Annotated in this window: 97 protein-coding genes and 4 tRNA genes; 66 read left to right on the top strand and 35 right to left on the bottom strand. The window is 73.8% G+C overall.

The annotated features are described in order from the left end of the window. Positions 1-143: 143 nt before the first annotated feature. The gene (locus ACZ6EM_RS24930) at positions 144-347 is read right to left on the bottom strand and encodes a DUF397 domain-containing protein (protein ID WP_465773266.1); all 204 of its coding nucleotides are present in this window, start codon (positions 345-347) and stop codon (positions 144-146) included. Positions 348-354: 7 nt separating this feature from the next. Beyond that, positions 355-1,239: a helix-turn-helix domain-containing protein gene (locus ACZ6EM_RS24935; protein WP_401054045.1), complete on the bottom strand. Its 885-nt coding sequence runs from the start codon at positions 1,237-1,239 to the stop codon at positions 355-357. Positions 1,240-1,422: 183 nt separating this feature from the next. Here ACZ6EM_RS24935 and ACZ6EM_RS24940 point away from each other — a divergent pair, with 183 nt between their 5' ends. The 6 genes from ACZ6EM_RS24940 (at position 1,423) to ACZ6EM_RS24965 (ending at position 4,173) form a co-directional block, all read left to right on the top strand. Further along, positions 1,423-1,794, top strand: a complete 372-nt coding sequence (locus ACZ6EM_RS24940) for an ATP-binding protein (RefSeq protein ID WP_401054046.1) — start codon at positions 1,423-1,425, stop codon at positions 1,792-1,794. Beyond that, entirely contained in the window at positions 1,791-2,036 is a 246-nt protein-coding gene (locus ACZ6EM_RS24945) for a hypothetical protein (protein WP_401054048.1), read from the top strand. Before ACZ6EM_RS24940 ends, ACZ6EM_RS24945 begins: the two co-directional genes overlap by 4 nt. Before the next feature lie 45 nt (positions 2,037-2,081). After that, positions 2,082-2,402 (top strand): hypothetical protein, encoded by a 321-nt coding sequence (locus ACZ6EM_RS24950; protein ID WP_465773267.1) that lies wholly within the window; start codon positions 2,082-2,084, stop codon positions 2,400-2,402. A 49-nt stretch (positions 2,403-2,451) separates the two neighbouring features. Then, positions 2,452-3,381: a GNAT family N-acetyltransferase gene (locus ACZ6EM_RS24955; RefSeq protein ID WP_401054051.1), complete on the top strand. Its 930-nt coding sequence runs from the start codon at positions 2,452-2,454 to the stop codon at positions 3,379-3,381. 105 nt (positions 3,382-3,486) lie between these two features. Next, positions 3,487-3,840, top strand: a complete 354-nt coding sequence (locus ACZ6EM_RS24960) for an antibiotic biosynthesis monooxygenase family protein (protein ID WP_401054053.1) — start codon at positions 3,487-3,489, stop codon at positions 3,838-3,840. A gap of 75 nt (positions 3,841-3,915) precedes the next feature. Further along, positions 3,916-4,173 carry a hypothetical protein gene (locus ACZ6EM_RS24965; RefSeq protein WP_401045928.1) on the top strand — a complete coding sequence of 86 codons (258 nt, stop codon included), beginning with the start codon at positions 3,916-3,918 and terminating at the stop codon, positions 4,171-4,173. Between the two features lie 155 nt (positions 4,174-4,328). On the opposite strand, the gene ACZ6EM_RS24970 is transcribed toward ACZ6EM_RS24965, so the two are convergent. Both ACZ6EM_RS24970 and ACZ6EM_RS24975 read right to left on the bottom strand, forming a co-directional pair. Next, positions 4,329-5,000 (bottom strand): DsbA family oxidoreductase, encoded by a 672-nt coding sequence (locus ACZ6EM_RS24970; protein WP_401045926.1) that lies wholly within the window; start codon positions 4,998-5,000, stop codon positions 4,329-4,331. A gap of 119 nt (positions 5,001-5,119) precedes the next feature. Then, entirely contained in the window at positions 5,120-6,469 is a 1,350-nt protein-coding gene (locus ACZ6EM_RS24975; RefSeq protein ID WP_465773268.1) for a tetratricopeptide repeat protein, read from the bottom strand. 116 nt (positions 6,470-6,585) lie between these two features. Here ACZ6EM_RS24975 and ACZ6EM_RS24980 point away from each other — a divergent pair, with 116 nt between their 5' ends. Beyond that, positions 6,586-7,455, top strand: a complete 870-nt coding sequence (locus ACZ6EM_RS24980; RefSeq protein WP_465773269.1) for a hypothetical protein — start codon at positions 6,586-6,588, stop codon at positions 7,453-7,455. On the opposite strand, the gene ACZ6EM_RS24985 is transcribed toward ACZ6EM_RS24980, so the two are convergent. After that, a complete protein-coding gene (locus tag ACZ6EM_RS24985) occupies positions 7,425-7,874 on the bottom strand; it encodes a MerR family transcriptional regulator (protein WP_465773270.1) in 450 nt (149 codons plus the stop codon). The two genes, ACZ6EM_RS24980 and ACZ6EM_RS24985, sit on opposite strands and share 31 nt — an antisense overlap. Positions 7,875-7,948: 74 nt before the next feature. Between ACZ6EM_RS24985 and ACZ6EM_RS24990 the strand changes: the two genes are divergently transcribed. Continuing rightward, positions 7,949-8,935 (top strand): SDR family NAD(P)-dependent oxidoreductase, encoded by a 987-nt coding sequence (locus ACZ6EM_RS24990; protein WP_465773271.1) that lies wholly within the window; start codon positions 7,949-7,951, stop codon positions 8,933-8,935. Positions 8,936-9,191: 256 nt separating this feature from the next. Here the strand turns inward: ACZ6EM_RS24990 and ACZ6EM_RS24995 are convergent, their stop codons facing one another. Next, positions 9,192-9,908: a chitinase gene (locus tag ACZ6EM_RS24995; RefSeq protein WP_465773272.1), complete on the bottom strand. Its 717-nt coding sequence runs from the start codon at positions 9,906-9,908 to the stop codon at positions 9,192-9,194. A gap of 236 nt (positions 9,909-10,144) precedes the next feature. Between ACZ6EM_RS24995 and ACZ6EM_RS25000 the strand changes: the two genes are divergently transcribed. Further along, entirely contained in the window at positions 10,145-12,118 is a 1,974-nt protein-coding gene (locus ACZ6EM_RS25000) for a tetratricopeptide repeat protein (protein WP_465773273.1), read from the top strand. A 52-nt stretch (positions 12,119-12,170) separates the two neighbouring features. Here the strand turns inward: ACZ6EM_RS25000 and ACZ6EM_RS25005 are convergent, their stop codons facing one another. Next, on the bottom strand, positions 12,171-12,437 hold the full coding sequence (locus ACZ6EM_RS25005) for a DUF6011 domain-containing protein (protein WP_452179611.1): 267 nt from the start codon (positions 12,435-12,437) through the stop codon (positions 12,171-12,173). A 60-nt stretch (positions 12,438-12,497) separates the two neighbouring features. Here ACZ6EM_RS25005 and ACZ6EM_RS25010 point away from each other — a divergent pair, with 60 nt between their 5' ends. After that, positions 12,498-13,265 carry a TetR/AcrR family transcriptional regulator gene (locus ACZ6EM_RS25010; protein ID WP_401045907.1) on the top strand — a complete coding sequence of 256 codons (768 nt, stop codon included), beginning with the start codon at positions 12,498-12,500 and terminating at the stop codon, positions 13,263-13,265. Here the strand turns inward: ACZ6EM_RS25010 and ACZ6EM_RS25015 are convergent. Then, positions 13,249-13,650 carry a winged helix-turn-helix transcriptional regulator gene (locus ACZ6EM_RS25015; protein ID WP_359899842.1) on the bottom strand — a complete coding sequence of 134 codons (402 nt, stop codon included), beginning with the start codon at positions 13,648-13,650 and terminating at the stop codon, positions 13,249-13,251. The genes ACZ6EM_RS25010 and ACZ6EM_RS25015 overlap by 17 nt on opposite strands. A 101-nt stretch (positions 13,651-13,751) precedes the next feature. Here ACZ6EM_RS25015 and ACZ6EM_RS25020 point away from each other — a divergent pair, with 101 nt between their 5' ends. Together ACZ6EM_RS25020 and rarD are read left to right on the top strand one after the other, a co-directional pair. Next, the gene (locus ACZ6EM_RS25020) at positions 13,752-14,600 is read left to right on the top strand and encodes an SDR family oxidoreductase (protein ID WP_401045905.1); all 849 of its coding nucleotides are present in this window, start codon (positions 13,752-13,754) and stop codon (positions 14,598-14,600) included. Between the two features lie 142 nt (positions 14,601-14,742). After that, a complete protein-coding gene (gene rarD / locus ACZ6EM_RS25025; protein ID WP_387692705.1) occupies positions 14,743-15,711 on the top strand; it encodes an EamA family transporter RarD in 969 nt (322 codons plus the stop codon). On the opposite strand, the gene ACZ6EM_RS25030 is transcribed toward rarD, so the two are convergent. Genes ACZ6EM_RS25030 through ACZ6EM_RS25040 form a run of 3 tightly spaced genes read right to left on the bottom strand, consistent with a single transcriptional unit; the run spans position 15,701 to position 18,929 of the window. Next, positions 15,701-16,594: an ABC transporter permease gene (locus ACZ6EM_RS25030; RefSeq protein ID WP_465773274.1), complete on the bottom strand. Its 894-nt coding sequence runs from the start codon at positions 16,592-16,594 to the stop codon at positions 15,701-15,703. The two genes, rarD and ACZ6EM_RS25030, sit on opposite strands and share 11 nt — an antisense overlap. Continuing rightward, a complete protein-coding gene (locus tag ACZ6EM_RS25035; protein ID WP_465773275.1) occupies positions 16,581-17,675 on the bottom strand; it encodes an ABC transporter ATP-binding protein in 1,095 nt (364 codons plus the stop codon). Before ACZ6EM_RS25035 ends, ACZ6EM_RS25030 begins: the two co-directional genes overlap by 14 nt. Positions 17,676-17,678: 3 nt before the next feature. Next, positions 17,679-18,929, bottom strand: a complete 1,251-nt coding sequence (locus ACZ6EM_RS25040; protein WP_452179608.1) for a LolA family protein — start codon at positions 18,927-18,929, stop codon at positions 17,679-17,681. Between the two features lie 183 nt (positions 18,930-19,112). On the opposite strand from ACZ6EM_RS25040, the gene ACZ6EM_RS25045 reads away from it, so the two are divergent. After that, the gene (locus ACZ6EM_RS25045; RefSeq protein ID WP_401051937.1) at positions 19,113-21,701 is read left to right on the top strand and encodes a bifunctional FO biosynthesis protein CofGH; all 2,589 of its coding nucleotides are present in this window, start codon (positions 19,113-19,115) and stop codon (positions 21,699-21,701) included. 161 nt (positions 21,702-21,862) lie between these two features. Further along, positions 21,863-22,978: an ADP-ribosylglycohydrolase family protein gene (locus ACZ6EM_RS25050; RefSeq protein WP_401051935.1), complete on the top strand. Its 1,116-nt coding sequence runs from the start codon at positions 21,863-21,865 to the stop codon at positions 22,976-22,978. Between the two features lie 107 nt (positions 22,979-23,085). Here ACZ6EM_RS25050 and ACZ6EM_RS25055 read toward each other — a convergent pair whose 3' ends face one another. The 3 genes from ACZ6EM_RS25055 to ACZ6EM_RS25065 form a co-directional block, all read right to left on the bottom strand. Further along, entirely contained in the window at positions 23,086-23,301 is a 216-nt protein-coding gene (locus tag ACZ6EM_RS25055; RefSeq protein WP_359899826.1) for a DUF397 domain-containing protein, read from the bottom strand. Further along, the gene (locus ACZ6EM_RS25060; protein WP_359899824.1) at positions 23,298-24,161 is read right to left on the bottom strand and encodes a helix-turn-helix domain-containing protein; all 864 of its coding nucleotides are present in this window, start codon (positions 24,159-24,161) and stop codon (positions 23,298-23,300) included. Before ACZ6EM_RS25060 ends, ACZ6EM_RS25055 begins: the two co-directional genes overlap by 4 nt. A 582-nt stretch (positions 24,162-24,743) precedes the next feature. Beyond that, on the bottom strand, positions 24,744-25,484 hold the full coding sequence (locus ACZ6EM_RS25065; protein WP_452179607.1) for a GOLPH3/VPS74 family protein: 741 nt from the start codon (positions 25,482-25,484) through the stop codon (positions 24,744-24,746). Positions 25,485-25,782: 298 nt separating this feature from the next. Here ACZ6EM_RS25065 and ACZ6EM_RS25070 point away from each other — a divergent pair, with 298 nt between their 5' ends. After that, the gene (locus ACZ6EM_RS25070) at positions 25,783-28,299 is read left to right on the top strand and encodes a D-alanyl-D-alanine carboxypeptidase (RefSeq protein WP_465773276.1); all 2,517 of its coding nucleotides are present in this window, start codon (positions 25,783-25,785) and stop codon (positions 28,297-28,299) included. Between the two features lie 183 nt (positions 28,300-28,482). Here the strand turns inward: ACZ6EM_RS25070 and ACZ6EM_RS25075 are convergent, their stop codons facing one another. After that, positions 28,483-30,021, bottom strand: a complete 1,539-nt coding sequence (locus ACZ6EM_RS25075) for a glycosyltransferase family 39 protein (protein ID WP_465773277.1) — start codon at positions 30,019-30,021, stop codon at positions 28,483-28,485. Between the two features lie 177 nt (positions 30,022-30,198). Between ACZ6EM_RS25075 and ACZ6EM_RS25080 the strand changes: the two genes are divergently transcribed. Together ACZ6EM_RS25080 and ACZ6EM_RS25085 are read left to right on the top strand one after the other, a co-directional pair. Further along, positions 30,199-30,271: transfer RNA gene (locus ACZ6EM_RS25080), tRNA-Arg, on the top strand. Positions 30,272-30,562: 291 nt separating this feature from the next. Beyond that, the gene (locus tag ACZ6EM_RS25085) at positions 30,563-33,031 is read left to right on the top strand and encodes an FtsX-like permease family protein (RefSeq protein ID WP_401050922.1); all 2,469 of its coding nucleotides are present in this window, start codon (positions 30,563-30,565) and stop codon (positions 33,029-33,031) included. A gap of 78 nt (positions 33,032-33,109) precedes the next feature. On the opposite strand, the gene ACZ6EM_RS25090 is transcribed toward ACZ6EM_RS25085, so the two are convergent. Both ACZ6EM_RS25090 and ACZ6EM_RS25095 read right to left on the bottom strand, forming a co-directional pair. Continuing rightward, complete coding sequence (locus ACZ6EM_RS25090; protein ID WP_465773278.1) at positions 33,110-33,991, bottom strand: carbon-nitrogen hydrolase family protein; 882 nt, start codon at positions 33,989-33,991, stop codon at positions 33,110-33,112. A 91-nt stretch (positions 33,992-34,082) separates the two neighbouring features. Beyond that, a complete protein-coding gene (locus tag ACZ6EM_RS25095; RefSeq protein WP_401050918.1) occupies positions 34,083-34,931 on the bottom strand; it encodes a phosphatase PAP2 family protein in 849 nt (282 codons plus the stop codon). Between the two features lie 424 nt (positions 34,932-35,355). Here ACZ6EM_RS25095 and ACZ6EM_RS25100 point away from each other — a divergent pair, with 424 nt between their 5' ends. Both ACZ6EM_RS25100 and ACZ6EM_RS25105 read left to right on the top strand, forming a co-directional pair. Next, positions 35,356-36,327: a sigma-70 family RNA polymerase sigma factor gene (locus ACZ6EM_RS25100; protein ID WP_359899812.1), complete on the top strand. Its 972-nt coding sequence runs from the start codon at positions 35,356-35,358 to the stop codon at positions 36,325-36,327. Between the two features lie 177 nt (positions 36,328-36,504). Next, positions 36,505-36,726 (top strand): hypothetical protein, encoded by a 222-nt coding sequence (locus tag ACZ6EM_RS25105; RefSeq protein ID WP_359899810.1) that lies wholly within the window; start codon positions 36,505-36,507, stop codon positions 36,724-36,726. Positions 36,727-36,761: 35 nt separating this feature from the next. On the opposite strand, the gene mscL is transcribed toward ACZ6EM_RS25105, so the two are convergent. The 5 genes from mscL to ACZ6EM_RS25130 all read right to left on the bottom strand — a co-directional run bounded on the left by mscL (position 36,762) and on the right by ACZ6EM_RS25130 (position 41,520). Then, on the bottom strand, positions 36,762-37,181 hold the full coding sequence (mscL, locus tag ACZ6EM_RS25110; protein WP_452179604.1) for a large conductance mechanosensitive channel protein MscL: 420 nt from the start codon (positions 37,179-37,181) through the stop codon (positions 36,762-36,764). A 30-nt stretch (positions 37,182-37,211) separates the two neighbouring features. Then, on the bottom strand, positions 37,212-37,496 hold the full coding sequence (locus ACZ6EM_RS25115; RefSeq protein ID WP_465773279.1) for a hypothetical protein: 285 nt from the start codon (positions 37,494-37,496) through the stop codon (positions 37,212-37,214). Positions 37,497-37,833: 337 nt separating this feature from the next. Further along, positions 37,834-38,151, bottom strand: coding sequence for an FmdB family zinc ribbon protein (locus tag ACZ6EM_RS25120; protein WP_359899804.1), 318 nt, complete (start codon positions 38,149-38,151; stop codon positions 37,834-37,836). 126 nt (positions 38,152-38,277) lie between these two features. Next, positions 38,278-39,651, bottom strand: a complete 1,374-nt coding sequence (locus ACZ6EM_RS25125; RefSeq protein WP_452180967.1) for an MFS transporter — start codon at positions 39,649-39,651, stop codon at positions 38,278-38,280. A 384-nt stretch (positions 39,652-40,035) separates the two neighbouring features. Then, positions 40,036-41,520, bottom strand: a complete 1,485-nt coding sequence (locus tag ACZ6EM_RS25130; protein WP_401051715.1) for a potassium/proton antiporter — start codon at positions 41,518-41,520, stop codon at positions 40,036-40,038. Between the two features lie 239 nt (positions 41,521-41,759). Here ACZ6EM_RS25130 and ACZ6EM_RS25135 point away from each other — a divergent pair, with 239 nt between their 5' ends. Continuing rightward, positions 41,760-44,480, top strand: coding sequence for a penicillin acylase family protein (locus ACZ6EM_RS25135; RefSeq protein ID WP_380539254.1), 2,721 nt, complete (start codon positions 41,760-41,762; stop codon positions 44,478-44,480). Positions 44,481-44,543: 63 nt separating this feature from the next. On the opposite strand, the gene ACZ6EM_RS25140 is transcribed toward ACZ6EM_RS25135, so the two are convergent. Continuing rightward, a complete protein-coding gene (locus ACZ6EM_RS25140) occupies positions 44,544-45,134 on the bottom strand; it encodes a 5-formyltetrahydrofolate cyclo-ligase (protein ID WP_401053892.1) in 591 nt (196 codons plus the stop codon). Positions 45,135-45,197: 63 nt separating this feature from the next. Here ACZ6EM_RS25140 and ACZ6EM_RS25145 point away from each other — a divergent pair, with 63 nt between their 5' ends. The 10 genes from ACZ6EM_RS25145 (at position 45,198) to ACZ6EM_RS25190 (ending at position 54,719) form a co-directional block, all read left to right on the top strand. Next, positions 45,198-46,133 (top strand): GGDEF domain-containing protein, encoded by a 936-nt coding sequence (locus ACZ6EM_RS25145; protein ID WP_465773280.1) that lies wholly within the window; start codon positions 45,198-45,200, stop codon positions 46,131-46,133. Positions 46,134-46,183: 50 nt separating this feature from the next. Further along, positions 46,184-47,104 carry a UTP--glucose-1-phosphate uridylyltransferase GalU gene (gene galU / locus ACZ6EM_RS25150; protein ID WP_359899794.1) on the top strand — a complete coding sequence of 307 codons (921 nt, stop codon included), beginning with the start codon at positions 46,184-46,186 and terminating at the stop codon, positions 47,102-47,104. A 34-nt stretch (positions 47,105-47,138) separates the two neighbouring features. Next, entirely contained in the window at positions 47,139-48,476 is a 1,338-nt protein-coding gene (gene glp, locus ACZ6EM_RS25155; protein WP_465773281.1) for a molybdotransferase-like divisome protein Glp, read from the top strand. A 127-nt stretch (positions 48,477-48,603) separates the two neighbouring features. Continuing rightward, positions 48,604-49,044: a cyclic pyranopterin monophosphate synthase MoaC gene (gene moaC / locus ACZ6EM_RS25160; protein WP_380635337.1), complete on the top strand. Its 441-nt coding sequence runs from the start codon at positions 48,604-48,606 to the stop codon at positions 49,042-49,044. Beyond that, the gene (locus ACZ6EM_RS25165; protein ID WP_401055535.1) at positions 49,041-49,574 is read left to right on the top strand and encodes a MogA/MoaB family molybdenum cofactor biosynthesis protein; all 534 of its coding nucleotides are present in this window, start codon (positions 49,041-49,043) and stop codon (positions 49,572-49,574) included. The genes moaC and ACZ6EM_RS25165 overlap by 4 nt, the downstream gene beginning before the upstream one ends. After that, positions 49,571-50,197: a GNAT family N-acetyltransferase gene (locus ACZ6EM_RS25170; RefSeq protein WP_401055538.1), complete on the top strand. Its 627-nt coding sequence runs from the start codon at positions 49,571-49,573 to the stop codon at positions 50,195-50,197. The genes ACZ6EM_RS25165 and ACZ6EM_RS25170 overlap by 4 nt, the downstream gene beginning before the upstream one ends. A 150-nt stretch (positions 50,198-50,347) precedes the next feature. Then, a complete protein-coding gene (gene sepX, locus ACZ6EM_RS25175; protein WP_359899787.1) occupies positions 50,348-51,349 on the top strand; it encodes a divisome protein SepX/GlpR in 1,002 nt (333 codons plus the stop codon). Between the two features lie 81 nt (positions 51,350-51,430). Next, positions 51,431-51,504 (top strand) — tRNA-Ala (locus ACZ6EM_RS25180). Between the two features lie 350 nt (positions 51,505-51,854). Next, positions 51,855-53,057, top strand: coding sequence for a glycosyltransferase 87 family protein (locus ACZ6EM_RS25185; protein WP_401054608.1), 1,203 nt, complete (start codon positions 51,855-51,857; stop codon positions 53,055-53,057). A gap of 42 nt (positions 53,058-53,099) precedes the next feature. Then, entirely contained in the window at positions 53,100-54,719 is a 1,620-nt protein-coding gene (locus ACZ6EM_RS25190) for a DUF2079 domain-containing protein (protein ID WP_401054606.1), read from the top strand. Positions 54,720-54,785: 66 nt separating this feature from the next. On the opposite strand, the gene ACZ6EM_RS25195 is transcribed toward ACZ6EM_RS25190, so the two are convergent. Together ACZ6EM_RS25195 and ACZ6EM_RS25200 are read right to left on the bottom strand one after the other, a co-directional pair. Beyond that, positions 54,786-55,667: a peptidase gene (locus tag ACZ6EM_RS25195; RefSeq protein WP_465773282.1), complete on the bottom strand. Its 882-nt coding sequence runs from the start codon at positions 55,665-55,667 to the stop codon at positions 54,786-54,788. 2 nt (positions 55,668-55,669) lie between these two features. Further along, on the bottom strand, positions 55,670-56,998 hold the full coding sequence (locus ACZ6EM_RS25200; protein WP_401054999.1) for a VWA domain-containing protein: 1,329 nt from the start codon (positions 56,996-56,998) through the stop codon (positions 55,670-55,672). A 164-nt stretch (positions 56,999-57,162) separates the two neighbouring features. Here ACZ6EM_RS25200 and ACZ6EM_RS25205 point away from each other — a divergent pair, with 164 nt between their 5' ends. From ACZ6EM_RS25205 to ACZ6EM_RS25235, 7 genes are all read left to right on the top strand, one after another. After that, on the top strand, positions 57,163-58,014 hold the full coding sequence (locus ACZ6EM_RS25205; protein ID WP_401054998.1) for an ATP-binding cassette domain-containing protein: 852 nt from the start codon (positions 57,163-57,165) through the stop codon (positions 58,012-58,014). Further along, positions 58,011-58,697: an ABC transporter gene (locus ACZ6EM_RS25210; protein WP_452177488.1), complete on the top strand. Its 687-nt coding sequence runs from the start codon at positions 58,011-58,013 to the stop codon at positions 58,695-58,697. Before ACZ6EM_RS25205 ends, ACZ6EM_RS25210 begins: the two co-directional genes overlap by 4 nt. 171 nt (positions 58,698-58,868) lie before the next feature. Then, the gene (locus ACZ6EM_RS25215) at positions 58,869-59,372 is read left to right on the top strand and encodes a DUF1269 domain-containing protein (RefSeq protein WP_359899773.1); all 504 of its coding nucleotides are present in this window, start codon (positions 58,869-58,871) and stop codon (positions 59,370-59,372) included. Between the two features lie 131 nt (positions 59,373-59,503). Then, positions 59,504-60,838 (top strand): FtsW/RodA/SpoVE family cell cycle protein, encoded by a 1,335-nt coding sequence (locus ACZ6EM_RS25220; RefSeq protein WP_465773301.1) that lies wholly within the window; start codon positions 59,504-59,506, stop codon positions 60,836-60,838. 44 nt (positions 60,839-60,882) lie between these two features. Beyond that, complete coding sequence (locus ACZ6EM_RS25225) at positions 60,883-62,343, top strand: penicillin-binding transpeptidase domain-containing protein (protein WP_465773302.1); 1,461 nt, start codon at positions 60,883-60,885, stop codon at positions 62,341-62,343. A gap of 177 nt (positions 62,344-62,520) precedes the next feature. Further along, entirely contained in the window at positions 62,521-64,080 is a 1,560-nt protein-coding gene (locus tag ACZ6EM_RS25230) for an amino acid permease (protein ID WP_401045961.1), read from the top strand. A gap of 128 nt (positions 64,081-64,208) precedes the next feature. Next, positions 64,209-65,642 carry a glycosyltransferase 87 family protein gene (locus tag ACZ6EM_RS25235; RefSeq protein WP_359899767.1) on the top strand — a complete coding sequence of 478 codons (1,434 nt, stop codon included), beginning with the start codon at positions 64,209-64,211 and terminating at the stop codon, positions 65,640-65,642. Between the two features lie 96 nt (positions 65,643-65,738). Here the strand turns inward: ACZ6EM_RS25235 and ACZ6EM_RS25240 are convergent, their stop codons facing one another. Together ACZ6EM_RS25240 and ACZ6EM_RS25245 are read right to left on the bottom strand one after the other, a co-directional pair. Beyond that, positions 65,739-67,487 (bottom strand): penicillin-binding transpeptidase domain-containing protein, encoded by a 1,749-nt coding sequence (locus ACZ6EM_RS25240; RefSeq protein ID WP_401045958.1) that lies wholly within the window; start codon positions 67,485-67,487, stop codon positions 65,739-65,741. A gap of 185 nt (positions 67,488-67,672) precedes the next feature. Beyond that, positions 67,673-69,481: a dolichyl-phosphate-mannose--protein mannosyltransferase gene (locus tag ACZ6EM_RS25245; RefSeq protein ID WP_401045955.1), complete on the bottom strand. Its 1,809-nt coding sequence runs from the start codon at positions 69,479-69,481 to the stop codon at positions 67,673-67,675. Between the two features lie 97 nt (positions 69,482-69,578). Here ACZ6EM_RS25245 and rsmI point away from each other — a divergent pair, with 97 nt between their 5' ends. The 7 genes from rsmI (at position 69,579) to ACZ6EM_RS25280 (ending at position 77,593) form a co-directional block, all read left to right on the top strand. Beyond that, the gene (gene rsmI / locus ACZ6EM_RS25250; RefSeq protein WP_387692635.1) at positions 69,579-70,448 is read left to right on the top strand and encodes a 16S rRNA (cytidine(1402)-2'-O)-methyltransferase; all 870 of its coding nucleotides are present in this window, start codon (positions 69,579-69,581) and stop codon (positions 70,446-70,448) included. 235 nt (positions 70,449-70,683) lie between these two features. Beyond that, positions 70,684-71,109: a hypothetical protein gene (locus ACZ6EM_RS25255; RefSeq protein ID WP_380539298.1), complete on the top strand. Its 426-nt coding sequence runs from the start codon at positions 70,684-70,686 to the stop codon at positions 71,107-71,109. Positions 71,110-71,193: 84 nt separating this feature from the next. Further along, entirely contained in the window at positions 71,194-72,816 is a 1,623-nt protein-coding gene (gene metG / locus ACZ6EM_RS25260; RefSeq protein ID WP_401046833.1) for a methionine--tRNA ligase, read from the top strand. A gap of 1 nt (position 72,817) precedes the next feature. After that, the gene (locus ACZ6EM_RS25265; protein WP_380539304.1) at positions 72,818-73,696 is read left to right on the top strand and encodes a TatD family hydrolase; all 879 of its coding nucleotides are present in this window, start codon (positions 72,818-72,820) and stop codon (positions 73,694-73,696) included. A gap of 68 nt (positions 73,697-73,764) precedes the next feature. Further along, a complete protein-coding gene (gene rsmA, locus ACZ6EM_RS25270) occupies positions 73,765-74,646 on the top strand; it encodes a 16S rRNA (adenine(1518)-N(6)/adenine(1519)-N(6))-dimethyltransferase RsmA (RefSeq protein ID WP_359899756.1) in 882 nt (293 codons plus the stop codon). Beyond that, positions 74,643-75,560, top strand: coding sequence for a 4-(cytidine 5'-diphospho)-2-C-methyl-D-erythritol kinase (locus tag ACZ6EM_RS25275; protein ID WP_465773283.1), 918 nt, complete (start codon positions 74,643-74,645; stop codon positions 75,558-75,560). The genes rsmA and ACZ6EM_RS25275 overlap by 4 nt, the downstream gene beginning before the upstream one ends. Before the next feature lie 173 nt (positions 75,561-75,733). Next, the gene (locus ACZ6EM_RS25280) at positions 75,734-77,593 is read left to right on the top strand and encodes an ABC-F family ATP-binding cassette domain-containing protein (RefSeq protein ID WP_452179521.1); all 1,860 of its coding nucleotides are present in this window, start codon (positions 75,734-75,736) and stop codon (positions 77,591-77,593) included. A 111-nt stretch (positions 77,594-77,704) separates the two neighbouring features. On the opposite strand, the gene ACZ6EM_RS25285 is transcribed toward ACZ6EM_RS25280, so the two are convergent. Then, a complete protein-coding gene (locus ACZ6EM_RS25285) occupies positions 77,705-79,753 on the bottom strand; it encodes an FUSC family protein (protein ID WP_465773284.1) in 2,049 nt (682 codons plus the stop codon). Positions 79,754-80,331: 578 nt separating this feature from the next. Here ACZ6EM_RS25285 and ACZ6EM_RS25290 point away from each other — a divergent pair. The 4 genes from ACZ6EM_RS25290 (at position 80,332) to ACZ6EM_RS25305 (ending at position 85,460) form a co-directional block, all read left to right on the top strand. Beyond that, positions 80,332-80,814, top strand: a complete 483-nt coding sequence (locus tag ACZ6EM_RS25290; RefSeq protein ID WP_401046845.1) for a hypothetical protein — start codon at positions 80,332-80,334, stop codon at positions 80,812-80,814. 43 nt (positions 80,815-80,857) lie between these two features. Further along, positions 80,858-82,480, top strand: a complete 1,623-nt coding sequence (locus ACZ6EM_RS25295) for a WXG100 family type VII secretion target (protein ID WP_465773285.1) — start codon at positions 80,858-80,860, stop codon at positions 82,478-82,480. A gap of 99 nt (positions 82,481-82,579) precedes the next feature. Next, on the top strand, positions 82,580-83,941 hold the full coding sequence (locus ACZ6EM_RS25300) for a S8 family serine peptidase (protein ID WP_452179518.1): 1,362 nt from the start codon (positions 82,580-82,582) through the stop codon (positions 83,939-83,941). A 148-nt stretch (positions 83,942-84,089) separates the two neighbouring features. Then, on the top strand, positions 84,090-85,460 hold the full coding sequence (locus tag ACZ6EM_RS25305; protein ID WP_465773286.1) for an MFS transporter: 1,371 nt from the start codon (positions 84,090-84,092) through the stop codon (positions 85,458-85,460). 51 nt (positions 85,461-85,511) lie between these two features. Here ACZ6EM_RS25305 and ACZ6EM_RS25310 read toward each other — a convergent pair whose 3' ends face one another. Continuing rightward, the gene (locus ACZ6EM_RS25310; RefSeq protein WP_359899739.1) at positions 85,512-86,108 is read right to left on the bottom strand and encodes a flavodoxin family protein; all 597 of its coding nucleotides are present in this window, start codon (positions 86,106-86,108) and stop codon (positions 85,512-85,514) included. Positions 86,109-86,296: 188 nt separating this feature from the next. Here ACZ6EM_RS25310 and ACZ6EM_RS25315 point away from each other — a divergent pair, with 188 nt between their 5' ends. The 5 genes from ACZ6EM_RS25315 to ACZ6EM_RS25335 all read left to right on the top strand — a co-directional run bounded on the left by ACZ6EM_RS25315 (position 86,297) and on the right by ACZ6EM_RS25335 (position 90,347). Next, complete coding sequence (locus ACZ6EM_RS25315; RefSeq protein ID WP_465773287.1) at positions 86,297-86,776, top strand: winged helix-turn-helix transcriptional regulator; 480 nt, start codon at positions 86,297-86,299, stop codon at positions 86,774-86,776. A 171-nt stretch (positions 86,777-86,947) separates the two neighbouring features. Next, positions 86,948-87,023, top strand: a tRNA-Thr gene (locus ACZ6EM_RS25320). Positions 87,024-87,193: 170 nt separating this feature from the next. Then, positions 87,194-87,862, top strand: a complete 669-nt coding sequence (locus ACZ6EM_RS25325) for a response regulator transcription factor (RefSeq protein ID WP_359899735.1) — start codon at positions 87,194-87,196, stop codon at positions 87,860-87,862. A gap of 141 nt (positions 87,863-88,003) precedes the next feature. Then, entirely contained in the window at positions 88,004-88,981 is a 978-nt protein-coding gene (gene galE / locus ACZ6EM_RS25330) for a UDP-glucose 4-epimerase GalE (RefSeq protein WP_401055366.1), read from the top strand. Positions 88,982-89,603: 622 nt separating this feature from the next. Then, positions 89,604-90,347, top strand: a complete 744-nt coding sequence (locus tag ACZ6EM_RS25335) for a LuxR C-terminal-related transcriptional regulator (protein ID WP_465773303.1) — start codon at positions 89,604-89,606, stop codon at positions 90,345-90,347. Positions 90,348-90,394: 47 nt separating this feature from the next. On the opposite strand, the gene ACZ6EM_RS25340 is transcribed toward ACZ6EM_RS25335, so the two are convergent. Continuing rightward, a complete protein-coding gene (locus ACZ6EM_RS25340; RefSeq protein WP_452179515.1) occupies positions 90,395-90,892 on the bottom strand; it encodes a MarR family winged helix-turn-helix transcriptional regulator in 498 nt (165 codons plus the stop codon). A gap of 111 nt (positions 90,893-91,003) precedes the next feature. On the opposite strand from ACZ6EM_RS25340, the gene ACZ6EM_RS25345 reads away from it, so the two are divergent. Beyond that, positions 91,004-91,801, top strand: a complete 798-nt coding sequence (locus ACZ6EM_RS25345; RefSeq protein ID WP_465773288.1) for a methyltransferase domain-containing protein — start codon at positions 91,004-91,006, stop codon at positions 91,799-91,801. Between the two features lie 45 nt (positions 91,802-91,846). Here ACZ6EM_RS25345 and ACZ6EM_RS25350 read toward each other — a convergent pair whose 3' ends face one another. Further along, positions 91,847-92,449, bottom strand: coding sequence for a TetR/AcrR family transcriptional regulator (locus ACZ6EM_RS25350; RefSeq protein ID WP_359899730.1), 603 nt, complete (start codon positions 92,447-92,449; stop codon positions 91,847-91,849). A gap of 212 nt (positions 92,450-92,661) precedes the next feature. Further along, the gene (locus ACZ6EM_RS25355) at positions 92,662-93,720 is read right to left on the bottom strand and encodes an acyl-CoA desaturase (protein ID WP_401046697.1); all 1,059 of its coding nucleotides are present in this window, start codon (positions 93,718-93,720) and stop codon (positions 92,662-92,664) included. A gap of 248 nt (positions 93,721-93,968) precedes the next feature. Here ACZ6EM_RS25355 and ACZ6EM_RS25360 point away from each other — a divergent pair. From ACZ6EM_RS25360 to ACZ6EM_RS25385, 6 genes are all read left to right on the top strand, one after another. Continuing rightward, a tRNA-Gln gene (locus ACZ6EM_RS25360) sits at positions 93,969-94,039 on the top strand. 143 nt (positions 94,040-94,182) lie between these two features. After that, a complete protein-coding gene (gene glmU / locus ACZ6EM_RS25365; protein WP_380539344.1) occupies positions 94,183-95,637 on the top strand; it encodes a bifunctional UDP-N-acetylglucosamine diphosphorylase/glucosamine-1-phosphate N-acetyltransferase GlmU in 1,455 nt (484 codons plus the stop codon). A gap of 202 nt (positions 95,638-95,839) precedes the next feature. Continuing rightward, positions 95,840-96,817 carry a ribose-phosphate diphosphokinase gene (locus ACZ6EM_RS25370; RefSeq protein WP_359899724.1) on the top strand — a complete coding sequence of 326 codons (978 nt, stop codon included), beginning with the start codon at positions 95,840-95,842 and terminating at the stop codon, positions 96,815-96,817. A gap of 280 nt (positions 96,818-97,097) precedes the next feature. Next, positions 97,098-97,685, top strand: a complete 588-nt coding sequence (locus tag ACZ6EM_RS25375; protein WP_401046703.1) for a 50S ribosomal protein L25/general stress protein Ctc — start codon at positions 97,098-97,100, stop codon at positions 97,683-97,685. Positions 97,686-97,874: 189 nt separating this feature from the next. Beyond that, positions 97,875-98,453 carry an aminoacyl-tRNA hydrolase gene (gene pth / locus ACZ6EM_RS25380; protein ID WP_401046705.1) on the top strand — a complete coding sequence of 193 codons (579 nt, stop codon included), beginning with the start codon at positions 97,875-97,877 and terminating at the stop codon, positions 98,451-98,453. Positions 98,454-98,640: 187 nt separating this feature from the next. Continuing rightward, positions 98,641-98,922 carry a hypothetical protein gene (locus ACZ6EM_RS25385; RefSeq protein ID WP_465773289.1) on the top strand — a complete coding sequence of 94 codons (282 nt, stop codon included), beginning with the start codon at positions 98,641-98,643 and terminating at the stop codon, positions 98,920-98,922. A gap of 232 nt (positions 98,923-99,154) precedes the next feature. Here ACZ6EM_RS25385 and ppc read toward each other — a convergent pair whose 3' ends face one another. Continuing rightward, a complete protein-coding gene (gene ppc, locus ACZ6EM_RS25390) occupies positions 99,155-101,953 on the bottom strand; it encodes a phosphoenolpyruvate carboxylase (protein WP_380358697.1) in 2,799 nt (932 codons plus the stop codon). Between the two features lie 259 nt (positions 101,954-102,212). Between ppc and ACZ6EM_RS25395 the strand changes: the two genes are divergently transcribed. Beyond that, the gene (locus ACZ6EM_RS25395; RefSeq protein WP_401052479.1) at positions 102,213-103,478 is read left to right on the top strand and encodes a sensor histidine kinase; all 1,266 of its coding nucleotides are present in this window, start codon (positions 102,213-102,215) and stop codon (positions 103,476-103,478) included. Between the two features lie 21 nt (positions 103,479-103,499). Here ACZ6EM_RS25395 and ACZ6EM_RS25400 read toward each other — a convergent pair whose 3' ends face one another. Next, positions 103,500-104,027 carry an SUKH-3 domain-containing protein gene (locus ACZ6EM_RS25400; RefSeq protein ID WP_359910060.1) on the bottom strand — a complete coding sequence of 176 codons (528 nt, stop codon included), beginning with the start codon at positions 104,025-104,027 and terminating at the stop codon, positions 103,500-103,502. Between the two features lie 60 nt (positions 104,028-104,087). Beyond that, positions 104,088-104,549, bottom strand: coding sequence for a YwqJ-related putative deaminase (locus tag ACZ6EM_RS25405; protein WP_401052477.1), 462 nt, complete (start codon positions 104,547-104,549; stop codon positions 104,088-104,090). Between the two features lie 366 nt (positions 104,550-104,915). Between ACZ6EM_RS25405 and ACZ6EM_RS25410 the strand changes: the two genes are divergently transcribed. The 5 genes from ACZ6EM_RS25410 (at position 104,916) to ACZ6EM_RS25430 (ending at position 113,082) form a co-directional block, all read left to right on the top strand. Continuing rightward, complete coding sequence (locus ACZ6EM_RS25410) at positions 104,916-106,079, top strand: Gfo/Idh/MocA family protein (protein ID WP_380539357.1); 1,164 nt, start codon at positions 104,916-104,918, stop codon at positions 106,077-106,079. Further along, positions 106,076-107,239 (top strand): DegT/DnrJ/EryC1/StrS family aminotransferase, encoded by a 1,164-nt coding sequence (locus tag ACZ6EM_RS25415; protein WP_465773290.1) that lies wholly within the window; start codon positions 106,076-106,078, stop codon positions 107,237-107,239. The genes ACZ6EM_RS25410 and ACZ6EM_RS25415 overlap by 4 nt, the downstream gene beginning before the upstream one ends. Before the next feature lie 261 nt (positions 107,240-107,500). Then, a complete protein-coding gene (locus ACZ6EM_RS25420) occupies positions 107,501-108,502 on the top strand; it encodes an SMI1/KNR4 family protein (protein WP_452180810.1) in 1,002 nt (333 codons plus the stop codon). 85 nt (positions 108,503-108,587) lie between these two features. Then, positions 108,588-111,335 (top strand): SUKH-4 family immunity protein, encoded by a 2,748-nt coding sequence (locus ACZ6EM_RS25425; protein ID WP_465773291.1) that lies wholly within the window; start codon positions 108,588-108,590, stop codon positions 111,333-111,335. Positions 111,336-111,600: 265 nt separating this feature from the next. Further along, positions 111,601-113,082 (top strand): hypothetical protein, encoded by a 1,482-nt coding sequence (locus tag ACZ6EM_RS25430; protein WP_465773292.1) that lies wholly within the window; start codon positions 111,601-111,603, stop codon positions 113,080-113,082. Positions 113,083-113,111: the final 29 nt, after the last annotated feature.

The following is a 113,111-nucleotide window of genomic DNA, read 5'->3' on the forward strand; positions in this document are numbered from 1 at the left end:
TACTGCAGGGGGGACCCTGTGGGAGAGTAGGACGCCGCCGAACAATTCTTCAGAAGAACCCCCATCCGGGATCCGGATGGGGGTTCTTCGCGTTTGGGGACGGCCCTCTCGCTCGCTCGCCGTGGTGGCGAGCGAGCGAGGCTTCAGGCGAGGTGGTCGAACTCGCCGGCCTTGGCGCCCAGGAGGAAGGCGCGAAGCCCGACAGTTGTGGTCGCGATGATCGTCTCGGGGGCGTCAGATTCGCGGAGATGGCAGAGGCCGCCGGTACCAGCAGCCAGCTCAAGGCAGTTATTGCCTCCTTCGGCGTTGCTGTATGACGACTTCTGCCAGGAGGGGTGGGACATCATGCGCCTTTCACGACTGAAGCAGATAGAGAAGATGATGCAGGAGCCCCCAGGAGTCGCGGTTGGGGAGTCCACGCAACGCCGTCTCCCGGTCTGCAACCGGTAGGGCATGAGCACTGAGCTGCTGGAACATCTGGCTGTAGGCCGTCAGTTCAGTCTGATCAGCGATGTGCTCTGCCCGCTTCGGGCCGTCCAGGATGACGGTCGCGAGTTCAGGGCAGCCGGGGTCGCAGAGCATGAACGAGGCGGAGAACGGCGCTCGCTTCGGTGCAGCGAAGGGCATGACCTGGAGCTCGACGTTGGGAAGCTCCGCGATCTCCATCAGATGGATCAGTTGAGCGCGCATGACCTCATCTCCTGCGAACCGCATGCGCAGCGCTGCTTCATGGATGACGAAGCGGAACTGCCGCTGCCTCTCGTCGGTCAGGATCTGCTGTCGTTCCATGCGGAACTCGATCTGTAGTGCAGTGTCCCACCTGCCAGTGCCATCGGCGTAGACCGCTGCGGTGTAGGCAGGCAGCTGAAGGATGCCCGGGATGTGAAGTGTCTCGTAGTTGTCGAGTCGGATCGCCCGGTTTTCGGACTCCGCCAGGTCGAGTGCCAGGGCAGGGACTTGGCCCTTGAAGCTGGTCCACCAGCCCTTCCCATCGCTGGCTCCGAGGGCATGTAGCAGCTGCACGTAGGTCTCATCCGTGCACCCGTAGCCTTCGAGCAAGACCGAGAGCCGTTCCGGGTCGAGCGCCGTTCGTGCGGCCTCGATGTGGCTGAGCTGAGGGCCTGCCATGCCGATGAGGGCGCCGGCGTCCTTGACCGCCAAGCCCGCTGCCTCGCGCAACCTCCTCAGCTCAGCGCCGAACCGCCGCTGTCGCTCGCTGATTTGGGTCCTGAGTGCCAAGGGGGATTCCTTCCGTGTTGGGCCAGTCTCCACCCACACGAGTGAGCTTGGCCAAGCTGGGCGAGGTATCTCGGCGATCTGGTTGCACGCGTAACACCTATCGCCCTACTCTCAGTGTTGCACCGATCACGTGACGGAGTGTCCGCCTTTCTCGATTCCCCTCCTCCTCCCCTGGGGTCTCTCATGCGTGCTTGCAACCCTCCCGACTGGTCCAGCGCTCGTACCGAGCTCTCCGACCTCCTCACCTCCGCCGGGTGGCGACCCGCCGTCATCTCCGACGCCGAACTCGCCCTCCACGAACTCTTCTTCAACGCCTGGAGGCACGGGGACACCCTTGCTCCCCTGGTCGTGCTGGCCCTCGCCGGACACCGGCTGCGGGTCTCGGTCTCGGACAACAGCCCGGTCCTCCCCGAGCCCCGCCTCCCCGGCGACCTGCTCGCCCCCTCCGGCCGGGGCCTGTTCCTCGTCCAGGCCCTCGCCCACCGCTTCGGCGCCGAGCCCCGCAAGCAGGGCAAGGTCGTCTGGTTCGAGCTGATGAAGGAGGCTGCCGCGTGAAGCGCCGCTACCCCATGCAGCCCACCGACCCCCGCATCCGGGCCTACACCGACGACCAGGTCCGCAGCCTCCTCGGTGAACTCCAGGAGCGCGGTCGTGAGTTCGGCCTGATCTTCCCGTCCGCGACCACGGACCAGACCCTCGACGGCCGGGTCCTCGTCCGCTTCAACACCGCTCCCGCGTCCACCCTCTTCAACCTCCTCACCCTCCTCTTCGACGCCGGCCACCCCGAGCGCCGGTGACCACCGCGCTCAACATTGCAAAGCCCGATGAAGAGGAGCCCTGAGATGTCCGCCCCCGACCCGGCCGCCGATCCCGGCGTCGTCAACGCCCTCGCCGCGGCCAACTACGCGGTGGCCGCCGCCTTCAACAGTGTCTTCGGTGTCCCCGTCGCCCCGCCCGTCCCCGACGACTTCGACTGGCCCGCGCTCGAAGACTTCGTCCACCACCTGGGCTTCGCGGCCGACGACTCCGACACCGCCCTCAACCTCTACCGCCTGCTCTTCGCCGTCCAGCGCATCGCCTACCGCGAGGCCGCCGGCCGCAACTCGCCCTGGCAGGCCACCCGCCTGCATCCCCTCGCAGACGAACGCGCCCGCCTGCGGTAGGTGAGGGCATCGGCACGAACTGATCGGCGCGAACTGGCAGCATGTCCCCATGGACGCAGAGGACCCGGGCGAGTTCGTCGTGCGCCGCGGCAGGGAGTCGGACGCGGACGCGCTGGTCGGCATCGACACGGTCGCGGCCGCCGGCGACGAGGAGCGGGCGGCGAGCATCCGACGGTGGTGCCGGCAGGGTCCGGGCCCGGTCTTCGTGGCGGACGGCGGGTCCGGCCCGCTCGGTTACTGCGTGGTCGAGTACACCTTCTTCGATCAGGGCTTCGTGACGATGCTGATGGTTTCGCCGCCCGCCCGTGGCAGGGGCGTCGGCCGTCGGCTGCTGGATGCCGCGGCGGACTCCTGCGAAACCCCGAAGCTGTTCACCTCGACCAACGTCTCCAACCATCCGATGCGGCGGCTGCTGCACGGGGCCGGGTGGCAGCCGGTCGGTCTTGTCCACGGCCTCGACGAGGGCGATCCGGAACTGTTCCACCTGCACCGGCCGCGGGCCGGCACGCCGGGACCTCCCCCGCCGACCGGGCCCGAGTCCCGTCTCGACAGCGCCTGGGAGTGGTGGGACGCCGCCGTCGAGGACGCGCAGGAGGGCCACTGGGTCCGCACCCCGGTCGAGCGCCAGGTGATGGACGACCTCGCCGCCGCGACCGTAGGGCTCGGGTACCTGGATCCGTCCGTCGAACTGCCCCTGCGCAACCGGCTCTCCCGCATCGCCACCTGGGCGGGCGCGCTTCGGCTCGCCGCCCGGGCCGGGGGCTGGGAGCTGCACCCCGTCACCGGCGTGACCCCGCCCCGCCCTGCCGGGATGGCCGAACTGCTGTCCGCCGTCCACGCGGTGGGCGAGCAGGGGGAGATCTGGCTGCGACGGTTGGCCGCTGACGGGCCGCCACCTCGGCGTGTGCTGGCCGGATTCGAGGCCTTCCTGTTCGGTCCGGGCTCGGCCGAGGACCTCCGTCAGTTCTTCTACGACTGATGCGGCACCACCGGCCGGGACGGTTGGCAAAGAACTGGATCCCTTGTGGATCCCGTTCGGCAAAGACGCTGGTACGCCGGGCGCGTCCGGCCCTACGGTGACGCCGTGAGCAATGATGCGAATGCGCCCGTCGTGCCCGTCGAGGCCTATGAACCCCCCTACTACGCGGCGGTCTTCACCGCGGTGCCGACCCAGGACCGGACCGGCTACAGCGAGACCAGCGACCGCATGGAAGAGCTGGTGAAGGACATCCCGGGGTACCTGGGGATGGACCACGCGCAGACTCCCGGCGGGTTGTCCGTCACCGTCGGGTACTTCCGTGACGCCGAGGCCCTCACCGAGTGGCGGACCAACGCCGAGCACCGCGCGGCGCAGCGGCGCGGGCAGGCCGAGTGGTACGAGCGCTACACGCTGCACGTGGCGAAGGTGGAGCGGAGCCACGGCTTCGTGCGGGGGTAGGTCCTGCGCCGCCCGGTCGCAGCCGCCCGGTCGCGGCCGCCGGGGCCGGGCCGGCAGGGCACGTAACCTGGGGGTGTGACGACTCCCTGGCCCGCCGAGGCGACGTTCTCCCGCGGGGAGCGGGTGGCGCTGACCACCCCGGACCCGCCGCGCCCCGAACTCGGCCACCTCGGCGGCGAGATCCTCGGCACCCGGGGCGTGGTCCTCGCATGCGTCGTCGAGGCCGATGACCGCGACGGTGGCCACGTCGGGCCCGTGTACCAGGTCGAGACGGAGGACGGCAGCCCTTGGCGGCTGCGGCCGGAGTTCCTGGAGTCCCTCGACCGCCGGTGACGCTCCCTCGGGTCGGTCCCCGTCCCGTCGGGGGCGTGGGGAGTCAGGGGCGCGGGTGATCGCTCGGACCGTCCGGCGCCCGCCAGGGCTCCGGGCGAGGGGCGGGCCGTCAGGAGCGGGAAGTCGGCCGGGCCGACTTCCCACTCCGCCACCGCTCAGTCCTTGGGCGCGAGCGCGGTCAGCGGCGGGGCGGCCCGGCTCTCCCAGGCCTGATCCAGCGCCCGGGTGAACGTCTCCGCGGGCTGAGCGCCCGAGACGCCCAGCCGCCGGTCCAGGACGAAGAACGGCACGCCCGTCGCGCCCATGGCGCTCGCCGTGGCCTCGTCCTCGCGCACCGCCTCCGCGTACGCCTCCGGGTCGGCCAGGACGGCCGCGGCCGCCTCGCCGTCCAGCCCCGCCCCGACCGCCAGCTCGACCAGCCGGCCCGCGTCGAAGGCCGACTGCTCCTCGGCGAAGTTCGCCCGGTACAGCGCGTCCAGCAGCTGACCCTGCCGGCCCTGCTCGTCGGCGAAGTGCAGCAGCCGGTGCATGTCGAAGGAGTTCGCGGCGTCCCGCCCCTCGCGCAGGTAGGGCAGGCCCTCGGCGTGCGCGTTCTCGGCGATCCGGGCCTCCGCCGCCTCGGCCTGCTCCAGGCTCATCCCGTACTTGGCGGCGAGCAGCGGCAGCACCGGGTGGGCCTCCTGCGGTGCGCGCGGATCCAGCTCGAAGGAGCGGTGGACGACCTCCACCTCCTCGCGGTGCGGGAACGCCGCCAGTGCCTGCTCGAACCGGGCCTTGCCGATGTAGCACCACGGGCAGTTGATGTCGCTCCAGATCTCCACGCGCACGGCGCACTCCCTCCAGCCTTGCGCGGACCTCCCGCGCCAACGCCTGACGGAACGCCTTCGGGCACCTGAATATTTCACTCACTAAAACATCGGGGCGAGCCAGTCGGCGGCCTCCCGCCTCAGCGCCGCTCCCACGCCTCGCGCTGGGCGGACACCGTGGGGATGGCGGCGACGGCCTCGGCGTAGCGGCCGTGCCTGCTCAGGATCTCGGCAACCGCTCGGTAGGCCCCGTACTCGGTGGACGACCGGAGCAGGTCGAGGGCCTCGTCCGTCCGGCCGTCCAGATCCAGCAGCCAGGCCACCGTGGTGTCCCACTGGCCGGGCTCCCGCTCGCTCAGGGCCCGCGCCTGCGCGATGCCCTCGGCGTAGCGCCCGGCCTTCCCGAGCAGGCGCAACCGGGTGTGGCTCAGCACATCGGAATGCGCGTCGATGTACGCGGTGCCGAGGCCGTCCAGGAGTTCCAGCGCCCGTTCCGGGCGGCTCGCCCCGATCAGCAGTTCGATCACCTCATGGAGGAGGTTCCCCTCGTCGTGCTCGTACGTGGGCCGTCCGACGTCGACGGCCTCGTCGAGGCGTCCCCGGCGGGCCAGGAAGGCCATGAGGCGCCGACGGGCGTGCCGGCCGTCCGCTTCGAGGGCCTCGTGCAGGACGGCTTCGGCCTCCCGGACCCGCCCCTGCTCCTCCAGCACCGCCGCGCACTGGGTCCGGGCGAGCTGCGCGTGCTCGCCGGTGGCCAGCTCGCGCAGCTGCTCGATCCGGCCCTGGCCGGCGAGGAGTTCCGCGTACAGCCAGGCCACCTGCGGGATGACGGGCACGACCGGGCCCAGCATCCGGATCGCCTCGTCCGCCCGACCCATGCGTTCCAGGACCCGGGTGTACAGCACCAGCACCTCCGACGGCTGGTGTCGGCACCCGCGCCGGCCCCCGGCCGCCGAGCAGCGGCAGTCCGCCGTGCCGCCCCGGGCCTGCTCGTCGCAGGGGGCGAGCAGCTCCAGGACGCGGGCGTCCCGGTTCCCCCCGTCGGTCAGATCGACCAGGGACTCCAGGATCCAGGGCTCGCCGAGGTGGGGGGTGAGCACGTCGATGGCCTCGTCCACCCGTCCGGCCAGCACCAGCGCTTCGGCGAACCACCGGCACTCGAACGCCGACTCCAGGCCGGCCGCCGCGTCCGGGCGTACCAGCGCCAGCCCCTCCTCGATCCGGCCCTGCCGGATCGTGATCTCCGCGGACTTCCGCACGGCGAACGGCCAGCCGACCGCGACGAACGGCTCCAGGACCGTCAGGGCCCGCTCGAACTCCCCCACCGCGCACAGCTCACGGACCGCCACCTCGGCGCAGAACCACTCACCGCGGTCCACGGCGGTCTTTATCAGGAGCTCCAACTGCCCGTGTCCGGCGAAGTGTTCCGCCATGCGAACGTCGATGCCGCCGTCGAACTGCCGCTGCCACGCGAGATCGTCGAGATTCACCAGGGCAGGCTATGCGATGACGTCGGGTTCCGGCAGTGGATCGCCCCGGATCCTCGGCCGGGGCGCAACCGGCACCCCGTTCAGGCGGTGTCGGCCTGCCCTGACATCATCGGCGGATGTCCGAAACCTTCGTTGACCTGGGATTCGTCACGGCGCCCTCCGGGGTGGTGGTGCTGGCCATGGCCAGCTGGATCGACGAGTGGCCGAGGGTGGGCGAGCCGCTGTCGGTGCGGGCCGCGGCGGCGGCGCGGGCGGGTGGCGGGCACCTCCAGGAGTGGGAGTACGAGGCGGTCGCCGTCCCGGCCGCCGCCGACCGGCCGCTGGCGGTGCGGGCCACCACCGCGCCGTCGGTGTTCGACGAGGAGCCGACGATCGCGACCCTGGAGGTCGAGCTCGGCCTGCCCTGGCCCGCGGGCGCGGACCCGGCGGTGCCGGTGCTGCTCGGGGACCTGCCGGTCGACCGGGGCGGCATGGCGGTCGGCGACGCCGTGGGGCTGGACGCGTGGACGGGGCTGGAGCACGAACCGGCCGACGGACTCGCCGACCTCTCCTACTGGGGCCGGTACGGGAAGGACGCGCACGAGCGGTTCGGCGGCGAGCAGCTCCCCCCGCACGGCGGCGACGAGGGGCCGTACGGGTGGCTCGACCTCCCGGTCGCGGAGGCGGTCGCGCTGGAGGCCGAGATCAGCACCTGGCAGGGCGGCCTGCGCGGCAGGGGAGTGGCCACCATGGTGGAGAAGCACGTCGACTACCTCCGCTTCCGGCGGGCCGGCCTGCACCACCCGCTGCACGTGGGCGCGATCGAGGTCGGCGGCTGCCAGGTGCTCGGGATCGACTGGGACCCGGGCGACCATGCCGTCCGGCACCACGGTGGGCGGGACTGCGGCCAGGTCTTCCCGGTCACCCTCGAAGCCGACGGCGCCGGCGGCACGGTCCTGCGCTGGACCGTCCCGCCCTACGACCTCGACGAGAGCGAGGACGACTGACCGGGATCCGACGGCGAGCCCGCCGTCGGGTCCCAGAGCCCGGCGGCCTCGCCGCGCGCCAGGTGGTCGGCGTAGACGGCGGTCTTCCAGGCGATCAGCGAGCGGCACTCCTCCAGCTCCCGGATCCGCTCGTCGACCCGTTGCCGGTGGGCGTCCAGTAGCCGCAGCCGTTCGGCCTCGTTGCCCGGGCCCTGCCGCACCAGGTCGGCGAAGCGGCGGAGGTCGGCGAGCGGCATGCCGGACTCGCGCAGCCTGATGCAGATCTCCAGCCACTGCACGTCGAGCACGGCGTACCGCCGGCGTCCGCCCGCCGTGCGCCGCACCGGGCCGACCAACAGGCCCTCGCGCTCGTAGAAGCGCAGGGCGTGCACGCTGAGCCCGGTGCGCTCGGCCACTTCGCCGATGCTGAGTTCCGTCATGGCGTCAGAGCATAGGAGCGGCGAGGCCCGCGGGGCTTGATCTAGACCGCGCTCCACTTCCTACCGTCGTCGCCATGACCACCACCAACAAGGCCGTCGTCGACCAGCAGCCGACCGGCTCGCCCTTCTCCGCCGCCAGCACCGCCGAGGACGTCCTGGCGGGCCTCGACCTCTCCGGCCGCACCACCGTCGTGACCGGCGGCTACTCCGGCCTCGGCCTGGAGACCACCCGGGCGCTGACCGCCGCCGGGGCCACCGTGATCGTCCCGGCCCGCCGCCCGGACGTCGCCCGTGCCGCCCTCGCCGGAACCGGCGGCCGGGTCGTCCCCATGGACCTCGCCGACCCCGTGAGCGTCCGTGCCGCCGCCGGGCTGATCCGCGAGGCCACGGACCGCCTCGACCTGCTGCTGGCCGTCGCCGGCGTCATGGCCACCCCCGAGCGGCGCGTGGGGCCGGGCTGGGAGGGGCAGTTCGCCACCAACCACCTGGGGCACTTCCTCCTCGTCTGCGAGCTGTACCCGCTGCTGGCCGCCGCCCCGGACGGCGCGCGCGTCGTCGTCAACAGCTCCGCCGGGCACGCCCTGACCGACATCCGCCGGCACGACCCGCACTTCCGCACCGGCTACGACAAGTGGCTGGCGTACGGCCAGTCCAAGACCGCCAGCGCCCTGTTCGCCGTGCACCTCGACGCGCTCGGCAGGGGCGACGGCGTCCGGGCGTTCGCGCTCCACCCCGGGAAGATCATCACCGGGCTCCAGCGGGAGATGACCCGGCGGGAGCAGGTCGAGCGCGGCTGGGTGGACGACCGGGGAAACGTGATCGGCGCGGACTTCAAGTCCCCTTCCCAGGGCGCGGCCACCGGCCTGTGGGCGGCCACCTCCCCACTGCTCGACGGCCGCGGCGGGCTCTACCTGGAGGACTGCGAGGTGGCCCGCGTCAGCGGCCCGGACACCCCGATGGACGACGGCGGCGTCCGCCCGTACGCCCTCGACCCGGACGGGGCGGCCCGCCTCTGGGAACTCTCGCTGGCCGCGACCGGCGCCACCCCGGTGCCGCGCTGACAGGGCCGCGACCGGCGCGTCCGGCGGTGCGGCCGCCGGCCGTCGCCCGCCCGCGTCCGGCGGGGGCGGCAGCGACAAGGAGCGGGAAGTCGGCCCGGCCGACTTCCCGCTCCGCGACGGCCCGGAGGCGTCAGGCGGTCAGCTCGGGGCTCCACGTGACGCCCACGTTCCCGCCCCAGTTGACGATGAGCCGGGTCTGGTGGACGTGGCCCGGGGTGGGGTTGGGACACCGCGCACCGAGTGGCCGAAGCGCCCGTCAGCAGGAGATGTTGCCGCCGCCGGCGTCGGTGCCCAGCACGCCGACGAACTGCTTGTAGAGGTTGATCCGATCGTTGCGCTGGTCCGGGTTCTTGCCGTCGCACTCCAGCGCGCCGTTGATGGTGCGGATGGTCTCGCCGAAGCCCTTGTTGTTGACGACGGCGTCGTGCGCGGTCATCCGCCCGGCGCCGCTCTGGGTGTTCCAGAACCAGAGGGCGGTCTTCCAGGACGTCGCCGGGTTCTTCTCGACCTGGTACGGGTCGTGCAGCAGGTCGATGTGCAGGGCGTCGCCAGCCGCCTTGTAGTTGAAGTTCCAGCTCAGCTGGAGCGGCCCGCGCCCGTAGTACGCGGACTGCCCGGCCGGACAGCCGTACGACTGCGAACTGTCGCAGTAGTGCGGGTAGTTGGCGGTGTTCTGTTCGACGACGTACCGCAGGCCGCCGGTCTCGTGGCTGACGTTGGCCAGGAAGGCGGCCGCTTCGCGCTTGCGGGTGGCGGTGTCGCCGGTGGTGGTGAACCTGGGGAAGGCGCCCAGGGCGTCGGTGAGGCCCTGGTAGCTGTAGAAGGAGTTCCGGTTCGGGAACATCTTGTTGAACTGGGCCTCGCTGACCACGAAGGACCCGGCGGCGGAGGCCGGGGCGGTCTGGCCGGCGACGGCGAGGGTGCTCAGCACGGCGGCGGAGGCCGCCAGGGACAGGGTGCGCGAGAGCTTCATCGATCTCCTCGATTCCGGTGGCGGGATTGGCATTTCGCGTGCGAAGAGCCTTCGCCATCCTCATGGTCGGAAAACGTCAAATATGGCCATCAGAGGTCTAAACCACTCGTACGGGTCGTATCCGGTCCGGTCGCTGGACGCCGCCCGTCGGCGGGGGCCCACCGGGCTGTCGGTCGCACCGGATAGCCTCCTTCCGAGCGGGACGGCACCACCGGGGGAACGGGGAGCAGGGGCGAATGAGCGGGCACACCGACGACACGGGCGACGAGCGCCTGGCCGCCGAGGGCGAGGTCGCCCTCGCCCGGCTGGCGATCGACTCCGGCGACCTGGCCCACGCCGCCGACCACCTCGGCGACGCGATCCTCGCCGACCCCCAGCTGCCCGAACTGCACGAGGCACTGGCCGAGTTGTGCGCGGCGGCGGGCGGACCGGCCGCGGCCCGCGCGCTGTTCCCGCTGGACGGCCAGGTGTATCTCGGCACGGTGGCCTGCCGGGCCCACGTGGAGGCCGCCGCCGGGGACTGGGACACCGCCGTCGGCCTGCTCGCCTCCGCCGTCCAGCACGAGCCGGCCCGCCCCTGGGCGCACGCCGCCTGGCTCGCCCGCGAGGACCTGCCCGGCCTGGTCGACCCGGACGCCGTCGCCCAGGCGGTGGCCCGCGCCACCGGCGCGCTGCCCGACCCGCTCCCGGCCGAACCGGCCGAAGCCGTACGGCCGTTCCACGACTTCGTGCGGGCCGTCCTGGCCCGGCACGAGGACCACGTGCCGCTGCTGGCGATGGCCTCCGGCCTGACCCGCCGGCTCGGCGACACCGACCGCGCCGTCGAACTCGCCGATCGGGCCCACCGGTTGGCCCCCGGCTACCTGACCGCCGTGATGCTCGGCAACGCCCTGCGCTCGGCCGGCCGGCCGGAACGGGCGCTCGCCGTCTGGGAGGCCGAGCTGGCCCGGGTCGCGCCGGACCGCGACGACTCCAGCAGCTACCTCGCCGTCGACGTCGCCGAGCTGTACGGCGCCCTCGGGCGCCCCGCCGAAGGCCTGCCCTGGCTCGACCGGGTGCTCGCCGCCGCGCCCGACCACCCCAAGGCGGGCCCGGCCCGGTACGGGCTGCGCCACGCCCTCGACGGCGACCCGGCCCACCTGCTCGGCCTGGCCGACCACCACCGCTCCCACCCCGAGCACGAGTACGCCCAGGAACTGCTGGAACGGCTGAGCCACCGGGAGCCCTGGCTCGGCCTGGTCTCCGGCGCCACCGAGGCCACCGTCAACGTGCTGCACCAGGTGCTCGCCGCCCCCGACACCGGCCGCGACACCGAGATCGACTGCACGACCTCCACCGTGGAGCCGCCCAGCTCGGTGCTGGCCGTCCGGCTCGCGCTGCCGCGCTCCACCGTCGGCTACCGGGCCGTCGGCGAGCCCGACCCCCGGCTGCCGCTCACCGAACCCACCACCCGGATCTGGGCCTGGGACGGCACCGACCCGCGCCCGGCCGTTGCCCCGCCCGCGCCGCGCAGCGCCGAACTCGTCCGCGCCACCGCCGAGATCTTCTGGCCGACCGTCCCCGCCGCCTACGACCACGCCGTCCGGCTGGCCGGACTGCCGCTGGACGACCTGCTCGGCGTCCTGGTCCACCCGCCCGTGCCGCGCCAGGACGAACTCGGCCGCGCCCTGCTCGCCCACCAGCCCGAACTCTGGGTGCGGGCCGTCCAGGTCTTCGCCTGCCTCGGCATCGCCCACCACCGAACCGACCAGCCCTGGGCCGGCTCCGAGCGCCGCCGGGTGCTGCGCGACCTGCTGCTCGGGCCGGAGGACTGGGTGGTCGAGGCGGCCGGCTTCGCGCTGGTCGCGATCGGCTGGACCCAGCCGCAGACCCGGGCCGACGTCGCCGCCCTGCTCCAGCAGCGGCTGCACCACGGCGCCCGGGCCCGCCGCACCCGGGCGGTGACGATCCTCCGCTCGCTGTCCGCGCTGGTGCTCGCCGCGCCCTGGACGTCCGACGAGGACCGCGCGCTCGCCCGGCACCTGATGGAGCAGGAGGACGCCGCCGACGCGGGGGCGGAGGCCGCACCGGAGGCGGCGGACCAGGCCGAGGCGGCGGAGCACCCGGGGACCGGGGAGCACCCGGAGGCGGCGGAGCGGTCGGAGGCCGAGCGGGCCGCCGGGGAGGAGCCCCGCCCCGGCCGCCTGCGCCGCCTCTTCGGCCGGGGCTGAGGCGCCAGGTCTGAGGCCAGGTCTGAGGCGAGGTCTGAGGCCGGGGCCGGCCCTAACCCATCCCCGGCAGCGGTTCCTGGTCGACGTCGAACCGCGCGACCCGCTCCGCCGGGTCCCGGCACTCCGGTCCCAGCCGCAGCATCCGCGACTCGGGGTCGTGCAGCGGCCGGTGGCAGCGGCGGCAGGTCACCCGCGGGCGGAGGGTCTGCGCGGTGTCCGTCCCGGGAAGCGGCTCGGGGCCGGACGCGCCGGACGCGCGGGTCGGACCGGTCGCGCCGGGCAGGCCGGTCGAGCCGGGAGGGTTGGTCGGGCTGGTCATGCTGAGACGGTAGCCGCCCACGCCGTCAAGGCCCCTGCCGGTGCGTGAAACGATGGCCCCATGGCGAGCGACCGCAGCAGCGCAGGAGACCCGGCACGCACCCTCGCCCTGCTCTGGGGGCTCACCGCCGAGGAGAAGCCCGGCCGGCGCGGGCCCCGACAGGCGCGCTCGACCGGTGAGATCGCCACCACCGCGATCGCCCTCGCCGACGCCGAAGGAGCGGACGCCGTCACCATGCGCCGGGTCGCGCAGGAGCTGGGGCTCTCCCCGATGGCGCTCTACACCTACGTGCCCGGCAAGGCCGAGCTGCTCGACCTGATGCTGGACACCGTCTACGCCACGATGCCCCGCAGCACCCCCGCCGACGAGGGCTGGCGCTCCCGGGTCACCGCCGTCGCGGACGACAACCGGGCGCTGCACCGCGCCCACCCGTGGGTCGCCGCCGTCTCCACCAGCCGTCCGCCGCTGGGGCCCGGCCTGATGGCCAAGTACGAGTACGAGCTGCGTGCCTTCGAGGGCACCGGGCTCTCCGACGTCGACCTGGACGCCGCGCTGACCCACCTGCTCGGCTTCGTCCAGACCTGCGCCCGGATGGCCGCCGACGAGCGCGCCGCCCGGCAGGACAGCGCGATGACCGACGCGCAGTGGTGGGCGGCCAACGCCGGGCTGCTCGCCCGGGTCTTCGACCCCGAGCGCTATCCGGTCGCCGCCCGGGTGGGTGCCGCGGCCGGTGCGGCGCACGGCGGCGCGTACAGCCCGGACCACGCCTACGCCTTCGGTCTGGCCCGGGTCCTGGACGGGCTCGACGCCCTCATCGCGGGGCGGTAGCCCGCCCGTCGTACTCCTGGCGGGCCGTCTCGACCTCCGGTACCCGCCGCTCCGACCAGTGCGCCAGTGCCGCGACCAGCTCCGCCGCCTCCCGCCCCAGCGGGGTGAGGCTGTAGTCGACCCGGGGCGGGATCACCGGGTGCGCCTCGCGCAGCACGAAGCCGTCCCGCTCCAGCGTCTGGAGGGTCTGGGCGAGCATCTTCTCGCTGACCCCGGTGACCTTGCGGCGCAGTTCGCTGAACCGGTAGCCGCGCTCGTTCAGCGCGCCCAGCACCAGCACGCCCCAGCGGCTGGTGACGTGCTCCAGCACGCCCCGGGACGGGCACATCCGGTCGAAGACGTCGGCGGGGGGCAGCCCGCCGGCCTTCAGCTCGCTTACCTTCATGTCAGTACCCTACTTTGAAGTGCGTACTTTCGAAAGGTTAGTGCCACCCCTAGGGTGAGTTTCGAGGCCAGAACCCCGCAGCAACCCCTGAGGAGCACACCATGTACGTCGTCACCGGTGCCACCGGCCAGCTCGGCCGTCTCGTCGTCGAGGGCCTGCTGGCGGAGGTCCCCGCGAGCGAGGTGGCTGTCGCCGTCCGCTCCGCCGAGAAGGCCGCCGACCTGGCCGCCCGCGGCGTGACCGTCCGGGTGGTCGACTACGACAAGCCGGAGACCCTGGCAGGCGCCTTCGCCGAGGGCGACCGGGTGCTGCTGATCTCGGGCAGCGAGGTCGGCCGCCGGATCCCGCAGCACCGGGCCGTGGTGGAGGCCGCCAAGGCCGCCGGCGTCGCGCTGCTCGCCTACACCAGCATCCCGGGGGCGGCCACCTTCCGGCTGGCCGACGAGCACAAGGCGACCGAGGAGCTGATCCTCGCCTCCGGCCTGCCGCACGCCTTCCTGCGCAACGGCTGGTACACCGAGAACTACCTGGGCGACGCGGCCGGCACGGTGGCGCGCGGCGTGGTGCTCGGCAGTGCCGGGCAGGGCCGGGTCGCCACCGCCCCGCGCGCGGACTACGCGGCCGCGGCGGTCGCCGTCCTGGTCGGCGAGGGGCACCGGGGCGAGGTGTACGAGCTGAGCGGCGACGCCGCCTGGAGCCTGCCCGAGCTGGCCGCCGAGCTGGCGAAGGCCTCCGGCCGGCCGGTCGGGCACCGGGACGTCACCCCGGCCGAGCACCTGGACGCGCTGGTCGGCGCGGGCCTGCCGCAGGGCTTCGCCGAGGCCCTGGTGGACGTGGACGCGGGCATCGCGCGCGGCGAGCTGGCCGGCACTCCGGGCGACCTGGCCCGGCTGATCGGCCGTCCGACCGTCCCGCTGGCCGAGTCCGTCCGCGCGGCCCTGAACTCCTGAGGCGCGGCGGCCCGGGCCCGGAGCGGCGGCGCCGTCCGGCCCGCAAGCAATGTCATGACCAAAATCCGGAAACGGAGATGACAGCCTGCCCTCCCGCCCGCTACCGTCGCCTCGACACACGCGCGCGGGAAGGCACTCGGCCATGGCGGGAACAGACCAGCAGGACTACGGCCGGGGCCTCTGGTCCGGCGTCGCCGCCTACGGCATCTGGGGGCTCTTCCCGCTGTTCTGGCCGCTGCTGGAACCGGGTGCCGCCGACGACATCCTGGCCAACCGGATGGTCTGGTCCCTGGTCGCGGTCGTCCTGCTGCTGATCGCCCAGCGGCACTGGGGCTGGATACGCCCGCTGCTGCGCCAGCCCCGCCGGCTCGCCATGCTGGCCGGCGCGGCCGCCGTGATCTCGGTCAACTGGGGCGTCTACATCTGGGCCGTCAACGCCGGGCACGTGGTCGAGACCAGCCTCGGCTACTTCATCAACCCCCTGGTCACCATCGGCTTCGGCGTCCTGGTGCTCAAGGAGCGGCTGCGCACCGCGCAGTGGACGGCGGTGGGCATCGGCGCCGCCGCCGTCGCGGTGCTGGCCGTCGCGTACGGGCAACTGCCCTGGATCGCGCTCACCCTGGCGCTCTCCTTCGCGACCTACGGCCTGCTGAAGAAGCAGGTCGGGCTGAGCGGGCTGGAGAGCCTGGCCGCCGAGAGCGCCTTCATGTTCCCGTTCGCCCTCGGCTACCTGGTCTACCTGGAGGTCAGCGGGCGCGGCACCTTCGGGCACACGGTGGCCGGCTCGTACGGCTGGGGGCACTCCGGGCTGCTGATGCTCAGCGGGGTGATCACCGCGATCCCGCTGCTGCTCTTCGGCGCGGCCGCCGTCCGGGTGCCGCTGACCGTGCTCGGGCTGCTGCAGTACCTGGCGCCGGTGTTCCAGTTCCTGATCGGCGTCGCGGTGTTCCACGAGTCCATGCCGCCCGCCCGCTGGGCCGGCTTCGGCCTGGTCTGGGCCGCGCTCGCGCTGCTGACCTGGGACGCGCTGCGCCAGGTGCGGGCCGACCGCGCGGTGCGGGCCGCGGCACGGCCGCAGCCCGCACCCGCCGAGGCGGCCGTCACACGCTGATGTCCCGGCTGGTGAAGCGGGACCAGGCCGCCGAGCCGAACACGGCGACGTAGGCGGCCTGGAGGCCGAGGTCCTTCAGCACGCCGTCCCAGTACATCGGCGCCCGCAGCAGGTCCGCGAAGCTCAGCCAGTAGTGGGAGAACAGGAACGGGCTGACGGCGTGCAGCTGCGGGAAGACGTCCAGGATCTGGACGGTGACCACCAGCCCGACGGTGGCGGCCATCGCCGCGATGCCGCTGCCGGTGAGGGTGGAGACGAACAGCCCGATCGCCACCAGCCCGGCCAGCGAGGCCGCGACCACCAGGGCCACCAGCAGCGCGCGCAGCAGCGCGTCGCCGAGGCCGATGGTGTCCCCGGAGAGCAGCGTGACCCGGCCGAGCGGGAAGAGCGCGGCGCCCGCGGCCAGCGCCGTCACCGCGACCGTCGCCGTGGCGGCCGCGCAGAACACCAGCCCGGCGGTGAACTTGGCGGCCAGCAGCCTGGTCCGCCCCGCCGGGGCGACCAGCAGGTAGCGCAGCGTCCCGGCGGCCGCCTCGCCCGCCACCGAGTCCCCGGCGACCACGCCGACCGTCATCGGCAGGAAGACCGGCAGCGCCACCGCGAGCGCGGTGAAGACCAGGAAGAGCCCGTTCTGCGTGGTCTGCGCGATGAAGCTCGGACCGCCGCCGCCCTCGTGCGGACTGTCCGTGTTGAGCTTGACCACCACCCCGATCAGGACCGGCAGTGCCGCCAGGATGCCCAGCAGCACCTTGGTGCGCATCCGGCGGAAGGTCAGGTGCAGCTCGCTGCGGAACAGCGCCAGGAACCCGGCCGCGGTCTGCGGCCGGCGGCCGGTGCCGATCGGCGGCGCCCCGGCCCGCGACAGCGCCTCAGCCCGCGACATCGAAGCCCTCCCCGGTCAGCGCCACGAAGGCGTCCTCCAACGTGCCCCGCTCCAGCCCGAAGCCGTGCACCCGCACCCCGGCCTCGACCAGCGCCGCGCACAGCCTGGGCAGCGCCTCCTCGCCCAGGACGCCCGGCTCGCCGTCCACCCGGTCCTCGCCCGGCACCAGGGCGGTGACCCGGTGGGCCGCCAGCACCTCCGCGGCCCGCGCCACGTCCGGGGTCCGGACCACCAGCCGGCCCTGCGCCCGGGCGGCCAGCTCGGCGACGGTGCCCTGCACCACCAGCCGGCCCCGGGACATCACCGCGGCGTGGGTGCAGACCTGCTCGATCTCGTCCAGCAGGTGCGAGGAGAGGAACACCGTGGTGCCCTCCGCCGCGACCTCCCGGACCAGCGTCCGGATCTCCCGCATGCCCTGCGGGTCCAGCCCGTTGGTCGGCTCGTCCAGCACCAGCAGTTCGCGCGGCTGCAGCAGCGCGGAGGCCAGGCCCAGGCGCTGCTTCATGCCCAGCGAGTACGCGCGGGCCTTCTTGCCCGCCGCGGCGCCCAGGCCGACCCGCTCCAGCGCCGCCTCGACCCGCTGCCGGCGGGTGCGCGGGTCGGCGGTCGGGTCGGCGGCGTCGAAGCGCACCAGATTGTCCCGGCCGGAGAGGAAGCCGTACAGGGCCGGGCCCTCGATCAGCGCGCCCACCCGGGGCAGCACGGTGGCGACGGACTGCGGCATCGGCTCGCCGAGGACGCTGGCCGCGCCCGAGGTGGGGGCGATCAGGCCCATCAGCATCCGGATGGTGGTGGTCTTGCCGGAGCCGTTGGGGCCCAGGAAGCCGAAGACGGAGCCGCGCGGCACGGCCAGGTCCAGGCCGTCCACGGCGAGCTGGCCGCCGCGGAAGCGCTTGGTCAGGCCGCGGGTCCGGATGACGTCGTCGGCGGCCTCACGCGAGGCCGGAGCGGCCGGGGAGGCGGGGGAGACGGGGGAGGAGGCGGGGGAAGCGGATCGGACGGGCGCGGGGGCCGGACGCGGCACCGCGCCCGTACCCCCGGCCGACTCCGTAACGTCCCCCGTTACGGGAGCCTTGGTCATCCGTCAGTTCACCCCGGCGGCGTGCTGGAGGACCGGCAGGGTCACCGCGCCGGCCAGGACCCGGCCGTCGTCGGTGAGCAGGACGTTGAGCACCTTGGTGCTCACCAGGGTGCCGCCGGCGACCGGCTTGCCGAGCGACTTCACCATCGCCTGCGGGTTCAGCGACTGCGCCGCCCCGTTCCCGCGGCCGCCGTGCTTGCCGCCCTTGGCGTCGCCCTTCGGCGCCCCGTCCACCGCGTCGGGCAGCCGAGTGGAGACGACCGTCGTCCAGCCCTCGCCGATCACGTCGACGCCCTCGGGCGCCCCGGTGCCCCGGTGCTCCCGGGCGTCGCCCGGCGCGCCCTTGGCCACGTCCCCGGCCTTCTGCTCCGTCACCTTGGCGCCCTTGGGGGCGGAGAAGTCGAAGGTCTTGTCGGCCGGCTTGGCGAAGGACACCTGGGTGAAGCGGACGTTCAGCACGGTGCTGCCGTCGACGGACTTCACCGCCACCGCCAGCGGCACCCCGTTGTCGGCGGCCACCGCGATCCGGACCTCGGCCAGCGTCGAGCCGGACTGGGTGGGCTTCACGCTCAACTCGTAGGCGTTCTGCCCGGCCACCTTGGCCGTCCCGGCGACGGTCACCGAGGTGGTGCCGGCGCTCCCGGTCAGGAACTGCCTGGCGGCCTCCTGCGGGGTGGTCGGCAGCTCGGACAGCGGCGCCTTGCCGTGCTGCTCGGCGGCGGCCGCCCGCCCGGTCATGTGCACCGCGGAGTTGGACGAGCTGTCCCAGGCCCAGGCCTGGTCGCCGTTGCGGACCAGGGTGTAGCCGGCCATGTTCTCCAGCACGTCCACCCGCTGGCGGTCCGGGCCGTCCACCGCGACCCGCAGCGTCTGGTCCCCGCCGAGCAGGCCGAGCAGCTTGGACTGCGGGTCCGCGGCGGAGCCCCGGCCGTCACCGCCGTGCCCGCCGACCGCCCCGCCGAGGCCGCCGGCCGCGCCGAGCAGCTGGCCGGGCACCCCGAGGTCGGTGCTGATCGACACCGTCCCGGACAGCGTCTGGGCCTCCGACCCGAGCACCTTGGCGACCAGCTGCTCCGACGTCAGCGTCGGCAGGTCGGGCGCGCCGTCGGCGGCCAGCGCCGGGACCAGCCCCACCCCTGCGGCGATCACCGCGACCACCGCCACCGGCACCCCGGCGCGCATCAGGACGCGTCGCCGGGAGCGGTACGGCGCACCGCCGTCCAGATCGTCCCCCGCCGCCTTCTCGTTGGTCATGGCGTCCTCAACTCCTCCGCGAACACGTGTGATTGGCCTTGCCCGTCCATTAGAGGCCGCCGCGGCGCCGCCGTCATCGCCCTGTGGGGCCAGATCGGGTTGACCTTCTTGGGTACGCCGACCCTGAGACGGCCTCAGGGTTGTCTCCACCCGCGGTACCACCGCCTGGCGTAGGGTCGCGCCATGGACGGAACCGCCATGGACGCCAGCACCCCGCCGACCGAGAACGCGATGCGCCGAGCCCTGCGCCGCGCCCGGGACGGCGTCGCCCTCGACACGACCGAGGCCGCCGTGCTGCTCCAGGCCAGAGGCGACGACCTGCTGGACCTCTGTACGAGTGCCGCCAGGGTCCGGGACGCGGGCCTCGAAGCCGCCGGCCGTCCCGGCGTCATCACCTACTCCAAGAGCGTCTTCATCCCGCTCACCCGGCTCTGCCGCGACAAGTGCCACTACTGCACCTTCGTCACCGTCCCCGGCCGGCTGCGCCGGGAGGGCCACGGGATGTACATGTCCCCGGACGAGGTGCTGGACGTGGCCCGCCGGGGCGCCGAACTCGGCTGCAAGGAAGCCCTGATCACGCTCGGCGACAAGCCCGAGGACCGCTGGCCGGAGGCCCGCGAGTGGCTGGACGCGCACGGCTACGACGACACCATCGCCTATGTGCGCGCCATGTCGATCCGCATCCTGGAGGAGACCGGCCTGCTGCCGCACCTCAACCCCGGGGTGCTGAGCTGGACGGACTTCCAGCGGCTCAAGCCCGTCTCCGCCTCCATGGGCATGATGCTGGAGACCACCGCCACCCGGCTGTGGAGCGAGCCCGGCGGCCCGCACCACGGTTCCCCGGACAAGGAGCCGGCCGTCCGGCTGCGGGTGCTGGAGGACGCCGGGCGCAGCTCCGTCCCGTTCACCAGCGGCCTGCTGATCGGCATCGGCGAGACGTACCAGGAGCGCGCCGAGTCGCTGTTCGCGCTGCGCAAGGTCTCCCGCGCCTACCACGGCGTCCAGGAACTGATCCTGCAGAACTTCCGGGCCAAGCCGGACACCGCGATGCGCGGCATGCCGGACGCCGAACTGGACGAATTGGTGGCCACGGTGGCGGTGGCCCGGCACCTGATGGGCCCGGCCGCCTGCCTCCAGGCCCCGCCCAACCTGGTGGACGGCGAGTACGAGCGGCTGATCGCGGCCGGCATCGACGACTGGGGCGGGGTCTCCCCGCTCACCCCGGACCACGTCAACCCCGAGCGCCCCTGGCCGCAGATCGAGCGGCTGGCCGAGCGCTCGGCGGCGGCCGGCTTCGAACTGCGCGAACGCCTCGCCGTCTACCCCGAGTACGTGCGCCGCGGCGAACCCTGGCTGGACCCGCGGGTGCTGCCGCACGTCCGCGCCCTGGCCGACCCGGCCACCGGCCTGGCCGACCCGGACGCGGTGGTCCGCGGCCTGCCCTGGCAGGAGCCCGAGGACCTGCCGGTGTCGTACGGCCGCACCGACCTGCACGCCACCATCGACACCGAGGGCCGCACCGGCGACCGCCGGGCCGACTTCGAGGACGTGTACGGCGACTGGGAGGTGCTGCGCGAGCAGGTGCTCGCGAAGGGCGCGCCCGAGCGCCTCGCCGGAGACCTGCGGGAGGCCCTCGCGGTGGCCGCCGACGACCCGACCGGACTGACCGACGACCAGGCGCTGGCCCTGTTCCACGCGGACGGTCCGGCCCTGGACGCGCTCTGCCGGATCGCCGACGACGTCCGCCGCGACACGGTCGGGGAGGACGTCACCTACTGCGTCACCCGGAACATCAACTTCACCAACGTCTGCTACACCGGCTGCCGCTTCTGCGCCTTCGCCCAGCGCCGCACCGACGCGGACGCCTACACCCTCTCGCTGGAGCAGGTCGCCGACCGGGCCGCGCAGGCCTGGGAGGTGGGCGCCACCGAGGTCTGCATGCAGGGCGGCATCCACCCGGACCTGCCCGGCACCGCCTACTTCGACATCGCCCGCGCGGTGAAGGAGCGGGTGCCCGGCATCCACGTGCACGCCTTCTCGCCCATGGAGGTCGTCAACGGCGCGACCCGCACCGGGCTGTCGATCCGGGACTGGCTGCAGCGGGCCAAGGAGTCGGGCCTGGACAGCATCCCCGGCACCGCCGCCGAGATCCTGGACGACGAGGTCCGCTGGGTGCTCACCAAGGGCAAGCTGCCGGCGGCCACCTGGGTCGAGGTGGTCACCACCGCGCACGAACTGGGCCTGCGCTCCTCGTCCACGATGATGTACGGGCACGTGGACACCCCGAAGCACTGGCTCGGCCACCTGCGGCTGCTCGCCGGGATCCAGCAACGGACGGGCGGCTTCACCGAGTTCGTGACCCTGCCGTTCATCCACACCAACGCGCCCGTCTACCTGGCCGGCATCGCCCGGCCCGGCCCGAGCGCCCGGGACAACCGCGCGGTGGTCGCGATGGCCCGGCTGCTGCTGCACCCGCACATCCCCAACATCCAGACCAGCTGGGTCAAGCTGGGCGCCGAGGGCGCGGCCGAGATGCTCCGCTCGGGCGCCAACGACCTCGGCGGCACGCTGATGGAGGAGACCATCTCGCGGATGGCCGGCTCGGCGTACGGCAGCTACAAGTCGGTGCGCGACCTCCAGGCGATCGCCGAGGCCGCGGGCCGCCCGCACCGCCAGCGCACCACCACCTACGGCGAGGTGCCGGCCGAGCGGCGGGCCGCGGCGCTGGCCTCGGACGGGCACCTGCCGGAGCTGCTGCCGGTGCTGGACTGAGACCCGTGCCGTCCCGGCCGCCGCCCGCACGGCGGCCGGGACGGGGGCACCGAACTCCCGGGGAGGGGCCGATTCGATCGGCTCTTCGAATACAGTGCCAGGGCGCGCTCCCGGCCGAGCGACGCGCGGACCCCACACCCGAGGAAAGGCGCCCCGTCGTGATGCCACTGTGGTCACGCGCCCAGCAGCAGGACTACCGCAGCCGGGTGCGGGGCTGTCTGCTCGGCGGTGCCGTCGGGGACGCGCTCGGCGCCGGCGTCGAGTTCGAGTCGCTGGAGAAGATCCGGGCCCAGCACGGCCCGCAGGGCGTCACCGGCTACGTCCCCGCGTACGGGCGCACCGGCGCCGTCACCGACGACACCCAGCTCAGCCTCTTCACCGTCGACGGGCTGATCCGCGCCCACATCCGGCGCGACACCGGCAGCTGGCACCCGCCCACCGACCTCCACCTGGCCTACCTGCGCTGGGCCGCCACCCAGCGCGACTGGGGCCCCGACGAGCGCCGCCCCGACCTCGGCTGGCTCGGCCGCGAGGAGTGGCTCTACGCCCAGCGCGCCCCCGGACAGGGCTGCCTGTCGGGCCTCAGCGGGGCCCACGCCGAGCGGCTCGGCACCCTGGAGGTCCCCAAGAACCCGCACTCCAAGGCCTGCGGCACGGTGGTGCGGGCGGCGCCCTTCGGGCTGCTCACCACCTGGGAGCCGGGCCTGGTGTTCCAACTCGCGGTGGAGTGCTCGGTGCTCACCCACGGCCACCCCACCGGATACCTCGCGGCGGGCGCGTTCGCGGTGATCGTCCAGTCCGTCGCCCGCGGCGGCACCCTGGAGGAGGGCGTCCACCTGGCGCTCGCCCTGCTCTCCGAGCGGCCGGCGCACGAGGAGACCACCGCCGCGCTGCGGGCCGCCCTGGACGCGGTGCGGGCCGGCGAGCCGTCCGCCGACCGGGTCGAGGCGCTGGGGGAGGGCTGGGTGGCCGAGGAGGCGCTGGCGATCGGCGTCTACTGCGCCCTGGTCGCCCACGACGTGCGCTCGGGCCTGCTGCTCGCGGTCAACCACTCCGGGGACAGCGACTCCACCGGCGCGATCTGCGGCAACCTGCTCGGGGCGCTGCACGGAGACACCGCGCTGCCGCCGGGCCTGCTGGCCGGGCTGGAAGGGCGCGGGGCGATCCTCGAACTCGCCGACGACTTCGTGCTGGAGCTGGTGCACGGCACCGAACTGCACGACCGGCGGACCCCGGATGGCGCCAACTGGGCCACCCGCTACCCGGTGACGGGCTGAGCGACCCGGGACCCCGGAACGGGAGTTGCCCGTAGCGCGGGCCGCCGCCGGGGGGCGACGGCCGCCGCTACGGGCAACTGGTCCGAGTGCGGAACCGGGCGGGAGGGTCAGTCCGGGAGGCCGCCGAAGGCGCCGTCCCCCACCGCCGAGGCGAAGGCGTTCCAGGCATCGGCCGAGAAGCGCAGCTGGGGCCCCCGGGGGTCCTTGGAGTCCCGGACGGCCACCTCCCCCGCGCCTGGGACGGCGATCTCCACGCAGGCGCCTTGGCCCCCGCTGTGACTGCTCTTGCGCCAACGGGTTCCGTACTCGGACGGGGTGATCATTCGTGGAATTCCTTCTCGATGTCGGCTATCAGCGACCGGCTCTCCGCGACACCGAGTGCGGCCGCTCTCAGGTAGTCGTACAGACCGGTATAGCGGCGCACGTCCGCCTCCTTCTCCAGGTAGAGATCGCTCGTCACACCTTCGAAGTAGACAACTGTGGAATCGGCTGACTCCGGGAACTCCAGCAGCGAGAATGTCCCGGTCATGCCGGGATGGGCGCCGTGCGAGAACGGGATCACCTGGATCGTGATGTTCGCGCGCTGGCTGAGCTCCAGCATCTGCTGCAGCTGCTGGGCCATCACGGCCTTGCTGCCGACCTCGCGGCGCAGCACCGCCTCGTCTATGACGGTCCACAGGCTGCCCAGCTGGTTCTCGCCGTGGATGCGCTCCTGGCGCTTCATCCGGACCTGCACCCGGCGCTGCACGGCGACCGCGTCGGTGTCCGGCTGGGTGCCCTCGACCACGGCCTGGGCGTAGTGCTCGGTCTGCAGCAGGCCGGGGACGAAGGAGGACTCGTACGCGCGGATCGAGGAGGCCTCGGCCTCCAGTCCGATGTAGACGCTGTACGGGGTCGGCATGTCGTTGAAGTCGTGCCACCATCCGCGCTGGCGCGACTCCTTGGCCATCTCCATCAGGCTGGCGCGCAGCTGGTCGTCGGGCACGTTGTAGACGTCGCAGAGGTCGCGCACATCGCGCTGGCTGATGCTGCGGCGGCCGTTCTCCAGCCGGCTGATCTTCGACTGGGAGACCATCAGCCGGCCGGCGACCTCCTCGGCCGTCATGCCCAGGCCCTCGCGGAGCTTGCGCAGCTCCGAACCGAGGCGCCGGCGGCGCACGGTGGGATTGACGTTGGCGGACACTTCGACCTCCGGCCGGACCTCTGGTGCTCGTTGGAGCGGCAGCCCTCGGAACACTTCGGACATTGGGACCAACCCCCCTGACTTGGAGCAGCATGTCACCTTGGGCCAGGTCGGCGCCGGGGAATCACAGCAGCGCGGTAGCACAGATCATCGGAAAAGCACTTCCGCGAGACAGCGAAAGCCCCCAGGTGGTAATGCGGCTCGGACGACTCGGACAGGTACTGCGGAGGCCGCCCCCGGACCGGCCCGCACCTGCCCCGGCACGTGCGGGGGCGGGCGGTTGCCGGGCGTCCGGGGACGGCGAAGGGGCGGTCGCCGGGCGACTCGCGTCGCGGGGCGACCGCCCCTCGGTGCTGTTGGTGGTGCCGGTGGCACCGGTGGTGCGTCGGGGCGCTCAGCGCCGTCGGGTGGTGCGAGGGGGACGGCGTGCGCCGCCGGGTGCGCGGCCGGTGGTGTCGGGCGCCGTGATGGCTGCCCGCCGGGCCGCGCGGACCGCTGCGGCCGTCGAAGCCCTCCAGGACTCCCCGGCCCTCGTGCCCTCCCCGGTTCTGGTGCCCTCCCGGGGTCTGGTGCCCTCCCGGGTCAGCGGACGCCGACCCGGGAGGCGGGGACCCGCCCGCCCGAACCCCGGCCCGCCGTACGGGCGCCGGGGCGGCCGGCAGCGGCCCCGGAAGCCTGGGAAGAACGGTTCTGCTGCGCCGGCAGGCCGTTCTGCACGTCCATCACGGCGTGCGCGACCATCCCGCCCAGTGGGTCGTACCGGATCAGGTCGCGCAACCGCGACCGTGAGGACCGGCCCTCGTTGCCCGGGTACAGGTGCTTGCCCAGCCCGACCGAGTGGGCGAGCGCGGCGAGCGCGGCCGTCCGCGGATCCGGCGGAACACCGGTGCGGATCGCGGTGTCCAGCCGCTGCTTGATCGCGGCGTTGGTGCAGTCGTCGGACGCCTGGTACCGGGTCGTCGGCAGCACCCCGCACACCTGGCCCGGCACGGCCGTGACCATGCCGCAGCGCTCCAGGTGCGCCAGATAGGTCTGCCGCAGCCCCAGCCGGGGCCCGCCGATCCAGTGCGCCGCGCGGACCGGACTGCCGCGTCGGCGCAGCAGTTCCAGTGCGTGGTCAAGGGTCGGGTCGCCGGTCGGTCGTGCGAGCACGACGGCGATCCGGTCTCCCTCCGGTACGATCCGTCCGGCCAGGGACAGCTCGACGAGCTGCGCCCCGGCGAGTCCGAGGTCGAGGGTCTGCGGCTGCGCCGTGGTACCCGTGGTCGGGTCCAAAGCGAGCAGCAAGAGTTCCTCGGGAACAGTTCTGCGGCTCTTGCCCATCCAAGCCTCCCCGCGTGGATGAGAGACAGGGTGACGCCTCTCACACGGGCTTGTCGAGTACGCCTCCGAATCGTGACCTTGCGGTGAAGGTGCGGAACCGGCGGCGGCGGGCCTTGCGTCTGATCGGTGAACAGGCCGCGGCGCGACCGGGTGGCGACAATAAGCGCCGGTCGGGCGGGGTGTGTGCGGCCGGAACGGTCGCCGGTGGCGGAGACTGTACAGGTACACGGGGCGGGGCGTCGGCTTCCCGAAATCGGGTTCGCCGGTGCCCCGCCGGGCGTTGAGGAGGCTGGGATACGTGGGCGAGTCCCCCGACAGGGTGCTGAGGGACGGCGACGAGCGGCAGCGCGACCGCGAGCGCGAACGGACCGGTACGGCGGCCGACGCCGCCGGGCCGGCCGAGGGCGGCTCCGGTACGGCTGCTGACGGGCCGTCGGCAACGGCCGCCGCCGAGGCGACCGCCGAGACCTCCTCCGACACCTCCTCGGACAGCCCCGCGGAGGCCTCCGGCGAGGCGGCCCCGAAGGCGCCCGTCGACGCTCCGGAGGCGGCGCCCAAGGGCGGTTCGACCGTACAGCTCCGCGTCCGGGATGTGGACAGCCGGACGACGATGCTGCGGCTGCCGGTGGACAACAGCACCACCGCGCTGCGGCTGCCCGATGAGCTGGTGAAGGCTGCCGGCAAGGGGAGTTCCGAAGGTGGGGAGGGGGAGAAGGCGACTTCGCCGGAAACCGCGGAGGAGGCCGAGCCCGCCGGGCGTCCGGTCGCCGCCGACCCGCGTCTCGCCATGCGGACGGGTGCCACGGCGGCCGGGAAGGCCGGGCGGAAGGCGGCCGAGCCGTCCGGGGAGACCGGCTCCGAGACCGGCTCCGAGGGCGGTTCCGAGGGCGGCCCGGGGTCCTCGGCCGCACCGGCCGGGACGGCGGACGAGGCGGAGAAGGCGGCCGACGAAGCAGCCGACGAAGCGGCCGACAACGCCGACAACGCTCGTAACACGGACAACGCCCGTAAGGCCGACGGCACCGACGAGGCCGACGGCGCGGAGCGGACCGGGAAGGCCGAGCAGACCGGGAAGACCGAGCAGACCGGGAAGGCCGAGAAGGCCGGGAAGGCCGGGGACGCCGGAACCGAGGACGACCCGGAGGACACCGGGGACGCCGAGGACGCCGACGCCGAGGACGCTCCCGCCATCGGCTCCGTGACCCTCGCGCTGACCAGGACCGGGCAGCCCGGTCAGCGGCCGGACCGGGCCGAGAAGCCGGAGAAGCCCGCGCCGCCGCGCGCCTCCGCCGCGGGCACCGCCGCCCCGGCCAGCACCGTGCCGGAGCCGAAGCCCGAGCCGCGTCCGGAGCCCGGGCCCGTTCCCGAGCCGGAGCCGACCCCCGGCCCGACGCCGCTGCCGAAGCCGGCGCCCGTGCCCGCGCCCGTGCCGGCCCCGAAGCCGCTGCCGGAGCCCGACCCGCGGCCGGTGCCGTCGGTCCCGCCGCTGCCCGAGCCCGAGCCGCTGCCCGCACCGGAGCCGCTGCCGTCGCCGGAGAACACCGCCGAGGCGATGGAGGTCCTGGCCTCCCTCAACGCCCGCCCGGTCTCACCGCTGCGGCGCGCTCTCAAGCGGGTGACCATCTGGACGGTCTTCCTCGCCGTGGTGCTCGGCGCGCTCGCGGTGGCCCAGCTGCTGCGCCCGCTGCCGGACCCCAAGCTGAGGTCGACCGCCGCCGGCAGCTACAGCTTCTCCGGTGACGCGCTCGACCTGGCCTGGCCGGCCAAGGGCCAGTCCGCCGCCGAGGTGGTCGGCGTCGGCAGCCTCGGCAGTTCGGGTCCGGAGACGCCGGCCTCGATCGCCAGCGTCACCAAGGTGATGAACGCCTACCTGATCCTGCAGAAGTTCCCCCTGAAGAAGGGGGAGGCCGGCCCGAAGATCACCGTCGACAAGCAGGCCGCGCAGGAGTCTGGCAACGTCGACGAGTCCAAGGTGACGCTCGTCGAGGGCCAGGTGCTCACCGAGTACCAGGCCCTGGAGCTGCTGATGCTGCCCTCGGCCAACAACGTGGCCCGGCTGCTCGCCCGCTACCACTCCGGCTCCGAGGCCGAGTTCGTCAAGCTGATGAACGACACCGCGACCAAGCTGGGCATGACCAACAGCATCTACGCCGACCCGGCGGGCTACAACCCGGACACCAAGTCCACCGCCAAGGACCAGCTGAAGCTGGCCGAGCAGGTCATGCAGGACGAGATCTTCCGGCAGATCGTCTCCACCCCGGAGACCAACTTCAACAACGCGAAGGTCCCCAACACCAACAACCTGATCAACCCGAAGACCGGCGTCATCGGCGTCAAGACGGGTTCCAGCACCCCGGCCGGCGGCTGCCTGATGTGGGCCGCCTACAAGGAGGTCGGCGGCGTGAGGCGGCTGATCCTCGGTGTCACGCTGGGCCAGCAGGCCACCTCGCCCAACCCGGGCGACGGCATCCTGCCGACCGTGCTGAAGGTCAGCGGCAAGCAGATCCAGGCCGCGCAGAACGGCGTGACCGGCCAGACCGTGGTGAAGAAGGGCGACGTCGTCGGCTCGGTGGAGGACGGGCTCGGCGGCAAGGTCGCGGTCGTCGCGACCAAGGACCTGGTGGTGGCGGGCTTCCCCGGCATCACCGGCACGGTCACCCTGGACACCTCGAAGATCGACCACAGGGAGACGGCCGGCAAGGAGGTCGGCGTGCTGCGGGTGGGCGCGGGCGACGACAAGGCGGAGGTCCCGGTGGCCCTCCAGTCCGACCTGAACCCGCCGTCCATCCAGTCCCGGCTGCTGCGCACGCTCTGAGCCGTCGAGCCGTCGAGCCGTCGAGCCGTCGAGCCGTCGAGCCGCCGGGCCGTCGAGCCGCCGGGCCGCCGGGCCGCTGAGCCGCCGGGCCGCCGGGCCGCTGAGCCGCTGAGCCGCTGAGGCACCGAAAGAAGAAGGGGAGCCGGTCCGCACCGGCTCCCCTTCCTCCTTCTCCGCCGGAGGCTAGGCGTCCCGGTCGAGCAGCGCGAGCGTGAGACCGCCGAGCGGCGTCACCCGGTCCGGGTCGCCGTACTGGGCGCGGAGCACCTGCGCCTGGTCCGCGGGCATCGCGCCCAGCGGGTCCTGGGTGTCGCCGAGGACCAGCAGCCAGATCCGGGACACCCCGCCCAGGCAGTCCGCCGGCTGCGGGCAGGGCATCGGCGAGAGCTCCCCGGCGTCGTCGGCGCTCTGCGCGACGAAGACCGGATAGGGGAGCACGTCCGAGGGCAGGTAGTAGTCGACGCCGGGCCAGGCCAGCGCCCAGGACTGGTCGCCCAGCGGGGCCGCCATCCCGTCCCCGGAGCGGTAGCCGGCCGAGATCTCCCGGGCCGCCGCCTTGAACGGCTCCTCCGAGCCGTTGTGCGAGCCCACGTAGCGCACCTCGGGCTGCTGCGGCAGCGACGCCACGGCCGGTGCCGCGAGCAGCCCGACCGTCAGCAGCCCGGCCGCCGAGACGGCCCCCCGGGGGGCCCGGCCGCGTCGCCGGGCCAGGGCCGCCACCGCGCCGTACAGCGCCCCGGCGCCGCCGCCGGCCAGCACCGCCCAGGCGGGCACCGTGAACAGCAGGTACCGCCCGAGGAAGTACGAGGTGTCGGTCAGGCGGGACACCAGCCAGACGCCCACCACCGGCAGTTCCGCGAGCAGCAGCGCCTGCCAGGCCCGGATCCGCCGGCCGGGCAGCGCCAGTGCCAGCAGCACCAGCGGGACGAAGGCGTAGAACACGACGTCCGAGCCGAACAGGCGCTCCCCGAAGTAGGCGAGGCCGCGCAGGGAGGGGGTCGGTATCCAGCCCAGCTGCCGGTCCGACTGCCGGCTGCCCAGCAGCACCACCGGCAGCACCGGCAGCGCCGCCACGGCGACCGCCAGCGGGTAGTGCCACAGCAGCCGCCGGTCCGTCTCCGGGCGGGTGCGCCACAGGTGCAGCGCCAGGAGCGCCACCTGCCCGGCGACCGTGCTGAAGGACACCAGGTGCCCGGCGCCGGCCAGCGCCATGGCCACGCAGTACGGCGCCCAGCGCCGCCAGGTCGGCCGCTCCAGCGCCCGCAGCAGGAAGTACGAGGCCGCCGCGATCGCGCAGGTCACCAGCGCGTAGGAGCGCGCCTCCTGGGCGTAGCGGGAGATCTCCGGGGGGACGGTGAACAGCAGCCCGGCCCCGACCGCCGCCACCCTGCCGCCGAACAGCCGCTCGGCGGTGAGCGCCACGAACGCCGCCGCCCCGGCCATCGCCAGCACGGAGGGTATTCGCAGCGAGACCGTCGAGTCGCCGAACACCGCCGTCCAGCCGTGCATCAGCAGGTAGTACGCGCCGTTGCTGGCGTCGACGTGCTGGAGCAGCCGCAGCAGGTCCCCCAGGGAGCGGGTGGCCACCGTCCAGGTCGCCATCTCGTCCCGCCACAGGTCCGGCGTCCCCAGCCGGTACCCGCCCACCGCCAGCATGACCACCGAGGGCCACACCCACACCTGCCCCAACAGCCGGCCCACCGGGTGCACAGCAGGTTTCATCAGGTCCTTCGTCTCCTTAGCGAGGCGTTCCGGGGCGGATCCCACCCTGCCCGGCAGGCTACTTGAACCGCCCTGACACCCCGTCGGCCGCCCGCACCCCGCCCGCACCCCCTCCGTCACCCCGTGCCCCACCCCTGATCCGGTACGCTGTGAGCGGCCTGGTAGCACCCGGGCCGCGCCTCAGTAGCTCAGGGGATAGAGCACGGCTCTCCTAAAGCCGGTGTCGCAGGTTCGAATCCTGCCTGGGGCACAACGAACACGCAGGTCACAGGCCCTCCGTCCACTCCGGGCGGGGGGCCTGCGGCGTTCCCGGGCCCGGCGCCGCCCGCCGTCGACCGCCGGGTGCGACCGGCGGCGGGCGGACCGGCCGGCGTCAGGGGCGGCGTACCTCTCCGGGAGGAGACGGCGGGGGCCGCCGTGCGCCCGCGGGTTGATCATGAAACAGACCTCGTGCCGACGGGGCGCGGCCGCCGCGCTCCTAGGCTCGTAGAGACCCCTGCCGGAGCACCGTTCCCGGTCAGGGCGGACGAGCCGGGGAACCATGACGACCTACCGATACACCGTGGCCGAGCTGCGCGGCCAGCTGCGCCAACTGCTCCTGAGCGGCGCCGCGATCGCCCTGGGGGTGGCCTTCCTGATCGCCTCCGTCAGCGGCAGCGGGGCGCTGGTGGACTCCTACAGCCAGACCGCGGCCGCCGAGGTCGGCCCCGGAGACATCCAGGTGACCAGGAAGGCCGCGGCCGGCGGGCTGGACGCGGCCGCCGCCGAGCAGGTGCGGCAGACCCCCGGGGTGGCCGCGGTGGCCCCGCGGCTGACCGGCAGGAGCGCCGTGCTGGCCGCCGACGGGCGGCCGCTCGACCGGACCGCCGCGGTCAGCGCCGTCGCCGAGGACCCGGCGCTGCGATGGCAGCTGCTCAAGGACGGCCGCTGGCCCGCCGGCCCTGGCGAGGTGCTGCTCGACACCGGGACCGCGCACCGGCTGGACGCCGCCGTGGGCGCCGAGGTCCACCTGACCCGGGCCGACGGCACCGCCGCCACCGCCCGGCTGGTCGGCACCCTGGACGAGCGGGGCGCCCCGAGCCTCGCCGGAGCCCCGATCATCGGCGTCCCGGTGAGCGCGGTCGCCGGCTACGCGACCGGCGTCACCACAGACCGACTCGACGTCAGGGTCACCCCCGGCGCCTCCCGGACCGGGACCGTCGACGCCCTGCGCGCCGCCCTCGGCGCCGACGCCCAGGTGCACACCCGCGCGGCCTCGGTCACCGAGGCGACCCGGCAGAGCAACACCCTGTACGGCGTGGTGCTGGTCGCCGCGCTCTCCTTCGTCCTGATCGCGCTCGCGGTGGCGCGGATGGTGGTCGGCAACACCTTCACGGTGGTGCTCGCCCAGCGGACCCGCCAGCTCGCCCTGCTGCGCTGCGTGGGCGCCGACCGGCAGCAGCTGCGCCGGCTGATCCGCCGCCAGGGACTGCTGCTCGGGGCGGGCGCCTCGGCGGCGGGCGTGCTGCTGGGGGTCGCCCTCGGCGCGCTCGGCACGGCCGTGGTCGGCGGGCTCGACCTCGGACCGGTGCACCTGTCGCTGATGCCCTCCCCGCTGACCTGCCTGCTGGCCGGACTGTTCGGCGTGCTGCTGACCCTGCTGGCCGTACGCGGCCCGGCGAAGGCCGCCGCGGCCGTGCCGCCGATCGCCGCCCTCGGCGGCACCCCCGCGCCGGCCGTCGGGGCGGCCAGGGCGCGGGCCGCGGTGTGGACCTCCGGGCTGCTGCTCGCGGGCACGGCGCTGCTGGTGGCCGGGGCGCTGACCCCGCCGCCGCTGTCGCTGCTCGCCGTCACCGTCGGTGCCATCGCCAACTTCTTCGGGGTGCTGCGGCTGTCCCACCGGGTGCTGCCCGCGGTCGTCGCCGTACTGGGCCGCCCCGCCCGCAGGCTCGGCGGGACGGCCGGCCGGCTCGCCACCCAGCAACTGCGGCTCAACCCCGGCCGCACCGGGGCCACCGGCTCGGCGCTGCTGCTCGGCGTGACCGTGATGGTCGGCGCGGTCACCGCGCTCGACATCACCTCGCAGTCGCTGGTGCCCGTGATGTCCGCGCGCCAGCCCGGCGTCTTCTCGGCGGCCGCCACCGGCGGCGGCGCCCTGCCCACCGGGGCACTCGGTGCCCTCGGCGCCGACCACGGGCTGACCGTCACCCCGGTCCGCTCAGCCACCGTCGACCTCGACGGCCGGCCCACCGTGGTCGCCGCCGTCGATCCCACCCGGCTCAACTCCTCGACGGACGACGTGGACCGGGCCCGCGCACTCACCGAGGGCACCGCACTGAGCGGACTCGGCGAGACCGGGGTGCGGCGGGCCGGCGGCGTCGAGCTGAGGCTCCAACCCGGCCGCAGCAGCCTGCCGTTCACCCTGCAGAGCGGCGCCACCCTGCTGGTGACGCCCACGACCCTGGACCGCCTCGCCCCCGGCGCGCCCGTCACCACGGCCTGGATCTCCCCGGCCGCCGGCGACGACCGGCCGACCGCGCGCCGGGCCCTGGACCGCGCCCTCGCCGACCACCCGCAGGTGACCGTCGCCGACACGGCCGCCCAGGCGGACACCCTGCGCTCGCTGCTGGACCGGCTGAAGACCGTCAGCATGGCCCTGCTGTCCTTCTCCGTCGCCATCGCCGGCCTGGGCGTCGCGGCCACCCTGATGCTCAGCATCAGCGAACGCTCCCGCGAGATCGGCATGCTGCGCGCGATCGGGATGTCGCGCGAGCAACTGCGCCGGATGCTCACCCTGGAGGCGCTGCTGCTCTCCCTGGCCGGCGCGCTGGTCGGCACCGGCCTGGGCGTCGCCTACGGCTGGGCGGCCGCCCGCTCGATCACCTCGACGCTGGGAACGGTCGGCACCCCGCCGGTCCTGCCGGTGCTGGCCGCCCTGACCCTGACCGTCCTGGTCGGCCTGGCCGCCGCGGTGCTGCCGGCCCGCCGGGTCGGACGGATGACCGCGGTGGCGGCGATGCGCGCCTCCTGACCGGGCCGTGGCCGGTGCACCGGAGCCGACCGCGCCCCGTGCCCTGACGCTCCCGGCGCGTGTGGCCGCCGAGGTGGGTCAGGCCAGGGTGAAGCGGGCTCGGGGGGCCTGCGGGCGGGCGGTGGCGAGGGCGAGGTCGGCGAGGAGGGACTCGGTTTCGCGGGTGCGGCGCAGGACGTCCGGGTCGAGGTCGACGACGACGAGTTCGCGCCGGTCCTCGCTCGCTTCGGCGATCAGCCGGCCGTCCGGGCCCCAGACCGCGCTGCCGCCGCAGGTGTGCCAGCCGCCGGTGCGGCCGATGTGGTTGGCGAGCACCGTGTAGAGGGTGTTGTCGAGCGCGCGGGCCGGGAACCAGGTGCGGGACTCGTGGTGGCCGTGTCCCATGCTGAACAGCGCGCCGACCAGGTAGGCGTGGCAGCCGTCGAGCGCGGCGGCCCGGGCGTGCTCGGGGAAGCCGGAGTCGTAGCAGACGCCGAGCCCGAGCCGCCAGCCGTCCAGCTCCAGGGTGCAGCCGGCCGTCCCGGGGCGGTAGTGCTCGCGTTCGGTCATGAACAGGTGCTGCTTGTCGTAGCGGGTGACGAACTCGCCGTCCGGGCCCAGGACGAGGGCGGAGACGCGCAGGTCGGCGCCGTCCCGTACGGCGGCGCCGACGATGGCGGCGGTGCCGGTCTCGCGGCAGGCCTCGGCGATCGGCGTGAGGCGCGGATCGCCGGGCTGGACGGCGTACTTGACGGGGTCGGCGCTGATCAGCTCGGGCTCGTACCCGGAGAGGATCTTCTCCGCGAACAGCACCAGCCGGGCGCCGGCCCGGGCGGCCTCGCGGATCAGTTCGGCGGCCTGGGCGACGTTGGCGGGTATGTCACCGGCCACGGCCTGGGCCTGGACGGTGGCGATCCGCAGCGGGCGCTCGGGGTAACCGGCGGGCGCGGCGGGGGAGATGGGGGCGGTGGTGTCGGGCATGGCCGTCACGCTAGCGCGGTGGCCGGTGGTGGCCGGTGGTGGCCGGTGGTGGCCGGTGGTGGCCGGGAGCGGGCCGTGGGGTGACGAGGCCTCAGCGGACGGTCTCGTCGGCCCGGCCGGACGGGTCGCCCGGGACCTCCTCCGGCGGGCCGTGCGGCCCGTCCTCGTCCAGCGGGGCGGCCGTGCGCGAGGAGCGCCCGCCCGACACGACGACCCGCTGGACCCGGTCCCTGGTACGCCAGTTGACCCGCCGTACGTCCCGGGCCAGGGCGCCGGGGCGCCAGACCTGGATCACGGCGGTCACGGTGCCCAGCACGATGCCGGCGGCCAGCCAGCCGGCCAGGACGTCGCTGGGCCAGTGCACCCCGAGCGCGATCCGGGTCCAGCCGATGGTCAGCACCGTGGCCGCCGCCACCAGGCAGGCGGCGGTGCGGCCGCGCCGGCGGACCCGGTACCAGAGCAGGCCGACCAGGACGGCGCAGGTGATCGCCGAGGCCATGGCGTGTCCGGAGGGGAAGGCCGGGCCGTCGGCGTGCGAGACCGGATCGGTGAAGGAGGGGCGGCTGCGGCCGAAGGCCAGCTTCAGCGCCCACTGGGCGCCCCAGCCGACCAGGGCCTGGGCGGCCACCCAGCCGGCCAGCACCCGTGCGCCGATCAACCAGAGCCACCCGGCGGCGATTCCGAGCAGCGTCCGCATCGTGACGGTGCCGCCGATGTCCGAGAGCGTCTGCACGGAGGCGGTCCACACCCGGTGTTCCCGGGCGTAGGTGTGCAGTTCGCCGATCCACTCCTGGTCGAAGCGGACCAGCGGGTGCCACTGGCCGGTCACCGGAGCGGCCAGCAGGCCGAACAGCGCGGCACAGCCCAGTGCGAGCGCGGTGTCCCGAAGGAGACTGCGGTTGCGCGCAGTGAGGCGGTTCGTGCTGTTGGTCAGGTGCATGACTGACACCTTCCCAGTGTCCCGTGCCGGGCAAGAGCCGGAGTGATAGCGATTCGGCATCGTTTGTGAGGAGGACCTGCGTGTGCCGGGGTGCGTGCGGCGGCGGAAAGCGGGGAAAGCGGGGAACGCCGGCGGCCGTTCGCGGGTTCAACGGGTGGGCGGCGGCAGCGTGTGGGTCGAGTGAAGACATCACTCCCGGAACGGCCGGCCGATGGCACGGGACGCGTCCGACCGATCACTCAGCGTTCGAGGCCGGGGTGAAAACCGGCAGGATACTGCATCGCCGGGAAGAATCTGAGTGACTTGGGAATGTTGTCCGGATTCTGTTCGTTGGATCGTTACGTGTGTGCCTCCAGGGGCCCGCACTTCTTGCCCTCACGAGGCAGGCAGGCAGACCTCGGCAATACCAGCAAAGGGAGCAAGCATGGCCACCCGTGCCGTCGTTCGCGACAGGGCCGACCGGAGTCGCGCGGCCCGCCCGACCAACCTTGAGGCCGACCGCGACCTGGTCGGCATGTACCTCGACGAGATCGCCAGGACACCCCTGCTCGATGCCGCCGAGGAGGTCGAGCTCTCGCTGCGGATCGAGGCCGGCGTGTACGCCCAGCACCTGATGGACGAGGGCGGACTCCCCGACGGCGTCACGCGCGAGGAGCTGGAGACGATAGCCGCCGACGCCGAGCGCGCCAAGGACGTCTTCATCCGGTCCAACCTCCGGCTCGTGGTCGCCGTCGCCCGTCGCTACCCGCGCAGCGGCCTGCCGCTGCTGGACCTCATCCAGGAGGGCAACGCGGGCCTGGTGCGCGCCGTCGAGAAGTTCGACTACGCCAAGGGCTTCAAGTTCTCCACGTACGCGACGTGGTGGATTCGGCAGGCGATCACCCGGTCCATCGCCGACCAGTCCCGCACCATCCGGTTGCCCGTGCACCTGGTGGAGGAGCTCGGGCGGATCCGGCGGGTGCAGCGGGAGAAGTCCAAGGAGCTGGGCCGTGAGGCGGAGCCGGCCGAGATCGCGGCCGAGCTGGACACCACCGAGGCCCGGATCAAGGACGTGCTGGACTGGGCGCGCGACCCGGTCAGCCTCAACATGTCGGTCGACGACGAGGGCGAGACCCAGTTCGGTGACCTCGTCGAGGACACCGGGGCCACGTCCCCCGAGGACGCCGTGATGGTCATGCTCCGCCGCGAGGAACTGGACGACCTGATCGGGCGGTTGGACGACCGCACCGCCTCGATCATCCGCTCCCGCTACGGGATGGAGGACGGCCGCGAGCGCACCCTCACCGAGGTGGGCAAGCAGCACGGCCTCACCCGCGAGCGGATCCGCCAGATCGAGAAGCACGCGCTGGCCGAGCTGAAGAAGATCGCCGACCACGCGGGCTTCGAAGCCGCCTGACAGGCCGCCTGACAGGCCAGCCGACAGTTCCGCCTGGCAGGTTGCCCGACGGACCGGCCGGGCCCATGGGCCGAGCCCTCATCCGGGCCCTGGCGCGGAGCGTTCCGCACCGGGGCCCGAGGCGTGCCGCGGGGCTCTTAGGCTGGAGGGGAGGGACGAGTGGACGGAGTGGACGGCGTGAGCGAGCAGGGGCAGGAAAAGGGCCAGGAGCAGGACCGGGCGCAGGAGCCCCGGGAGGCTGCGGCCGCCAAGGCCCGGCTGGTCTTCCGGGACCCGTTGGACCAGCAGTCCAGTGACGACACCGATGCGGGCTGGGGTGCCCGCCCCGGGGCGGGGGAGGGTGGTGGACGGGGGCTGGACTGGTACCTGAGCCAGCGCCCGCCACACCACGGGGGCTGAGGAACGGGGACCGGGCGCCGACCGGCACCCGTCGGTCAGCGCAGCGGCGCGACCAGCGCGTCGCGGATCTCGGTCAGCAGGGTGACCTCCTTGGCTTCGAGGTCCGCCGCCTTCTCGGCGAGGGTCTTGCGGTGGGCCGCCAGCTTGTTCATGGGCACGATCAGAACGAAGTAGACGACCGCCGCGGTGATCAGGAACTGGATTGCGGCGCTGATCACCGATCCCCACAGGATGAGGATTCCGGACGTGACCTCGCCGGTCGGGCTCGCCTCGCAGGGCCCCTTGAGGCAGGAACTGTAGGATGCGAGGTCTTTTGTCCCGAAGACGCCGACGAGTGGATTGATCACGCCCTTGACGAAGGCGTTGACGATGTTGGTGAAGGCCGCGCCGATGACCACGGCCACGGCGAGGTCGATGACATTTCCACGCAGCAGGAATTCCTTGAAGCCCTTCATGCCGCCTCGAACGACGAAGTCGCCCCCCGGTTACGGGTGATCTTCCGTAGTCCCGGATTGACAACCCGTCCGGCCCAGCGCGCCCCCCTGGGGAGGCGGCAGACCGGCCCGCGCGGGCCCCAGCGCCAGCGCCGCCGCCACCGCGAGCAGCACCAGGACGGGCACCCCGGCCCGCCGTCGCACCGCACTGCGCCAGCGGTGCCACCCGCCGCACCCGCGCCGGATCGGCGGGAAGCCCGGCAGCTCCCGCCGGGGCGGCACGGCGGGCGCGGGCAGCGGGAGGGGCAGGGGCAGGGAGAAGTTCGCGGTCGTCATCGACGCACCTCCGGAGTGTCGGCGGCCCGGCCCCTCGCGGACCGGATGCCCACACGATGAGCGTTTCCGGCGAACTCGGACAGCATTTTCCCCAGGCCTGTGGATAACCGGGCCCTGTGGACAACTTCGTTCACCCGCACGAGGTGCTCCGGCCCGTCCGGGGTGACGGAAAGCCCATGGGGCCGCAGCGGGGGAAGAAGGGGGAGGGGGAAGAGGGGAGGCCGACGGCTGGAGTCGGCGGAAACGCGGAGAGGCCCGCCGTCCCCGCGTGGAAGCGGGGCCGACGGGCCTCTCCGAGGTCTGCGGGCCGTCCCGGGCCGATGGCCCGGCGCCGAGGTCAGCTCGCGGCGGGAGCCGGGCTGGACGACGACGAGGAGCCGGAGCTCGACGACGAGGACGAAGCCGAGGAGGACGTGGACGTGGCGGACGACGTCGAGGGGGTCGACGACGACCCGGCGCCCACCGTGCTGCTGGAGGACGAGCGGCTGTCGGTCCGGTAGAAGCCGGAGCCCTTGAACACGACGCCCACGGCCGAGAAGACCTTGCGGAGTCGTCCCTGGCAGTCGGGGCACGTGGTCAGCGCCTCGTCGGTGAACTTCTGCACCGCCTCCAGGCCGTTGCCGCACTCGGTGCACTGGTACTGGTACGTGGGCACTTGTCTTCCTCCTGGCACTCTCGCCTGATGAGTGCTAACGATGGTCAATGATGCGGCATTCCGCGGGATCAGTCCAGCGACTCCGGTGTGAGATGGGCCGGGCCCGGCCGCCGGACCGCCTCCCGCTCAGCCCTTGGCCGCGCCCACCAGCCGCCCGGCACCGCCGTGCTCCGCCGGGACGTCGCCCGAACCCCGGGCCGGAGAGGTGCCCGCGACGGCCGCCCCGGGTCCCGGTGCCACCAGCAGGTGCCGCAGCGAGAGCAGCACGATCAGCCCCAGTCCGGCCCCGGCCACCGGCACCAGGAACCCGGTCGAGGGCCCGTGCCCGTCGATCAGCCGGCCCGCCGCCATCGAGCCGACGGCCAGCCCCAGTCCGATGGCGCCGGTCAGCCAGGTGAAGGCCTCCGTCTTGGCCCCGTCCGCGACCAGCGTCTCGACCAGGGTGTAGCCGCTGATCAGGGTCGGTGCGATGGCCAGCCCGCAGACCAGCCCGGCGACGGTCAGCGCGACCAGGTTGGGCATCGCCCACAGCACCGAGCAGCCCAGGACCAGCAGCGTGTAGCTGATCAGCATCCGCTGCTGCACCGGCCGCCGCCAGGCGATCACGCCGTACAGCACGCCGGCCAGCATCGAGCCGCCGGCGAAGATCCCGTACACGGTGCCGCCGGCGTCGTGCTGCCCGACCGAGTCGGCGAAGGCGTTCACCGATACCTGCATGCCACCGAACACCGCGCCGACCCCGAGGAAGGTCCCGGCCAGCAGGCGGACGCCGGGGGAGGCGAGCGCCGAGGCGCGCTTGGTGCCGGGCTGCGGCACGATCCGGGCCGGGGCGGTGCGCCGCTGGGCGGCGAAGGCCAGGCCACCGACGAGGGTCAGCGCGGCCTCGGCGACCAGGGCGGTGGCCGGGTTGGCGAGGGCGGCGATGCCGGAGGCCAGGATCGGGCCGATCACGAAGGTGAACTCGTCCGTCACGGACTCGAAGGCGAAGGCGGTGCTCACCCGGGCCGCGGAGGCGTCGGAGGCGCCGTCCGCGGTGAACGTGGCCACCCAGCGGGCCCGGACCATCGCGCCGACCTGCGGAACGCTCGCACCGGCCGGGACGGCGGCCAGGAACAGGCTCCAGGCGGGCGCGTGACCGAGCGCGAGCGCGATCAGCGCGCCGACCGCGGCCGCGTGCACCAGGACGGTCGGGACGAGCACCGCGGCCTGGCCGTAGCGGTCCGCGAGCCGCCCGGTCTGCGGCCCGACCAGGGCCTGGGCGACGGCGGCGACGGCGGTGACCGTACCGGCGGTGCCGTACGAGCCGTGGGTCCGGGTGACGAGCAGCAGGATGCCCATGCTGAGCATCGCGTACGGCAGCCGCGCGACCAGGGCGGGGGACAGGAACGTCCAGGCCCCGGGCGTGCGCAGCAGCTCGCCGTACCCGACGCGGGCGGGGGCCGGAGCTGCGGGGGTGGCCGCGTGGTCCGCGGCGGTGTCGACCGTTCGGCGCGCCGTCACGGTCGGTCCTTCCTGCTGCCTGGTAGCGCGGCAGGGCATGGTGTGGCCCCGACGGCGCCGAGAGTCGTCCTCTCGCGCGTCGACCGGGGTAGATACCGGGCCGGTCCGGCGTGGTGGCCGGGAGCCGGACCGCGGCCGCCGAGCGGTCGCGCCAACTCTGCGTCAGGCAGAAATTGGGGGTGGTCTAGCGATGGTTATACGGATGATCGAACCATCGTATCAGTTACGCGCGTAGATACCCTCGGCCGACCCCGGCCCAGGCGGCCCGCCCCAGCCGTGACGGGCCGGAGGGGCCGGGGCGGGCCGAGGAGTGCAGGGCGGGCCGGGTGAGCCGGAGCAGCCGGTTCGAGCAGTGAAGGGGCCGAGCCGAGCCGGCCCCCGCGCTCACCGCCCGTTCAGCCACCCCGCGAGCTTGCCGCCCTTGTCCACGGCCCGCAGCCGCCGCTCCGCCGCCTCGCCGACCTCGTCCGTGGTGACCACCAGCAGCTCGTCCCCGCCGCGCAGCACCGTCGCCTTGTCCGGCACGAAGGAGTTCCCCTCCCGCACGACCAGGGTGACCGCGGCCCCCTTGGGCAGCCGCAGCTCGCTGATCTCCACGCCCGACATCTTCGAGGCGGGGGAGAGCGCGACCGACAGCAGGTGCCCGTGGAGCTTCTCCAGCGGGGCGGACTCGATGCCCAGGTCCTGGCCCATGTCGCCCTCGTCGATCCGCAGCCGCTTGGCCACCCACGGCAGGGTCGGCCCCTGGAGGAGGGTGAAGACCACGACGAGGATGAAGACGATGTTGAAGACGTCCTCGGCCCGGTGCGCGCCGGACACCACCGGGATGGTGGCCAGCACGATGGGCACCGCCCCGCGCAGCCCGGCCCAGCTCAGCAGTGCCTGCTCGCGGGCCGGCACCTTGAACGGGGTGAGCGAGACCATCACCGACAGCGGCCGTGCCAGGAACACCAGCACTCCGCCGATCACCAGCGCGGGCACCACCGCGTCGCCCATGGTCTCGGGCGTGACGAGCAGCCCGAGCAGCACGAACATGCCGATCTGCCCGATCCACGCCAGTCCGTCGGCGAAGCCCCGGACGGCCGGGCCGTGCGGCAGCTTGGAGTTCCCGAGTATCACCGCGCTGATGTAGACGGCGAGGAAGCCGGAGCCGTGCAGCAGCGCGCCGCCGGCGTACGCGAGCACGGTGAGCGCCATCACGGCGATCGGGTAGAGGCCCGAGGAGGGCAGTGCGACGTGCTTGAGCCCGTAGGAGCCTATCTTTCCGACGGCGAGGCCCACCGCGGCGCCGATCGCCAGCTCGGCGGCGATCGTGCCGATCAGGACGTACCAGGTGTCCAGTTCCCCGGTGGTGGCGAAGGCGACGACCAGGATGACCACGGGCGCGTCGTTGAAGCCGGACTCGGCCTCCAGCAGGCCGGTGAGCCGGTGCGGCAGCGGGACCATCCGCAGGACGGAGAAGACGGCGGCCGCGTCGGTCGAGGAGACGATGGCGCCCAGCAGCAGTGAGGTGCGCCAGTCCAGGCCGACCAGCCAGTGCGCGCCGGCGGCGGTGGCGAAGACGCTGATGCCGACGCCGACGGTGGCGAGCACGGTCGCGGCCGGCATGACCGGCTTGATCTCCCGCCAGCTGGTCTTGAGGCCGCCTTCGGCGAGGATCACCACGAGTGCCGCGTAGCCGAGCACCTGGGTGAGCTCGGCGTTGTTGAACGTGACGCCGATCCCGTTCTGTCCCAGCGCCACGCCGATCCCGAGATAGATCAGCAGGCTGGGCAGCCCTGATCGGGTGGAGAGGCGGACGGCGCCCACCGCGAACAGCAGGATCACGGAGGACTCAAGCAGGAGCTGGTTCAGATGGGAGACGTTCACGCAGGGGCACCTCGGGCAGGCATGGGCGGGCGGGGTGTCTGGTGGTGCTGTGGGGTGACCCGTTAAGAAGTCGTCAATGCTCCTCTTGCGGATCGTTACGCAGTCTAACATTTTGCCATATCTTTAGCTTGGTCCCCCGTTCACGGTGCCCGGCCGACTCGGCCTAATGTGGTGCCCTGTCACGGCCGCAGGCCCTGGACACGCCCGCCCGCCCCGAAGTCAGGACCGCAAGGACCCAGATGCCCCGCTCGAAGAAGTTCCGGCGCGCCCGTCTGATCGTGATCGTGCTGGTCGTGCTGCTGGTGGCCGGCACCGGCTACGGCGGCTACCGCGGGGTCTCCGCGGTCCGCGCCTCCTTCCCGGAGGTCGACGGCAGCGTCAAGGTGCCGGGCCTGAGCGCGCCCGTCGACGTCAAGCGGGACGCCAACGGCATCCCGCAGCTGTACGCCGACACCGACGAGGACCTTTTCCGTGCCCAGGGCTACGTCCAGGCGCAGGACCGTTTCTGGGAGATGGACGTCCGCCGGCACATCACCGCCGGCCGGCTCTCCGAGATGTTCGGCGACGGCCAGGTCGACACCGACGCGTTCATCCGCACCATGGGCTGGCGGCAGGTGGCGCAGAAGGAGTTCGACACCAAGCTGTCGCCGGAGACCAAGAAGCACCTCCAGGCCTACTCGGACGGCGTGAACGCCTGGCTCGCCGAGCACCCCGGCGGCGCGAAGGCCTCGCTGGAGTACGGCCTGCTCGGCGTGGTCAACGGCGGCTACCGGCCCGAGCAGTGGTCCCCGGTCGACTCGGTGGCCTGGCTCAAGGCGATGGCCTGGAACCTCTCCGGGAACCTCCAGGAGGAGATCGACCGCTCGCTGCTGGCCCAGGACTTCGGCCCCGACAAGATCGCCGAGCTGTACCCGGACTATCCGTACGCCCGCAACGGCACCATCGTGAAGACCGGCGCCGTGACCGGCGACAACTACCGTCCCGCCGACGGCTCCCCGCAGTCCGGGACGGCCGCCGGAACGGCCGCCACCGCCCAGGGCGCGGCGGCCACCAAGGCGATGCTGCAGGGCCTGACCGACCGGGTCGACTCGATGCCGCAGCTGCTCGGCCGCCCCGGCCAGGGCATCGGCTCCAACTCCTGGGTGGTCGCCGGTTCGCACACCACCACCGGCAAGCCGCTGCTGGCCAACGACCCGCACCTCGGCCCCGGCCTGCCCTCGGTCTGGTACCAGATGGGCCTGCACTGCCGGACCGCTTCCCCGGCCTGCCAGTTCGACGTCTCCGGCTTCACCTTCGCGGGCATGCCCGGCGTGATCATCGGACACAACAAGGACATCGCCTGGGGCTTCACCAACCTCGGCGCCGACGTCACCGACCTCTACCTGGAGAAGGTCACCGGCCCGGAGACCTACCAGGTGGACGGCAAGGACGTGAAGTTCGACCTCCGCAAGGAGACCATCAAGGTCGCCGGCGGGGAGGACCGCACCATCACCGTCCGCACCACCCAGACCGGCGCCCCGCTGATCTCCGACCAGAGCAGCGAGCAGCAGAACGTCGGCAAGTACGCCCCCAACGGCCAGTCCGCCCCGGACCGCGGCACCAGCGGCTACGGCGTCGCCCTGCAGTGGACGGCGCTCAGCCCCGGCAAGACCATGGACGCCGTCTTCGAGCTGGACAAGGCGAAGAACTGGGACGAGTTCCGCGCCGCCGCCAAGGACTTCACCGTCCCCGCGCAGAACCTGATCTACGCCGACGCCAAGAACATCGGCTACCAGGCCCCGGGCAGCATCCCGGTCCGTGGCAAGGGCGACGGCACCCTCCCCTCGCCGGGCTGGGACTCCGCGTACCAGTGGAAGGACCCGATCCCCTTCACCGCGCTGCCCTGGAGCCTCAACCCCTCGGCCGGCTACATCGTCACCGCCAACCAGGCCGTGGTGGACCCGAGCTACAAGTACAACCTGACCAAGGACTGGGAGTACGGCACCCGCGCCAAGGAGATCACCGACCAGATCGAGGGCCTGCTCAAGAACAACGGCAAGATCTCGCCGGACGACATGCAGACCCTCCAGCTGGACAACACCAGCGTGATGGCCAAGACGCTCGTCCCGCTGCTGCTCAAGCAGCCGATCAGCGACCCGTACGTGCGCGAGGCCCAGGACCTGCTGAAGGACTGGAACTTCCACCAGGACGCCGACTCGGCCGCCGCCGCCTACTACAACGGCGTCTGGCGCCAGCTGCTGATCCTGGCCTTCGGCCAGAAGTTCCCGGCCGACCTGCGGGCCAAGGACAACTGCCTGCTGGTCCGCCAGCAGGACGACCCGACCAAGCCGGACAGCTCCACCAAGATCGTCACCGAGTGCGGCACCCGCGAGCCGGGCAAGGCCCAGCCGGACGGCGGCGACCGCTGGACCGAGGTGGTCCGCCAGCAGCTGGAGAAGCCCGACAGCTCGTGGTGGACGTACATCGACGACCAGCACAAGGAGCAGAAGGGCCTGAACAACCTGCTCCAGGAGGCGATGAAGAACGCCCGCCAGGAGCTGACCTCGCTGCTCAGCAAGGACGTCTCCACCTGGAGCTGGGGCCGCCTGCACAAGCTGGAGCTGCGCGAGCAGACCCTCGGCACCGACAACTCCTCGATCGCCTCCGGCGCGGTGCACAAGCTGCTCAACCGCGGCCCGTACCGGCTCTCCGGCGGCTCGGCGGCGGTCGACGCGGCCGGCTGGAACGCAGCGGCCGGCTACCAGGTGGACTGGATCCCGTCGATGCGCATGGTGGTCGACCTGAACGACCTCGACTCCTCGCGCTGGATCAACGTCGGTGGCGCCTCCGGCCACGCCTTCCACGACAACTACAACGACCAGACCGACCTCTGGCTCAAGGGCAAGCTGCTGACCTGGTCCTACTCGCCGGACGCGGTCGAGAAGGCCACCAAGCACAAGCTGGTGCTCACCACCGGCTGACGCCCGGACGGCCCGGCCGGCGGCGGCCCCGTTCCCCCCGAGGGAGCGGGGCCGCCGCCGTTCTCACCCCAGCCTGCGCACCCCCGAGGGCAGCACCGCCAGGTCCACCGGCCGGTCGTGTGGCTCGGCCGGCACCCGCTCCAGCAGCTCGTGCTCGTACAGCAGCACCGCCAGCACCGGCCGCGCGCCCGCCCGCGCCAGCCGGGCCAGCACCCGGTCGTAGCTGCCGCCGCCCCGGCCCAGCCGCAGCCCGGAGCGGTCCACCGCCAGGCCCGGCAGCAGCACCACCGCGGCCCCGGTCACCGCCTGCGGCCCGAGCCGCGGGCCGACCGGCTCCAGCAGCCCGCGTCCGGCCGGGGCCAGTGCGTCGGGCCCCGCGTACTCCGCCCAGTCCAGGTCGTTGTCCGCCAGCAGCACCGGCAGCAGCACCCGCACCCCGCGCGCCCGCAGCGCGTCCAGCAGCGGCCGCGTCCCGGGCTCGGCGCCCACCGAGACGTAGGCGGCCACCGTGGCGCCCGCGGCGGCCAGCTCCCCGGCGTGCGCGGCCAGCGCGCCGGCGGCCGCCGCGCGCTCCTCGGCGGCCAGTTCGCGCCGTTCCGTCAACAGCCGTGTCCTCAGGCCGCTCTTCTCGTTGGGCATCCGATCCTCGTTCATCCGATCCTCCTGGCCTGCGCACCGTCGACGCGCAGAGCCTGACACGCGAAAGGGCACCCCCCATTGACCACCCCGCTGCTGGTCCAGGCCCTGGCCGCACTGAGCGTCCCCGCACTGGCCGGCGCCACCGCCCTCGGACTGCGCGGACGGCGGGAGCGGTCCGGGGCCGCCGCCGGGGCGCAGCGGCTGCGCGGACGGATCGCCGAACTGGAGGAGCGCTGCGCCGAGCTGGAGCGCACCGCCTCCTGCGACCCGCTCACCGGGGTGTGGAACTACCGCCACCTCCAGCTCACCCTGGACCGGGAGATCGAACGGGCCCGCCGCGCCGAGCACACCGAGCAGGCCGACGGCCCGCGCCCGCTCGCCGTGCTGATGCTGGCCATCACCGGCTTCGACGCGGTCGTCGCCGAGCACGGCCGGGGCCGGGCGGGCGCGGTGCTGCGCGACCTCGCCCAGCGGCTCGCGATGGAGATCCGCCGGGCCGACACCCTCGGCCGCTACGGCGGCGAGGAGTTCCTGGTGGTGCTGCCGGACACCGGGGCCGAGGGCGCCGCGCAGGTCGCCGAGCGGCTGGTCTGGTCGGTCCGCCGGCACCTGCTGCTGGACTGGTCCTCCGGCCCGCGCGAGTCCCGCCCCGCCGCCGGCAACGGCCTGACCGCCGCCGCCGGCATCGCCGTGCTGCCCGAGGACGGCACCCACGCGGCCGTCCTGCTGCGCGCCGCCGACGCGGCGCTCGCCGCGGCCCGGGCGGCCGGCGGCGACTGCTGGCGGCTCTCGTCCCGGCCGCCCGGGGAACCCGGCCGCCCGGGAACCGATGGCCCCCGAACCGACCGCTCCGAGCAGGCCGGTTGCCCGTCCGATCACGGAGCGGATGCCGAACGTGACCGTTCGGGAAAGGCGGGTAGTCTGTCGGCCTGTGTCGGCCGGGACCCCCTCGCCCAGCCGGTCGCGACCCATACGCCAGCCACTGTGGCCGGGCCCCGCGACGTGCTGTCCTAGCCGCCGCCTGTGCTCGGCCGGGCGAAAACGTGCCTGAGTAAGGTAAACGCATGACGACGACCAACTCCCGAGTTCCGGTAACCAAGGCCGTGGTACCCGCGGCCGGACTGGGCACCCGCTTCCTCCCGGCGACCAAGGCCACCCCGAAGGAGATGCTCCCGGTCGTCGACAAGCCGGCGATCCAGTACGTCGTGGAGGAGGCCTCCGCCGCGGGCCTGTCCGACATACTGATGGTCACCGGCCGCAACAAGCGCGCCCTGGAGGACCACTTCGACCGCGCCTACGAGCTGGAGGAGCTGCTGGTCCGCAAGGGCGACGAGCAGCGCCTGGCCCGGGTCCGCGAGTCCGTCGAGCTGGCCAACATGCACTACGTCCGCCAGGGCGACCCGAAGGGCCTCGGCCACGCCGTCTCGGTCGCCGAGCAGCACGTCGCCGGCCAGCCCTTCGCCGTCCTGCTCGGCGACGACCTGATCGACCCGCGCGACCCGCTGCTCTCCCGGATGATCGAGGTGCAGCAGCAGCTCGGCGGCTCGGTCGTCGCCCTGATGGAGGTCGACCCCTCCCAGATCCACCTCTACGGCTGCGCCGCCGTCAAGGCGAACGGCTTCGGCGAGGACGTCTTCCAGGTGACCGACCTGGTCGAGAAGCCCGAGCCCGGCGAGGCCCCGTCCGCCTACGCCGTGATCGGCCGCTACGTCCTCGACCCGCTGGTCTTCGACGTGCTGCGGGAGACCCCGCCCGGCCGCGGCGGCGAGATCCAGCTGACCGACGCCCTGCGCGAGCTGACCAACCGCGAGGCCGCGGACGGCGGCCAGGTGCACGGCGTGCTCTTCAAGGGCCGGCGCTACGACACCGGCGACCGCGCCGACTACCTGCGCGCTATCGTCCGTCTGGCCGCCGAACGCGAGGACCTGGGCCCGGAGTTCCGCTCCTGGCTGCGGGAGTTCGTCGGCTCCGAGATGCAGGCCTGACGCAGGACCGACCACGACAGAGAGCGAGCCGCCGATGACCGGGTCCACCGAGCCCAGCACCACGCCCAGCGCCTGCTGCGACGCCGGAGCGGACCCGGCCCCGGCGGCCCCCCGCCTCTGGACGGTGGACGAGCACCTCGCCGACGTGCTGGCCGCGGTCGGCCCGCTGCCCGCGATCGAGCTCCAGCTGCTCGACGCCCAGGGCTGCCGGCTCGACGAGGACGTGATCGCCGACGGCGACCTGCCGCCCTTCGACAACAGCTCGATGGACGGTTACGCGGTCCGCACCGCCGACACCGAGGGCGCCACCGACACCTACCCGTCGGTGCTCTCGGTGGTCGGCGACATCGCGGCCGGCGCCGACGAGCTGCTCAGGGTCGGCCCCGGCCAGGCCGCCCGGATCATGACCGGCGCCCCGCTGCCGCCCGGCGCCCGGGCCGTCGCCCCGGTCGAATGGACCGACGGCGGCACCGGCACCGGGGTGCCCGCCGCCGCGATGACCGCGCCGGTCCCGGACGAGGAGGTCCGGGTCCTGCGCCCGGTCGCCGAGGGCGCGCACATCCGCCGCCGCGGCAGCGACGTCACGGCCGGCACCCGGGTGCTGGAGGCCGGCACCCGGCTCGGTCCCGCCCAGCTCGGCCTGCTCGCCGCGATCGGCCGGCCCACCGTGAAGGTCCGCCCGCGGCCCCGGGTCGTGGTGCTGTCCACCGGCAGCGAGCTGGTCCAGCCCGGCGAGCCGGTCGGCCCCGGGCAGATCGCCGACTCCAACAGCTTCACCCTCACCGCGGCCGCCCAGGAGGCCGGCGCCATCGCCTACCGGGTCGGCGCCGTCCCGGACGAGGCCGAGCGGCTGCGCACCGTCCTGGAGGACCAGCTCGGCCGGGCCGACCTGATCGTCACCAGCGGCGGGGTCAGCGTCGGCGCGTACGACGTGGTCAAGGAGGTCTTCGAGTCCTACGGGGGCGTCGACTTCCGGCGCCTGCGGATGCAGCCCGGCAAGCCGCAGGGCTTCGGCCGGATCGGCGGCGCGGCCGGGGTGCCGCTGCTTGCCCTGCCCGGCAACCCGGTGAGCGCCTACATCTCCTTCGAGCTCTTCGTCCGTCCGGTCATCCGCACCATGCTCGGCGCCGCGGAGGTGCACCGCCCGGTCGTCCGCGCGCTCTGCCCGGCGGCGCTGCGCTCCCCGGCCGGCCGCCGGCAGTTCCTGCGCGGCCGCTACTCGGCGGCGGACGGCACGGTGGAGCCGGTGGGCGGCGCCGGGTCGCACCTGGTCGGCGCGCTGGCCCGGGCGAACTGCCTGATCACCGTCCCCGAGGACACCACCGCGCTGCCGGCCGGCAGCGCGGTGGACGTGGTGTTGCTGGACTCCTGATCGGCTCCCCGGACCGGGGAACGGTACGGTAGCGCGGTATTCGACCTGCGCGCCCCTGGAGTTCCCCGTGACGACACCTCCCCCCGGCGACCGCCTCACCCACGTCGACGACCAGGGCGCCGCCCGGATGGTCGACGTCTCCGAGAAGGCCACCACCGCGCGCACCGCGGTGGCGGCCGGCCGGGTGCGGGTCTCCCCGCAGGTGGTCGAGCTGCTGCGCGGCGAGGGCGTGCCCAAGGGCGACGCCCTCGCGGTGGCCCGGATCGCCGGGATCATGGGCGCCAAGAAGACCCCGGACCTGATCCCGCTCTGCCACCCGATCGCGGTCTCCGGCGTCAAGGTCGACCTCGCCGTCGCGGACGACGCGGTCGAGATCACCGCCACCGTGCGGACCGCCGACCGCACCGGCGTCGAGATGGAGGCGCTGACCGCCGTCGCGGTGGCCGGGCTGACCGTCGTCGACATGGTCAAGGCGGTGGACAAGGGTGCCACGATCGAGTCCGTCCGGGTGCTGAGCAAGACCGGCGGCAAGAGCGGCGACTGGTTCGCGCCGGAGGTGGACGCGTGACGGCGCCGGCCGGCGCGGTGCCCGCCGGGAGGGCGCTGGCCGTCACGGTGTCCAACCGGGCCTCGGCCGGGGTCTACGCGGACCGGGGCGGCCCGCTGCTGGTGGCCGGCCTGACCGCGATGGGCTTCACCGCCGACGGCCCCCGGGTCGTCCCGGACGGCGAGCCGGTGGAGGCCGTGCTGCGCGAGGCCGTCGCGGCCGGTTACGACGTGGTGCTGACCACCGGCGGCACCGGCATCTCGCCGATGGACCTCACCCCCGAGATGACCGCCCGGGTGATCGACCGGGTGGTCCCCGGCATCGCCGAGGCCATCCGTGCGTACGGCCGGGAGAAGGTGCCGACCTCGGCGCTCTCCCGCGGGCTCGCCGGGCTCGCCGGACGTACCCTGATCGTCAACCTGCCGGGCTCGACCGGCGGCGTCAGGGACGGCCTGGCCGTCCTGGAGCCGCTGCTCGCCCACGCCGTCGACCAGCTCGGGGGCGGGGACCATCCCCGGCCCGACGCCCCAGCGACCGGGAGAACCCACTGAACGCCGGCTGGCCGGTAGAACTCCACGAGGGGGACGTCGTGCTGCGCCCCATCCGGGCGCGCGACCAGCGCGAGTGGCAGGAGGTGAGCCGCCGCAACCGGGACTGGCTGCGCCGCTGGGAGGCCACCGTGCCGCCCGGCCCGGCGGGTCGGGTGAGCGGCCCCCGGCCGACGTACCGGCAGATGGTCCGCTTCCTGCGCGGCGAGGCCTCGGCCGGCCGGATGCTGCCCTTCGTCGTGCTCCACAAGGGCCGCCTGGTCGGCCAGTTGACCGTCGGCGGGATCACCTGGGGCTCGATGTGCTCGGCGAACATCGGGTACTGGGTGGACGAGGGCGTGGCCGGCCGCGGCATCATCCCGACCGCCGTGGCGCTTTCGGTGAACCACTGCTTCCGCACGCTCGGACTGCACCGGATCGAGGTCTGCATCCGCCCGGAGAACGGCCCGAGCCGGCGTGTGGTGGAAAAGCTGGGCTTCCGCTCGGAGGGAATCCGGCCGCGCTATCTCCACATCGACGGCGACTGGCGCGACCACCTCGTCTACGCGCTGACCGACGAGGAGGTCCCGGAGGGGATGCTGGAGCGCTGGCGGGCGCTCAGTTCCGGGCGCGAGCGCAGTAATTGAATACATGTTCGAAAGAAATATCGATATGGCATCGAAGGGGCACCGGACCCCCACAAATAGCGGCAAAATAGTCGGAGAATCAGCTTGATCACACGACACGCCGCGCCAAATTGCTGCCAGGCCTTCCCCGGCGCCCGTACGGTGTGAATCGTGAGCAGTAGCGGCCTTATCTACGCCGTCATCGTAGGGGCCTGGGCCGCCTATCTGGTGCCGATGTGGCTCCGCAGGCAGGACGAACTCAACGAGGCGCGCCCGACGGAACGCTTCAGCACCGCCATCCGCCTGCTGGCCGGGCGTTCGGGGCTGGAACGGCGGGCGGCCCGGGCCCTGGGCGACGAACCGCGTGACGGCGAACAGAGCGACGACGGTCCTCCCGAACGGGACGGGACCTCCTCCGGCGACCCCGCGCGGGAGCCCGAACCCCCGGTGCGGCGCCCGGCCGAACGGCCGGCCCCCGAGCCGCGGGCCGGCACCGAACGCCGGGCGCGGCTGCTGGCCCGCCGGCGCCGGATGGTCACCGCCCTCTTCTTCTCCTTCGCGCTCGGCGCGGTGGTCGCCGCGGTGGCCGGACTGGCCTTCCTCTGGGTCCCGGCGGTCCCGGCGGTCCTCCTCACCGTGTACATCGGCCACCTGCGCAAGCTGGAGCGCCAGCGGTACGAGGTGAAGCTCGACCGGGTCCGGGCCGCCCAGGCGGCCGAGCGGCTGCGCAAGCGCGAGCAGCAGCGCGCCGAGGCCGCGGCGCCCGGCGCCGCCCCGGCCGAGGCCCCCGCCGCCGCGGAGCCCGCCCCGGCCGCGCCCGCCGGAGGGCGAGCCGCGCGCCGGCCGCACCTGCGGCTGGCGGCCGACCCGGAGCAGGCCACCGTCTCGGTGTCCTCCGCCTCCGCGGTGGCCGAGGCGACCGAGCACGAGGAGTGGGTCGACGGCATGCGCGAGCGCGGAGCGGCCGGCCCGGACTCCTGGGAGCCGGTGCCCGTCCCACTGCCCACCTACGTGACCGCCCCGGTCGCCCCCCGGGTCTCCCGCGGCCTCGACCTGTCGGCCCCCGGCACCTGGACCGCCGGGCGCCCCGCCGAGTCCCGCAAGACCCCGCTGTTCGACCAGTACGCCGAGCCGCACGCCCCCGAGTCGCGCCCGCGCGCGGCCAACGAATAGCCCGGGCCGCCCCCCGACCGGCACCGCGACCCGGGGGTGGTCACGGACCCCCTCCGAAAGGTGCTAGAGTTTCTTCTCGTTGGGGCTGTGGCGCAGTCCGGTAGCGCACCTCGTTCGCATCGAGGGGGTCAGGGGTTCGAATCCCCTCAGCTCCACCCAACGGACCGGCTCAGGCCGGTCGACGAAATCCCGCCGGGAGGCAACTCCCGGCGGGATTTCGCGTTTTGGACTCCAGGTCCGGGGCCGCCGCCGCCCGGAGTCCGCTGTGGGGGAGATCACATCACCCTTCCGGGCCGGTTTCTGACGCGGTTTGGGGCTCGGAGGGGTCGGTTATGGTGGGTGGGCCCAGACGCTGACGAGGGAACGATCTGGTCTATCTCAACGGGGTGCCATCGCGGTGCGCGAGTTCGGTCTGAAACGGTGGGTGCGGCGGTCGGGTCCGGAGAATCCCGGAGGCGCAGCGGAAACCGGAAGACCGAATTCCTGGACCCTCCCGGCGGTCTGCGTGGCGGCGGTGTCACTGGCGGTGTTCGCCTGGTTCCGGCACAGCCACGGGGCCACCATGGTCGACATGCTGGTCTACCGGGCCGAGGGCCAGGCCGTCGTCCGCGGCGAGGACCTCTACGCGATGCGGCTGCCCGGCTGGGACCTGCCGGCCACCTACCCGCCGTTCGCGGCGATGCTCTTCGTGCCGAGCACCTGGTTCGACGTGAGCACCCTGCGCGTCCTGGTGATGCTCCTCAACTACGCGCTGCTCGCCGCGGCCGTGCACCTGTCGCTCAAGCTGGCCGGCTGGCCGAAGCAGCACCGGGCGGCCGTGGTGATCCTGGCGACCGGCCTGGGCATCTGGCTGGAGCCGGTCTTCACCACCTTCCAGTACGGGCAGGTCAACCTCGGCATCCTCTGCCTGGTCCTGTGGGACCTGACCCGCCCGGACCGCCACCGCCTCAAGGGCGTGGGCATCGGCCTGGCCACCGCCATCAAGATCACCCCGGGCCTGTTCGCCGTCTACCTGTTCCTGACCGGCCGGGTCCGGGCCGCCCTGGTCTCGGCCGGCACCTTCCTGGCGGCGGGCCTGATCGGCTGGGCCGTGCTGCCCGACGCCTCGTACGGGTTCTGGACCACCTACCTCTGGGACCCGAGCCGGGTCGGCGTGACCGTCCTGGTGGACAACCAGTCGCTGCGCGGCGCCGTCTGCCGGCTGCTGGACGTCAACGACCCGGGCCTGGTCGGGCTGATCGCCTCGGCGCTGGTCGCGACCTTCGGGCTCGGCGTGGCGGTGCTGGCCGGGCGCTCCGCGCGGGTGCTGCGCCGGGCCGACGCCTGGGGCGCGGTCTGCGCCGCGCTCACCGCGCTGCTGGTCTCGCCGATCAGCTGGACCCACCACTGGGTCTGGTGCATCCCGCTCCTCGCCCTGCTGGCGGTGGAGGCCAGGACCACGGCCCGGAGGGTGCTGTTCGGCCTGACCCTGCTGGTCTTCCTCTCGCACGTGATGTGGACGGTGCCGCACCGCTGGGGCCGCGGGGTCGCCTGGTACTGGCAGCTGCCCGGCGCGATCTACCCGCCGATCGCCATCGCCGTCCTGGTCGTCCTGGGCGTGCGGCTGTACCGCGCCCGGCGGCAGGCCGTGGAGGCCGCCGGCGGAGGGGTCCGGGCCCTGCTGGCCGCCAGGCTGGACCGCGATCCCGCACTGACGAACCGGACCTGACGGCCGGACCCACGGACCCAGACCGGACGGATCGGACCTGACGTGACCACCCAGACCGCACCCCCGCCGCCGGCCGCCGCCGTGCCCGCCGCCCGCCGGCTGGCCGAGGCCGTCCTGCTCGGCCCGGCCCGGCGCACCCTGCTGCTCACCGCGCTCTGCTTCGCGGTGACCTGCGCCATCGGCCTGCAGGGCTGGACGTCCGTGTCGCTCGGCGGCTTCGACCTCGGCATCTTCGACCAGGGCGTGCGCGGCTACGCCCACTTCGGGCTGCCCGTCTCGACGCTGAAGAGCTTCCACCACGAGTTCCCGCCCGGCTTCTCGCTGCTCGGCGACCACTTCTCGCCGGTGCTGGCACTGCTCGCGCCGCTGTACTGGATCTGGGACGACCCGCGCTCGCTGATCATCGGGCAGTCGCTGCTGTTCGCGGCCGGGGTGCCGCTGATCCGGCGGATCGCCGGGTACGCCTTCGCCGCCGCCGAGCCGCGCACCGCCCGCCGGGCCGCCGACCTGGCCGGCCTGGCTTACGGCCTCGGCTGGCCGCTGCTGGTCGCCGCCCGGGTGGGCTTCCACGAGGTCGCCTTCGCGGTGCCGCTGACCCTGCTGATGCTGGAGCGCGGGCTGGCCCGCCGGTACGGCACGGTGGTGCTCGCCGCCGTACTGCTGTGCTGCACCAAGGAGGACCTCGGCCTGATGGTCGGGGCGTACGGGCTGGTGCTGCTGCTGCGCACCCGCCGTACGGAGGACCGGGCGGGCCGCTTCACCGGCCTGGGGCTGCTGCTGGGCGGGCCGGTCGCCTCGGCCGTCGCCATCACCTGGCTGATCCCGGCGATGGGCGGGCAGCCGGGCTACTACTGGAACTACGGCTCGCTCGGCACGGACGGCGGGGACGCGCTGCGCAACCTGCTGCACGACCCGTTCCTGCTGGTGCAGGCCGCCTTCGACCAGCCGCTCAAGCCGCTGCTGCTGCTGTGGCTGTTCGGCACCACGCTGCTGCTGCCGCTGCGCTCGGCCACCGTGCTGTGCGCGCTGCCGCTGCTGGCCGAGCGGATCCTGTCCAGCAACCCCAACCACTGGTCGATCGCCCGGCACTACGACTCGCTGCTGTGGCCGATCCTGCTCACCGCCGCGATCGAGGTGCTGGGCCGGCTGAGCGCCGCCGGGCGGCCGGAGCGGAGCGTGCGGCGGGCCCGCCGGCTCGGCCTCGGCGCGGCCGGGATCGCGCTGGTCGCCGCGGTGCCGATCGGGCTGCTGCCGCTGGCCGTACCGTCGTCCTGGGCGCCGAAGACGAGCGAGGCGGCGCTGGTGCGGGCGGCCGCGCTGATCCCGGACGGGGCGTCCGTCGAGGCGGACAACCAGATCGCGCCGCGGCTGACCGCCCGGGCGGACGTGGTGCTGGTCGACGGCACGCCGCGCGGGCGCGAGTACGTGCTCACCCGGGGCGACAAGCGGTCCTTCCCGTTCAAGACGGACAAGGAGCAGGCCGAGCGGATCCGGCTGCTGCTGGCGCACGGCTACCGGCAGCTGTGGGCCGAGGACGGGGTGGTGCTGCTGCACCGGGAGGGCGACGAGCCGATCCCCGGCGAGCACGTGCCGGGGCCGGGCAGCGAGCCGGTCCAGGACGAGGTCCCGTCCGACGTGGGGCACAACCTCTTCCGCGGCTGACGGCCGCCGCCCGAACACGCCGCGGGGCCGGCCGGAACGACGTCCGGCCGGCCCCGCGGGGGTGCCTCAGGGGCGGTCGGAGCCGTGGTAGCTGCCGCTCTGGTGGGAGCCCTGGGCCGGGACGGCGCCGTAGTGGCCGGGCCGGTGGCCGCGCGGGTGCCGGGTCAGCTTGTAGCCGAGGACGCCGGCCAGCGCGGCCAGGAAGCCGCCGGCGATCGTCCAGTACCAGCGGCTGTTCCAGCCGGAGAACCAGCCGGTGTACCAGTGCTCCTCCTGGGCGACCGGGGCGGCCGCCTTGGCCGTGCTCGCGCCGCCGCCGACCGGCGGGACCAGCGGGGCCTTCAGCTCGCCGCCCTCCGGCTGGGCGTTGTCGGCGTCGCCCTTGGCGGCGACGTGCAGCTGGACCGAGGAGGCCAGGCCGAGGTCCGGCTGCGGGACGTCGCTGACCGACAGCCGCACGTAGTAGGTGCCGGGCAGCGGGTCGCCGGACCACGGCTCGGCCCAGGTGCGGACCTCGCGCAGGGTGCAGTTCAGCGCCAGGGCGGCCGTGCTCTGCTCGGCGGTGGCGTTCTGGGTGCCGGCGGTGCACGACTGGCGCCGGCGCAGCCCGTCGAAGACCTCGACGGACCAGGTCTGCGGGCCGTGCCGGTCGGCCGTGGGGGCCAGGTTGACGGTCAGGTCGACCGTCGGGGTCTGGCCCTCGGAGGCGCCGAACGCCCAGTACAGGTAGTCACCGGTGGAGACGGAGACGTTGGCGTCCTGGCCGGGGGAGAGGTTGACCGCGGTCAGGAACGAGGTGCCGGCCTTGGTCGCCGGGGCGGGGGTGCCGTTCGCACTCGCCGAGGGGGACGGCGAGGCGGCCGAGGCCGCCGGGGCACCCAGGGCGCTCAGGGCCAGGGCGGGCAGCAGGGCGAGGGCGGCGAGGGCGCCGCGAATCGTCGTACGCATGGTCAGTTCTCCCGCCAGACGGCGATCCGCCAGCGCGCGATCCAGCCGAAGACCAGACCGAAGGCCAGGCCGGCCAGGGTGAGGGTGAGCAGCAGGATCCAGCCGCGGCCGAGGCCCATCGCGGCGCCCTCCGGGGCGGGCGAGGCGGAGGCCAGGTCGACGGTCAGCTCCAGCGGCATGCCGGGGTCGGCCAGGACGCCGTTCTGCGGGGCCAGCGCGTTGCTGACGACCAGGCAGACGGTGGTCTCCGGCTTCTCCTTGGAGCCCTTCGAGGCGGTGGGGCTCGCGGTGACGTAGCCCTTGGAGTCGTCGGTGGACCAGCGCAGGCCGGTGGAGACCACGTCGGTGCGGCCGCTGCCGGCGTCGGTGCCGCGGACCAGCTCCTGGCCGGTCGCGCTGGTGGCCTGGAGCAGCACCCCGTAGTCCCGGGCGACCGGGCGGTCGAGGGCGACGCTGACCGAGGCGCGCAGTTCCTGGCCGGACTTGACCGGGACCTTGTAGACGCGGTGCTCGGAGAACTTCTCGCGGTCGGTGTAGACGCCCGGGGCGAGCACGGGCGCGCTCTCGCACTTGTCGGTGCCGGCGGTCTTGACCGGGGCCACCGTGTAGGTGTCGTTGGAGCGGTCGACCAGCTGCTTCACCTTGTCGGTGAGCTGCTCCTGGGTGCGGACGTCGGTGTAGGTGCCGCCGGTCGCGTTGGCGATGCAGAGCAGCTGCTGGCGGGTCTTGTCGTCGTGGGCCAGGCCCAGGGTGTCGACCACCAGGTGGATGCCCTGGGAGGCGAGCTCGCGGGCGACGTCGCACGGGTCGGGCGGGGTGCAGGTGTCCTCGCCGTCGGTGATCAGCACCACGCGGCGGGTGGTCTCGCCCTTGCCGAGGTCCTGGGCGGCGCCGCGCAGGGCCAGACCGATCGGGGTCCAGCCGGTGGGCCGCAGGGTGGCGACGGCGGTCTTGGCCTCGACCTTGTTGGTCCTGCCGACCGGGAAGAGCTGCCTGGTGTCCAGGCAGCCCTGGGCCTTGTCGTTGCCGGGGTAGTTCGCGCCCAGGGTGCGGATGCCGAACTCGGTCTCCGAGGGCAGTGCGTCGATCACCTCGTTCAGCGACTGCTGGGCCACCGAGATGCGGCTCTTGCCCTGGATGTCCGTGGCGGTCATGGAGCCGCTGACGTCCAGGACGAGGTCGACCCGGGGGGCCTCCTTGGATGCGGGGGCGGCCCCGGCTGATGGTTCGTCGGCGTGGGCGGGCAGGCCGAGGAGCAGCGAGGCGCCTGTTATCGCCAGGGCCGCCAGCAGGCTGCCGAGCCTGGTCTGTGGTCGTCGTCCGGTAGTCACCCGGCCGATCCTAGGGATCATCAGTTCATCGTGGCGAAACGAGTCCGGATCGTGCCTCAACCAGCTCCGGCGCGAACTCCGGCGCATCGGTGCGCAATTCGCTGACGCCGGGCTTACGCGTCGTGGATAGCCTTCCGTACGCATCGGACGGCGGAGGGGGCGCGATGGAGCTGGCGGCGGTCGGCAAGCGGTACGGGCGGCGGGGGCGGTGGATCCTGCGCGGGGTGGACCTGGCGGTCGGGCCGGGGGAGTTGGTGCGGATCGCCGGGCGCAACGGGAGCGGCAAGTCGACGCTGCTGCGGCTGGTCGCCGGGATCGAGCGGCCGAGCACGGGGCGGGTGGTGCGGCCCGGCCCGGCGGCGTACGTGCCCGAGCGCTTCCCGCCGGCGCTGCCCTTCGACGCCTCCTCCTACCTGCTGAGGGTGGGCCGGGTGCACGGGCTGTCGGCGGAGCGGGCGCGGCGGCGGGCGGGGGAGTGGCTGGACCGGTTCGGCGTCGCGGACCGGGCGGGCACGCCGCTGAGCCGGCTGTCGAAGGGCACCTGCCAGAAGGTCGCGGTCGCCCAGGCGCTGCTCCCCGAGGCACGGGTGCTGCTGCTGGACGAGGCCTGGACCGGGCTGGACCCGCAGGCGCGGGCGGTGCTGGACGAGGCGGCCGCCGAGCGGGCGGCGGCGGGCGGCACGGTGCTGTTCGTCGACCACGACCCGGCCCGGCTGGCCGGGCTGACCAGCGCCGCCTACGGGGTCGGCACGGACGGCGTGCTGCGGCCCGTCGAGGACGGTCCCCAGGAGCCGCCGCGGGACGGGCCGGTGATGGAGGTCGAGGTGGACGTCCCGGACGGCGCCCCGCTTCCTCCGCTGCTGCCGGGGGCGCCGGAGGTCACCGCGCTGGCCGGGACGGCGGTGCGGCTGGCGGTGCCGGCCGCGCACTCGGACGCGCTGCTGCGCCGGCTGCTGCTGGGCCGCCCGGCCGTGCGGGTGCTGGCGGTGCGGCGACGCGAGGAGGGGCAGCGGTGACGGCGCGGATCGGGGCGCTGACCCGCTACCACCTGGAGCTGCTGCTGCGCTCGCACGCCTGGTTGCCGCCGTTCCTGGCGTACGCGCTGCTGCTGGTGGTCGGGGTGGCGGCGGGCGATCCGCTGCTGGGCGGCCTCGGCTTCGGCGCGGGGGTGCTGCTGCCGGTGAGCGCCTGGTACGTGCGCAGCGTGCTGAGCGCGGAGCCGCCGGCCTCGCGGGCCTGCCTGGTGGCGGCGGCGGGCCCGGTCCGGGTCCAGCTGGGGGCGCTGCTGGCGGCGCTGACGGTGTCGCTGGTGCTGGCGGCCGGCCAGGTGGCGGCGGTCTGGTGGACCAGTGGGCCGGTGGCCGACCCGGGGGCGCGGCAGGAGCCGGGGGCCGGGGCGGCGGTGGCGGCCGGTCTTGCGGCCTCGGTGGTCAGCGCGCTGCTGGGGGTGCTGGCCGGGGCGCTGGCGAACCGTCCGGTGCTGCTCCGCCCGCAGTACGGCATCCCGACGGCGCTGGGGCTGGCCACGCTGCTGCTGGTGGTGCCGGTCTCGCCCGCCAACACGGCGGTGCGCGGTCTGGTGTCGGCGGCCCGGACCGGACGGATCGAGGTGCCGTGGGCGAGCCTGTCGGCCGCCGTCGTCCTGCTGGCCGCGGTGGGGGCGGGGGTGGCGGCGCTGGCCGGGCGGCGGCCGGAGTGACGGCCCCGGGACGGACCGGCGGGCCCGGGCGATTCCGCGAATGGCGGACACACCGCAGCGAATAGTCCTACATATGGAGAACCCTCGCTAGGGTGCGGAATCGGGACACGGTGCCACCGCGGTGGCACCGGGACCCGGCCGGCCTGTTCGACACCCTGGAAGGACCCCGCAGTGAGCAACCTCTTCGCGATCGCCTACCCGGACCTCGCCACCGCCCAGGCGGTGCGCGACGAGGCGATCGGGCTCCAGAAGCAGAAGCTGATCGAGCTGGAGGACGCGGTCGTCGTCGAGCGTCGCGCGGACGGCAGGATCAAGCTGCACCAGCAGGTCAGCACGACCGGGGCGGGCGCCGCGAGCGGCGCGCTCTGGGGCGGGGTCATCGGTCTGCTGTTCTTCATGCCCCTGGTGGGCGCGGCGGTCGGCGGTGCGACGGGGGCGGCGGTCGGCGCCTCCACCGACATCGGGGTGGACGACGACTTCATGCGCCAGGTCGGCGAGCACCTCCAGCCCGGCACCGCCGCGGTCTTCCTGCTGGTGCGCAAGGCGACCGCCGACAAGGTCGTCCCGGCGCTGGCCCGGTTCGGCGGCCGGATCATCCAGACCTCGCTCTCGGCCGAGGCCGAGGCCGAGCTGAAGGCGACCGTTGAGGCCTCCCGGGCCCAGGCCGCCGTCTGACCCTCCGCCCGACCGCCGCTCCCGTCGGGGCGGACCGGCCCCGACGCCGGTCCGCCCCGATCGGCATCCCCCGGCCGGCGGCACCGGGCCCTTCCCGATCCCCAGGACGGTCCGTGGCGACACCCTCCGCCGTGTCGAGATCCGCCGCCGGGCCGAGCCGGCCGGTGCCGACCGGACGCACCACCGAGCTCGTCCTGGTGGTCGGCGCCGTCCTGATCGCCGTGTTCGGCTACGTCGAGGTCGGCGTCGACCTGGACGGCCACGTCCCGGCCGACGCGGCCGAGTACGGTGCCGCGCTCGGCGTGCTCGCCCTGGCGGCCCACGCCGTGGTCCGGTGGCGGGCCCGGTACGCGGACCCGCTGCTGCTGCCGATCGCGGTGCTGCTGAACGGGATCGGGCTGGTGGTGATCCACCGGCTCGACCGGGCCACCCCGGGACGCGCCGCCGCCCCCACCCAGCTGCTCTGGTCGGCCCTGGGGGTGGCGCTGTTCATCGCCGTGGTGCTGCTGGTGCGCGATCACCGGCGGCTGCAGCGCTACGCCTACATCGGGGCGCTGGTGGCCCTGGTCCTGCTGGTGCTGCCGATCTTCTTCCCGCCGGTGTACGGCTCCCGGATCTGGATCGTGATCGGGCCGTTCTCCTTCCAGCCCGGGGAGTTCGCCAAGATCCTGCTGGCGGTCTTCTTCGCCGCCTACCTGGCGGCGCACCGGGACGCGCTGGCGCTCACCGGCCGCCGGATCCGGCGCCTGCAGCTGCCGCCGGGGCGGGTGCTCGGGCCGGTGCTGCTGATCTGGGCGGCGTTCGTCGGCGTCCTGGTGCTGGAGACCGACCTCGGCACCTCGTTGCTGTTCTTCGGCCTGTTCGTGGTGATGCTCTACGTGGCCACCGCGCGCACCGGCTGGATCGCCATCGGCCTGGGCCTGGCCGCGGTCGGGGCGGTGACGGTGGGATGGCTGTCGCCGCACGTGCACAGCCGGGTCACGGACTGGCTGGACCCGCTGGGCTCGATCGAGGCGGGCCGGGGCGCCAACCAGATCGCCCAGTCGCTGTTCGCCTTCGCCTGGGGCGGTGAGCTGGGCACCGGGCTCGGCAACGGGCACTCGGTGCTGATCGGGTTCGCCGCCAAGTCGGACTTCATCCTCGCCACCATCGGCGAGGAGCTCGGGCTGACCGGGCTGATCGCGGTGTTCCTGCTGTACGCGGTGCTGGTCTCGCGGGGCTTCCGGACCGGCATCGCGCTGCGCGACCCGTTCGGGCGGCTGCTGGCGATCGGGCTGGCCGCGATCGTCGGCCTCCAGGTGTTCGTGGTGGCGGGCGGGGTGCTCGCGCTGATCCCGCTGACCGGGATGACCATGCCGTTCATCGCCCAGGGGGGTTCCTCCGTGGTCACCAACTGGATCATCGTCGCGCTGCTCGTGCGGATGAGTGACATCGCGCGCGGGCCCGGGCCCCAGGAGGTCCGGTGACCCGCGTCCGACCCCGGGGCGACGGCCCGCAGGGGCTGCCGGGCATCTCGGTCACCGGGCGCCGGGCGGGCACCTTCTGCCTGCTGCTGGTCGCGGCGCTGTGCGCCCAGGCCACCCGGGTGCAGGTGTTCCAGGCGAAGGACCTCGACCGCAACAGCGCCAACCAGCGGCTCACCATCGAGCGGTACGCCCGGCCGCGCGGCGACATCCTGGTCGGCGCGGACCCGGTGACCGGCTCCGTACCGACCGGCGGCCGGTACGCGTACCGGCGCAGCTACACCGACGGCCCGACCTACGCGGCCGTCACCGGCTTCGCCTCGCAGGCGTACGGCACCACCCAGCTGGAGGGGACCGAGGACGAGCTGCTGACCGGCACCGACGGCCGGCTGGCGGGCTGGTCGCTCCGGGACGCCGTGGCCCGGCGGCAGAACCCCGGCGGGGACGTCCGCACCACGCTGAACCGGGCCGCCCAGCAGGCCGCGATGCGCGGGCTCGGCGACCAGAAGGGCGCGGTCGCCGCGATCGAGCCGGCCACCGGGCGGATCCTGGCGCTGGCCAGCACGCCCTCCTACGACCCGGGCGCCTTCGCCGGGCACGGTGCCGACGACCAGGAGGCCTGGAACCGCCTGCAGGCCGACGCCGACGAGCCGATGCTCAACCGGGCGCTGCGCCAGACGTACCCGCCGGGCTCGACCTTCAAGGTGGTCACCGCCGCGGCCGCGCTGGCCGACGGGGTGGTCACCGACCCGGACGCGCCGACCGGGGCGCCCTTCCCGTACGTGCTGCCCGGCACGACCACGCCGCTGGTCAACGACACCCCGGTCTGCGACCGGCCGGGCCTGTCGCTGGCCGCCGCGATGACCGCCAGCTGCAACGGCGTGCTCGGCTACCTGGGGGTGCGGACCGGGCTGGACCGGATGGCCGGGATGGCCGCGAACTTCGGCTTCAACGACCCGGAGCTGGACGTCCCGGTGCGCGCGGCCCGGTCGAACTTCGACACCCGGATGGACGAGTCGCAGCTGGCGCTCTCCTCGATCGGGCAGTTCGACACGGCGGCCACCCCGCTGACGATGGCGATGGTCGCGGCGGGGGTCGCCAACGACGGGACGGTGATGCGGCCACAGCTTGTGGACAGGCTGACCAGGAGCGACGGCACCACGGTGCGGCTGATGCGGCCGTCCGTGTACAAGCGGGCGATGACCCCGGCGGTGGCCGCGCAGGTGCGCGGGCTGATGACGGACGTGGTGGAGAACGGCACCGGCGGCAACGCCCGGATCGCCGGGGCGGTGGTCGGCGGCAAGACCGGGACGGCCCAGCACGGGGTGGACAACAGCGGGACGCCGTACGCCTGGTTCATCGCCTGGGCCGGGCCGGCCGGCTCGGACGCGGTGCCGCCGGTGGCGGTGGCCGTGGTGGTCGCGGACAGCGGGGCCACCGATGTCACGGGTGGTGCCCTGGCCGCGCCGATCGCCCGGTCGGTGATGCGGGCGGTGCTCGGCGGGTGATCACCGCAGGGCGCCGGCCTGCTGCTTTAATCGCCGGGAGGTAGAAGCGCCGTTTACGAAGTGTCCGGTTTGTACATCACTGTGCGCCAATTCGGACAATGCGCCGGTTGGGACTGTTCGTTTGCGACACTGGTGCTTTCGCCGGGTACTGTCCCATGTTTGTTCGGTTGATCCCCGATGACACCCCAGGGTGTTTCGGGTGACCAGCCACCAGGACACCCTCCCCCGCCCAGAAGGACCGCAGTTTTGGCCAGCAACACCCTTGGTGCGCGTCTGCTGCGACGCAAGCCCGTCTCGACACTGATCGCCGAGACCGAAGGCAAGAACTCCCTCCCGGCCGGTGCGCCCGAGGAGGGCGGGCGCTCCGGCATCCACCTGCGCCGTTCGATCGGGCTGTGGCAGCTGTCCTCGATCGGCATCGGCGCCACCATCGGCACCGGCATCTTCTTCGTGCTGAACACCGCGGTGCCCTCGGCCGGCCCGGCCGTCATCCTGTCCTTCGTGATCGCCGCGGTCACCGCCGGACTCACCGCGCTCTGCTACGCCGAGATGGCCTCCGCGATCCCGGTCTCCGGCTCCTCGTACTCCTACGCCTACGCCACCCTCGGCGAGGGCGTCGCCTTCGGCGTCGGCATCTGCCTGCTGATGGAGTACGGCGTCTCCGCCTCCGCGATCGCGGTGACCTGGGCCGAGTACCTGAACAAGTTCTTCGACCTGGCCTTCGGGTTCACGATCCCCGAGGAGCTCTCCGGCGCGCCGGACAGCACCCACTGGTTCAACCTGCCGGCGCTGCTGCTGGTCGCCATGGTCTGCGTCCTGCTGATCCGCGGCGTCAGCGAGTCCGTCAAGGTCAACGCGGTGATGGTCGCGATCAAGATCCTGATCCTGCTGATGTTCATCGGCGTGGCGCTCACCGGCTTCCACTCCGGCAACCTGAGCCCGTTCATGCCGCTCGGCTTCAGCGGCGTCCAGATCGCCGCGTCCAGCATCTTCTTCTCCTTCATCGGCCTGGACGCCGTGTCCACCGCCGGCGAGGAGGTCAAGAACCCGCGCCGCACCCTGCCGATGGCGATCATCATCTCGCTGGTCGTGGTGACCCTGCTCTACATCCTGGTCGCCCTGGCCGGCATCGGCGCCCAGCCCTGGCAGAAGTTCGACGGCCAGGAGGCCGGCCTCGCCCAGATCCTCCAGGACATCACCGGCCAGAGCTGGCCCGCGATGGTCTTCGCCTTCGGCGCGATCGTCTCGATCTTCAGCATCACCCTCGTGGTGATCTACGGCCAGACCCGCATCCTGTACTCGATGGGCCGCGACGGCATGCTGCCCAAGCGCTTCGCCCAGCTCTCCCCGCGCACCGGCACCCCGGTCTGGAACACCATCGTGGTGGGCCTCGGCGTCGGCGCGCTGGCCGCGTTCATCCCGCTGCGGGTCCTGGCCGACATCACCAGCCTGGGCACGCTCATCGCCTTCTCGGTGGTCTCGATCGGCGTGATCGTGCTGCGCCGCACCCAGCCCGACCTGCCGCGCGGCTTCAAGGTGCCCGGCTACCCGGTCGTCCCGCTGATCAGCGTCGGCTTCTGCATCTACCTGGTCACCGGCCTGCACGCCGACACCTTCCGGGCCGGGGCGATCGCCCTCGCCGTCGCCCTGGTCGTCTACTTCGGCTACAGCATCAGGCACTCCCGGCTGGAGCAGGCCGAGCAGCCGTCCGTGTCCTCGGACAGCTCCGCCGACTGACCCGGAAGCAGAACCCGGGTGAAGGGCCGCCGGCCGCCGAGGCGGCCGACGGCCCTTTTCCCGCCAACGCCCGTCCGGTGTCCAACGCCATGGCGACAGGGCCCGGCTCCCACCCATAACCTTCCACCATGGTGAGCACCCGCACGCCCGGCTACTTCCGCCCGCGCGGCCGCTTCACCGGCCGCAGCAGAACGCCGGCCCAGACCTCCGCGACCGAGGCGTCGTCCGGACCCGGACGACCGCCGCGCGGCTTCTCCGTCCGCCCCTTCCCCCGACAGCGTGGCGAGAGCACCTTTCCGCCCACGCCCGATCGGCTGAATGGCGCCCGGCTCGCCGGGCTCGCCTCGATGCGGACCGTCCAACTGCTCGGCTGCCTGGTCGCGGCCGGCTGGGCCGCCGCCTTCCCGCTCGTGTCCGACCTGGCCAACCAGCGGCTGTGGGGCCTGATCGCGGCCCCCGCCTACGTCCTGGCCGGACTGCTCTGCCTGACCCTGCCGCGTCGCTTCGCGGCCCGCGCCGCCGCCTCGGTCGCCCTCGTCGGGGCCGTCCTGGTCCCGCTGGCCCTGCTCGCCCTGAACGGTCGCCACCAGTCCGAGGTCATGGTGGTCGAACGCTCGGCCCACCTGCTGCTCACCACCGGCACCGCGTACCTGCCGCACCCGGTGGTGGTCACCGACTACAACCCGTACCTGCCGGCGATGTCCCTGTTCGGGATGCCGCGCCAGCTGCTCGGCGACTCCACCGCCTTCGCGAGGGTCGCCGGGGACGCCCGGATCTGGTTCGCGCTGACCTTCTTCGTCTGCCTGCTGGCCGCCTGGCGGCTGCTGCGGCCCGCCCGCCCCGGCGGCGGCGACCCGCGCGCGCCGCTGCTGCCGCTGGCCGTCCTCACCGCCTCGCCGCTGATCGCGCTCGCCCTGGCGGTCGGCGGGGTGGACCTGCCGCTGATCGGGGTCTGCTGCCTGGCCATGGCACTCGCCGAGCGGGACCGCACCGTCGGCGCCGGACTGGTGCTCGCCCTCGCCTGCACCCTGAAGTGGACGGCCTGGCCCGCGCTGCCGGTCGCCGTCCTGCTGCTCTGGCGGCTGTACGGCCGCCGCCCCGCGGCCCGGACCGCGCTGATCGGGGTCGGGGTGAGCACGCTGGTGATCCTGCCCTCCGCGCTGGCCCAGCCGGACGCGCTGCGCGAACAGGTGGTGCGCTTCCCGCTCGGGATGACGGCGATCCGCACCCCGGCGGGCAGCCCGCTGCCCGGCAAGGTGCTGGCCGGCTTCGGACCGACCGGGCACGCGATCTCGCTGGCGCTGATGACCGTGGCCCTGGTCGCGGTGGCCATCTGGCTGCTGGCCCGGCCGCCGGTCTCCGCGATCGCCGCGGCGGACCTGCTGGCCGCCGGGCTCGCCATCGCCTTCATGCTGGCCCCGGCCGGGCGGTTCGGGTACCTGGCGCTGCCGGTGGTGCTGATGATCTGGCCCCGGCTGGCGGCCCGCCGCTGGAGCAGCCGGCGCCCGGTCCCGCCCGGCCGGGTGCGGGGCAGGCCGCAGCCCGCGCTGCCGCGCGGCTGAGAAAGCCCCGGCCCGCCCTGCCGTGAGGCCGGGCGGGCCGTTCGCTCGGGGGCCGGTCGCCCGGGGCCGTTTGCCGGGGGCCGTTTGCCCGGGGGCCTACCGGCCGGCGGCCTTCAGGATGGAGGCGACGGCCGGGCCGGCCGCGTCCACGCCGTGGCCGCCGCCCTGGACCTCGGCGGCCACCGCGAGGTTGCCCCGGTAGGCGGTGAACCAGCTGTTGGTGACGTCGACCCCGGCGACCTCGGCCGAGCCGGTCTTGGCGCCCGCGTTGTCGGTGATGCCGGCCATCACGTCCTTGGCGGTGCCGCCGGTGGCGGTGGCCGCCATCATCGCCTTCAGCTTGGCGTCCACGTCGGGGGAGAGCGGACGGGCGGCCTTCTGCTGCGGCAGCTCCGCCACCAGGATCGGCTGCTTGAACTCGCCGCTCTGCACGGTGGCGGCGACCGAGGCGATGGCCAGCGGGTTCATCTGGACCTTGCCCTGGCCGATGTAGTTCATGGCCTGCTCGTCCTTGCTGCCCGGCGTCGGCGGCACCTTGCCGTCGGTGTTGGGCAGGCCGGTCTTCCACTCCAGGCCGATGCCGAACACGTCCTTGGCCGTGCCGGACAGCGTCTCGGGCTTGAGGCTGGCCAGCCCCTGATTGATGAAGGCGGTGTTGCAGGACATCATGAAGTCCTGCTGGAGCGTGTTGTTCGGGAAGGCGCCCGGGAACGAGTTCGGGATCGGGTGCGCGTTGCCGCTCTTCTCCGGGCAGGCCACCACGGTGTCCGGGTTGACCCCGTTCTCCAGCAGCGCCGCCGAAGTGATGATCTTCATCGTCGAGCCCGGCGCGAGCAACCCGGTGAAGGCCCGGTTCTGTCCGTTGGCCGGCGAGTTGGCGAAGGCCAGCACCTGACCGGTGCTCGGCTCGATCGCCACGACGGAGGCCGGCTTGCCGCCCAGGTCGGTCATCGCCTTCTCGGCGGCGGCCTGCAGGGTGTTGTCGATGGTCAGCTTGAACGGCTTGCCGGGCTTCGGCTCGACGATGGTGAACAGCTTGTCCTGGGCGCCCTTGCCGGCCGGGTCGGAGATCACCACGGCGCTGCCCGCGTCCTGGTCCTTGGCCGGGTCCGGCGGCAGCAGCTTGTTGGCGTTCTCCTGGAGGGTGGTCATCAGCGCCTGGGTGAGCGAGGCGCCCTGGACCGGCTTGCCGTTGCGGTCCACCACCGTGGACGGCGGGGCGAAGACCGGCTGGACGGCGATGGTCTCGTTGCCGGACAGGTGGGGGTGGATCACCGACGGCGCCCAGTGCACGGCCGGGGTGTCGTCGCTCATCTTCACGACGCCGAGGAAGCCCTGGTAGTCCCAGGCCCGGCTGGTGCCCGCGAACTCGGCGCGCGCCTTGTAGGACATCAGGGTGCCGGTGGGGCCGGGCGTGGCGGTGGCGGACGGCGTGTCGGTCGCACCCGGCGTCGCGGAGGCCCCGGCGGACGGCTTGGCGGCGGGGGCGGGGGTGCCGGTGGCGGCGGAGAAGACCTGCTGGGTGGTCGGGCCGAACGGGGTGAGGGTCAGCGCGCTCGGCTTGACCTGGTCGCGGAAGGCGGTCAGACCGGCCGTGGCCGCGGCCGGGTCGTCGGTCAGCGAGGCCGCCTTGGCGATGTCGCCGGCCGCCCAGGCCGTCAGGAAGTCCTTCAGACCGGCTGTCGCCTGCTCGGCCGACGGCGGCTCGGCGACCACGGTGCGCGGCTTCTTGCCGCCGGAGCCGCCGTCCGAGTCGTTCATCAGGCTGTACGCGCCGTAGCCGCCGCCCGCGAGGACGGCGATGGACACGCCGGTGATGATGCCGATCTTCGCGCCACTGCGCATGGTGCAGGTCCCCCAGGGGTCTCGCGGCCGGGCGCAACCGGCCGGGGCCGGAAACGCGGTACCCCCCCACCCTAGGCAGCACGGATCGGTGCGCCGGCGAATCGCCCGGCACTTGTGACGGATCTGGTACGTGTTGTGCACCGCATACGGACGAATCGCGGGAACCCGGTGTGCCCCGGGGCGGATCAGATCCAGGTGTTGAACCACATCCGGCGGCGCCAGTCCTCCAGCGGGATGGTCTGCCCGGTGAACAGCGGGAAGAAGAAGAGGAAGTTCCAGAGGATCAGCAGGATCAGCAGGCCGGCCGCCGCGGAACCGATGATCCGGCGGTCCCGGGAGGCGCCGGGCGGCCCGATCAGCGCGCCGATCAGCATGGTCACCGCGAGCACCAGGAACGGGACGAAGACCACCGCGTAGAAGAGGAAGATCGTCCGCTGCTGGTAGGCGAACCAGGGCAGGTAGCCGGCGGCCAGGCCGCAGAGCAGCGCGCCGGCCCGCCAGTCCCGCCGGGCCGCCCAGCGCCACAGGCAGTAGGCCAGCGCCACCAGGCCCGTCCACCACAGCAGCGGGGTGCCGATGCCCAGCACCTCGCGGGCGCAGTCGGCGGCGGTGCAGCCGGCCTGGCCGTACTTGGGGGACTCGTAGAAGAAGGACACCGGCCGGCCCAGCACCAGCCAGGACCACGGGTTGGACTGGTAGGTGTGCGGGTCGCTCAGGCCGACGTGGAAGTCGTAGACCGTCGAGTGGTAGTGCCACAGGGAGCGCAGGGCCTCGGGTATCCACGGGAAGTCAGTGGAACGGCCGACCGCCCAGTCCCGGCCCCAGCCGCCCTGGCCGGGGGCGGTGCTGCTGGCGAACCAGCCCCACCAGGACGCGATGTAGACCGCGACCGACACCACGACGACCGAGACGAAGGCCGGCACCACGTCCCGGGCGAGCACCGCCAGGAACGGGCGCGGGGCGCCGGCCAGACGGCGGGCGCCGACGTCCCAGAGCACGGTCATCAGGCCGAAGGCCGCCGCGACGTACAGGCCGCTCCACTTGGTGGCGCAGGTCAGGCCGACGCAGACGCCGGCCGCGATCCGGTACGGGCGCCAGCCCAGGTTCAGCCGCTGGGCGAGCCGCGGGTCCTCGACGCCGCCCAGCCTCCGCGCCAGCAGGGCCCGGGTGCGGTCGCGGTCCAGCAGCAGGAAGCCGAAGGCGGCGAGGGTCCAGAACATCACCACCAGGTCGAGCAGGGCGGCCCGGCTGAGCACCAGGTGCAGGCCGTCCACCGAGAGCAGCAGGCCCGCCACGCAGCCCAGCAGGGTGGAGCGGAACATCCGGCGGGCGATCCGGGCCACCATCAGCACCGACAGGGTGCCGAGCAGGGCCACCGCGAACCGCCACCCGAAGGGGTTCATGCCGAACAGCTGCTCGCCCGCACCGATGATCCACTTGCCCACCGGCGGGTGCACCACGTACGAGGGCGTCGTCCGGTACGGGACGGCCGCGCCCGGCGTCATGATCGTGGCGTTGGCGTCCTCCGGCCAGCTGATCTCGTAGCCGCCGTGCCAGAGCGCGTACGCGTCCTTGGCGTAGTACGTCTCGTCGAAGATGATCGCGTGCGGCTGCCCGAGGTTCGTGAACCGCAGCAGGCCGGCGAACACCGCCACCGCGACCGGGCCGAGCCAGCCGGCCCAGCGGCAGAGGAAGAACCACAGGCCCTGCGGCAGCGAGACGCCCATCCGCAGCAGCAGCGGCGACTGCGGCACGTCCCGGGGCGTCACCCGGGGGCCGTCCGGCATCGGCGGCGCCAGGCGCTCGGTGAGCGTCGCCGTGGCGCGGGCGGTCCAGCCGTACCCGGCCAGGCGCTCGCGCCAGCCGGCCGGCCCGGACCGCGGCGCGGGCCCGGTCTGGGGCGAGCGGGGGGACGGCAGGCCGACACCGCCGTACGCGGAGTGGTCCGTACCAGTGGGCGTCTGGGCCGCCGTGTCGCCGTTCATCCGCCACATCGTAGGGGCGCTCTTCGTACGCGTGTCCGCTCCCTCGGAAGCTGACCGAATCGTCACCAAAAGCCCCGGGCACGCGACAGCTGCAAGGATGGGGACCGTGACAGGAGTACTCGTTCTCGCAGGCACCCCCATCGGCGACGTCTCGGACGCCCCGCCCCGGCTCGTCAACGAACTGGCCACGGCGGACGTGATCGCGGCCGAGGACACCCGGCGGCTGCGCCGGCTCACCCAGGCCCTGGGGGTGACCCCGGCCGGGCGGGTGGTCTCCTACTTCGAGGGCAACGAGGTCGGCCGCACCCCCGAACTGGTCGAGGCGCTGCTCGGTGGCGCCCGGGTGCTGCTGGTCACCGACGCCGGCATGCCCTCGGTCTCCGACCCCGGCTACCGGCTGGTCGCCGCCGCCGTCGCCGCCGACGTCAAGGTCACCGCGGTGCCCGGGCCCTCGGCGGTGCTCACCGCGCTCGCGCTGTCCGGCCTGCCGGTGGACCGCTTCACCTTCGAGGGATTCCTGCCGCGCAAGAACGGCGACCGCGCCCGGCAGCTCGCCACGATCGCCGCCGAGCCGCGCACCATGGTCTTCTTCGAGGCGCCGCACCGGATCGCCGAAGCGCTCACGGCGATGGCCGAGGCGTTCGGGCCCGAGCGTCCGGCCGCCGTCTGCCGCGAGCTCACCAAGACCTACGAGGAGGTCAAGCGCGGGCCGATCGGCGAACTGGCGGCCTGGGCGGCCGAGGGCGTCAGGGGCGAGATCACCGTCGTGGTCGCCGGCGCCCCGCCGGCCGCGCCCCAGGAGCTGACCCCGGCCGAGCTGGCCCGGCTGGTCGCCGTCCGCGAGGAGGCCGGGGAGCGCCGCAAGGAGGCCATCGCGGCCGTCGCGGTGGAGCTCTCGCTGCCCAAGCGGGAGGTCTTCGACGCGGTCGTGGCGGCGAAGCGGGAAGGCCTGGGAGGAGCCCCGGGACAGGGGTGAATACCGGGGGTTGCGTTGCTCACGGGGAGTCGTACCGTGGAGGGAAGGCCCCGGTAAACGCCCGCTGAGCTGAAGCTTCGGTCGCGGTTTTCGGTCCCGGGGAGGCCCTTCGTATAGGGCTCCCCAACCGGCATCCAAGTCTTCACAAGTGGGGCGTCACCCGGGGATGTCCGGGCATTTCCTGGAAGGGAAAGACCCAGCCGGGCGAGCGTCCGGCGGGCGCTGGGAGACGGCCATGAGCGATGTTGTCGGTAGCCCGCGCAGTGGCAACGCACTGAGCACCGCCGGTCTGGCCGGCCGGCCGCACACTCCCGTCGAAACCGTACGGGAGGCCTACTCCTTCGCGTGCCTGCGCTGCGGGTACGGCTGGGAGCAGGCGTACGACATCGAGCACCACGTGGCCAAGGACGGCCACGTCGTGTTCGAGTACCACGCCAACGGCGTCCGGGTGCCGTCCCCGCTGCTCAAGCCGACCTGCCCGGGGTGCGGCGGCCACACCGTGCGGATCATGCGCGAGGGCCGGGTGGCCACCGCCGACCAGCAGTGGCAGCACGCCCCCGGCTACCCGGCGCACGCCGAGCCGGCCGGGCCGCCCCCGGTGGCCGAGCCCGTCCGGCCGCGCGGACGCTGGGCCCGGTTCTGGTCGCGGCTGCTGGGCTGACACCGGGGCGACGAGGAGGGACCGCCCCCGGCCGGGAACAACTCGGTCGAGGGCGGTCCGCGCGCCCGACTAAGCTTTCCGACCATGGCGGCCACTGCAGACCACAGCACCACCGGGGCGACCGCCCCGGCGTACTACGTTTCCACCCCGATCTACTACGTCAACGATCGCCCGCACCTGGGCCACGCGTACACCACCGTGGCGGGCGACGTCCTCACCCGCTGGCACCGCCAGCGCGGCGAGAAGGTGTGGTACCTGACCGGCACCGACGAGCACGGTCAGAAGATCATGCGGACCGCCGAGGCGAACGGCGTCAGCCCGCAGCAGTGGTGCGACAAGCTGGTCGAGGAGGCCTGGAAGCCGCTCTGGGAGCACCTGGAGATCGCCAACGACGACTTCATCCGCACCACCGAGGAGCGGCACACCGCCCGGGTGCAGGAGTTCGTCCAGGACCTGTACGACAAGGGCGAGATCTACAAGGGCGGCTACTCCGGCCCGTACTGCGTCGGCTGCGAGGAGTTCAAGCTCCCGGCCGAGCTGCTCGACGGCGCGACCGCGGACGAGAAGCTCTGCACCGTGCACAAGCGGCCGGTCGAGTGGCTGGAGGAGGAGAACTACTTCTTCCGCCTCTCCGCCTACGGCCCGCGGCTGCTGGAGTTCTACGCGGCGAACCCGGACTTCATCCAGCCCGCCTCGGCCCGCAACGAGGTGCTGCGCTTCGTCGAGCAGGACCTCAAGGACCTCTCGATCTCCCGCTCCACCTTCGACTGGGGCGTCCCGCTGCCCTGGGACGAGAAGCACGTCCTGTACGTGTGGGTGGACGCGCTGCAGAACTACATCACCGCGGCCGGCTACGGCAGCGACCCGGAGCGCTTCGCCGAGCTGTGGCCCGCCTCGGTCCACCTGGTCGGCAAGGACATCCTCCGCTTCCACGCCGTCATCTGGCCCGCCATGCTGATGGCCGCCGGGCTGCCGCTGCCCAAGCGGGTCGTCGCCAACGGCTGGCTGATGGTCGGCGGCGAGAAGATGTCCAAGTCCAACCTGACCGGCATCGCGCCCACCGACCTGACCTCGCACTTCGGCGTGGACGCGTACCGCTACTACTTCCTGCGGGCGATCCCGTTCGGCACCGACGGCTCGTTCTCCTGGGAGGACTTCACCGCCCGGTACACCTCCGAGCTGGCCAACGACTTCGGCAACCTGGCCTCCCGGGTCGCCGCGATGGTCGGCAAGTACTTCGACGGGGTGCTGCCCGCCGCCACCGCCGCCGGTGACGCCGAGCAGGCCGTCGCGGACGGGCTGACCGCGGCGGTCGCCGCCGCCGACCTGAAGATCGGCGAGGAGCTGGACTTCGCCGGCGGCCTCGCGGCGATCTTCGAGTTCGTCAAGCAGGTCAACGGCTACCTCACCACGCAGGAGCCGTGGAAGGTCGCCAAGGACGAGTCCGAGGAGGGGCAGGCCCGCCTGGCCACCATCCTCTACACCGCCGCCGAGGCGCTGCGCGCCACCGCCGTGCTGCTCAACCCGGTGATGCCGTCCACCGCCGAGAAGCTGTGGGCCTCGCTGGGCGCCGAGGCCGCCGGGCTGGGCGCGCTCGGCGCGCAGACCGTCGCCACCGCGGCCGACTGGGGCCGGCTGCCCGTCGGTGCCACCGTCACCAAGGGCGAGATCCTCTTCCCGCGCCTCGAAGAGAAGCCGACCGCCTGACATGGCCGCCAAGGACGACGCCCGGTCGACCCCGCCGCCGCTGCCGGAACCCCTGGCCGTGGCGGTGGCCGACTCGCATACCCACCTCGACATGCAGTCCGGCACCCCGGCCGAGGGCCTGGCGAAGGCCGCCTCGGTCGGCGTCACCACGGTGGTCCAGGTGGGCTGCGACGTGCCCGGCTCGCGCTGGGCCGCCGAACTGGCGGCCCAGTACGAGCAGGTGCACGCGGCCGTCGCCCTGCACCCGAACGAGGCGCCGCGGATCTTCCTCGGCGACGCCGACGGCTGGTCCGGGCAGCAGCGGAAGGCCGGCGGCGCCGCCGCGCTGGACGAGGCGCTCGCCGAGATCGACCGGCTCGCCGCCCTCCCGCAGGTGGTGGCGGTCGGCGAGACCGGCCTGGACTACTTCCGCACCGGGCCGGAGGGCGTGGAGATCCAGAAGGAGTCGTTCCGCCGCCACATCGAGATGGCCAAGCGGCACGGCAAGGCCCTGGTCATCCACGACCGCGACGCCCACGAGGACGTCATCGCCGTCCTGCTGGCCGAAGGCGCCCCGGAGCGGACGGTCTTCCACTGCTACTCCGGCGACGCCGGGATGGCCGAGGTCTGCGCCGAGCACGGCTGGTACCTCTCCTTCGCCGGCCCGGTCACCTTCAAGGCCAACCAGCCGCTGCGCGACGCCCTGCTCGCCACCCCGCTGGACCGGATCCTGGTCGAGACCGACGCCCCGTTCCTCACCCCGCACCCCTACCGCGGCCGCCCGAACGCCCCGTACCTGATCCCGGTCACGGTCCGCTCGATGGCCGCCACCCTGGGCCTGGCCGAGGACGAGCTGTGCACGGCCGTCGCGGCGAACACCGCCAGGGCCTTCGGGTACTGAGCCCGAGGCCGGGGCCCGTCCGGATCGGCGCGTCCGGACGGCGGCCCCCGCGCCCGTATCCTTGGCGCGTGAGCACCACCGACCCCACCCCTGACAGCCACCTTCTGGGCGCCGCCGACATCCGGGAGCTGGCCGCCGCGTTCGGCGTGAAGCCGACCAAGCAGCGCGGGCAGAACTTCGTCATCGACGGCAACACCGTGCGGCGGATCGTCCGGGCCGCCGACGTGACGGAGCAGGACACGGTGGTGGAGGTCGGGCCCGGGCTCGGCTCGCTCACCCTGGCACTGCTGGAGGTGGCGCGGCACGTCACCGCGGTCGAGATCGACCCGGTGCTGGCGCGGCACCTGCCGGACACCGTCGCCGCCCGGATGCCGGGCAAGGCGGACTCCTTCGACCTGGTGTTCAGCGACGCCATGGAGGTCACCGAGCTGCCCGGGCCCGCGCCCACCGCGCTGGTCGCCAACCTCCCGTACAACGTCGCCGTGCCCGTCCTGCTGCACATGCTGGCGACCTTCCCCAGCATCGAGCGGACCCTGGTGATGGTGCAGAGCGAGGTCGCCGACCGGCTCGCCGCCAAGCCGGGCAACAAGGTGTACGGCGTCCCGTCGGTCAAGGCCAACTGGTACGCCGACGTGAAGCGGGCCGGCGCCATCGGGCGGAACGTCTTCTGGCCCGCCCCCAACGTCGACTCCGGGCTGGTCTCGCTGATCCGCCGCGAGCCGCCGAGGACCACCGCCAGCCGCGAGGAGGTGTTCGCGGTCGTCGACGCCGCGTTCGCCCAGCGGCGCAAGACCCTGCGCGCCGCGCTGGCCGGCTGGGCGGGCTCCGCCGCCGGGGCCGAGCAGGCGCTCGCGGCGGCCGGCATCGACCACAAGCTGCGCGGCGAGATGCTGACGGTCGAGCAGTTCGCCGCGATCGCCGAGCACAAGCCCGCCAAGGACGCCGTGTGATCACCGTACGGGTACCGGCCAAGGTCAACGTCCAGCTGGGGGTCGGCGGCCTGCGCGCCGACGGCTTCCACGACCTGGCCAACGTCTTCTTCGCGGTCGCCCTCGGGGACGAGGTCACCGCCACCGCCGGGGAAGGCGTGACACTGAGCTGCTCCGGCCCGGACGCCGCCGTCGTCCCGCTCGACGACAGCAACCTCGCCGCCCGCGCCGCCCGGCTGCTCGCCGCCCACCACGGCATCGCCGACCCGGGCGTGCACCTGCACATCGCCAAGGCCATCCCGGTGGCCGGCGGCATGGCCGGCGGCAGCGCCGACGGCGCGGCGGCGCTGGTCGCCTGCGACGCGCTCTGGCAGCTGGACACCCCGCTGCCGGTGCTGCTGGAACTGGCCGCCGAACTCGGCTCCGACGTGCCGTTCGCCCTGCTCGGCGGCGTCGCGCTCGGCCGCGGCCGGGGCGAGATCCTGGAGCCGCTGACCACCGGGGGCACCTTCCACTGGGTCTTCGCGGTCGCCGAGGGCGGCCTGTCCACCCCCGCCGTGTTCCGCGAGTGCGACCGGCTGCGCGAAGAGGCCGGCACCGGCTCCAGCGATACCGACGTGCCCACCCCGGACGCCGACCCGGCGCTGCTCGCCGCCCTCGCCCACGGCGACGCCGTCGCCCTGGCCGGCGCGCTCGCCAACGACCTCCAGCCCGCCGCGCTCTCGCTGCGCCCCGCACTCGCCGCCACCCTGCGCGCCGGCACCGAGGCGGGCGCGCTCGGGGCCCTGGTCTCCGGCTCCGGGCCGACCTGCGCCTTCCTGGTCAAGGACGCCGACGCCGCCGCCGCGGTGGCCGGGGCGCTGCGGGCCTCCGGCACCTGCCGGACCGCGCACGCCACCCACGGACCGGTGCCGGGGGCCTCCCTGGTGGACTGACGCGGTGAGGGCGCCACCCACGGACCGGTGCCGGGGCGTCCCCGGCGGACCGACGCGGTGAGGGCGCTCCGGCGGGCCCATTAGGCTGGAGAGATCGGGGTGTCCCGACAGGGGCACCCGGCCGTTGAGCGGCGGACCGCCCCGCGACCGCCGAACCCAGGAGCGCAGCACACGTGGCCGTCAACCTCGCCACCATCGAGTCCGTCACGAAGGTCTACGGCACCCGCGCCCTGCTGGACGCGGTCAGCCTGGGCGTCAGCGAGGGCGACCGGATCGGCGTCGTCGGCCGCAACGGCGACGGCAAGACCACCCTGATCCGGATGCTCGCCAAGCTGGAGGAACCCGACGGCGGCCGGATCACCCACTCCGGCGGCCTCCAGATGGCCGTCCTCACCCAGCACGACTCGCTCGACCCGACGGCCACCATCCGGCACGAGGTGATCGCCGACCGGGCCGACCACGAGTGGCTCGGCGACGCCCGCATCCGCGACATCATCGAGGGCCTCTTCGGCGGCCTCGACCTGCCCGGCTTCGCCGACGGCCTGGACACCGTCATCGGCCCGCTCTCCGGCGGCGAGCGCCGCCGGATCGCGCTCGCCAAGCTGCTGCTCGGCTCGCCCGACCTGATCGTCCTCGACGAGCCCACCAACCACCTCGACGTCGAGGGCATCAACTGGCTCGCCGAGCACCTCCAGAAGCGCCGCTCCGCGCTCGTCTGCGTCACCCACGACCGGTGGTTCCTCGACCAGGTCTGCACCCGCATGTGGGACGTCCAGAGCGGCGAGGTGCACGAGTACGAGGGCGGCTACTCCGACTACGTCTTCGCCCGCGCCGAGCGCTCCCGGATCGAGGCCGTCGAGGAGCAGAAGCGCCAGAACATGGCCCGCAAGGAGCTGGCCTGGCTGCGCCGCGGCGCCCCCGCCCGCACCTCCAAGCCGCGCTACCGGATCGAGGCCGCCAACGCCCTGATCGCGGACGTGCCGGACCCGCGCGACACGTCCGAGCTGATGAAGTTCGCCAACGCGCGGCTCGGCAAGACGGTCTTCGACCTGGAGGGCGTGACCGTCACGGCCGGCCCGAAGCTGCTGCTGGAGAACATCACCTGGCAGCTCGGCCCCGGCGAGCGGATCGGCCTGCTCGGCGTCAACGGCGCCGGCAAGACCTCGCTGCTGCGCGCGCTGCGCGACGCGTACACCTCCGAGGGCGACGTCCAGCCGGCGTCGGGCGTCATCAAGGTCGGCAAGACCGTGCGGCTGGCCTACCTGTCGCAGGAGGTCGCCGAGCTGGACCCGGCGACCCGGGTGCTCCAGGCCGTCGAGCAGGTCCGCTCGCGGGTCGACCTCGGAAAGGGCCGGGAGATGAGCGCCGGCCAGCTGTGCGAGCAGTTCGGCTTCGGCAAGGACAAGCAGTGGACGCCGGTCGGCGACCTGTCCGGCGGCGAGCGGCGCCGGCTCCAGCTGCTGCGGCTGCTGATGGACGAGCCCAACGTGCTGTTCCTGGACGAGCCCACCAACGACCTGGACATCGAGACGCTCAACCAGCTGGAGGACCTGCTCGACGGCTGGCCCGGCTCGATGATCGTCATCAGCCACGACCGCTTCTTCATCGAGCGCACCACGGACACCGTTCACGCGCTGCTCGGCGACCGGAAGATGCGGATGCTGCCGAACGGCGTGGACGAGTACCTGGAGCGCCGGGCCAGGATGGCCGCCGCGGCTCCCGCTGCCGCTCCGGCGGGCGCGGGCGCGGGTGGCGCGGGTTCGGCCGGTGCGGGTGCCGCAGGTGGCCCGGGTGCCGAGGGCGGTGCCCCCGCGCTGTCCGGCGGGGACCTGCGGGCGGCGAAGAAGGAGATGCAGAAGCTGGAGCGGCAGATCGCCAAGCTGGACGAGAAGGAGTCCAAGCTGCACTCCCAACTCGCCGAGCACGCCGCCGACTTCTCCAAGGTCGCGGAGCTGGACGCGCAGCTGCGCGCCGTCCGGGAGGAGAAGGAGGAGCTGGAGATGGGCTGGCTGGAGCTGGCCGAGCAGGTCTGAGGCGGGTCGCCGGTCGGGCTGCTGGTCGGACTGGTCGGGCTGGTCGGACTGGTCGGGCTGCCGGTCGGGGCGGCCCGAGCCGGGTCGCTCGTCGGCGCGGTCCGAGCCGGATCACCTGCCGGGGTGGCCGCCGAGGAGCGTTTCGAGCTCCTCCGCCGCACGGCCCAGCGCACTGCGCGCCGGGTCGTGCGGGGCGGTCGGACGGGCCGCCGGGGTCGTCGGCGGGCGGTGCGCCCGGGCGGCGGCGGTCAGTTCGTCCAGCGCGCGCCGCACCCGGCCCACCTCGCCCGGGTCCGGCAGCCGGCCGCCGTACCGGATCTGCGCGGCGAAGGCCGCCACCGCGCCCCCCAGCCGCTCCAGCGCCGCCGTAGCCGGCAGCCACCGCTCGGCCAGCCGGCCGGTGGGCGGCGGCTCCGCCAGGCCCTGCTGGACCTCCCGGCGGGCGTCCGCCAGCGACCGGTAGGCCGAGCGGCGCAGCCACACCTGGGCGTTGCCGTTCCGGACGGTGGTGTCGCCGGTGTCGCCGGCGCCGATGGTGGCGGTGGTGTCGATGGTGGCGGTGGTGGCGTCCTGGACGACGGCGTCGAGGTAGGCCCGCAGCGCCGTCGTCGCGTCGACCAGCCTGGGCTCGATCCGATGGCGCGGGCGCTCCGGCCACAGCAGGTAGCCGAAGAGCAGGACGATCGCGCTGGCCAGCACGGTGTCCAGGACCCGCGGCCAGAACTCGGCGGCACCGCTCTGCCCGCCGAGCTGGAGCAGGACCAGCGCCATCGGCGTCATCACCACGGTGTTCAACCCGTAGTGCGCCGCCGTCGCGTACGGGAGCAGGGCCACGCAGCCCGCGGCCATCGCGGTCAGTGCCCACTCGTCGGTGGCGGCCGTGAGCAGCGCCGCGGTCACGGCCACCCCGAGCACCGTGCCGACCGAACGGCTCACCGCGCGCAGGAACACCGACCCGAGATCCGGCTTGAGCACGAAGGCGATCGTCATCGGCACCCAGTAGCTCTTGCTGAGCGGGTAGTTGGCGGTGACCGCCGAACCGACCGCGATGCACAGCGCGACGCGAAGCCCGTACCGGACCGAACCCCGCGACAGCAGCCGCGCCCGCAGCCGCCACGGATCCGGCGGCGGCGCGGGCGCGGTACCGAGCCGGGTGTCGCGGCCGGCCACCGTGTCGGCGGCGGCGCGCAGGGCCACGTCCAGGGCCTGCCGCGACGGGGTGTCCGGCCGCCAGTCGGGTACGGCGACCTCGCCGCCGCCCTGCCGCACGGCGGCCGCCAGCCGGTTCGGCACCTCGGCCACCGCCGGCGGGACCGGACGGCGGGCCCACACCAGACCGGTCGCCGCCTCGGTGGCGGCGAGGGCGGCCTCGTACATCCGGCCGCGGCGGTCCTGTGCGGTCCGGCGGTCCTGTGCGGTCCGGTGGTCCTGTTTGGTCCGGCGGTCCTGTTTGGTCCGGCGGCTCCGCCGGTTCTGTCGGCTCCGCCGGTGCGTGCCGAGGAGGTCCTGGAGCTGATTCAGACGGGCCGTCAGCACCTGGCGCGAGACCCCCGCCCGCGGCCCGCCCAGATCGGCGAGCGTACGGCCGAGCGCGTCGTACGCGGCGGCCAGCGCCCGGTTGCGCGGATCCGCGGCGGGCCGGTTCGGCGCACCCGCCGGCAGCCCCAACAGCACCACGAACGCCGCCCCGACCAGCAGCATCGGCGCCGCCGCCCACCACGGCCGCGGCAGCGGCATCCCGCTGCCCAGCGCGGCCGACACCAGCAGCAGCATCCCGGCCGCCGAACCGCGCGGACCCGTCGCGCTCAGCGCGCCGGAGACGAAGGCGGTCAGCGTCAACGCGACACCCAGGACGAGACCGTCCACGTCGGCGTGCTGAAGCGCGGTGCCGATCAGCATGCCGAGCGCCGAGGCGAGGACCGCCGTCCCGATCCGGGCGGCCCGCAGCCTGCCCGGCTCGACCCGGTCGTTCATCGTCGCGTGCATCGCCCCGAGCCCGGCGAACACCCCCAGATCCAGCCGGTGCGTCAGCAGCCCCACCGTCAACGGCACCGCCATGCCCACCGCCGCCCGCACCATCAGCGCCACCGGCACCGGCGGCCGCGCGGGCCGCGCGGCACGGGCCCACCAGGGGGAAGGAGAGACGTCGGAAGAGCTCACGCGGTCACGTCCGTTCTGCGGCCTCGGGTCGCTGCTGTGCGACATTGCGCGGCAGATGGGGCGTACCGGGTCAGTCTACCCAGGGCCGCCGCGGCAGCCTCGTACGTGTCAAGTTCGTACCGATCGCGTACGGGCGGGCCAAGGTCCCTGCCGGGCCGACAGGGGTGGTGGCTACGATGACGGAGGCGAAAACCGTCCACAGGGCGGTCGGTGCTCCGACCAGGACGGTACGAACCAGAAGTTGACGGTGTGTTGCGGCACGCGGCAGCCCGGGAGGCCCGGGCACGGCGGGCCGTACGGGGGAGAGGTGAACTGCTGTGGCAGGCAATGGTGCAACTAGTCCGGGGACGCCGACTCCTTCGGTGAGTCCGTCACCCAGTCCCACGCCGACGCCGTCGGCGAACCCTTCGCCGAGCGCTACGCCCAGTCCGTCGGCGAATCCTTCGCCCAGCCCATCGGCGAGTCCCGCGCCCAGCCCGTCGTCCAGCCCCGCGCCCAGCGCGTCGGCGAATCCTGAGCCCAGCGCGGCGGGCACCGACCCGAACGGTCAGGCGCCTTCCGGCGACGCGACGCCGTTCATGCTGGAGCACAAGCTCCCGTGGCCTCTGGGTGGGGTCGACCTCGCTCCGTTCGTCAGCACCCTGCAGACGAACGGCAGCGCCAATGACCTGGTGGCGGCCTTCGGCAAGCAGAACGTCCAGGTCGAGCTCGACACGCTCACGACCTTCGCCGGCAAGGTCGAGGCCCTGCTCGCCGCCATGGAGGGCTCGGCGGCGGCGCCGTACAAGCTCCAGGAGCAGAAGCTGACGGGCAAGAGCTTCGCGAGCGCGGAGTTCGCCGAGGCGACGGCCCTGACCGCCGCCTACGAGAAGGTGCACGCCCAGCTCGTACAGCTGCACAAGGACCTCGCGTCGCAGATCCAGGCGATGCAGACGGCGGTTTCGCGGACTGCGAGCATCTACGGAACCAACGAGGACCACACGACGGCCGCTCAGAACGCCGTCGCGAAGAACGTGGGTGCCACCACACCGGCACCGGGGTCGGGCGACGGAAAGTACTGATGGCGGTCCGGGGAGAGTTCTACGGGGAGACGGGGAGCAAGTAGTGGCAGGCAGCACGAACTTCGAAGGAATGGAACACACCCACCTGCGCAAGATGGTGGACAGCACGGATCCGACGACGATCCTCAGCCGCGGCACCCAACTGCAGTCGGCCGGGCGGGTGCTGAAGGAACTGAGTACGGCGCTCAAGTCGCACGTCGGAAACGTCACCTGGGAAGGGCCGGCTGCCGAGAACTTCAAGACCTGGGTGAACAACCTGCAGCAGTCGGCGCAGATCATCGGCGACCACGCCACGACTGCCGGCGACGCGATGCACCAGGCCGGCGAGGCGCTCAGTACCGCCAAGGTCGCCGTGCCGGAGCCTCCGAAGACGGAGATCCAGGCGGTCGACAAGTACAACAGCCAGTCGAACCTGGTGAAGGTGCCCCAACTCGCCGTTGGTCAGTCCGTCGATGCCTACATGAAGACGGTCGACCCCAAGTGGGTGACGGCGACGGAGTTCAGCCTGGCCAAGGCGAAGGTCGAGAAGGAGCACCAGGAAGCCGTTCTCCAGATGGAGAAGCTGGCGCAGGCCTACAGCGCGGCGACGACGACGCTGAACGGGATTCCCACGGACGTGGTGCTGCCGGGAACGCCCGGTTCGGCCAGTAGGGGCGACACTTCCGTCTACCCCAACGGTGGAGGTTCCGGAGGCACCGGCGGCTCCGGGGGTTCGGTACGCACACCCCGTTCGAGTGGTGGACGTGTCGGTGGAGGCGATGGGTCGCCTGGCGGAAACTACGGCGGCGGCACGGTCCTGCCCCGTGACCCTGGTCCGGGCGGCCCCGGCCCGGGCAACCCGGGCAACACCCCGCCCCCGCCGCACGGCGGCGGCCAGGTGCCGCCCGCGCCGCAGGACCCGGGGACCTCGACCCCGCCGTCCTACCCGTCCGACCCGGTCAACCGTCCGGGCACCGATCTCAACAGTGTGCCCACCCTGCCGACCCTCCCGACCCAGACCGGCCCGTACGGTCCGGGCGGCGGCCAGCTGCCCACGGACGGGCCGACCACTCTCCCCGGCTACCCGAACGGGACGGGCGGCCCGAACAACGGGCCCGGCGTCCCCGGCGGCGGCGGCCCGATCACGGCCTTCCCGGGCGGACCAGGCGGCGGCACCGTCCCGACCAAGGGCGGCGGCCAGATCCAGCCGCGGACGACCCCGTTCGGCGGCGGCCCGGGGCAGGGGAGGAGCGGTACTCCGGGACTGCCCAGCGGGACGGTCTTCGGCGCCCGCGAGGCGGGTCCGGGCGGCGGCCGGGTCGGTGGGCCCGGCGGTGCGGGCGGCATGCACCCCGGCATGGGCGGTGCCCACGGCGGTGCGGTCGGGTCCGGCGGCGGTTCGCGTGGCCGGGGCCTGTCCTCGACCACCGGCGGGACGGTCGGCGGTCGCAAGGGGCCGAGCGCGGGCGGGGAGTTCACGCCCGGCGGTACCGGCCTGCGCAACCGCGCGGCGGGCGCTGCCGAGGGCGGTGCGCAGTCCAGGCAGAACGGCATGATGGCGCCCGGGTCCTCGGGCCACGGCAGCCGGAACGAGCGCGACCGCCGCAAGCGGGCCGACTACCTGCACGAGGACGAGGAGACCTGGACGAGCGGTACGCCGCACAGCAACCCGGACGTGATTGAGTAGGACGGCAACGACTGCCCGGCCACTGGGCATCTCCAGTGGCCGGGCAGGCTTGTTCGGGGCACGCTTCCCGGTCGACGGAGAGATTGACGAGGAGTTGTGATGGGGCGGACGAACGCGCGAGCGCGGTGGCGGGCTGCTGCTGCGGCACTTCTGGCGGCGGGAATCGTGGTCGGCCCGGTCGCAGCACCCGCGGTTGCCGATGGCTCGATCCGTGCCGATCAATGGCATCTCGATGCCATGCATGCCCCGGAGATGTGGAAGGTCTCCAAGGGGGAGAACGTCACCATTGCCGTGATCGACGGCGGCTTCAAGTTGGATCACCCGGATCTGGTCGGACAGTTCCTTCCGGGTAAGGACTTCAGTGGAAGTCCAGGTGGAGTCGGGTCCTATGCGGAGGATCACGGCACGCAGATGGCCAGCCTCATCGCGGGGTCCGGGAAATCGGCCGGGGGCAAGGGAGCCTACGGCCTTGCCCCCGGTGCAAGGATCCTTCCTTTGAAGATTGCGAATGGCTCCGAGCATGCGGTGGTTTCGGCTGACTTCCTGGACCAGATCGGGCAGGCCGTGACGTATGCGGTCGAGCAGGGCGCCAAGGTCATCAACATTTCGCAAGGGATGGCCGCTGTCACGACTTCTCCGGCCGATGTGGAGAAGTTGGGCAAGATCCTGGCGTGGGCTCGGGCAAAGGGATCGCTCGTGGTCGCCAGCGTGGGAAACTCCGGCGACAAGGGGAACATCGTCGAATACCCGGGCGGCCTGTCCAATGTGGTCGGGGTGGGCGCCTCGGACCGGAACGGCACAGTCACCGCTGAGTCAGAGCGCGGACCGCAGGTTGCATTGGTCGCTCCCGGTGTGGACATGATCGGGGCCTGTGCAAGTCAGACGGGGTACTGCAAGGGGCATGGCACATCGGATGCGACCGCCATGGTTTCCGCATCGGCAGCTCTGGTGTGGTCGTTGCATCCGGACTGGACGGGAAACCAGGTCCTGCGGGTGCTCATCAATACCGCGGGGAAGGCGAATGATGGAGCCGGTCGCAACGACCTCATCGGTTACGGCGCGGTGCGCCCGCGCATTGCGCTGACGGATCCTGGGGATCCCGGTGCGGCGAACGTATCGCCGCTTCCGGCTGACGCGGCCGTGCCGTCGGTGCCTCCGTCGCCTTCGGCGAACGCGTCGGCTCCCGCGTCGTCGGCGCCGAGTCCGGCCGGGAGCCCGACCGATGTCGCCGTTGGTGCGCCGTCGGCGCAGCCGGTGACGGGGAAGACGGCGGGCCCCAGCAGCACGCTGCCGATCGTGGGGGGTGTGGCGGCCGGGTTGGTGCTGGTGGCGGGCGTGGTGTTCGTGGTGATGCGGCGTCGGAAGTCGGCCGCGCAGCCGGAGTTGGTCCAGGTGCCCCCGCCGCCCCTGCCGTCGTACCGGCCGCCGGTGCCGCCGGAGGACAATCCGTACGCGAGGTAGTCGCCTGCGCGAGCAGGGCCCGTGCGTGGAGGGCGCCAGGGAAGCCTGGCGCCCTTCGCGCGTGGTGGGGGCGTGAGGGCGGTGGGGTGCGCCGGGGTCACTCGGGTGGCGGCTGGTGGGGTGGGGTGGGGGTGGTGAGGGTGGTGGTATGGATGCGGAGGATGCTGGGCGGGTCGGGCAGGTGCGGCGGGCGGCGGCTGCGGCGCTGATCGGGACGGCGATCGAGTTCTACGACTTCTTCCTTTACGGGACGGCGGCCGCGTTGGTGTTCGGGCCGGTGTTCTTTCCCGGGCTGGGCACGGTGGGGGCGTTGCTGGCGGCCTTCTCGGTGTACGCGGTGGCGTTTTTGGCCCGGCCGGTGGGGGCGGTGGTGTTCGGGCACTTCGGGGACCGGGTGGGGCGGCGGGCGACGTTGGTGGTGTCGTTGCTGCTGATGGGGCTGGCGACGGCGGGGGTGGGGCTGCTGCCGGGGTTCGGGGTGTGGGGGTGGTGGGCGCCGGCGGTGCTGGTGGTGCTGCGGGTGTGTCAGGGCGTCGGCTTGGGCGGGGAGTGGGGCGGGGCGGCGCTGCTGATCGCGGAGACTGCGCCGGCCGGGCGGCGGGGGCGGTACGGGGGGTTCCTGCAGTTGGGGCCGACGATCGGGTTCGTGCTGGCGAACGGGGTGTTCCTGGCGCTGCAACTCGGCCTGGACGAGGGGGAGTTCCGCGCGTGGGGTTGGCGGGTGCCGTTCCTGGCCTCGTTCGTCATGGTCGCGGTGGGGTTGTTCGTCCGGCTGCGGGTCGAGGAGTCGCCGCTGTTCCGGACGGGGGTGCGGCGGGAGCGGCTGCCGGTGTTGGAGGTGCTGCGCGAGCACTGGCGCCCGGTGTTGGCGGGCGGTGGGGCGATCACGGTGGGGTACGCGCTGTTCTACCTGACCACGACGTATGCCCTGGCGTACGCGACCACCGGGCTCGGGGTGGCGAGCACGCTGGTGCTGTCGATGCTGCTGGTCGGCGCGGCGGGCATGGCCGCGACGGTGTGGCTGAGCGCCTCGTGCAGTGACCGGTGGGGTCGGCGGCGGACGCTGCGGTGGGCGACGGGCCTGGCCGCGGTCTGGTCGCTGGTGTTGTTCCCGCTGCTGGAGACGGTGAGCCGGCCGCTGATGTTCGTGGCGCTGGCGGGGGCGCTGGTGGTGCTGGGCGCCATGTTCGGGCCGTTGGCGGCGTTCCTGCCGGAGCTGTTCCCGACCCGGGTGCGCTACACGGGCGCGGCGTTGACGTACAACCTGGGCGGGGTGGTCGGCGGGGCGACGACGCCGCTGGTGGCCACCCGGCTGACCGGGGTGTACGGGACGGCGCAGCCGGTGGGCTGGTACCTGGCGGTGCTGGGTGTGCTGGCCCTGGGGTGTCTGCGGATGCTGCCGGAGAACACCGGCGCGGAGCTCGGGTCGGTGGGCGGTTCGGTGGACGGCCCGGCGGACGGGTCCGCGGACGGCGAACGCCGCCGGGCGCCCCGGTTGGGGGCGGACCCGGCGGCGTAGGCGGCCGTGGGCGGGCGTAGTTGCCCGTGGGCGTGCGTGCTCGCCCGGGGCTCAGCCGGCCAGGGCGGCGCGGCCGGCCAGCACGACGGCGGTGTGCCGGGCGACGCGCTCACCGAGGTGCTCGGCGGTGGCGATGTCGGCCTTGTGGACGGCCTCCGGGCCGGCGTCGGACGGGGAGGAGGCGGCGGCGCCGTTGAAGAAACCGAGCCGGTTGAGGTCGTTCTCGGAGGCGGTGGTGGCGTTCCAGCCGGGCTTGAGGCCGAGGTTGACCCAGCTCATGCCGTGCTGGGCGGCGAGGGTCTGGAAGAAGGCGAGGGTGCCCGCCTTGTCGCCGCTCTTGGAGGCGGAGTTGGTGAAGCCGGCCGCGACCTTGTCCTTCCAGGCGTCGGTGAACCAGCGCTTGCTGGTGGCCTCGGCGAAGACGTGGAAGGCGCCGGAGGCGGTGCCCATGTAGGTGGGGGAGCCGAAGACGATCGCGTCGGCGGCGTCCAGCTGCGCCCACTGCTCCTCGGTGATGGTGTCGACGGCGATCGGGACGACCTCGGCACCTGCGGCGGCGGCGCCGCGGGCGACGGCCTCGGCGATCACGGCGGTGTGGCCGTAGCCGGAGTGGTAGGCGAGGGCGACGGTCGGACGGACGGCGGTCATGCGGCACTCCAGGGGGACGGGCGCGGGCCGGCGGAGGCCGGCGGGCAGGCGTGGGGACGGGACGGGGCAGGGCGGGGCCGGGCGCACCGAGGTGGCTCGCGGCCCCGGCCTCGGCTGGTCTCCAATATAGACCAGGTCTCTATTGGTTACCAAGGGTGGATTGGAGACCTCGGGACTACCCTGGAGGCATGACGACGGAGGAAGCGGCCCGGGTCCGGCCCGGCCACCCCGCGGAGCGGGACGAGCGGGACGAGCAGGACGAGCAGGACGAGCAGGACGAGCGGGAAGGTCGGGGTGGGCAGGAGTACGACGTGTTCGCCCGGCTCTGTCCCAGTCGCGAGGTGTTCGCGGAGCTGGCCGACAAGTGGTCGATGCTGATCCTGATGAGCCTCCTCGGCTGCGGGCCGCAGCGCTTCTCCGAACTCCAGCGCGGGGTCGGCGGGGTCAGCCGCAAGATGCTCACCCAGTCGCTGCGCAACCTGGAGCGCAGTGGACTGGTGCTGCGTACGGTCTACCCGGAGACGCCGCCGCGGGTGGTCTACGACCTGCTGCCGCTCGGCCGTGAACTGGCCGAGCTGCTCGCGCCGGTCGGCCGGTGGACGGAGCACCGCGCCGGGCGGATGGCGGTGGCCCGCGAGGAGTTCGACGCGGCCCACGGCGAGGAGTGAGCCGGCCGCGGCGAGGGCGGGACCGCCCCGCGGCGAGGGTCGGATCGGCCGATGGCGAGGGCCGGACCGGCGGAGCGCTCCGGGCGGGGGCCGATTTCCCTTCACGGCATGGAGCCGTGTAATGTCTTCCTTGTTCGAGCGGCCGGGAGAAACACCCGGACAAGCGAGCAAGCCCCTATAGCTCAGTCGGTAGAGCGTCTCCATGGTAAGGAGAAGGTCTGCGGTTCGATTCCGCATGGGGGCTCCACTGAAAGACCCTCGCCTGGCGGCGGGGGTCTTTCGCGTTCTCCGGCCGGTTCCGTACCGCCGATACGCCCCGGCCTAGCGGGTCGGGTACGGAATGCGCTGTGATGGTGCGTCATCGGCCGCCCGCCGGAGGGGTGCGGGCGCGAGCCGGACCCCGACCTGGAGGGCGTCATGGGTGTTCGACTCGTGGTGGTGGACGACCACCGGCTGCTGGCCGAGGCGCTGGCCACCGCACTTCAACTGCGCGGCCATCGGGTGCTCGCGGTCGGTTCCCCGGCCGGCGTCGCCGCCGATCTGGTGGTCGGACGGCGGCCCGAGGTCTGTCTGCTGGGGGTGGCGGCGCCGGGGGAGTCGGGGGCCTTCGACGGGTTGCGCCGGATCCGCCGGGAGCGTCCCGAGGTGGCCGTGATCGTGCTCGGTCCGGTGGGTGAACTGCGCGGAGTGGCAGGGGCGTTCGCGGCCGGTGCGGCCGGGTACGTGCCCAGCGACGAGCGGATCGAGGTGGTCGAGCGGGCCATCGGACGGGCGCGCGCGGGCGAGGCCGCGGTCGCGGTGGACATTCTGCGCGGGGCCTTCGACCAACTGCTGCGCCCTGCGGTCGAGCCGGACGACGAGGCCGTCCGGTTGCTGCGGCTGCTGACCCGCCGTGAGGTGCAGGTGCTGGCCCGGATCGCGGACGGCGAGGACACCGCGGCGATCGCCTCCGGGATGCGGATCGCCGCGAGCACCGCCCGGACGCACGTCCAGCGGGTGCTGATGAAGCTCGGCGCGCGGACCCGCCTGGAGGCGGCCGCGGTGGCGGCGCGCACCGGCCTGCTGGAACGGATGGCCGGCGGCTGAGGACTTGGTGAGAAGGCTGGAAGCAGTCGCCCGTGTGGCGCGGAGCACCCCGGTGGCATTGGGAGAATGACCCCCGTCGTACGCATTCCGTCGATGGCTTCCGTCCGAACGGGCGGACCGTCGTTCGCTGGAGGTCGCAACATGAGTAAGTACCTGGTCACGGGTGGCGCCGGCTACGTCGGCAGTGTGGTCGCCGCCCACCTGCTGGAGGCGGGTCACCGGGTGACCGTCCTGGACGACCTCTCCACCGGTTTCCGCGAGGGTGTCCCGGCCGGTGCCGAGTTCGTCGAGGGCCGGATCCAGGAGGCCGGCAAGGTGTTGGACGGCTCCTTCGACGGGGTGCTGCACTTCGCCGCCTCCTCGCAGGTCGGCGAGTCGGTCGCGGACCCGGAGAAGTACTGGCGCAACAACGTGGCCGGCTCGCTGGAGCTGATCAGCGCGATGCGCGCGTCGGGTGTGCGCAAGCTGGTGTTCTCCTCCACCGCCGCCACCTACGGCGAGCCGGAGGCGGTGCCGATCGCCGAGACCGCCCGCACCGCGCCGACCAACACCTACGGCGCCACCAAGCTCGCCGTGGACCACCTGATCACCGGTGAGGCCGTCGCCCACGGCCTGGCCGCCGTCTCGCTGCGGTACTTCAACGTGGCCGGTGCGTACGGCAGTTCGTCCGGTGTCGCCTTCGGTGAGCGGCACGACCCCGAGTCGCACCTGATCCCGCTGGTCTTCCAGGCCGCGCTGGGGCAGCGTCCGCACATCGCGGTGTACGGCGACGACTACCCGACCCCGGACGGCACCTGCATCCGCGACTACATCCACGTCGCCGACCTGGCCGAGGCGCACCTGCTGGCGCTGGACGCGGCCGAGCCGGGCGAGCACCTGATCTGCAACCTGGGCAACGGCAGCGGCTTCTCGGTGCACGAGGTGATCGAGTCGGTCCAGCGCGTCACCGGCCGGGAGATCCCGGTGCGGGTCGAGGGCCGCCGGGCCGGTGACCCGGCGGTGCTGGTGGCCTCGGCCGCCCGCGCCCACGAGGCGCTGGGCTGGACCCCGCGCCGCCCGAACCTGGACGAGATCGTCGCCGACGCCTGGAAGTTCACCCTGGCGAAGAACGGCGGGTGAGTGACGGTCGGTGAGCGCCTCCGGGGGCGGCGCCCGGAACGGCCCTCGGGCGGTCCAAGTCCGGCCACTCACGCATCTTCTGACGAAACTTCACCGAATCGCCACGAGCGCGTTTCCCGCCCCGTAGGCTGAGTGCGGTACCGGTGGGGGCCGGCGACCGTTCGGCCTCACCGGCCACCGGTGGGCGGGCGGAACGGTGGGTCCGGAACGCGGATGCCGGGCCGGTCCCCGTCCCCGGGCTCGGGCGGTCTGAGCAGGGGGAGGGACTATGGGGCGGATTCGCGTCCTGGTGGTCGACGACCACCGGATCTTCGCCGAGGCGCTGGCCGCGGCACTGGCCGCCGAGCCGGACGTGGAGGTGGGGGCGGCGGGCAGCGCGGCCGCCGCCGAGCGGGCCTTGGAGCGCGCGGCCGGCGAGGGCCGGGCCTACGACGTGGCACTGATCGACGCCGACCTCGGCGTCGAGGCGTCGGGTGTCGGCGCCGCCGCCGGTGCGGCCGGGCCGATCGGAACAGCGGGGCCGGCCGGATTACCCGGCGGGCCCGGAGCCGCCGGTCCGTACGGAGGCTCCGGTCCGTACGGGGGCTCCGGTCCGCACGGTGCGTCGGGAGTACTGGGAGTGCTGGGAGCACCGGGAGCCGGGGCGCACGCCCGCCGCCGGCCCGCTGCGGAGCACGGCGACGAGGCCCGGCGGGGTCGTGCCGCCCCGCCCGTGCCGCAGCCGCGCCGGGCGGCCGTACCGCCGGGGCCACCGGTTCAGCTGTCGGGCGGCCTGCCGCCGGTCGCCCGGTCCGCGGTGGACCCGTTGCGGGGCGACCAGCTCAGACCCTCCGCCCAGCCGCCCGACGGCATCACCCTGCTGGCCCGCCTCCGCCGCGCCCATCCAGGGCTGCGCGCGATCGTCCTGGCCACCGCCGACGACCCGCACCGCGCCGCCCGCGCCCTGCACGCGGGCGCCACCGGCTGGGTGGCGAAGGAGAGTTCGCTGGCCCGGCTGCTCGCGGTGGTCCGGGGGGTGCTGCGGGACGAGACGCACCTGCCGCCCGCGCTGCTCACCGGGGTGATCCGCGAGCTCACCACCGCCCGGCGGGACCGTACCGAGAGCGAGCGGCTGGTGGACACCCTGACCCCGCGGGAGAAGCAGATCCTGCGCTGCATGGTCGCGGGTCTCGGCCGGCAGGCCGTCGCGGAGCGGCTCTACCTGTCGCCGCACACCGTCCGGACGCACATGCAGAACGTGCTGGGCAAGCTCGGGGTGCACTCCACGCTGGCGGCCGTCGCGGTCGCCCGCCGGGCCGGGGTCAGCCCGGCCGAGCCGGCCGTGCCTCCGCCGCCCTCGGTGGTCGGCACCGTCGAACGGCCCTGAGCCGGGACCCGCGAGGCGGGCCCACGGGCCGGAGGGCGGGAGCGTCGTCAGCCCGGGATGTTGTCGAACGGGGCGACCAGCAGCCGCAGCAGCGTGGCGAGTTCGGTCTGCTGGCCGGAGCTGAGCTGGGCGAGCAGTTCGCGCTCGTGCGCGAGCAGTCCGGCGAGCGCCTGGTCGGCGCGGTCGCGGCCGTCGTCGGTGAGCCGGACCAGTACGCCGCGCCGGTCGTCCGGGTCGGGCAGGCGCTTGACCAGGCCCTTGCCGGTGAGCCGGTCGATCCGGTTGGTCATGGTGCCGGAGGTGACCAGGGTCTGGGTGAGCAGCTGGCCGGGGGAGAGCTGGTAGGGGGAGCCGGCCCGCCGAAGGGCGGTCAGGACGTCGAACTCCCAGGGCTCCAGGCCGTGCTCGGCGAAGGCGGTGCGGCGGGCGCGGTCCAGGTGCCGGGCGAGCCGGCTGACCCGGCTGAGCACCTCCAGCGGCTCCACGTCGAGGTCGGGGCGCTCCCGGCGCCACGCTGCGACCAGCCTGTCGACCTCGTCCTCCATGACGATCAGTGTATCGGTGGATGTGTCGATGTGAAGTCTCTTGACATCGAGAAATGTGCCAGTGAGGCTACCGCGAGATATCTTGATGTCGAGATACCTGCGAGGTGAACCGTGACCACCCCCGTCTGGGACCCGGCGCAGTACCTGCGCTTCGCCGACGAACGCACCCGCCCGCTGCGCGACCTGCTCGCCCGCGTCCCCGCCCTCCCGCACCCCGGTGCCGAGGTGATCCTGGACATCGGATGCGGCCCCGGCAACTCCACCGCCGTGCTGCGCGAGCGCTGGCCGCGGGCCCGCCTCACCGGCGTCGACAACTCCGCCCCGATGCTGGCCACCGCCCGCAGCGAGGGCGAGCCCGACGCCGAGTACCTGCTCGCCGACGCCCGCGACTACGACCCGGCCCCGGCCGGGCCCGACCTGATCGTCTCCAACGCCACCCTCCAGTGGGTGGACGGACACCTGGCGCTGCTGCCGCGCTGGGCGGACGCCCTCGAACCCGGCGGGGTGCTCGCCTTCCAGGTGCCCGGCAACTTCGACGCCCCCAGCCACACCCTGCTCGCCGACCTGCGCCGCAGCGCCCGCTGGCGGGACGCGCTCGGCGAGGAGGCCGCACGGGCCGGCGTCCATCCGCCCGAGCGCTACCTCGACGCCCTGGCCGCCGCCGGCTGCCTCCCGGACGTCTGGGAGACCACCTACCTGACCCTTCTGCCGGGGCCGGACCCGGTCCTGGAATGGGTCAAGGGCACCGCGCTGCGCCCGGTCCTCACCCGGCTCGCCGACCCGGCCGACCGGGCGGCCTTCCTCGCCGAGTACGGGCTGCTGCTCCGCGAGGCGTATCCGGCCGGGCCGCACGGGACGGTGTTCCCGTTCCGGCGGATCTTCGCCGTGGGGACCGGGCGGTCGGGCTGAGCCGGACGGGCCGTGGCCGGGCCGGGGCGTTCCGGCCCCGGCCGGTCAGGCCGTGCGCTCGCCGACCAGCCTCGGGTGCCGCTCCAGGCCCTCCAGCCCGTGCCAGGCGAGGTTCACCAGGTGCGCCGCCACCGTCGCCTTGTCCGGCTTGCGGACCTCCAGCCACCACTGCCCGGTCAGCGCGACCATCCCGACCAGCATCTGCGAGTACATCGGGGCCAGCCGGGCGTCGAAGCCGCGGGACTTGAACTCCAGGCCCAGGATGTCCTCGACCTGCGTGGCGATGTCGCTGATCAGCGAGGCGAAGGTGCCGGTCGACTGGGCGACCGGGGAGTCCCGGACCAGGATCCGGAAGCCGTCCGTCGAGGTGTCGATGTAGTCCATCAGCGCGAAGGCCGCCTGCTCCAGCAGCTCGCGCGAGTGCCCGCCGGTCAGGGCCCCGGTCACCATGTCCAGCAGCAGCTGCATCTCGCGGTCGACGACCACCGCGTACAGCCCCTCCTTGCCGCCGAAGTGCTCGTACACCACGGGCTTGGACACTCCGGCGCGCTCGGCGATCTCCTCCACAGAGGTGCCGTCGTAGCCGCGTTCGGCGAAGACCGTCCGGCCGATCTCCAGCAGCTGCTCGCGCCGCTGCTTGCCGGTCATCCGGACCCGGCCGCCCCGGCGGCGGGGGGCCGCGGTCGAGCCGCCGCCGGCGCCCCGGTCCGGACCCCCGTCGCCGGTGCCGGCCGCCGGTGCAGCGGCCCGCGGACGGGCCGGCGCCGTGGCGGGCGCCGCGTCCGTCCGCGTGCCGTGGTGACCGCCTGTGCTGTCTGCGCTGCTCCCGTTCACCCCTACATCATGCTGGAAGCGCCGCCTCATGCGGCGCGGCGGGCGGCGATCCGCTGCGCGTCCGGCCAGCGGACGTCCCGGACCCAGCCGGCCAGCTCGAACCAGCGGATCAGCCGGGCCGAGGAGTCGATCTGCCCGCGCAGCACCCCGTGCCGGGCCGCGGTCGGGTCGGCGTGGTGCAGGTTGTGCCAGGACTCCCCGCAGGAGAGCACGGCGAGCCACCAGACGTTGCCGGAGCGGTCCCGGGAGCGGAACGGGCGGCGGCCGACGGCGTGGCAGATCGAGTTGATCGACCAGGTGACGTGGTGCAGCAGCGCCACCCGGACCAGCGAACCCCAGAAGAAGGCGGACAGCGCCCCCTCCCAGGACAGGCTCACCAGGCCGCCGATCAGCGCGGGCAGCAGCAGCGAGATGGTGGTCCAGAGCCAGAACAGCCGGGAGATCCGCCTTATGGCCGGGTCGCGCACCAGGTCGGGGGCGTACGTGACCTGCGAGGTCTGCTCCTCGTCGAACATCCAGCCCATGTGGGCCCACCACAGGCCCTTCATCAGCGCCGGGACGCTCTCCCCGTAGCGCCACGGCGAGTGCGGGTCGCCGTCCTTGTCGCTGAACCGGTGGTGCTTGCGGTGGTCGGCCACCCAGCGCACCAGCGGGCCCTCGACCGCGAGGCTCCCGGCGATCGCCAGCGCCAGGCGCATCGGGCGGTTGGCCTTGAAGGCGCCGTGGGTGAAGTAGCGGTGGTAGCCGATGGTGATGCCGTGGCAGGTGAGGTAGTACATCGCGACGGTGATCGCGAGGTCCGTCCAGCCCAGTCCCCATCCCCAGGCCACCGGGACGGCGGCGACCAGGGCGGTGAACGGCACGAGGATGAACAGGGAGAGCGCGATCTGCTCGGCCAGGCCCTGTTTCTCCCCGCCACGGGTGGCGGACAGCCGGGTGGCCGCGGCGTCGGCGTCGGTGGGCCCGCCGGCCTCGGTGATCAGGGCCGGTTCGGCCGGACCGGTGGGATCGGCGGGATCGGAGTCGGAAGGCGGGGTGCGGGACGCGGCGTTCCCCGCGCGCGCCTCGCCGGCCTGGATGGTCATGGGGGTCCCTTTGCGGCGTCCCGGAGCGGGAGAGAAGCGGAGCTACGTTGGCGTAACCTACGGCATCGTAGGTTGCGCTCCGTGTCCAGGGGAACACTCCGCCGCGCGGCGCTTGAGTGAATTCACCCGACTGGATGGATGAACCGGAAGCCCGGCGCGTTCGGTCGCCGGGGGCGGAATCGGGCCCGCGGATCGACGCAAGTCGATACCCACGGCAGGGCCCTCTCCGGTAGGGTCTGACACGACTGTCCGCCGTGGTGTAATGGCAGCACAGGGCCCTTTGGAGGCCTTTGTCTGGGTTCGAATCCTAGCGGCGGAGCCTCTGCACGCCTCGGGTTCGGGCGTTTTCCCTCGCGCCGGTATTGTCGGTGCTGCTCGGCGGACTGTGCGAATGGCGACCGGCCTGGGTCCGGGCCGGGCCTGCTCTGCCCTCTCTGTGAACTTACCGAGGAGCCTCCCCGCATGGGTGCCAATTCGCTTGCCGCCGTTGTCGTGCTCGCCGCCGGTGGCGGGACCCGGATGAAGTCGAACAAGCTGCCCAAGGTGCTGCACGAGGTGTGCGGGCGCTCGCTGGTGGGTCACGCGGTCTCGGCGGCCCGGGAGCTGACGCCCGGCCAGCTGGTCGTGGTGGTCGGCCACCAGCGCGAGCAGGTCGAGGCACACCTGGCGGAGCACTACCCGGCCACCCGCACCGCGGTGCAGGTGGAGCAGAACGGCACCGGGCACGCGGTGCGCACCGCGCTGGAGTCGCTGGCCGCCGACGGTGTGGCGCTGGACGGCACGGTCATCGTCACCGCCGGCGACTCGCCGCTGCTGACCGGGGAGACCCTGCGCCGGCTGGCCGACGCGCACATCGCCCAGCAGAACGGGGTCACCGTGCTGACCGCCGTCGTCCCGGAGCCCTTCGGCTACGGCCGCATCCTGCGGGACGAGGACGGCACCGTCGCCGCGATCGTCGAGGAGCGGGACGCCAGCGCCACCCAGCGCGCGATCACCGAGATCAACTCCGGCGTCTTCGCCTTCGACGCCAAGCTGCTCACCGCGGCGCTGGGCGAGCTCACCACGGACAACTCGCAGGGCGAGGAGTACCTGACCGACACCCTGGAGATCCTGCGCAAGGCGGGCCACCGGGTCGGCGCCGTGGTGGCCGAGGACCACCGGGACATCCTGGGCATCAACGACCGGGTCCAGCTGGCGCAGGCCCGCCGGCTGCTGAACGACCGCCTGCTGGAGCGGGCGATGCGCGAGGGCGTCACCGTGGTGGACCCGGCGACCACCTGGTTCGACGTGCAGGTCAGCTACGAGCCGGATGCCGTCGTGCTGCCGAACACCCAGCTCCAGGGCGCCACGCACCTGGGCGAGGGCTGCGAGGTCGGCCCGAACTCGACCCTCAAGGACACCCTGGTCGGCGCCGGCGCCCGGGTGAGCAACACCACGGCCGATCGCGCCGAGGTGGGCGAGCTGGCCACCGCCGGTCCGTACGCCTACCTGCGGCCCGGCGCCAGGCTGGCCCGCAAGGCGAAGGTCGGCACCTACGTCGAGGTGAAGAACTCCGAGCTGGGCGAGGGCGCCAAGGTGCCGCACCTGTCCTACATCGGCGACGCGACGATCGGCGAGGGCACCAACGTCGGCGCGGCCTCGGTCACCGTGAACTACGACGGCGTGAACAAGCACCGCACGGTCATCGGCGCGCACTGCCGCACCGGCTCGGACAACATGTTCATCGCCCCGGTCACCATCGGTGACGGCGCCTACACCGCCGCCGGTTCGGTGATCACCGGCGACGTCCCGGCCGGGGCGCTCGGTGTGAGCCGGGCCACGCAGCGCAACATCGACGGCTGGGTCGAGCGCAAGCGCCCCGGGACGGCATCCGCGCAGGCCGCGCAGGCTGCGGCGGACGGGGCCGAGCAGGCCTGAGCGGGCGGGCCGGGGGCCCGGGGGCGGTCCCGAGGCGGACGGTTTCTGCGCGGGCGCGTAACCTTGGGGACATACGTGCGCCACTGGGCCTACCGCCCGTGTCCAGGCGTACCGACAATTCCCCTACCCGTGCCACGAGCGGGCCCTGCCTGCCCGCCACCGGGTCGAGGGTTCAGCGTTCGCAACGCGAGGAGACGGTGCAGTGAGCGGGATCACGACGTCGGGTGAGAAGAAGCTGAAGCTCTTCTCCGGCCGTGCCCACCCGGAGCTGGCGAAGGAGGTGGCCGAGGCGCTCGGGACCGAGCTGGTCCCCACCAAGGCCCTGGACTTCGCCAACGGCGAGATCTACGTCCGCTTCCTGGACTCCGCGCGCGGCGCGGACTGCTTCGTGATGCAGAGCCACACGGCTCCCATCAACCAGTGGATCATGGAACAGCTGATCATGATCGATGCTCTGAAGCGGGCCTCCGCCAAGAGCATCACCGCGATCCTGCCGTTCTACGGCTACGCCCGCCAGGACAAGAAGCACCTCGGCCGCGAGCCCATCTCGGCCCGGCTGATCGCCGACCTGCTGCGCCAGGCCGGTGCGGACCGCCTGATGGCCGTGGACCTGCACACCGCGCAGATCCAGGGCTTCTTCGACGGCCCGGTGGACCACCTGTTCGCGCTGCCGCTGCTGGCCGACTACATCGGTGGGAAGGTCGACCGCTCCAAGCTGACCGTCGTCTCGCCGGACGCCGGCCGGGTGAAGGTCGCCGACCAGTGGTGCGACCGGCTGGACGCCCCGCTGGCGATCATCCACAAGCGCCGCGACATCACCCAGGCCAACACCATCCTGTCGGCCGACGTCGTCGGTGACGTCAAGGGCCGGGTCTGCGTGCTGGTCGACGACATGATCGACACCGCCGGCACCATCTGCGCCGCGGCCGACGCGCTGTTCGACAACGGCGCCGCGGACGTCGTGGTCGCGGCCACCCACGGTGTCCTCTCCGGCCCGGCCGCGGACCGGCTGAAGAACTCGCGGGTCAGCGAGTTCGTGTTCACCAACACGCTGCCCACCCCGGCGGAGCTCCAGCTGGACAAGATCACCACGCTCTCCATCGCCCCGTCGATCGCCGCCGCGATCCGCGAGGTGTTCGAGGAGGGCTCGGTGACCAGCCTCTTCGAGGGTGTGCACTGACGAAGGCCCGTGCAGGCGGCCCCGGTCCGGACGGACCGGGGCCGCCGCCGATTTCGCGGGAGGCCGCAGGTGCGGTTAGACTCGTGAAACTGCTCGGCGAGGGATGCCGTGTGCCCGTTCGACGGGTGCCCGATCCGTGATCGACGCGCTGCCGGTGCCGGATTCCCGTCCGCCCGGCAGGCCGTTGCCGCCGAGTGACCCCCGAACGTACTGAGGGTGTGGTCCCGGCGGTTTTTCGCGTTGCCTGCACCCCCGCGCCATTTCCACGAGGAGTGCAGTCGTGTCCGAGATCCGTATTGCCGCTGAGACCCGTTCCGAGTTCGGCAAGGGTGCCGCCCGTCGTGCCCGCCGCGCCGGCTTCGTCCCCGGTGTCGTCTACGGCCACGGCCACGCCCCGGTTCACCTGAACCTGCCCGGCCACGACCTGATGATGGCCCTGAAGACCCCGAACGCCCTGCTGGTCGTGCCGATCGAGGGCAAGGACGAGTACGTGCTGCCGAAGGCCGTCCAGCGCGAGGCCATCAAGCGCACCATCGAGCACGTCGACCTGCTGCTGGTCAAGCGCGGCGAGAAGGTCACCGTCGAGATCCCGGTCCACACCGAGGGCGAGCTGGCCCCGGGCGGCAACCTGGTGGAGCACGTCCTGCAGTCCCTGCCGATCGAGGCCGAGGCCACCCACCTGCCCGAGTCGGTCACCGTCTCCGTCGAGGGCCTGGAGGCCGGCGCCTCCATCCACGCCAAGGACATCGTCCTGCCGGTCAACGTCTCGCTGGCCGTCGAGGCCGACGCCGTCGTGCTGCAGGTCATCGCCGCCCAGGCCGCCCCGGTCGAGGACGAGGCCGCCGAGGCCGAGGGCACCGAGGCCTGAGCCTCCTGTCGCCCAATTGCTGAGACCGCTGCCCCGGTCGCTCCCGCTGGAGCGACCGGGGCAGCGGTGTGTCCGGGATGATGACGTCGAGCGCGAAGGCGAGGAGAGAAGCGTGAGCGAGCGCAGCGAGCGAGCCATGGAGAGGTGCGCGGTCCGCGAAGCGGCCGCCGAGCGCAGCGAGGTGGGCGCATGAGCGAGGACTACGACGGCCCCTGGCTGGTGGCGGGGCTGGGCAACCCCGGGGAGCAGTACGCCCGGAACCGGCACAACATCGGCTTCATGGTGGTGGACCTGCTGGCGCAGCGGATGGGCGCCAGGTTCAAGGCGCACAAGAGCCGGGCGCAGGTGGCCGAGGGACGGCTGGCGGGCAAGCGGGTGGTGCTGGCCAAGCCGATGTCCTTCATGAACCTCTCCGGCGGGCCGGTGACGGCGCTGCGCGACTTCTACAAGGTGCCGGCCTCGGCGCTGATCGCGGTCCACGACGAGCTGGACATCGACTACGCGGAGCTGCGGCTGAAGCTGGGCGGCGGGGACAACGGCCACAACGGCCTGAAGTCGATCACCAAGTCGCTGGGCCCGGACTACCACCGGGTGCGCTGCGGGATCGGCCGTCCGCCGGGCCGGATGGAGGTCGCGGACTTCGTGCTGAAGGACTTCTCCTCGACCGAGCGCAAGGAGCTGGAGTGGTTCGTGGACCGCTCGGCGGACGCGGTGGAGGCGCTGCTGTCCGAGGGGCTGGAACGGGCCCAGGGCACGTACAACTCCTGATCGCCGCTGACCGTCCGTCAGGACCGTGTGCGGGTACGCAACGGTCGTACAACGCTTGCCCGTCCACACCTGATTCGGTGTGAGAACCCCGTGCGGGATCGGATAGCGTCGGCTTGGTACGCGAACGAGTCCTGGGGAGTTCTCGATGCGGGGATTGCGTCCGGTCCGCCGAGCGCGGTGGAGCCGGGTGGCCGGGCTGAAGCGGCTCGGGCGGCGGGTCGGTACGGCCGGTGCGCTGGGGGTGGCCGGCGTCCTGCTGTCGGGCGGTGCGCTGGCGCACGCGGAGCCGGTGGCCGAGTCGGACCCGGCGGTCTCCCCGGAGCCGGCGGCGGCGCAGTTCGGCCCGGTGCTCGGCGATTCGATGGGCCCCGACGCCGGGCTGCTGGCGGTCGGCGGCGGCCTGGTGGTGGTGGCCGGCGGCGCGGCGCTGTGGCTGAAGCGCAGGCGCGCGGGCGAGGTGGCGGAGTAGCACCCCCGCGCGGATCAGCATCCCTGCGCGGATCAGGACCCCCGCGCGGATCAGCATCCCTGCGCGGATCAGGACCCCTGTGCGGATCAGGACCCCTGTGCGGATCAGGACCTCTGTGCGGAGCGGGAGTTCCGCACTGAGCAGCACCCCCTCCGTGCGGAGCGGGAGCCTCACGGCGATGGGCCGGTGTCCCGGACGGGACACCGGCCCATCGGCCGTTCTCGGGCGGCCGTCAGCCGGTGTTGCGCAGGCCGGCGGCGATGCCGTTGACGGTCAGCAGCAGCGCGCGGGCGCGCAGCGGGTCGTCCTGGCGCCCGGCCGAGAGCTCCTCGCGCTGGCGGCGCAGCAGCGCGACCTGGAGGTAGGAGATCGGGTCGAGGTAGGCGTCGCGGACGGCGAAGGTCTGCTTCAACACCGGGTTGTGCTCGAGCAGTTCGTTCTCGCCGGTGAGCCGCAGCACCTCGCGCAGGGTGAGCGCGTGCTCGGCCTTGATCTCGTCGAAGACGTGGCGCAGTTCGCCGGGCACCAGCTGCTCGACGTAGTGCTGGGCGATCCGCAGGTCGGTCTTGGCCAGCGTCATGGCGACGTTGGACAGGAAGTTGCGGAAGAAGTGCCACTCGCCGTACATCTCGTCCAGCACGCCGCCGAGGCCCGCCGCGCGGGCGGCCGCGAGGCCGGAGCCGACGCCGAACCAGCCGGGGACGATTTGCCGGGACTGGGTCCAGCCGAACACCCACGGGATGGCCCGCAGGCCGTCCAGGCCGGCGCCGGAGTCGGGGCGGCGGGACGGGCGGGAGCCCAGGTGCAGCGAGGCGAGCTGGTCGACCGGGGTGGCGGCGAAGAAGTACTTCGGCAGGTCCTCCTGCTCGACCAGGCCGCGGTAGGCGGTGTGGGCGGCCTCGGAGACCTGGTCCATCGCGGCGTCCCAGCGGGCCAGCGACTCGGGGGCCTGGCGCGGGGCGGTGTGCAGCGCGGAGGCGGAGAGCGTGGCGGAGATGGTCAGCTCCAGGTTCTCCCGGGCGAGCGAGGGGAGCAGGTACTTGTCGGAGATGACCTCGCCCTGCTCGGTGACCTTGATCTCGCCCTCCAGGGTGCCCCAGGGCTGGGCCAGGATGGCCTCGTGCGAGGGGCCGCCGCCGCGGCCGACGGTGCCGCCGCGGCCGTGGAACAGGCGCAGCCGGATGCCGTAGCGGTGGGCGACGTCGCGCAGGCGGCGCTGGGCGCGGTGGATCTCCCACTGGGAGGTGGTGATGCCGCCGAACTTGGAGGAGTCGGAGTAGCCGAGCATGACCTCCTGGACGTCGCCGCGCAGCGAGACGAGCAGGCGGTAGGACGGGTCGGAGAGCATCTCGTCGAGGATGCGGTCGGCCTGCTGGAGTTCGTCGGTGGTCTCCAGCAGCGGCACGATGCCGATCTTGGCGATGCCGGCGTGCAGGTCGATCAGACCGGCCTCGCGGGCCAGCACGGTGGCCGCGAAGACGTCGTCGGCACCCTGGCACATGGAGATGATGTAGCTCTCGACGATCTCGTCGCCGAAGCGCTCGAAGCCCTGGCGGATCGTGTTGAACACGCCGAGGGTCTTGGTGCCGGCCTCGTCCAGCGGGGCCGGGGTGGGGGCGAGCGGGCGGCGTGAGCGGAGTTCCTTGGCGAGCAGCTTCTGCCGGTACTCGCGGGGCATGTCGGCGTAGCGCCAGGCCTCCTCGCCGAGCCGGTCGAAGAGCTGGCCGAGGGCGTGGTGGTGGGCCTCGGCGTGCTCGCGCACGTCCATGGTGGCGAGCTGCAGGCCGAAGGCCTCGACGGTGCGGATGGCGCGGGCGAGGCGGCCGTCGGCGATGAGCTCGCCGCGGTGGGCGCGCAGCGAGTCCTGGATCAGCCGCAGGTCGGCGATCAGCTCGCGGGTGCCGAGGTAGTCGCGGCCCTCGACGTGCGGGGTGCCGCCGGCCAGCCGCTCGCGGGTGTTCTCCAGCTTGAGCCGGATGCAGGTGGCCTTGAGGCGGTAGGGCTCCTCGGCGTTCATCCGCTTGTAGCGCGGGCTGAGTTCGGGGAGCAGGTGCAGATCGGTGTTGAGCGAGGCGAGCAGTTCGACCGAGGCGCCGGCCAGCCGCTCGGAGGTGGAGAGCGTGTTGCGCAGGTCGTCGATCGCGGAGAGCGCGTCCTTGATGCCGTACTCGTGCTGGAGGTTGAGGACGTCCCAGGTGACCTGCGGGGTGACGTTGGGGTTGCCGTCGCGGTCGCCGCCGATCCAGGTGCCGAAGGTGAGCGGCCGCACGCCGTCGGGCAGGCCCAGGCCGACCCGGGCGAGCTCCTCGTGCAGCTCCTCCAGGACCTCGGGGACGGCCTCGCGGTAGAGCTCGTCCAGGTAGTAGACGGCGTTGCGGGCCTCGTCGGTGGGCTCGGGGCGGGCGATGCGCAGCTCGTCGGTCTGCCAGAGCAGGTCGATGACCTCGGCCAGGCGGCGGTCGGCGGAGCGCTTGGCGCTGCTGGTGCGGGCCTGGTCGGCGGCGGCCAGGCCGGAGGTGACCTCGTCGCGGTGGATGCGGTCGAGGAGCTCGCCGATCCGGCGCAGCTTGTTGAGGACGCTGCGGCGGGCGGCCTCGGTGGGGTGCGCGGTGAAGACCGGGCGGACCGCGAGGTGGGCCAGGGTGTCCTGGAGGTGCTTGGGGTCGGCCTCGGCGAGCTGGTCGGCGGTCTGCGCGAGCAGCGAGCCCTCCCGGGCGCGGCGGGTGGCGAGCTCGCGGCCGCGGTGCACCTGCTCGGTGACGTTGGCGAGGTGGAAGTAGGTGGAGAACGCCCGGACCAGCTTGGCGGCGGTGTCCAGGTCGATGTCGGAGAGGAGTTCGGCGGTGGCCTCGCCGTCGGTGCGGCTCAGCAGGCGGACCTGTTCGACCAGGCCCAGCAGCTGGGGGCCCTCCTGGCGGACCAGCGTCTCGCCCAGCAGGTCGCCGAGGCGTCGGATGTCCGCACGCAGGGCGGCATTGTCGGCGACGACGGGCGTGGGGCTGTCCGCCGGGGTGGGGACCGGAGCGGTCACGGCTGGCTCCCTCTGGTGGTGGGGTTCGGCAACGGCTCATCGTCACAGGTCCACACGGGTGTGGCGGGTGTGACGCGTGCGGACCGCGCTGTCCGACGCGACCAGCATAGGTGTCGGGGCGGGTGCTGTCCGCGAGGTGGCCGGATGGCGGACAGGGCTGCCGAAAACCACCTGTGGTCTGGACCACTTGACGGCTTCGGGGGGTGTGCCGGGAGATCCCGGTGGGGAGGGGAGGGGGTTGCCGCTTACGCTGTGGGGCATGAGCAAGTCGCCTGGGGAGCGCATGCCGGTCCGGTGGTTCTGGTGGTGGAAGCGGCCGCGCAGCGTCTTCCTGGACGTCGGGCTGGGGCTGCTCGCCGCGGTGGAGTGCGCGGCCAGCACGATCGCCTTCCTCTCCGCCCGGATACACGTCAGCACCGCGGGAGCGGTCGGCATAGCCGTGCTCGGCACGCTGGCCGGCGGCTCGCTGGTGGTGCGCCGGCGCTGGCCGGCCGTCCCGGTACTGGTGACGCTGCTGGTGATGCCCGGCATGCTGGGCGTGGTGCTGTTGGTGGTGGCGCTGTACACGCTGGCCTCGACCTGGGAGTGGCCCTCGCGCCGGCGCCGGGTGGTGGCGCTGTCCGGGCTGGCCTTCGCCGAGGCGGCCGCGGTGATGGCGGTGTCGCTGATGACGCCCGGCGACATGATGGACCCGCCGCCGCTGTGGGGTCAGATCCTGCTGTCGCTGCTGGTGTCGGTCGGGCTGACCGTCGCCCCGGTGGTGACCGGACTGTACGTCGGCGCGCGGCGGCGGCTGATCGAGTCGCTCAAGGACCGCGCCCACGGCCTGGAGACCGAGCTGGACCTGCTGGCCGAGCAGGCGCAGGAGCGCGCCCGCCGGGCCCGGCTGGAGGAGCGCACCCGGATCGCCCGGGAGATGCACGACGTGGTGGCGCACCGGGTGTCCCTGATGGTGGTGCACGCCGGGGCGCTGGAGCGGATCGCCGGCAAGGACCCGGACAAGGCGGCGCAGAGCGCCAAGCTGATGGGCGAGGTGGGCCGGCAGGCGCTGAACGAACTGCGCGAGATCCTCGGGGTGCTGCGGATGGACGACGAACGGCAGCCGGAGCCGGACTCGCTGGCCGGGCTGCCGCGGCTGGTCGACCAGTCCCGCGCGGCCGGGATGGCGGTGACCCTGACGGTCAGCGGCAGCCGGCAGGAGTTCACCGGCGAGGCCGAGCAGACCGCCTACCGGGTCGTCCAGGAGGGCCTGACCAACGCGCACAAGCACGCGGGCGGCGCCCAGGTGTCGGTCCTGCTCTCGTACGCGCCGAACGGGGTGCGGGTGGCCGTGGTGAACGCCTGCCCCGGCGGGGAGCGGGGCGCGGCGAAGCTGCCCAGCGGCGGCAACGGGCTGGTCGGGATGCGGGAGCGGGTGATCGCGCTGGGCGGCACCTTCTCCTCCGGGCCGGAGGCGGACGGCGGGTTCCGGATCGAGGCGGTGCTGCCGTCCCGGCTGGCGGTGCGGGCCGAGCGGCTGCGCTGAGCCGTCCCCGGCCCCCGGCCGTCAGTACTCCTCGGCGGTGCGCAGCCGCTCGGGGGCGGTGCCCAGGACGAGGGTGGAGATCGCCTGGTCGATGCCGTGGCCGAGGAACCACTCGCCGGTGTGGTCCAGGCTGTAGACCCGGCCCTCCTCGTCGACGGCCAGCAGCGCCTGCCCGTACGCCTCCTCGCCGAGCGGGGCCAGCCGGGTGCCCAGCGCCCGGCCCAGGTCGAGCAGGGTGCGCGGCTGGTGCAGCCCGCACAGCGGGTCGATCAGGAACGGGGTGCGGGCCAGCTGGCGGCCCGGGCCGGACAGGTCGAAGGCGAGGCCGCCGAACTCGGCCCAGGCCTCCACCGCCGCCGGGAACACCGCGTGCCGTACGCCGGCGGGCGCGCCGTACCCGGCCAGGGCGTCGGCCCACTCCTCGGCCTGCCGGATCTCCCAGCGGCCGGGGTGCCAGCCGGCCGCCTTGAGCTCGGCGGCGACGTCGGCGGGGAAGCGCGGGCGGGTCCGGGTGCCGGCGGGGGAGAGGGTGGCCGGTGGGGACGGGATCGGCGGGTTCAGGACGGACTCCAGGGCTGGGGGACGGGGGACGTGCCGGCGCTCGGCCGGTCAGTGCGCGGGCGGCCCGACGGCGACGCTGCGTACGGTGAAGTGCTCCAGCATCGGAGCGCAGGAGCGGCACGGCGGGGCGTGGCTGCCGTGCGCCGGGTCGTCCTCCTCGCGGATGCGCACGGTCGTCATCCGGGCGCCCTTGAGCGACTTTCGGGCCTCCTGCACGGTCATCGGCTTGCGGGCGGCGCGCTTGGAGCGCCGGCCGTCGACCGCGGCCAGGTGCTGGGAGAGCAGGACGGCCTCCGGGCAGCGGCCGGTGAACCGTTCGCGGGCCTCCGCCGGCAGGGTGTCCAGGAAGTCGGCGACCAGGTGGTGCAGCGCCGGGCGGCGCGGGTCCTTGTCGCCCGCCAGGGTGTGCACCTCGCCGCCCTTGAGCGACAGCGCGGCGGCGACGGCGGGCAGCAGGCTGTCGCGGTGGTGGCGCAGCACGGGCGGGCCCGCCGGCTCACCGGTGGTCATCCGTCGTCCTCCTCCTCGTAACCCGGCATCGGCCGGAGTGACCGGGCCGGTCCGGGGCAAGCCTGTCAAACGGTACTGACAACCGCACAACCGGGGTGCGGCGGCGGCCGGTGCCGCGGCGGGCCGGCCGGCGGTCGCCCGATGCCGGCCGAACGCGCACCCGCCCGTCATGACTTGTCCGCCGATCTACCGAAACGGCCCCCGGGCCCGGTGCCCGGCCGGTACCGTTCCGGCAGCGAGCCGAAGGGGACGCGGCCGACCGTGCGGACAGCCGCCGGCAGCCCGACTCCGGTGCCCGCGCCGGACGTTGAGGCCGCCGGGGAAGGCCTGTCGCCCGCCCCGGCGCTGAGCGAAGGGGCTCGTGCGATGACGTCGGAACCGCAGGACGAGCACTGGCAGACCGCCAACCAGGCACCGGGCGGACACGTGCCCGCACCGGACGAGCCGCCCCGGCCGGTGCCCGAACACCCGGTGGGGCTGGCCGTGGTCGGGGCCGGCTACTGGGGCCCGAAGCTGGTCCGCAACGCGCAGCACACCCCGGCGCTGCGGCTGCACTGGCTGTGCGACCTGGACGAGGCCAAGGCCCGGGCGGTGCTGGGGGAGTACAGCACCGTCGGGGTGACCGACAGCTACCGGCGGGTACTGGCGGACGGGCGGGTCGGCGCGGTCGCGGTGGCGACGCCGGCGGGCGCCCACTACGCGCTGGTGCGGGCGGCCCTGGAGGCCGGCAAGCACGTCCTGGTGGAGAAGCCGATCACCACCTCCGCCGCCGAGGCCGAGGAACTGGTCGACCTGGCCGAGCGGCGCGGGCTGGTGCTGATGTGCGACCACACCTTCTGCTACACCCCGGCGGTGCGGCGGATCCGCGAACTGGTCCACGGCGGGGACATCGGGGACGTCCAGTTCTTCGACTCGGTGCGGATCAACCTCGGCCTGGTGCAGCCGGACGTGGACGTGCTGTGGGACCTCGCCCCGCACGACCTGTCGATCCTGGACTTCGTGCTGCCGCCCGGGGTCGAGCCGGTCGGGGTGTCCGCCCAGGGCGCCGACCCGATCGGGGCCGGCCGCGCCTGCGTCGCGTACCTGACGGTCCGGCTCAGCAACGGCGCGCTGGCGCACTGCCACGTCAACTGGCTCTCCCCGACCAAGGTCCGCACCACCCTGATCGGCGGCTCGCGGCGCACCCTGGTCTGGGACGACCTCAACCCGCAGGCCCGGCTGGCCGTGCACGACCGCGGGGTCGACCTCACCCCGCCCGACCGGCTGACCGACGCGATCCGGCACCGGGCGCTGATCTCCTACCGGGTCGGCGAGATGGTCGCGCCCGCGCTGGTCGAGCAGGAGGCGCTGCGCAACGTGATGGCCGAGTTCGCGGCCGCCATCACCGAGGGCCGGGCCCCGCTCACCGACGGCCGGGCCGGGGTGCGGGTGCTGCAGCTGCTGGAGGCGGCCTCGCTCAGTCTCGAACTCGGCGGCGCCACCGTCCCGGTGGGCGCGGCGGTCCGGACCGGGGCGGAGGTCGCCCGGTGAGCGGGCCGGGGCGCGGGCCGGTGCGCCGGGGCGCGGCGCGGGATCCGGCGCGGGAGGGCGTCCCGCTGGTCGATCTGGCGGCGGCGCACGCCGAGGTGGCGGACGAGGTGCGGGCCGGCTTCGACCGGGTGCTCGCCTCCGGAGCCTTCGTCAAGGGCCCCGAGGTGGCCGCCTTCGAGCGTGAGTACGCGGCCTTCGCCGGTGTCCGGCACTGCGTGGGCGCCGCCAACGGCACCGACGCCCTCGAACTGGCCCTGCGCGCCCTGGGCCTGCCGCCCGGCAGCGGGGTGGTGCTGCCCGCCAACACCTTCGTCGCCACCGCCGAGGCCGTGCTGCGGGCCGGGCTGCGCCCGGTGCTGGTCGACGCCGACCCGGAGTACCTGCTGATGGACCCGGAGCGGGCCGCCGCCGCGCTGCCCGGCGCGGCCGCGCTGCTGCCCGTCCACCTCTTCGGCCAACTCGCCCCGATGGGGCCGCTGCTGGCGGCGGCCGACGGACGGCCGGTGGTGGAGGACGCGGCGCAGTCCCAGGGCGCCCGGCAGCACGGGCGGAGCCGGTACGGGCGGATCGCGGCCACCAGCTTCTACCCGGGCAAGAACCTCGGCGCCTACGGCGACGCCGGGGCGGTGCTCACCGACGACGACGCCCTGGCCGACGCCGTCCGGCTGATCGGCGACCACGGCGCCCGCGACCGGTACCGGCACGAACGGTTCGGCTTCAACTCCCGGCTGGACGCGCTGCAGGCCGTCGTGCTGCGCGCCAAGCTGCGCCGGCTGCCCGCCTGGAACGCCGCCCGCCGGGCCGCCGCCGCCCGCTACGACGAGCTGCTGGGCGGGCTGGGCGGGCTCGCCCTGCCCCGCACCGCGCCCGGCAACGAGCACGTCCGGCACCTGTACCCGGTACGGATCGGCCCCGGCCGGGACCGCGACGCGGTGCTGGCCGAACTGCACGCGGCCGGGATCGGCGCCGGGGTGCACTACCCGGTGCCGGTCCACCGGCAACCCGCGTTCCATCACCTCGGCCACCGCGAAGGGACGTTCCCGGTCGCCGAGCGGGCCGCCCGCGAACTGCTCAGCCTGCCGCTGCACCCCCACCTCACCGAGGCCGGGCAGCTGCGGGTGGCCGAGGCGCTGGCGCGGGCGCTGGGCGTGCGGTTGTGACGTCGGGGACGCTCCCGGGCGCGGCTCCCGGCAAGGCTTCGGGCGCGGCTCCGGGCGAGGGCCGGGCAAGGCTCCGGGCGGGGCCGGGCAAGGCTTCGGGCGTGGTCCGGGCAGGGCTCCGGGCGAGGTCCCGGCCGTGCGCCGCCCCCGGGACCCGCCGTCGCTCCCCCGTCGTCCGCCTGACGGACGGGGGGTTGAAGGCAGGCCCTAGGCTGGTGCCCAGCAGGCACCGTATTTGCAGCAGCCAGTGGGGGCTCCCAGATGACGACAGGTCGGCCCGGCGTCGCCGCCGCACCGAACGCGGCGTACGCAGGTCAGGTGGTGCAGTTCCCGGACCCGGTCCGCGCGGAGCGGCACCCCGCCGGGGTCAGGGTGGACGAGTACGGCTTTCCGGACTTCGGCCCGTACGCCGCCGCCGCGGCCGAGGTGGCCGACCCGCCGGAGGGCTTCGGCGTGGACGAGCTGCGACTGACCGACTACGTGTCGGCCAACGCCGCGCTCTACACCCAGGGCCACCCGCTCTGGGCCGACCTCTCGACCGCCGTCGCCACCCCGCCCGGCTGGACCTGGCACCACGCGGTCGGCCGGGCCGCCCCCGGCTGGCGGCGGATGGAGCTCGTGCCGGTCGAGGTCAAGGCGCTGCTGCGGCACCACGGCGGCCTGGCCACCTCCGCCGCCGACCACACCCGCCGCGGCACCCGCCCCCTGCAGGAGCGCCGGGCGGTGCACTTCTCGCTGGCCGGGGACGGCGGCGACCCGATCGGCGTCCCCGAGGACCTCGTGCAGCGCGCCGAGCAGCGCCTCGGCTACCGGCTGCCCGACGCCTACCGCACCTTCCTCAAGCTGGGCGGCGGCCGCACCCCGGTCGGCGTGGCGCTGGACACCGAGCTCGGACTGCTGCTCGACCAGCCCTTCCTGACGCTCACCGAGGAGTACGGCACCGCGGACGTCGTGTACACCAACAAGTGCCTGCGCGACCACCTCACCAAGGACTACCTGGCCGTCGCCTACGCCCAGGGCGGCCTGGTCGCGCTCAAGGTGCGCGGCGAGCGGACCGGCTCGGTCTGGTTCCACCTGCACGACGACGCCCGCGACACCGGTGCCCCGGAGGCCCCGGAGGACCGCTGCGCCCGGCTGCTGCTGCCCTGCGGCGAGGACTTCGACGCCTTCCTGCTGCGGTTGGCGGGCAGCCCGCCGGAGCTGGAGACGGTCGCGGAGCTGATGGTGGACGGCGGGTTCGCCCGGGCCGTCCCGGTGGGCTGAGGCGCGTGGTCGCGGTGGTCGCGGTGGTGTCGGTGGTGTCGGTGGAACGGGGGACGAAGAGGATGCGGACAGGGGTGAACCGGGCGTGGTGACGTACGCGCAGGCGCAGGAGCTCGCCGAGGAGTGGATCAACGGCGGGGTGCCGCGCTCGCAGCAGCGCGAGGTGCGGGTCCGGGAGTTCGACCTGGGCTTCGTCTGCTGGGCGGTGGCGCCCGCGGGCCCGGCCGAGGGCACGGGCGGCGGCACGGGGGAGGCACGGCTGGTGATCGCCCGGGACTCGGGCGCCAGCACGCTGTGGCCCGCGCTGCCCGTCAACGAGGTGGTCCGGCAGTACGAGGAGGTCTACGGGCGGCCGGTGGCGGCCAACCCGGCCGGGGCGGCGAAGCCCGCGCCCGGACCGGTGGAGGCCACCTCCTTCCTGCTCAGCCCGCCGCAGTGGCTCCAGGAGGCGGGGGCCGCGGCGATCGCGGCGGAGGCGGAGCGGCTCGGGACGGCCCCGGCCGGGCCGCAGGGTGCCGAGGCCCCGGTCGCGGCCGATGCTGCCGCTGCCATGCCCGGCGCCGCCGCTGCCACGCCCGTCGAGGAGCGGCCCGTTCCGGCGCCGCAGCCCGTTCCCGCGCCGCTGCCCGCCCCGGCCGTGCTGACCGAGCCGCCGGTCTCCGGCCGGCCCGCCGGGGACGCGCCCACCATGCTCGCGCCGCCGCCCGGGCACGAGGAGCCGGTCGTCGCTCCGCAGCCCTCGCCGCAGCCGCAGGCCGTCGCGCCGGTGCCGCCGCCCGTGGCTCCGGTCGTGCCCGTCGCGCCCGTCGCGCCCGTCGCGCCCGTCGCGCCCGTCGCGCCCGGTGTTCCCAGTGTTCCTGGTGTTCCTGGTGTGCCGGGCCCGTCGGACGGGGGCGACGCCGCCACCGTCCTGATGCCCGAGGGGCTGCGGATCACCGGCTCGGACCTGCCCGAGCCCGCCGCGCCGGCGGGTGCCGAGGCCGCGACCATGCTGATGCCGCCGACGAGCGGCGGCCACGGCATGCCCCCGGTCCCGCCGTTCGCCGAGCCGCCGGCCGCCTCGCCCGCCCCGCCGGCCCCGGTGGCCCCGGCACCCGCCCCGGCCGCCGAGCCGGCGCCGACCCTGCTCGCCTCGCCGGACGCCATGCCCGGGCTGATGGGCCTGCCGGGTGCCCCGGCCGCCCCGCCCGCCACTGGCCCGCAGGCGGAGCACGCCCCGACGATGCTGGCCCCGCCGGGCGGCATGCCCGGCCTCGCCGGCCTGCCCGGTGCCCCGGTCCCCGGCGCCCCGGAGGGCGCCGCGCCGCAGGGCGGACTCGGACGCGGGGCCGGCTCGGTCCCGCCGCCGCCCCCGCCGGCCGCGCTGCGCGGTGGCCCCGCCGGTGCCCCCGGTGCGGGCGCCGCCCCCGCCGGACTCGGACGCGGTGCGGGTTCGGGCCCGCCGCCGCCCCCGCCGGCCGGGCTGAAGCACACTCCGGGCTCCGGTACGCCCGTCGCCGCCCCGGCTGGCTCCGGCGGCCGCGGCGCGGCCTCCGCCCCGCCGCCTCCGCCCCCGGCGGGCCTGCGCGGTGGCGAGGCCCCGCCGGCCCCGCAGGGCGCGCCGTCCGCCGGCCCGCCCGCCTCCGGTACGGCGTACGAGGCGACCCAGCTGGCGGGTGCGATCGACCCGGCGCTGCTGGGCGGCCCGGCGGACCCGGGCACCCCGCCGTCCGGCGGTCCCGCCGTCCCGCCGCCGCCCGGCGGCCCGGCGGCCCCCGCCGCGCCCGCGGCCGGCTACGGCTACCCGAACACGGGCGGTGCCGCGGGGGTCGTCCCGCCGGCGGTGCCCGGTTCGCCGCAGGCCGCGCCGGTGCCCCCGGGGGTGCCCGCGGTCGGCCCGGGGTACTTCGCCGCGCTCAGCTACCGGGGCCCGGACGGCTCGGAGCAGAAGCTGCTGCACCGCAGCGAGCCCGGCACCCCGCACCCGGAGTGGAAGATCCTGCAGGACCTGCGCCGGCTCAACGTGCCGCCGGAGCAGGTGCTGGAGCTCTACACCGAGCTGGAGTCGTGCGACCTGCCGGGCGGCTACTGCAACCGCATGATCGCCGCGTCCTGGCCGAACGTCCGGCTCACCCACACCGCCCCGTACGGCCGCGACCACGCGTCCCGGCAGGCCGGGATGGCCGAGCTGCTCGACCACCTGGACGAGCTGCACCAGCTGGCGTCCGGCGCCCAGCGGGTCCGCCCGTTCCGGGTGCCGCCGCCCGCGCCCGGGACGGTCCAGGCGCTGCCGCCGCTCCCGCCGCAGCAGCTCGCCCAGGAGACCGGCGCCGCCTTCGGGCAGAACCTGTTCCGGTACGAGCAGCGCGCCGTCTCCCGCCAGGGCGTGCCCGAGCCGGTGTCCCAGACCCTGATGTGGGCCGGGCTGCCGCGCGACTTCGGGCCGTTCTTCTGGGCGCAGGCGCAGGAGGGCCGCCCGATCCCGACGCTCGCCGAGCTGGCCGCCGAGCGCGGCCTGGCCGCGGGCCCGGACTTCGGCGGCTACCTGGTGCTGGGCAACGACTACGGACGGCAGCTGTGCGTCCAGTACGGCACCGCGCACGTGGTGGCCGTGGACATCGATGGAACCGGTCAGCCGCCCCGGTTCGTCAACAGCGGTGTACCGGAGTTCGTCCGCTCGATGGCCCTGCTGGGCCGGATGTGGCGGCTGCGGTACGGGCTGACCCCGGACCAGGCCGGTCGCTGGACGACCGACTTCCAGGCCCAGCTCGCCGCGATCGACCCGGCGGCCCTGCAGAACGCGGACACCTGGTGGGCCGTGCTGCTGGAGCAGTTCTGGGACGGCCTGCTGTAGCGGACCGTCGCAGGTCCTCGCAGGTGGGAGGGGTCGTTCCGGTGCCCGGAACGGCCCCTCCGGCATGCCTCCGCAGCTGTGCCTCGTTGGGGTTTCGCCCAGATCTGCGCAAAATAGGTCAAGAGGATGGGTCTATTCGTCTCGTCCTCGACATATTCCGGTCCGCACGACGACGGAATCCGGCCCGGGGCACCGAACCGGTTCCGGATCCGTCCGTTCCGTCCGATCATGGGCTCCGCAGCCCGCGAAACGAGGGGAAGAGCCCATGAGCGACGCCGTCCCCCAGTACGGCTTCACCCAGGCCCGCCGTGGCTACGTGCCCGAGCAGGTCGACCGAGCCCTCGCCGCCCTCACCGCGCAGCGTGACGAGGCGTGGGAACGGTTGAGCGTCCTGGGCGCCGGCATCCGGCAGATGGAGGCCCGGCTGGCCGACATCCGCCGGACTGCCGAGGAGGCCCCGGAACCCGACTACCAGGTACTCAGCGAGCAGGCCGCCGGACTGGCCGCGATGGCCGAGAACGAGGCGCGCGCCGTCCGGGAGAAGGCCGAGCGCTTCGCCGAGGACCTGCGGGACGAGGTCTACGAGGCGGGGCAGGCCGCCGACCGCGCCGCCAAGGAGTACAGCACCACGACCCGTACCGACGCGGACGCGGCCGCCCGCCGCACCGAGGAGCGGACCCGGGCCGAGGCCGAGGGCATCCGGTCCGACACCGACCGGGAGAGCCGTTCCGCGCGGGACGCCGCGACCGCGTACGCCGCCAAGGTGCGGGTGGCCGCCGCCGAGGCCAGCGAGCAGGCCGAGGCCGAGCTGGCCGCCCGGCGCCGCAAGGCCGACGAGACCTTCGCCGCCGCCCAGGCCGCGGCCGACGCCGAGGACGCCGAGGTCTCGGCGACCGCCGAGCGCAAGGTCAAGGAGGCGGAGCAGCAGCGGGAGACGGTGCTGAACCGGATCAAGCAGCTGGAGACGGACGCCCAGGCCAAGGCCGACCAACTGGTCGAGCAGGCCCGCCGGGAGGCCGAGAAGATCAACGCGGAGAGCGAGCGCGAGCAGCGCGAGTTCGACACCCGGCTGGAGACGGTGCAGCAGCACCTGGACCACATCAAGGCCACGCTGGCCTCGCTCACCGGGGCGGCGGTCGGCCAGATCGAGCCCGAGGTGGCGGCGGCCGCCGTCGCGGCCGCCCGGGCCGCCCAGGACTCCGTCGGGACCGTCGTGCCCGTCGCGGCGCCCGCGCCCCCCGCTCCGCGGGACCCGGTCGCGGACGCGGTCGTCGACGCCTCGCCGGTGGACTCGGAGGCGGACACCGGGGAGATCCCGGTGGCCGACCTGCGCAAGACCCTGACTCCCGCGGCTCCCGCCGGGGCCAAGGCCCCCGCCCGGGAGAGGTCGGCGACCGTGCTGCGGACGCCGGTGGTCGGCAGCAGCGCCACCAGGGCCATCGGCGGGCCCGTGGCGACCGGCCCGGTGCCGCCGAAGCCGGCCTCGCCGCCCGCCGAGGAGACGGTCGAGGGGACGGCCGGGGCCGAGGGAACGGCCGAAGGGACGGCCGGGGCCGAGGGAGCGGCCGAGGGGACGGCCGGGGCCGAGGGAACGGCCGAGGCGAAGGCGGTCGACGGGCCGGCCGCGGCCGGGAAGGGCGACGGGCGGTCCTCGGAGGCCGAGACCCGGATCGTTCCGAAGATCATCATCGTGGACGACGGCAGCGACTACGCGACCCCCCACACGGTGAGCTACAACCGCCGCTGACCGGCGCGCCCGACCGCGCGCCGCGAAGG

The sequence above is a fragment of the Kitasatospora sp. NPDC041917 genome (assembly GCF_055589745.1).

Bases quoted from the DNA above. Each gene is read 5' to 3' on its own strand.
- ACZ6EM_RS24930 (WP_465773266.1), bottom strand. From the start codon at position 347: ATGATGTCCCACCCCTCCTGGCAGAAGTCGTCATACAGCAACGCCGAA.
- ACZ6EM_RS24940 (WP_401054046.1), top strand. From the start codon at position 1,423: ATGCGTGCTTGCAACCCTCCCGACTGGTCCAGCGCTCGTACCGAGCTC.
- ACZ6EM_RS24950 (WP_465773267.1), top strand. From the start codon at position 2,082: ATGTCCGCCCCCGACCCGGCCGCCGATCCCGGCGTCGTCAACGCCCTC.
- ACZ6EM_RS24955 (WP_401054051.1), top strand. From the start codon at position 2,452: ATGGACGCAGAGGACCCGGGCGAGTTCGTCGTGCGCCGCGGCAGGGAG.
- ACZ6EM_RS24980 (WP_465773269.1), top strand. From the start codon at position 6,586: ATGTCCGAAACCTTCGTTGACCTGGGATTCGTCACGGCGCCCTCCGGG.
- ACZ6EM_RS24985 (WP_465773270.1), bottom strand. From the start codon at position 7,874: ATGACGGAACTCAGCATCGGCGAAGTGGCCGAGCGCACCGGGCTCAGC.
- ACZ6EM_RS24990 (WP_465773271.1), top strand. From the start codon at position 7,949: ATGACCACCACCAACAAGGCCGTCGTCGACCAGCAGCCGACCGGCTCG.
- ACZ6EM_RS24995 (WP_465773272.1), bottom strand. From the start codon at position 9,908: ATGAAGCTCTCGCGCACCCTGTCCCTGGCGGCCTCCGCCGCCGTGCTG.
- ACZ6EM_RS25000 (WP_465773273.1), top strand. From the start codon at position 10,145: ATGAGCGGGCACACCGACGACACGGGCGACGAGCGCCTGGCCGCCGAG.
- ACZ6EM_RS25005 (WP_452179611.1), bottom strand. From the start codon at position 12,437: ATGACCAGCCCGACCAACCCTCCCGGCTCGACCGGCCTGCCCGGCGCG.
- ACZ6EM_RS25010 (WP_401045907.1), top strand. From the start codon at position 12,498: ATGGCGAGCGACCGCAGCAGCGCAGGAGACCCGGCACGCACCCTCGCC.
- ACZ6EM_RS25015 (WP_359899842.1), bottom strand. From the start codon at position 13,650: ATGAAGGTAAGCGAGCTGAAGGCCGGCGGGCTGCCCCCCGCCGACGTC.
- ACZ6EM_RS25020 (WP_401045905.1), top strand. From the start codon at position 13,752: ATGTACGTCGTCACCGGTGCCACCGGCCAGCTCGGCCGTCTCGTCGTC.
- rarD (WP_387692705.1), top strand. From the start codon at position 14,743: ATGGCGGGAACAGACCAGCAGGACTACGGCCGGGGCCTCTGGTCCGGC.
- ACZ6EM_RS25030 (WP_465773274.1), bottom strand. From the start codon at position 16,594: ATGTCGCGGGCTGAGGCGCTGTCGCGGGCCGGGGCGCCGCCGATCGGC.
- ACZ6EM_RS25035 (WP_465773275.1), bottom strand. From the start codon at position 17,675: ATGACCAAGGCTCCCGTAACGGGGGACGTTACGGAGTCGGCCGGGGGT.
- ACZ6EM_RS25040 (WP_452179608.1), bottom strand. From the start codon at position 18,929: ATGACCAACGAGAAGGCGGCGGGGGACGATCTGGACGGCGGTGCGCCG.
- ACZ6EM_RS25045 (WP_401051937.1), top strand. From the start codon at position 19,113: ATGGACGGAACCGCCATGGACGCCAGCACCCCGCCGACCGAGAACGCG.
- ACZ6EM_RS25050 (WP_401051935.1), top strand. From the start codon at position 21,863: ATGCCACTGTGGTCACGCGCCCAGCAGCAGGACTACCGCAGCCGGGTG.
- ACZ6EM_RS25055 (WP_359899826.1), bottom strand. From the start codon at position 23,301: ATGATCACCCCGTCCGAGTACGGAACCCGTTGGCGCAAGAGCAGTCAC.
- ACZ6EM_RS25065 (WP_452179607.1), bottom strand. From the start codon at position 25,484: ATGGGCAAGAGCCGCAGAACTGTTCCCGAGGAACTCTTGCTGCTCGCT.
- ACZ6EM_RS25075 (WP_465773277.1), bottom strand. From the start codon at position 30,021: ATGAAACCTGCTGTGCACCCGGTGGGCCGGCTGTTGGGGCAGGTGTGG.
- ACZ6EM_RS25085 (WP_401050922.1), top strand. From the start codon at position 30,563: ATGACGACCTACCGATACACCGTGGCCGAGCTGCGCGGCCAGCTGCGC.
- ACZ6EM_RS25090 (WP_465773278.1), bottom strand. From the start codon at position 33,991: ATGCCCGACACCACCGCCCCCATCTCCCCCGCCGCGCCCGCCGGTTAC.
- ACZ6EM_RS25095 (WP_401050918.1), bottom strand. From the start codon at position 34,931: ATGCACCTGACCAACAGCACGAACCGCCTCACTGCGCGCAACCGCAGT.
- ACZ6EM_RS25100 (WP_359899812.1), top strand. From the start codon at position 35,356: ATGGCCACCCGTGCCGTCGTTCGCGACAGGGCCGACCGGAGTCGCGCG.
- mscL (WP_452179604.1), bottom strand. From the start codon at position 37,181: ATGAAGGGCTTCAAGGAATTCCTGCTGCGTGGAAATGTCATCGACCTC.
- ACZ6EM_RS25115 (WP_465773279.1), bottom strand. From the start codon at position 37,496: ATGACGACCGCGAACTTCTCCCTGCCCCTGCCCCTCCCGCTGCCCGCG.
- ACZ6EM_RS25135 (WP_380539254.1), top strand. From the start codon at position 41,760: ATGCCCCGCTCGAAGAAGTTCCGGCGCGCCCGTCTGATCGTGATCGTG.
- ACZ6EM_RS25140 (WP_401053892.1), bottom strand. From the start codon at position 45,134: ATGAACGAGGATCGGATGCCCAACGAGAAGAGCGGCCTGAGGACACGG.
- galU (WP_359899794.1), top strand. From the start codon at position 46,184: ATGACGACGACCAACTCCCGAGTTCCGGTAACCAAGGCCGTGGTACCC.
- glp (WP_465773281.1), top strand. From the start codon at position 47,139: ATGACCGGGTCCACCGAGCCCAGCACCACGCCCAGCGCCTGCTGCGAC.
- moaC (WP_380635337.1), top strand. From the start codon at position 48,604: ATGGTCGACGTCTCCGAGAAGGCCACCACCGCGCGCACCGCGGTGGCG.
- ACZ6EM_RS25195 (WP_465773282.1), bottom strand. From the start codon at position 55,667: ATGCGTACGACGATTCGCGGCGCCCTCGCCGCCCTCGCCCTGCTGCCC.
- ACZ6EM_RS25205 (WP_401054998.1), top strand. From the start codon at position 57,163: ATGGAGCTGGCGGCGGTCGGCAAGCGGTACGGGCGGCGGGGGCGGTGG.
- ACZ6EM_RS25230 (WP_401045961.1), top strand. From the start codon at position 62,521: ATGACACCCCAGGGTGTTTCGGGTGACCAGCCACCAGGACACCCTCCC.
- ACZ6EM_RS25235 (WP_359899767.1), top strand. From the start codon at position 64,209: ATGGTGAGCACCCGCACGCCCGGCTACTTCCGCCCGCGCGGCCGCTTC.
- ACZ6EM_RS25240 (WP_401045958.1), bottom strand. From the start codon at position 67,487: ATGCGCAGTGGCGCGAAGATCGGCATCATCACCGGCGTGTCCATCGCC.
- ACZ6EM_RS25245 (WP_401045955.1), bottom strand. From the start codon at position 69,481: ATGTGGCGGATGAACGGCGACACGGCGGCCCAGACGCCCACTGGTACG.
- ACZ6EM_RS25255 (WP_380539298.1), top strand. From the start codon at position 70,684: ATGAGCGATGTTGTCGGTAGCCCGCGCAGTGGCAACGCACTGAGCACC.
- metG (WP_401046833.1), top strand. From the start codon at position 71,194: ATGGCGGCCACTGCAGACCACAGCACCACCGGGGCGACCGCCCCGGCG.
- ACZ6EM_RS25265 (WP_380539304.1), top strand. From the start codon at position 72,818: ATGGCCGCCAAGGACGACGCCCGGTCGACCCCGCCGCCGCTGCCGGAA.
- ACZ6EM_RS25290 (WP_401046845.1), top strand. From the start codon at position 80,332: ATGCTGGAGCACAAGCTCCCGTGGCCTCTGGGTGGGGTCGACCTCGCT.
- ACZ6EM_RS25300 (WP_452179518.1), top strand. From the start codon at position 82,580: ATGGGGCGGACGAACGCGCGAGCGCGGTGGCGGGCTGCTGCTGCGGCA.
- ACZ6EM_RS25305 (WP_465773286.1), top strand. From the start codon at position 84,090: ATGGATGCGGAGGATGCTGGGCGGGTCGGGCAGGTGCGGCGGGCGGCG.
- ACZ6EM_RS25310 (WP_359899739.1), bottom strand. From the start codon at position 86,108: ATGACCGCCGTCCGTCCGACCGTCGCCCTCGCCTACCACTCCGGCTAC.
- ACZ6EM_RS25315 (WP_465773287.1), top strand. From the start codon at position 86,297: ATGACGACGGAGGAAGCGGCCCGGGTCCGGCCCGGCCACCCCGCGGAG.
- ACZ6EM_RS25325 (WP_359899735.1), top strand. From the start codon at position 87,194: ATGGGTGTTCGACTCGTGGTGGTGGACGACCACCGGCTGCTGGCCGAG.
- galE (WP_401055366.1), top strand. From the start codon at position 88,004: ATGAGTAAGTACCTGGTCACGGGTGGCGCCGGCTACGTCGGCAGTGTG.
- ACZ6EM_RS25340 (WP_452179515.1), bottom strand. From the start codon at position 90,892: ATGGAGGACGAGGTCGACAGGCTGGTCGCAGCGTGGCGCCGGGAGCGC.
- ACZ6EM_RS25350 (WP_359899730.1), bottom strand. From the start codon at position 92,449: ATGACCGGCAAGCAGCGGCGCGAGCAGCTGCTGGAGATCGGCCGGACG.
- ACZ6EM_RS25355 (WP_401046697.1), bottom strand. From the start codon at position 93,720: ATGACCATCCAGGCCGGCGAGGCGCGCGCGGGGAACGCCGCGTCCCGC.
- glmU (WP_380539344.1), top strand. From the start codon at position 94,183: ATGGGTGCCAATTCGCTTGCCGCCGTTGTCGTGCTCGCCGCCGGTGGC.
- pth (WP_401046705.1), top strand. From the start codon at position 97,875: ATGAGCGAGGACTACGACGGCCCCTGGCTGGTGGCGGGGCTGGGCAAC.
- ACZ6EM_RS25395 (WP_401052479.1), top strand. From the start codon at position 102,213: ATGAGCAAGTCGCCTGGGGAGCGCATGCCGGTCCGGTGGTTCTGGTGG.
- ACZ6EM_RS25405 (WP_401052477.1), bottom strand. From the start codon at position 104,549: ATGACCACCGGTGAGCCGGCGGGCCCGCCCGTGCTGCGCCACCACCGC.
- ACZ6EM_RS25410 (WP_380539357.1), top strand. From the start codon at position 104,916: ATGACGTCGGAACCGCAGGACGAGCACTGGCAGACCGCCAACCAGGCA.
- ACZ6EM_RS25420 (WP_452180810.1), top strand. From the start codon at position 107,501: ATGACGACAGGTCGGCCCGGCGTCGCCGCCGCACCGAACGCGGCGTAC.
- ACZ6EM_RS25430 (WP_465773292.1), top strand. From the start codon at position 111,601: ATGAGCGACGCCGTCCCCCAGTACGGCTTCACCCAGGCCCGCCGTGGC.